This is a genomic window from Bradyrhizobium sp. AUGA SZCCT0105 (genome assembly GCF_018129565.1).
Taxonomy (GTDB): Bacteria; Pseudomonadota; Alphaproteobacteria; order Rhizobiales; family Xanthobacteraceae; genus Bradyrhizobium.
Map to the genome: position 1 here is coordinate 1 of NZ_JAFCMK010000014.1, position 113990 is coordinate 113990.

General features: G+C 64.3%; 103 protein-coding genes and 2 pseudogenes (1 of these 105 running past the window's edge). 55 read left to right on the plus strand and 50 right to left on the minus strand.

Going from position 1 to position 113990, the window contains the following annotated elements; translation table 11 throughout:
- Positions 1–114 precede the first annotated feature (114 nt).
- The 5 genes from JQ573_RS36345 to JQ573_RS36365 all read right to left on the minus strand — a co-directional run bounded on the left by JQ573_RS36345 (position 115) and on the right by JQ573_RS36365 (position 4928).
- Entirely contained in the window at positions 115–843 is a 729-nt protein-coding gene (locus tag JQ573_RS36345) for an ABC transporter ATP-binding protein (protein WP_212317114.1), read from the minus strand.
- Positions 836–1603, minus strand: coding sequence for an ABC transporter ATP-binding protein (locus tag JQ573_RS36350; protein ID WP_212317288.1), 768 nt, complete (start codon positions 1601–1603; stop codon positions 836–838). Before JQ573_RS36350 ends, JQ573_RS36345 begins: the two co-directional genes overlap by 8 nt.
- A gap of 4 nt (positions 1604–1607) precedes the next feature.
- Entirely contained in the window at positions 1608–2555 is a 948-nt protein-coding gene (locus tag JQ573_RS36355; protein WP_212317112.1) for a branched-chain amino acid ABC transporter permease, read from the minus strand.
- Positions 2552–3469 carry a branched-chain amino acid ABC transporter permease gene (locus JQ573_RS36360; RefSeq protein ID WP_092122984.1) on the minus strand — a complete coding sequence of 306 codons (918 nt, stop codon included), beginning with the start codon at positions 3467–3469 and terminating at the stop codon, positions 2552–2554. The genes JQ573_RS36355 and JQ573_RS36360 overlap by 4 nt, the downstream gene beginning before the upstream one ends.
- 286 nt (positions 3470–3755) lie before the next feature.
- Positions 3756–4928: an ABC transporter substrate-binding protein gene (locus JQ573_RS36365; RefSeq protein WP_212317110.1), complete on the minus strand. Its 1173-nt coding sequence runs from the start codon at positions 4926–4928 to the stop codon at positions 3756–3758.
- A gap of 334 nt (positions 4929–5262) precedes the next feature.
- Between JQ573_RS36365 and JQ573_RS36370 the strand changes: the two genes are divergently transcribed.
- Complete coding sequence (locus JQ573_RS36370; protein ID WP_249132689.1) at positions 5263–5856, plus strand: hypothetical protein; 594 nt, start codon at positions 5263–5265, stop codon at positions 5854–5856.
- Positions 5857–6049: 193 nt separating this feature from the next.
- Here JQ573_RS36370 and JQ573_RS36375 read toward each other — a convergent pair whose 3' ends face one another.
- Together JQ573_RS36375 and JQ573_RS36380 are read right to left on the minus strand one after the other, a co-directional pair.
- Positions 6050–6946, minus strand: coding sequence for an RNA polymerase sigma factor (locus tag JQ573_RS36375; protein ID WP_212317108.1), 897 nt, complete (start codon positions 6944–6946; stop codon positions 6050–6052).
- Positions 6947–6990: 44 nt separating this feature from the next.
- Entirely contained in the window at positions 6991–7299 is a 309-nt protein-coding gene (locus JQ573_RS36380) for a hypothetical protein (RefSeq protein ID WP_212317106.1), read from the minus strand.
- A 190-nt stretch (positions 7300–7489) separates the two neighbouring features.
- Between JQ573_RS36380 and JQ573_RS36385 the strand changes: the two genes are divergently transcribed.
- From JQ573_RS36385 to JQ573_RS36400, 4 genes are all read left to right on the plus strand, one after another.
- Positions 7490–8896, plus strand: a complete 1407-nt coding sequence (locus JQ573_RS36385) for an MFS transporter (RefSeq protein WP_212317104.1) — start codon at positions 7490–7492, stop codon at positions 8894–8896.
- 115 nt (positions 8897–9011) lie between these two features.
- Positions 9012–10286, plus strand: a complete 1275-nt coding sequence (locus tag JQ573_RS36390; protein ID WP_212317102.1) for an NAD(P)/FAD-dependent oxidoreductase — start codon at positions 9012–9014, stop codon at positions 10284–10286.
- Positions 10287–10556: 270 nt separating this feature from the next.
- The gene (locus JQ573_RS36395; protein ID WP_249132695.1) at positions 10557–12170 is read left to right on the plus strand and encodes a tannase/feruloyl esterase family alpha/beta hydrolase; all 1614 of its coding nucleotides are present in this window, start codon (positions 10557–10559) and stop codon (positions 12168–12170) included.
- 279 nt (positions 12171–12449) lie between these two features.
- Positions 12450–12857, plus strand: coding sequence for a DUF4440 domain-containing protein (locus JQ573_RS36400; protein ID WP_212317285.1), 408 nt, complete (start codon positions 12450–12452; stop codon positions 12855–12857).
- A 157-nt stretch (positions 12858–13014) separates the two neighbouring features.
- Here JQ573_RS36400 and JQ573_RS36405 read toward each other — a convergent pair whose 3' ends face one another.
- Positions 13015–13965 carry a helix-turn-helix domain-containing protein gene (locus JQ573_RS36405; protein ID WP_212317098.1) on the minus strand — a complete coding sequence of 317 codons (951 nt, stop codon included), beginning with the start codon at positions 13963–13965 and terminating at the stop codon, positions 13015–13017.
- Positions 13966–14115: 150 nt separating this feature from the next.
- Between JQ573_RS36405 and JQ573_RS36410 the strand changes: the two genes are divergently transcribed.
- Complete coding sequence (locus JQ573_RS36410) at positions 14116–14775, plus strand: cysteine hydrolase family protein (protein WP_212317097.1); 660 nt, start codon at positions 14116–14118, stop codon at positions 14773–14775.
- Positions 14776–15106: 331 nt separating this feature from the next.
- On the opposite strand, the gene JQ573_RS36415 is transcribed toward JQ573_RS36410, so the two are convergent.
- Positions 15107–16333: an ABC transporter substrate-binding protein gene (locus tag JQ573_RS36415; protein WP_249132690.1), complete on the minus strand. Its 1227-nt coding sequence runs from the start codon at positions 16331–16333 to the stop codon at positions 15107–15109.
- A gap of 55 nt (positions 16334–16388) precedes the next feature.
- Positions 16389–17591, minus strand: a complete 1203-nt coding sequence (locus tag JQ573_RS36420; RefSeq protein WP_212317096.1) for a cytochrome P450 — start codon at positions 17589–17591, stop codon at positions 16389–16391.
- 82 nt (positions 17592–17673) lie between these two features.
- Here JQ573_RS36420 and JQ573_RS36425 point away from each other — a divergent pair, with 82 nt between their 5' ends.
- The gene (locus JQ573_RS36425) at positions 17674–18198 is read left to right on the plus strand and encodes a MarR family winged helix-turn-helix transcriptional regulator (RefSeq protein ID WP_249132691.1); all 525 of its coding nucleotides are present in this window, start codon (positions 17674–17676) and stop codon (positions 18196–18198) included.
- Positions 18199–18629: 431 nt separating this feature from the next.
- On the opposite strand, the gene JQ573_RS36430 is transcribed toward JQ573_RS36425, so the two are convergent.
- Entirely contained in the window at positions 18630–20492 is a 1863-nt protein-coding gene (locus tag JQ573_RS36430) for a feruloyl-CoA synthase (RefSeq protein ID WP_212317095.1), read from the minus strand.
- A gap of 155 nt (positions 20493–20647) precedes the next feature.
- Here JQ573_RS36430 and JQ573_RS36435 point away from each other — a divergent pair, with 155 nt between their 5' ends.
- Positions 20648–21178, plus strand: a complete 531-nt coding sequence (locus JQ573_RS36435; RefSeq protein WP_212317094.1) for a MarR family winged helix-turn-helix transcriptional regulator — start codon at positions 20648–20650, stop codon at positions 21176–21178.
- Between the two features lie 205 nt (positions 21179–21383).
- Positions 21384–23204 carry an allophanate hydrolase gene (atzF, locus tag JQ573_RS36440; RefSeq protein ID WP_212317093.1) on the plus strand — a complete coding sequence of 607 codons (1821 nt, stop codon included), beginning with the start codon at positions 21384–21386 and terminating at the stop codon, positions 23202–23204.
- Between the two features lie 167 nt (positions 23205–23371).
- On the opposite strand, the gene JQ573_RS36445 is transcribed toward atzF, so the two are convergent.
- From JQ573_RS36445 to ugpB, 10 genes are all read right to left on the minus strand, one after another.
- Entirely contained in the window at positions 23372–24109 is a 738-nt protein-coding gene (locus JQ573_RS36445; RefSeq protein ID WP_212317091.1) for a GntR family transcriptional regulator, read from the minus strand.
- Positions 24110–24138: 29 nt separating this feature from the next.
- A complete protein-coding gene (gene hpxZ / locus JQ573_RS36450) occupies positions 24139–24531 on the minus strand; it encodes an oxalurate catabolism protein HpxZ (RefSeq protein ID WP_212317089.1) in 393 nt (130 codons plus the stop codon).
- 1 nt (position 24532) lies between these two features.
- Positions 24533–25930, minus strand: a complete 1398-nt coding sequence (locus JQ573_RS36455; protein ID WP_249132692.1) for an AtzE family amidohydrolase — start codon at positions 25928–25930, stop codon at positions 24533–24535.
- A 7-nt stretch (positions 25931–25937) separates the two neighbouring features.
- Positions 25938–26117 (minus strand): DUF4089 domain-containing protein, encoded by a 180-nt coding sequence (locus JQ573_RS36460; protein ID WP_212317087.1) that lies wholly within the window; start codon positions 26115–26117, stop codon positions 25938–25940.
- 20 nt (positions 26118–26137) lie between these two features.
- On the minus strand, positions 26138–27922 hold the full coding sequence (locus tag JQ573_RS36465; RefSeq protein WP_212317085.1) for an ABC transporter ATP-binding protein: 1785 nt from the start codon (positions 27920–27922) through the stop codon (positions 26138–26140).
- A gap of 97 nt (positions 27923–28019) precedes the next feature.
- Positions 28020–28919, minus strand: a complete 900-nt coding sequence (locus JQ573_RS36470; protein WP_212317083.1) for an ABC transporter permease — start codon at positions 28917–28919, stop codon at positions 28020–28022.
- A 136-nt stretch (positions 28920–29055) separates the two neighbouring features.
- Positions 29056–30069 (minus strand): ABC transporter permease, encoded by a 1014-nt coding sequence (locus JQ573_RS36475; RefSeq protein WP_212317081.1) that lies wholly within the window; start codon positions 30067–30069, stop codon positions 29056–29058.
- A 7-nt stretch (positions 30070–30076) separates the two neighbouring features.
- Positions 30077–31699, minus strand: a complete 1623-nt coding sequence (locus tag JQ573_RS36480) for an ABC transporter substrate-binding protein (RefSeq protein WP_212317080.1) — start codon at positions 31697–31699, stop codon at positions 30077–30079.
- A 231-nt stretch (positions 31700–31930) separates the two neighbouring features.
- Positions 31931–32878, minus strand: a complete 948-nt coding sequence (locus tag JQ573_RS36485) for a phosphotransferase (protein WP_212317079.1) — start codon at positions 32876–32878, stop codon at positions 31931–31933.
- Between the two features lie 230 nt (positions 32879–33108).
- Positions 33109–34416, minus strand: coding sequence for a sn-glycerol-3-phosphate ABC transporter substrate-binding protein UgpB (gene ugpB, locus JQ573_RS36490; RefSeq protein ID WP_283815142.1), 1308 nt, complete (start codon positions 34414–34416; stop codon positions 33109–33111).
- 206 nt (positions 34417–34622) lie between these two features.
- Between ugpB and JQ573_RS36495 the strand changes: the two genes are divergently transcribed.
- The 6 genes from JQ573_RS36495 to JQ573_RS36520 all read left to right on the plus strand — a co-directional run bounded on the left by JQ573_RS36495 (position 34623) and on the right by JQ573_RS36520 (position 44301).
- Positions 34623–35612 (plus strand): TRAP transporter substrate-binding protein, encoded by a 990-nt coding sequence (locus JQ573_RS36495; RefSeq protein ID WP_212317077.1) that lies wholly within the window; start codon positions 34623–34625, stop codon positions 35610–35612.
- 34 nt (positions 35613–35646) lie between these two features.
- Entirely contained in the window at positions 35647–37701 is a 2055-nt protein-coding gene (locus JQ573_RS36500) for a HAMP domain-containing sensor histidine kinase (protein WP_212317281.1), read from the plus strand.
- The gene (locus tag JQ573_RS36505; RefSeq protein ID WP_212317076.1) at positions 37671–39419 is read left to right on the plus strand and encodes a DUF3369 domain-containing protein; all 1749 of its coding nucleotides are present in this window, start codon (positions 37671–37673) and stop codon (positions 39417–39419) included. Before JQ573_RS36500 ends, JQ573_RS36505 begins: the two co-directional genes overlap by 31 nt.
- Entirely contained in the window at positions 39416–40153 is a 738-nt protein-coding gene (locus JQ573_RS36510; protein ID WP_212317075.1) for a response regulator, read from the plus strand. Before JQ573_RS36505 ends, JQ573_RS36510 begins: the two co-directional genes overlap by 4 nt.
- Before the next feature lie 205 nt (positions 40154–40358).
- A complete protein-coding gene (polA, locus tag JQ573_RS36515; RefSeq protein ID WP_212317073.1) occupies positions 40359–43409 on the plus strand; it encodes a DNA polymerase I in 3051 nt (1016 codons plus the stop codon).
- 256 nt (positions 43410–43665) lie between these two features.
- The gene (locus JQ573_RS36520) at positions 43666–44301 is read left to right on the plus strand and encodes a LysE family translocator (RefSeq protein ID WP_212317071.1); all 636 of its coding nucleotides are present in this window, start codon (positions 43666–43668) and stop codon (positions 44299–44301) included.
- A 159-nt stretch (positions 44302–44460) separates the two neighbouring features.
- Here the strand turns inward: JQ573_RS36520 and JQ573_RS36525 are convergent, their stop codons facing one another.
- Complete coding sequence (locus tag JQ573_RS36525; RefSeq protein WP_212317069.1) at positions 44461–45087, minus strand: glutathione S-transferase family protein; 627 nt, start codon at positions 45085–45087, stop codon at positions 44461–44463.
- A 202-nt stretch (positions 45088–45289) separates the two neighbouring features.
- Between JQ573_RS36525 and pyrE the strand changes: the two genes are divergently transcribed.
- Together pyrE and JQ573_RS36535 are read left to right on the plus strand one after the other, a co-directional pair.
- The gene (gene pyrE / locus JQ573_RS36530) at positions 45290–45853 is read left to right on the plus strand and encodes an orotate phosphoribosyltransferase (RefSeq protein WP_092122894.1); all 564 of its coding nucleotides are present in this window, start codon (positions 45290–45292) and stop codon (positions 45851–45853) included.
- 197 nt (positions 45854–46050) lie between these two features.
- Positions 46051–46848, plus strand: a complete 798-nt coding sequence (locus tag JQ573_RS36535) for a DUF2865 domain-containing protein (protein ID WP_212317067.1) — start codon at positions 46051–46053, stop codon at positions 46846–46848.
- An 18-nt stretch (positions 46849–46866) separates the two neighbouring features.
- On the opposite strand, the gene JQ573_RS36540 is transcribed toward JQ573_RS36535, so the two are convergent.
- Entirely contained in the window at positions 46867–47298 is a 432-nt protein-coding gene (locus tag JQ573_RS36540; protein ID WP_212317066.1) for a hypothetical protein, read from the minus strand.
- A gap of 196 nt (positions 47299–47494) precedes the next feature.
- Between JQ573_RS36540 and JQ573_RS36545 the strand changes: the two genes are divergently transcribed.
- A complete protein-coding gene (locus JQ573_RS36545) occupies positions 47495–47788 on the plus strand; it encodes a GIY-YIG nuclease family protein (protein WP_212317064.1) in 294 nt (97 codons plus the stop codon).
- Positions 47789–48066: 278 nt separating this feature from the next.
- Here the strand turns inward: JQ573_RS36545 and JQ573_RS36550 are convergent, their stop codons facing one another.
- A complete protein-coding gene (locus tag JQ573_RS36550) occupies positions 48067–48300 on the minus strand; it encodes a hypothetical protein (protein WP_212317062.1) in 234 nt (77 codons plus the stop codon).
- A 208-nt stretch (positions 48301–48508) separates the two neighbouring features.
- Between JQ573_RS36550 and JQ573_RS36555 the strand changes: the two genes are divergently transcribed.
- From JQ573_RS36555 to rocF, 3 genes are all read left to right on the plus strand, one after another.
- Positions 48509–51055 (plus strand): glycogen/starch/alpha-glucan phosphorylase, encoded by a 2547-nt coding sequence (locus tag JQ573_RS36555; protein WP_409334719.1) that lies wholly within the window; start codon positions 48509–48511, stop codon positions 51053–51055.
- Positions 51056–51242: 187 nt separating this feature from the next.
- Positions 51243–52061 carry an acyl-CoA thioesterase II gene (locus tag JQ573_RS36560; RefSeq protein ID WP_092122876.1) on the plus strand — a complete coding sequence of 273 codons (819 nt, stop codon included), beginning with the start codon at positions 51243–51245 and terminating at the stop codon, positions 52059–52061.
- A 108-nt stretch (positions 52062–52169) separates the two neighbouring features.
- Positions 52170–53147 carry an arginase gene (gene rocF, locus JQ573_RS36565; RefSeq protein WP_212317058.1) on the plus strand — a complete coding sequence of 326 codons (978 nt, stop codon included), beginning with the start codon at positions 52170–52172 and terminating at the stop codon, positions 53145–53147.
- A 227-nt stretch (positions 53148–53374) separates the two neighbouring features.
- On the opposite strand, the gene JQ573_RS36570 is transcribed toward rocF, so the two are convergent.
- The 3 genes from JQ573_RS36570 to JQ573_RS36580 all read right to left on the minus strand — a co-directional run bounded on the left by JQ573_RS36570 (position 53375) and on the right by JQ573_RS36580 (position 56604).
- Positions 53375–54991 (minus strand): phosphoenolpyruvate carboxykinase, encoded by a 1617-nt coding sequence (locus tag JQ573_RS36570; RefSeq protein WP_212317056.1) that lies wholly within the window; start codon positions 54989–54991, stop codon positions 53375–53377.
- Positions 54992–55152: 161 nt separating this feature from the next.
- Positions 55153–55590 (minus strand): hypothetical protein, encoded by a 438-nt coding sequence (locus JQ573_RS36575; protein WP_212317054.1) that lies wholly within the window; start codon positions 55588–55590, stop codon positions 55153–55155.
- Between the two features lie 279 nt (positions 55591–55869).
- The gene (locus tag JQ573_RS36580; protein WP_212317052.1) at positions 55870–56604 is read right to left on the minus strand and encodes a HugZ family protein; all 735 of its coding nucleotides are present in this window, start codon (positions 56602–56604) and stop codon (positions 55870–55872) included.
- A 238-nt stretch (positions 56605–56842) separates the two neighbouring features.
- On the opposite strand from JQ573_RS36580, the gene JQ573_RS36585 reads away from it, so the two are divergent.
- The 5 genes from JQ573_RS36585 to JQ573_RS36605 all read left to right on the plus strand — a co-directional run bounded on the left by JQ573_RS36585 (position 56843) and on the right by JQ573_RS36605 (position 60839).
- A complete protein-coding gene (locus JQ573_RS36585; RefSeq protein ID WP_016843287.1) occupies positions 56843–57544 on the plus strand; it encodes a response regulator transcription factor in 702 nt (233 codons plus the stop codon).
- A 110-nt stretch (positions 57545–57654) separates the two neighbouring features.
- Positions 57655–59463 (plus strand): sensor histidine kinase, encoded by a 1809-nt coding sequence (locus JQ573_RS36590; RefSeq protein ID WP_212317050.1) that lies wholly within the window; start codon positions 57655–57657, stop codon positions 59461–59463.
- Entirely contained in the window at positions 59460–59900 is a 441-nt protein-coding gene (locus tag JQ573_RS36595) for an HPr kinase/phosphorylase (RefSeq protein ID WP_176534018.1), read from the plus strand. Before JQ573_RS36590 ends, JQ573_RS36595 begins: the two co-directional genes overlap by 4 nt.
- A gap of 214 nt (positions 59901–60114) precedes the next feature.
- Positions 60115–60516 (plus strand): PTS sugar transporter subunit IIA, encoded by a 402-nt coding sequence (locus JQ573_RS36600; protein WP_021076632.1) that lies wholly within the window; start codon positions 60115–60117, stop codon positions 60514–60516.
- Complete coding sequence (locus tag JQ573_RS36605; protein WP_212317049.1) at positions 60513–60839, plus strand: HPr family phosphocarrier protein; 327 nt, start codon at positions 60513–60515, stop codon at positions 60837–60839. Before JQ573_RS36600 ends, JQ573_RS36605 begins: the two co-directional genes overlap by 4 nt.
- A 217-nt stretch (positions 60840–61056) precedes the next feature.
- Here the strand turns inward: JQ573_RS36605 and JQ573_RS36610 are convergent, their stop codons facing one another.
- From JQ573_RS36610 to JQ573_RS36620, 3 genes are all read right to left on the minus strand, one after another.
- Complete coding sequence (locus JQ573_RS36610; protein WP_212317047.1) at positions 61057–62670, minus strand: glycosyltransferase family 39 protein; 1614 nt, start codon at positions 62668–62670, stop codon at positions 61057–61059.
- A 174-nt stretch (positions 62671–62844) separates the two neighbouring features.
- A complete protein-coding gene (locus tag JQ573_RS36615; protein ID WP_212317044.1) occupies positions 62845–63612 on the minus strand; it encodes a M15 family metallopeptidase in 768 nt (255 codons plus the stop codon).
- Positions 63613–64971 (minus strand): YARHG domain-containing protein, encoded by a 1359-nt coding sequence (locus JQ573_RS36620; RefSeq protein ID WP_212317042.1) that lies wholly within the window; start codon positions 64969–64971, stop codon positions 63613–63615.
- A gap of 161 nt (positions 64972–65132) precedes the next feature.
- Between JQ573_RS36620 and lepA the strand changes: the two genes are divergently transcribed.
- From lepA to JQ573_RS36640, 4 genes are all read left to right on the plus strand, one after another.
- Positions 65133–66944, plus strand: coding sequence for a translation elongation factor 4 (gene lepA / locus JQ573_RS36625; protein ID WP_176534022.1), 1812 nt, complete (start codon positions 65133–65135; stop codon positions 66942–66944).
- 207 nt (positions 66945–67151) lie between these two features.
- Positions 67152–67484: a hypothetical protein gene (locus JQ573_RS36630; protein WP_212317040.1), complete on the plus strand. Its 333-nt coding sequence runs from the start codon at positions 67152–67154 to the stop codon at positions 67482–67484.
- 151 nt (positions 67485–67635) lie between these two features.
- Positions 67636–68862 (plus strand): MFS transporter, encoded by a 1227-nt coding sequence (locus JQ573_RS36635; protein ID WP_212317038.1) that lies wholly within the window; start codon positions 67636–67638, stop codon positions 68860–68862.
- A gap of 141 nt (positions 68863–69003) precedes the next feature.
- The gene (locus JQ573_RS36640) at positions 69004–70176 is read left to right on the plus strand and encodes an acyl-CoA dehydrogenase family protein (protein WP_212317036.1); all 1173 of its coding nucleotides are present in this window, start codon (positions 69004–69006) and stop codon (positions 70174–70176) included.
- A gap of 336 nt (positions 70177–70512) precedes the next feature.
- On the opposite strand, the gene JQ573_RS36645 is transcribed toward JQ573_RS36640, so the two are convergent.
- Positions 70513–70875 (minus strand): cytochrome c, encoded by a 363-nt coding sequence (locus tag JQ573_RS36645; RefSeq protein ID WP_212317034.1) that lies wholly within the window; start codon positions 70873–70875, stop codon positions 70513–70515.
- Between the two features lie 585 nt (positions 70876–71460).
- Between JQ573_RS36645 and JQ573_RS36650 the strand changes: the two genes are divergently transcribed.
- A complete protein-coding gene (locus JQ573_RS36650; RefSeq protein ID WP_212317032.1) occupies positions 71461–71688 on the plus strand; it encodes a hypothetical protein in 228 nt (75 codons plus the stop codon).
- 8 nt (positions 71689–71696) lie between these two features.
- Here JQ573_RS36650 and JQ573_RS36655 read toward each other — a convergent pair whose 3' ends face one another.
- The 4 genes from JQ573_RS36655 to JQ573_RS40825 all read right to left on the minus strand — a co-directional run bounded on the left by JQ573_RS36655 (position 71697) and on the right by JQ573_RS40825 (position 75728).
- Entirely contained in the window at positions 71697–71861 is a 165-nt protein-coding gene (locus JQ573_RS36655; RefSeq protein WP_212317030.1) for a hypothetical protein, read from the minus strand.
- 199 nt (positions 71862–72060) lie between these two features.
- Positions 72061–72822: an IS5 family transposase gene (locus JQ573_RS36660; RefSeq protein ID WP_212317028.1), complete on the minus strand. Its 762-nt coding sequence runs from the start codon at positions 72820–72822 to the stop codon at positions 72061–72063.
- Between the two features lie 259 nt (positions 72823–73081).
- Positions 73082–74281 (minus strand): OpgC domain-containing protein, encoded by a 1200-nt coding sequence (locus tag JQ573_RS36665; protein WP_212317026.1) that lies wholly within the window; start codon positions 74279–74281, stop codon positions 73082–73084.
- 43 nt (positions 74282–74324) lie between these two features.
- On the minus strand, positions 74325–75728 hold the full coding sequence (locus JQ573_RS40825) for an invasion associated locus B family protein (RefSeq protein ID WP_212317024.1): 1404 nt from the start codon (positions 75726–75728) through the stop codon (positions 74325–74327).
- Positions 75729–76610: 882 nt separating this feature from the next.
- Here JQ573_RS40825 and JQ573_RS36675 point away from each other — a divergent pair.
- The 4 genes and pseudogenes from JQ573_RS36675 (at position 76611) to JQ573_RS36690 (ending at position 78137) form a co-directional block, all read left to right on the plus strand.
- A complete protein-coding gene (locus JQ573_RS36675; protein ID WP_212317022.1) occupies positions 76611–76913 on the plus strand; it encodes a hypothetical protein in 303 nt (100 codons plus the stop codon).
- Between the two features lie 256 nt (positions 76914–77169).
- Complete coding sequence (locus JQ573_RS36680; RefSeq protein WP_212317280.1) at positions 77170–77484, plus strand: cytochrome c; 315 nt, start codon at positions 77170–77172, stop codon at positions 77482–77484.
- A 98-nt stretch (positions 77485–77582) separates the two neighbouring features.
- Positions 77583–77711 (plus strand): annotated as a pseudogene (locus JQ573_RS36685) (acyl-CoA dehydrogenase); the annotation flags it as partial.
- A 216-nt stretch (positions 77712–77927) separates the two neighbouring features.
- Positions 77928–78137: a hypothetical protein gene (locus JQ573_RS36690; protein WP_212317019.1), complete on the plus strand. Its 210-nt coding sequence runs from the start codon at positions 77928–77930 to the stop codon at positions 78135–78137.
- A gap of 832 nt (positions 78138–78969) precedes the next feature.
- Here JQ573_RS36690 and JQ573_RS36695 read toward each other — a convergent pair.
- Positions 78970–79473, minus strand: a complete 504-nt coding sequence (locus tag JQ573_RS36695; RefSeq protein ID WP_312011733.1) for an isoprenylcysteine carboxylmethyltransferase family protein — start codon at positions 79471–79473, stop codon at positions 78970–78972.
- 394 nt (positions 79474–79867) lie between these two features.
- On the opposite strand from JQ573_RS36695, the gene JQ573_RS36700 reads away from it, so the two are divergent.
- On the plus strand, positions 79868–80122 hold the full coding sequence (locus JQ573_RS36700; RefSeq protein ID WP_212317015.1) for a hypothetical protein: 255 nt from the start codon (positions 79868–79870) through the stop codon (positions 80120–80122).
- Positions 80123–80301: 179 nt separating this feature from the next.
- Here JQ573_RS36700 and JQ573_RS36705 read toward each other — a convergent pair whose 3' ends face one another.
- Complete coding sequence (locus tag JQ573_RS36705) at positions 80302–80826, minus strand: DUF2867 domain-containing protein (RefSeq protein ID WP_212317013.1); 525 nt, start codon at positions 80824–80826, stop codon at positions 80302–80304.
- A 478-nt stretch (positions 80827–81304) separates the two neighbouring features.
- On the opposite strand from JQ573_RS36705, the gene JQ573_RS36710 reads away from it, so the two are divergent.
- Both JQ573_RS36710 and JQ573_RS36715 read left to right on the plus strand, forming a co-directional pair.
- The gene (locus tag JQ573_RS36710; RefSeq protein WP_212317012.1) at positions 81305–83272 is read left to right on the plus strand and encodes a methyl-accepting chemotaxis protein; all 1968 of its coding nucleotides are present in this window, start codon (positions 81305–81307) and stop codon (positions 83270–83272) included.
- Positions 83273–83342: 70 nt separating this feature from the next.
- Entirely contained in the window at positions 83343–83789 is a 447-nt protein-coding gene (locus JQ573_RS36715) for a DUF1801 domain-containing protein (RefSeq protein WP_212317011.1), read from the plus strand.
- A 220-nt stretch (positions 83790–84009) separates the two neighbouring features.
- On the opposite strand, the gene JQ573_RS36720 is transcribed toward JQ573_RS36715, so the two are convergent.
- Both JQ573_RS36720 and JQ573_RS36725 read right to left on the minus strand, forming a co-directional pair.
- The gene (locus tag JQ573_RS36720) at positions 84010–86202 is read right to left on the minus strand and encodes a bifunctional diguanylate cyclase/phosphodiesterase (RefSeq protein WP_212317010.1); all 2193 of its coding nucleotides are present in this window, start codon (positions 86200–86202) and stop codon (positions 84010–84012) included.
- Positions 86203–86643: 441 nt separating this feature from the next.
- Positions 86644–87081: a L,D-transpeptidase gene (locus JQ573_RS36725; RefSeq protein ID WP_249132693.1), complete on the minus strand. Its 438-nt coding sequence runs from the start codon at positions 87079–87081 to the stop codon at positions 86644–86646.
- Between the two features lie 192 nt (positions 87082–87273).
- Here JQ573_RS36725 and mepA point away from each other — a divergent pair, with 192 nt between their 5' ends.
- The 6 genes from mepA (at position 87274) to JQ573_RS36755 (ending at position 92695) form a co-directional block, all read left to right on the plus strand.
- Positions 87274–88221 carry a penicillin-insensitive murein endopeptidase gene (gene mepA / locus JQ573_RS36730; protein ID WP_212317009.1) on the plus strand — a complete coding sequence of 316 codons (948 nt, stop codon included), beginning with the start codon at positions 87274–87276 and terminating at the stop codon, positions 88219–88221.
- A 149-nt stretch (positions 88222–88370) separates the two neighbouring features.
- Complete coding sequence (locus JQ573_RS36735) at positions 88371–88880, plus strand: hypothetical protein (protein ID WP_212317008.1); 510 nt, start codon at positions 88371–88373, stop codon at positions 88878–88880.
- A 206-nt stretch (positions 88881–89086) separates the two neighbouring features.
- Complete coding sequence (gene modA, locus JQ573_RS36740; RefSeq protein ID WP_212317277.1) at positions 89087–89872, plus strand: molybdate ABC transporter substrate-binding protein; 786 nt, start codon at positions 89087–89089, stop codon at positions 89870–89872.
- A gap of 163 nt (positions 89873–90035) precedes the next feature.
- A complete protein-coding gene (gene modB, locus JQ573_RS36745) occupies positions 90036–90731 on the plus strand; it encodes a molybdate ABC transporter permease subunit (RefSeq protein WP_212317007.1) in 696 nt (231 codons plus the stop codon).
- 2 nt (positions 90732–90733) lie between these two features.
- Positions 90734–91405: a molybdenum ABC transporter ATP-binding protein gene (modC, locus tag JQ573_RS36750; protein WP_212317005.1), complete on the plus strand. Its 672-nt coding sequence runs from the start codon at positions 90734–90736 to the stop codon at positions 91403–91405.
- A gap of 93 nt (positions 91406–91498) precedes the next feature.
- Positions 91499–92695, plus strand: coding sequence for a hypothetical protein (locus JQ573_RS36755; protein WP_212317003.1), 1197 nt, complete (start codon positions 91499–91501; stop codon positions 92693–92695).
- 55 nt (positions 92696–92750) lie between these two features.
- Here the strand turns inward: JQ573_RS36755 and JQ573_RS36760 are convergent, their stop codons facing one another.
- Entirely contained in the window at positions 92751–94544 is a 1794-nt protein-coding gene (locus JQ573_RS36760) for a potassium/proton antiporter (RefSeq protein WP_212317001.1), read from the minus strand.
- Positions 94545–94783: 239 nt separating this feature from the next.
- Between JQ573_RS36760 and JQ573_RS36765 the strand changes: the two genes are divergently transcribed.
- Together JQ573_RS36765 and map are read left to right on the plus strand one after the other, a co-directional pair.
- Positions 94784–96100, plus strand: a complete 1317-nt coding sequence (locus tag JQ573_RS36765) for a mechanosensitive ion channel family protein (RefSeq protein ID WP_212316999.1) — start codon at positions 94784–94786, stop codon at positions 96098–96100.
- 169 nt (positions 96101–96269) lie between these two features.
- Positions 96270–97094: a type I methionyl aminopeptidase gene (gene map, locus JQ573_RS36770; protein WP_092122802.1), complete on the plus strand. Its 825-nt coding sequence runs from the start codon at positions 96270–96272 to the stop codon at positions 97092–97094.
- Between the two features lie 18 nt (positions 97095–97112).
- Here the strand turns inward: map and JQ573_RS36775 are convergent, their stop codons facing one another.
- Positions 97113–97832 (minus strand): DNA-3-methyladenine glycosylase I, encoded by a 720-nt coding sequence (locus JQ573_RS36775; protein ID WP_212316997.1) that lies wholly within the window; start codon positions 97830–97832, stop codon positions 97113–97115.
- Between the two features lie 124 nt (positions 97833–97956).
- On the opposite strand from JQ573_RS36775, the gene JQ573_RS36780 reads away from it, so the two are divergent.
- The 3 genes from JQ573_RS36780 to JQ573_RS36790 all read left to right on the plus strand — a co-directional run bounded on the left by JQ573_RS36780 (position 97957) and on the right by JQ573_RS36790 (position 100372).
- Entirely contained in the window at positions 97957–98568 is a 612-nt protein-coding gene (locus JQ573_RS36780; protein WP_212316995.1) for a RadC family protein, read from the plus strand.
- Positions 98569–98699: 131 nt separating this feature from the next.
- Positions 98700–99953, plus strand: coding sequence for a site-specific integrase (locus JQ573_RS36785; RefSeq protein ID WP_116968893.1), 1254 nt, complete (start codon positions 98700–98702; stop codon positions 99951–99953).
- Positions 99954–100084: 131 nt separating this feature from the next.
- On the plus strand, positions 100085–100372 hold the full coding sequence (locus JQ573_RS36790) for a thermonuclease family protein (protein WP_232824134.1): 288 nt from the start codon (positions 100085–100087) through the stop codon (positions 100370–100372).
- A gap of 150 nt (positions 100373–100522) precedes the next feature.
- Here JQ573_RS36790 and JQ573_RS36795 read toward each other — a convergent pair whose 3' ends face one another.
- The 4 genes from JQ573_RS36795 to JQ573_RS36810 all read right to left on the minus strand — a co-directional run bounded on the left by JQ573_RS36795 (position 100523) and on the right by JQ573_RS36810 (position 104876).
- Positions 100523–102460 carry a DUF3732 domain-containing protein gene (locus tag JQ573_RS36795; protein WP_162006109.1) on the minus strand — a complete coding sequence of 646 codons (1938 nt, stop codon included), beginning with the start codon at positions 102458–102460 and terminating at the stop codon, positions 100523–100525.
- Entirely contained in the window at positions 102457–102957 is a 501-nt protein-coding gene (locus JQ573_RS36800) for a three component ABC system middle component (protein WP_137901409.1), read from the minus strand. The genes JQ573_RS36795 and JQ573_RS36800 overlap by 4 nt, the downstream gene beginning before the upstream one ends.
- Before the next feature lie 3 nt (positions 102958–102960).
- Positions 102961–104157, minus strand: coding sequence for an ABC-three component system protein (locus JQ573_RS36805; protein ID WP_137901410.1), 1197 nt, complete (start codon positions 104155–104157; stop codon positions 102961–102963).
- A 113-nt stretch (positions 104158–104270) separates the two neighbouring features.
- Positions 104271–104876, minus strand: a complete 606-nt coding sequence (locus JQ573_RS36810; RefSeq protein WP_198669277.1) for a hypothetical protein — start codon at positions 104874–104876, stop codon at positions 104271–104273.
- A 125-nt stretch (positions 104877–105001) separates the two neighbouring features.
- On the opposite strand from JQ573_RS36810, the gene JQ573_RS36815 reads away from it, so the two are divergent.
- Genes JQ573_RS36815 through JQ573_RS36825 form a run of 3 tightly spaced genes read left to right on the plus strand, consistent with a single transcriptional unit; the run spans position 105002 to position 110084 of the window.
- Positions 105002–106180: a Fic family protein gene (locus JQ573_RS36815; protein ID WP_116968897.1), complete on the plus strand. Its 1179-nt coding sequence runs from the start codon at positions 105002–105004 to the stop codon at positions 106178–106180.
- A 14-nt stretch (positions 106181–106194) separates the two neighbouring features.
- Positions 106195–108177 (plus strand): ATP-dependent endonuclease, encoded by a 1983-nt coding sequence (locus JQ573_RS36820; protein ID WP_116968898.1) that lies wholly within the window; start codon positions 106195–106197, stop codon positions 108175–108177.
- Positions 108178–108179: 2 nt separating this feature from the next.
- Positions 108180–110084: a UvrD-helicase domain-containing protein gene (locus JQ573_RS36825; RefSeq protein ID WP_116968899.1), complete on the plus strand. Its 1905-nt coding sequence runs from the start codon at positions 108180–108182 to the stop codon at positions 110082–110084.
- 119 nt (positions 110085–110203) lie between these two features.
- Here JQ573_RS36825 and JQ573_RS36830 read toward each other — a convergent pair whose 3' ends face one another.
- The 5 genes and pseudogenes from JQ573_RS36830 to JQ573_RS36850 form a co-directional block, all read right to left on the minus strand.
- A complete protein-coding gene (locus JQ573_RS36830) occupies positions 110204–110758 on the minus strand; it encodes a putative glycolipid-binding domain-containing protein (RefSeq protein ID WP_198669278.1) in 555 nt (184 codons plus the stop codon).
- Positions 110759–110944: 186 nt separating this feature from the next.
- Positions 110945–111142: pseudogene (locus tag JQ573_RS36835) on the minus strand (PAS domain S-box protein); the annotation flags it as partial.
- A gap of 294 nt (positions 111143–111436) precedes the next feature.
- Positions 111437–111646 (minus strand): hypothetical protein, encoded by a 210-nt coding sequence (locus JQ573_RS36840; RefSeq protein WP_058771712.1) that lies wholly within the window; start codon positions 111644–111646, stop codon positions 111437–111439.
- A 28-nt stretch (positions 111647–111674) separates the two neighbouring features.
- Positions 111675–112043: a response regulator gene (locus tag JQ573_RS36845; RefSeq protein ID WP_244625931.1), complete on the minus strand. Its 369-nt coding sequence runs from the start codon at positions 112041–112043 to the stop codon at positions 111675–111677.
- A 32-nt stretch (positions 112044–112075) separates the two neighbouring features.
- Positions 112076–112492 (minus strand): response regulator, encoded by a 417-nt coding sequence (locus JQ573_RS36850; RefSeq protein ID WP_058639974.1) that lies wholly within the window; start codon positions 112490–112492, stop codon positions 112076–112078.
- Between the two features lie 149 nt (positions 112493–112641).
- On the opposite strand from JQ573_RS36850, the gene JQ573_RS36855 reads away from it, so the two are divergent.
- From JQ573_RS36855 to JQ573_RS36865, 3 genes are all read left to right on the plus strand, one after another.
- Positions 112642–113070: a hypothetical protein gene (locus JQ573_RS36855; protein ID WP_137901411.1), complete on the plus strand. Its 429-nt coding sequence runs from the start codon at positions 112642–112644 to the stop codon at positions 113068–113070.
- A gap of 182 nt (positions 113071–113252) precedes the next feature.
- The gene (locus JQ573_RS36860; protein ID WP_244625930.1) at positions 113253–113657 is read left to right on the plus strand and encodes a YkvA family protein; all 405 of its coding nucleotides are present in this window, start codon (positions 113253–113255) and stop codon (positions 113655–113657) included.
- 126 nt (positions 113658–113783) lie between these two features.
- Positions 113784–113990, plus strand: partial view of a DUF932 domain-containing protein gene (locus JQ573_RS36865; protein ID WP_137901412.1) — the start only. It continues 990 nt past the right edge of the window; the window shows 207 of its 1197 coding nt (coding positions 1–207); the start codon lies at positions 113784–113786; its stop codon lies beyond the right edge, outside the window.

The window sequence follows — 113990 nt, forward strand, 5'->3', positions numbered from 1 at the left end:
CGAGCACTTGCGAGCCTCGAAGGATGCACGGCCCGGCCGGTGGCCGTCGACCCTTCGAGACGCGCTACGCGCTCCTCAGGGTGACGGGGTTGAAATTAGTGCGCAGATTGCGCCTCAAATCCCCAGGTACTTGTGCTGCAGATCCGGCTCCGCGATCAACTGCTCGCTCGTCCCGCTCCACACCGTCTTGCCGCGCTCGATGATGTAGTGGCGGTCGGCGATGCGGGTGAGGTTTCCGACGTTCTTGTCGATGACCAGCACCGACTGCCCGCGTCCCTTCAGCATCGACAGGCAGCTCCAGATCTCATCGCGGATCAACGGCGCAAGGCCTTCGGTGGCCTCGTCGAGGATCAGGAGCCTCGGGTTGGTCATCAGCGCGCGGCCGATCGCGAGCATCTGCTGCTCGCCGCCGGACAGCGTGATGCCCATATTGCTGGTGCGTTCGGCGAGCCGCGGGAACAGCGCATGGATCTTGTCGATCGTCCAGGGATCGGAGGCGCCCAGCCGATTGCCTGATGCGGCGACGAGATTTTCGCGCACCGTCAGGTTCGGAAAGATCTGGCGGCCCTCCGGCACGAGCCCGATGCCGAGCTTTGCGATCTTGTACGACGGCAGGCCGCGCACCGCCTCGCCGGCGAAGCGGATGGCGCCTGATCGCGCGGGCGTCAGGCCCATGATCGAGCGGATGGTCGTGGTCTTGCCCATGCCGTTGCGGCCCATCAGCGCGACCATCTCGCCCGCTTTGATCTGCAACGACAGGCCGTACAGCACCTGGCTCAACCCGTAGCAGGTCTCGATCGCGTCGACTTCGAGCAGGGTTTCAGCGGTTTTAATATCAGCCATGGCGCGTCACCGCATGCTGATCGCCGAGATAGGCGCGCTTGACCTCTTCGTCCTTGCGGATCGCGTCCGGCACGCCGCAGGCGATGACGCGGCCATAGACCAAGACCGTGATGCGGTCGGCGAGCGCGAACACCGCCTCCATGTCGTGCTCGACCAGCACGATGGTGACTTCCTTGCGCAGCTCCTTCAGCAACGCGACCATCCGCGCGGATTCGGTGACGCCGAGCCCTGCCATCGGCTCGTCGAGCAGCAAAAGCTGCGGCTTGGTGGCGAGCGCGACCGCGAGCTCGAGCTCGCGCTGCTCGCCATGGCTCAATTGCGAGACCACGATATCGGCGCGCTGGCCGAGGCCGACGCGCTCCAGCGCCGCGCGCGCGGTGGCGCGCAAATGCCGCTCCTTGCGCGCATTGCCCCAGAAGCGGAACGAGTGGCCGTCATGCGCTTGCGCCGCGAGCGCGACATTGTCGATCGCGGAGAAATCCTTCAGCAGCGAGGTGATCTGGAACGAGCGCGCCAGCCCAAGCCGGCTGCGCTTGTAGGACGGCAGGTGCGTAACATCGCGGCCTGCGAAGTAGATGGTGCCGGAATTCGGCATCACCTGCCCGGTGAGCTGGCTGATCAGCGTGGTCTTGCCGGCGCCGTTGGGGCCGATGATGGCGTGCAGCTCGCCCGGAATGACCTCCATCGAGAGGTTGTCGGTCGCGGTGATGCCGCCATAGCGGCGCACCAGATTGTCGACGCGCAGCAAGGGATCAGGCAGGGAATCAGCCACGGTTCATCCTCCCGAGCAGGCCCATGATGCCACCGCGCGCGAACAGCACGATCAACAGCAGCACCGGGCCGAGGATCAGTCCCGAATATTCGGTGAACTGGGACAGCAGCTCCTCGAGCAGCAGATAGACGATCGCGCCGACGACAGGGCCGAACAGCGAGCCCATGCCGCCGAGGATCACCATCACCATGAGGTCGCCGGAGCGGGTCCAGTACATCACGGCAGGGCTGACGAAGTCGGTGTTGTTGGCAAGCAGCGCGCCGGCCAGGCCGCAGATCGTGCCGGCGATGACGAAACAGACCAGGCGGTAGCGGTTGGCATGGAAGCCGATCGCCTGCATGCGCTGCTCATTGGAGCGGACGCCCTGCACCACGAGGCCGAAGCGCGAATTGACGATGCGCCAGATCAGATAGAGGCCGCCGAACAGGCAGGCGAGACAGAGATAATAGAACTGGTTGCGGTCCGACAGATTGATCAGGCCGGCGAAATCGCTGCGCTTGTAGACGGTCAGCCCGTCGTCGCCGCCGTAGCGCGACAGCGCGGAGGCGACGTAATAGGCCATCTGCGCAAAGGCCAGCGTGATCATGATGAAGTAGACGCCGCGGGTGCGCAGCGAGAGCGCGCCGATCAGAAGCGCAAACAGCGCCGAGACCGCGAGCGCCACCGGCCACTGGATGAAGCCGGAGCCGATGCCCTCGGCGGCGAGGATGCCGACGGCATAGCCGCCGATGCCGAGATAGGCGGCATGGCCAAAGCTCATCATGCCGCCATAGCCCATGATCAGATTGAGGCTCGCCGCCGCCAGCGCATAGATCGCGATGCGGGTGAACAGCGTGAGGATGAAGATATTGCCGGTGACAGCCGAATAGACCGGCAGCAGGACCAGCGCGGCGCACAGCAGCGCCGCGACGGCATTGGAGGCGTTGAGCTTGGGCATCATCGTTTGGCCGCCGGGAACAGCCCCTCGGGCCGCAGCACAAGGATGATCGCCATCAAGAGATAGATCAGCATCGAGGACAGCGCCGGCGCCGCGGTCGAGGCCGCCGCACCGCTCAACACCTTGCGCAGCAGGTCGGGCAGGAAGGCGCGGCCCATCGTGTCGATGATGCCGACGAAGACCGCGGCCATGAAGGCGCCGCGGATCGAGCCGATGCCACCGATCACGATGATGACGAAGGCGAGGATCAGGATGTTCTCGCCCATGCCGATCTGCACGGTGAGGATCGGCGCCTGCATCAGCCCGGCGAGACCGGCAAGCGCGGCGCCAAGGCCGAACACCAGCGTGAACAGCAGCTTGATGTTGATGCCAAGCGCCCCGATCATCTCGCGGTTGGAGGCGCCGGCGCGGATCAGCATGCCGACGCGGGTGCGCATCACGACGAGATAGAGCATCGCGGCGACCGCCAGCGCGACCACGATGATCATCAGCCGGTAGGCCGGGTAAAACACGCCGGGAATGATCTGCACCGGCACGGTGAGCCAGGCCGGCAGCGGCAGCGCGAGGCCGGCCGGGCCCCAGATCAGCCGGACGGCGTCGTTGAAGAACAGGATCAGGCCGAACGTTGCCAGCACCTGGTCGAGATGGTCGCGGCCGTAGAGATGCCGGAGCGCGACATATTCCAGCACGATGCCGAGCAGCAGCGTGGCGCCAAGCGCCAGCAGCGCGCCGAGTACAAAACTGCCGGTCCAGGCCACGAAGGTCGCCGCGAAATAGGCGCCCATCATATAGAGCGAGCCGTGCGCCAGATTGACGAAATCCATGATGCCGAACACCAGCGTCAGTCCGGCCGCCAGCAGGAACAGCAGCAGGCCGAATTGCAGGCCGTTCAGCAGTTGTTCGACGACGAGATACATGGATCCTTCAATGGGCTGAAACAAAACAGGGGCAGTGCGCGCGCAGTCGCGTTGCACGCTGCGCGTTCTCCCTCGCCCCGCTCTTGCGGGGAGAGGGTTGGGGTGAGGGGCTGCCTCCGCAGACCGGACTCGTGGAGAGTCCCCCTCACCGGATTGCTTCGCGCATAGCCGAAGCTGCGCTTCGGCGTCCTTCGTCAAGAACGGCCACCGGAGGCGGCCCATGCTCTCCCCGCAAGAGCGGGGCGAGGTGAAGAAAGCAAGCCGCGCGCCAAAAGGCGCCCGCCCCTCACTTCATCGCGCACTTGTCGTGGAATTTGTCCTGGTCGTCCTTGACGATGGTCGCGACCGTCTTCAGCGAGAGCTGGCCGTCGGCGTCCTTGACCACGTCCTGCAGGTAGAAGTTCTGGATCGGGATGTGGTTGTTGCCATACTTGAACGGGCCGCGCAGCGACTTGAAGTTGGCCTTCTCCATCTCCGCCTTCATGGCGTCCTTCTTGGTGAGGTCGCCCTTCACCGCGACGACGGCGCTGTTGATCAGCTGGGCGGCGTCATAGGCCTGGGCGCCGTAATAGGTCGGGCGCAGGCCGGGATACTTCTTGCGATAGTCCTCGACGAACTTCTTGTTCTCGGCGTTCGGCAGGTCGTTGACCCATTCCTGCGCGCCGGGAATGCCAATCGCGTTGTCCTTCTGCAGCGGCAGCGACAATTCGTCGACGGTGAAGGCGGTATAGAGCGGGATCTGCGCCTTGATGCCGGCCTGGGCGTACTGGTTCAGGAACTGGACGCCGGCGGCGCCCGGATAGAACACGAAAATCGACTCGGCCTTGGAGTTGCGCGCCTTGGTCAGCTCGGCGGAGAAGTCGAGCTGGCTCGGCCACACCGTGTATTCCTCGCCGACCACCTCGCCCTTGAAGGTGCTCTTCACGCCCGCGAGCATGTCCTTGCCGGCGGCATAGTTCGGGCCGATCAGGAACACCGACTTGACGCCCTTCTGGTTCATGTAGAGGCCCATCGCGGCGGGCGTCTGGTCGTTCTGCCAGGAGGTCGAGAACACGTAAGGCGAGCACAATTCGCCGGCGAGCTGCGACGGACCGGCATTGGCCGAGATCAGGAAGGTTTTCGAATCGACCGCGGTCTTCAGCGACGCCAGCAGCACGTTCGACCAGATGTAGCCGACGATGAAATCGACCTTGTCGGACTGCACCAGCTTCTCGGTCTTCTGCTTGCCGACGTCGGGCTTCTGCTGGTCGTCCTCGTAGATCACCTCGACCGGCTTGCCATCGATCTTGCGGCCAAGGTGGTCGAGCGCGAGCTCGAACGAATTGCGCATGTCGTTGCCGATCACGGCGGTCGGACCGCTGAAGGTCGAGACAAAGCCGATCCTGACGCTGTCAGCCGCCGTCGCGGGCTGCGCGAGCGCCAAAGCCATGGCGCCTGCCAGCCAGAATGCCTTTTTCATATTCACTCCCCTCCTCAACCAAAGATCCCGCCAGGCTTGATCACGAGGGCCCGGGGGTCACGCTTTGCGCGCGCCGTTCTGTGACGTGTTTTGTGCGCGATATCGCAAGTGTGCAGCAAGCACGAACCGACGGCTCCCGATTAGAACCTTCGGTGCATACCCCAGCACCTTGCATCATAATTCGTCCAAATCGACCATTGCAAGAAATATAATGCCGGTTGCGTAGGCAACGATTGTCGCAGGGCCCGATGTAGGCCGAGGAGAACAGCAGCAGGCTTTAACGATCCGGTAAAGCACCCGGAAACCACGGGCCGGCGAAGGCGCTGCGGGCTTCATGGTCTTGAAAGCATCACCGGGCGACGCTGGGTCCAAAGGGATGCGTCGCATGTTGAACTATATCTTCGGCTTCAACGCCCGGATGGGCCGGTTGGCCTTTTTCTTCTGCACCTTGGTGGCGGGCCTTGGCTTTGTGATGCTGGTCTACGGGATCACGGGCAATGTGCCGCGCGGCAGGACGGACGTGCTGCTGGCGCAGGCATCGAACAGCTCCGCATTGATCATTGCCTTCTATGGCCTGCTCGTTGTCTGCTTCCTGCTGCAGTCGATGCGGGTGCGTGACATCGGATGGGATCCGGTCTGTGTGATGACGGCATGGATCGCCCTCATCGTGCTCGACAAGGCCATTGCCGGACGATTTCCCGAATACGCGCTGACCTACCAGCACACCGGAACGGTGGTCGGTGCGCTCGCCAATGCCGCGATGAACTTCGTCCTGACGTTCTGGCCGGGCAGCCGCTCCGAAGAAGCGCCGCCGTTGCCGCGCGAGACCGGCGGCGACGGGCTGTTTGAAAGAAACAGCGCACCCGCCGCAGCCGGCAGCCGGGTTGCGCGCATCGCCAACGGCGAGTTCGGCGGAAAGACGCGCTAGCGACCGCGCACGCTACCGTCGTCCCTGCGAAAGCAGGGACCCATAACCACCGTCCTGTGTTGTCGGAGCGAGCTGTGGCCCCAGCATCGCAAACCAATGACCATTCGTGGTTATGGGGCCCGGATCGCGCTTCGCTTGTCCGGGACGACGCGGAGTTTGTGGCGCCGTCACGGCGCCACGCGTTGAAGGCCGATCACCCTTGATCCACCGCCCACTCGGCGCCGTCGATCGCATAGGGCGCGTGGCGGAAATCCCGGATGGTCGCGACCTTGTCGGCCGACCAGTCGAGCAGCATGAACGATCGCGGCGGCCCACCCTGTGCGCTCGGATTGAACACCAGGATCGCGGGACGTCCCTCGACCTGTCCGGTCACCAGGTGCCAGTCGTCGATCTTCGAATAATTGCCGAAGTAGCGTGACACCTCGGCCTTGCCGTTCAGCCGTGTCTTGTTGACAAGCTCGAGCCTGATGTCATCGGCGATCATGGCGCGGATGGCATCGAAGTCGCGGTCGTTGAAGCGGCCGACATAGGCGTTCAGCCTGGTGCGATCGGCCGGCGACAGGCCGGGCCGCGGCGCATCGTCGGGCTCGCGGGAGAACGCGCGCAGTTGCGTGCGTCCGCGGTGCAGCGTGGCCTTCACCGCGGGCAGGCTGAAATCCATGATGCCGCAGACTTCCTGCAACGAGCAGCCGAGAACATCCATCAGGATCACGCTGGAACGCTGCGCAACCGGCAGCCGCATGAAGGTGCGCAGGCTGCTTGCTGCGATCTCACGGCGGCCGACGTCGTCAAGGTCTCCGGCCATCATGTCCACCTCCTCCGGCGCGTGGAGCGCTTCCTGGCGGTTGCGCCGCCTGAGGAAATCGAGCGCGGTGTTGTGCGCGATCCGGAACAGCCAAGCTTCCGGGTGCTGGATCGGGGCTGCAGGCGCGAAGGCTTCCATCGCCTTGATCAGCGCGTCCTGCAGCACATCCTCGCCGTCGATGACCGATCCGACCATGCGGGCGCAGTAGCGATGCAGCCTTGGCCGCATCGCCGCCAGCAGCGCCTCGACCTCGGTCGCGGCCGGCGCTTGGGGTGGTGACGTCATGATGGCTCCGCCAGATCGCTTCAAGGCAAGTCGGTTCACCCGGTTCACGGCGCATCCAGCATACGATAGTTTCCGACAATCACAGCACAGCGAACCAGCGGCGGCTCGGCGCAACGATCGCGGATGCCGTCCTGGAAGGCCTGGAAGGCCGCCAGCTTCGGGATCGGGCTCGAGCCGTCATCGGCCGCGGTCTCGACCATATGGATGAAGGTGTCGTCCTCCAGCCGCAGGGTCATATAGCGCACGCCATCCGGGTTTGCCGCCTTCAGCTCGGCGAACACCGCCGCAACCAGCGCGGCATTCTTGTCCGCCATTTCCGGCTTGGTCTTGTACCTGATCAGGGTCCGTCTCATCGCAGCCTCCTTGGCCTGGTTCTGCGGCCCGAACAGGCCGCGTCATACCCAAGGACGTTTGCCGGCGGTCAAAGGATGCGGTCCGGCAAAAATAATTCGAAAATAATTCTTTGCCGCATCCTTTGCCCATCCCGGATCGTCTTGTCGACGAGCGCGCCGCAACCCAGCGGCACGCCAACGGAGAACGACCATGCAAACCCCACGAGAGCGCAACGAGCAGCGCTGGGTGCTCGGCCTCACCGCGCTGGCATCCTTCATGATGGCGCTGGACGCCATGATCATGACCACGGCCTTCGCCACCATCCGCGCCGATTTCGGCAGCGCCGTGGAGACGCTGCAATGGACCGTGAACGCCTTCAATCTGACCTTCGCGGTGCTGCTCCTGACCGGCGCGGCGCTCGGCGACCGTTTTGGTCGGCGCAGGATGTTTGCAGCCGGGATCGGCCTGTTCGTCGTGGCCTCCGCGGCCTGCGCGCTGGCCGGCGACGCCGCGGCATTGATCGCCGCGCGCGCTTTGCAGGGCGCAGGCGCGGCGCTGGTGATGCCGCTGGCGATGGCGATCCTCAGCGGCGCGTTCGGCCGCGAGGAGCGTGCCCGCGCGCTCGGCATTTTCAGCGGCATCACCGGATGCGCGCTGATCATCGGCCCCGCGATCGGCGGCTTCATCACCGAACATCTCGGCTGGCGCTGGATCTTCTGGATCAACCTGCCGATCGGCCTCGTCGCGATTGCCCTCGTGCTGGCGCGCCTGCGCGAGAGCTTCGGGCCAACCGCGCCGCTCGACATCACCGGACTGTCGCTGGTCGCGCTCGCGGCGCTGGCACTGGTCTGGGGCCTGTTGCGCGGCAACAGCGCCGGATGGGCGAGCGCGGAAGTGACGGGTGCGCTGATCGCCGGCGCCGCGCTGGCAGCGATGTTCGTGCTGTGGGAGCTGCGTGCGGCCAGCCCGATGGTGCCGATGCGGCTGTTCGCGGCCAGACCGTTCGCGGCCGGCATCGCCGCAAGCGTGCTGTTCTATGCCGCGATGTATGGCGTGCTGTTCCTGCTGCCGCAATTCCTGCAGATCGCGCTCGGCTTCGACGCCTTCGGTGCCGGGCTACGGCTGTTGCCGTGGACGGCGACGCTGTTCGTCACGGCGCCGATCGCCGGCGCCGTGGTCAACCGGTTCGGCGAACGCACGCTTGTCGTCACCGGACTCCTGATGCAGGCGATCGGGCTCGGCTGGATCGGCGAGATCGTCACCCCGTCGATGCCCTACTCCGCGCTGGTCGCACCACTGATGCTCGCCGGCGTCGGCGTCTCGATGGCGATGCCGGCCGCGCAGAACGCGGTGCTGAGCGCGGTCGCCGTCAGCGAGATGGGCAAGGCGTCGGGCGTGTTCAACATGGGCCGTTTCCTCGGCGGGATGTTCGGCATCGCGGCACTGGTCGCGACCTTCTCCGCCAATGGCACGGCCGATTCGTCCGGACATTTCACGAGCGGATTTGCTGCGGCGATGAGCCTTGCGGCAACGCTATCGTTCGCCGGCGCGGTCGCGGGACTGTTCCTGCCGATGCGGCGGCCGGTCGTCGCCACGACTGCGTCGCAGGACGCGTGAGGCGCACAGCGATTGGGTTTCGCTATCGGGTGATCAGGCAATTCGTATTGGAATGAGGCTGCGAATGACTACATAATCAAATGACGAAGCCGTTCGAAACCGAGGGCGACATCAGATGACGCAAGCGCCGGCCAAACCTCATCGCGTGGTGATCGTCGGCGCCGGCTTCGGCGGGCTGGAAGCCGCCTTCGGCCTGTCAGGCGCGCCGGTCGAGATCACGCTGATCGATCGTCGCAACCACCATCTGTTCCAGCCGCTGCTCTATCAGGTCGCGACCGCGTCGCTTGCGACAAGCGAGATCGCGTGGCCGATCCGCTATCTCTTGCGCGACCGGCCCGAGGTGACGACGCTGTTCGCCAATGTCTGCGGCGTCGACGCTGCGAACAAGCAAGTGCAGCTCGACGACGGCGGCAGCATTCCCTATGACACGCTGATCCTCGCCACCGGTGCGCGCCACGCCTATTTCGGCCATGACGAATGGGAGCCGTTCGCGCCAGGCCTGAAGACGCTGGAGGACGCCACCACGCTGCGGCGGCGTATCCTCGTCGCCTTCGAGCGCGCCGAGCGCGAGACTGATCCCGACAAGCGTGCGGCGTTGCTGACCTTCGTCATCATCGGCGCCGGGCCGACCGGCGTCGAGATGGCCGGCACCATCGCCGACCTCGCCAAGGACACACTGCCGCAGGACTTTCGTCACATCGACACGCGGAAGGCGCGCGTGGTGTTGATCGAGGCCGGCCCGCGCGTGCTGGCAGGATTTCCCGACGATCTCTCGGCCTATGCGCAAGCGTCGCTGGAAAAACTCGGCGTCGAGGTGATGCTGGGCGAGCCGGTCACCGAATGCTCGGCCGACGGCGTCGTGTTCGGCGGCAAGAGGCTGGAGGCGCGCACCATCGTGTGGGCCGCCGGCGTGCGCGCCTCGCGCGCCGCCGAATGGCTGAACGCGCCGGCCGACCGCGCCCATCGGCTGCAGGTCGAGCCGGATCTGACCGTGCCCGGCCATCCCGACATCTTCGCGGTCGGCGACACCGTCACGATCAAGGGTCCCGACGGCAATCCGGTGCCCGGCATCGCGCCGGCCGCGAAGCAGGAGGGGCGCTACGTCGCCGCACTGATCAAGGCCCGGCTCGACAGCAAGACGCTGCCGCCGTTCCGCTACAAGCATGCCGGCAGCCTCGCGCAGATCGGCAAGAAGAAGGCGGTGATCGACTTCGGCTGGCTCAAGCTGCGCGGCTCACTGGCATGGTGGATTTGGGGCCTCGCCCACATCTACTTCCTGATCGGCGTGCGCCATCGGATTGCGGTGGCGATGAACTGGCTCTGGATCCACACCCGCGACCAGCGTGCCGCACGACTGATCACCCAAGGCAGCAGCAAGGTGGCGCAGTAGGCCTCGCGGGTCACGCGCACTCACTCTATCTCCGTCATCCTGAGAGCGCGGCACGCGCGTCTCGATGGATCGGCGGCCCGGCTGGTGGCCGATTCATCCTTCGAGGCTCGCTACGCTCGCACCTCAGCGATGACGGAACTGCGTTCAACCATTGTGCGGCAAGGCCGTGCGTGAAATACTTGCCCTGGCAACAATAACAATCCGGGCGGAGAGGAAACAATGCAGATCGATGCGCGCGCATGGGCGTTCGCGGCTTCACTTGTCACGTTGATGTCGTGCGCTTCGGCCGCGTTCGCGACGGAGATGACTGGTGACCCCGCGACAACCTGCAGCGGCCTTGCCGGTCCCGTCGACGGCGCCGTCAAGATCGATGCAGCGACGCTGCAAACGCCGACGCCGCTCGCGATCGCCGAGAAGGCGCCGACGCCCGCAGCGCGTATCATCCCGGCCAATCCCGCCTTCTGCAAGGCGCTCGGGCAGATCACACCGACCGATCCTGCCGCGCCGCCGATCAAGTTCGAGGTCAACTTGCCCGTCGAGTGGAACGGCCGTTCGCTGCAATATGGCGGCGGCGGCTTCAACGGCGTGCTGATATCAGGCCTCGGCCTGCCGCCGGCCTATCCATTCGACAAGGCCTCGCCGCTGGCGCTCGGCTTCGTCACCGTCGGCACCGATTCCGGCCACGAGCAGAAGCCCGGCGAGCCGCCGCAGCTGTTCGCGCTCAACGACGAGGCGTTCGAGAATTTTTCGCACAAGGCCTACAAGAAGGTGCGCGACGCCGCGCGGGCGCTGACGGTCCGCGCCTACGGCAAGCCGCCGACGAAGATGTATTTCATGGGATCGTCCGAAGGCGGTCGTGAGGCGCTGACCATGGCGCAGCGTTACCCCGACGATTTCGACGGCATCTTCGCGCGCGTTCCCGTGATCAACTGGGTCGGGTTGCAGCATGCCGGCACCCGCTCCGGCCTCGTGACGATGGGCGACGGCTGGATCAGGCCGGCGCAGGTCAAGCTCGTGGCCGACGCCGTGCTGAAGGCCTGCGACACGCAGGACGGCTCCGACGACGCGCTGGTGCAGGATCCCGTCGGCTGCAAGTCCGCGTTCAAGCCGGCCATGCTGGCATGCGCCGCGGGGCAGAGCGGCGACGACTGCCTGACCGACAAGCAGATTGCGGCGATCGAGACGCTGCATGCGTCGTATAAATTCTCGTTCCCGCTCGCCAACGGCCTCGACGACTATCCGGGCTGGGGCGTGTCGGGCGAGAATACGCCGGCGTTCGGCCCGACCGGCGGCTGGAAGGCCTGGTGGCTCGGCGCCACGGCGCCGGCGCAGCCGCCGGCTCCGACCAACGGCATCGCCTGGATCTACGGCGCCGGCGGCATTCAGTACGTTTTCGCCCGCGACCCGAAACTCGACGTCACGACCTACAAGCCCGAGGACCACAAGGCGCGCGTGCTGGAGGTCTCCGCGCTGATGGATTCCACCGATCCGGACCTCACGCGCTTCCACGCCCACGGCGGCAAGCTCGTGATCCTCGAACACATGTCCGACTACGCGCAAAGCCCCTATGCCGGGATCCGCTACTTCGAGAACGTCGAAAAGACGCTCGGCAAGGACAAGGTCGCGGAGTTCGCCCGGCTCTACACCGCCCCCGGCGTCGACCATGTCGGCTCCGGCGCACCCGCCAATGTCGACATGCTGGCCGTGCTGGTCGACTGGGTCGAGAACGGCAAGGCGCCCGGCGATCTCGACGTGCGCGAGCAGAAAGCCGAGGCGCCGTCCTTCGACACAGTCCGCGCGCTGCCATTGTGCCGCTGGCCGACATGGCCGCATTACAAGGCAGGGCCGCTCACCGCGGCGGCGAGTTTTGCTTGCGCGCCGTGAGGTAGGCTTCGTCACAACTTCGGATTGTCGCTCTGCTTGTGCCGAGCGAGCGCAGCGGCGCATGCGGCGATGGCGGAGCCCCGCGGCTCCGCCAGCGGGACTACCCCCTCTTAGCCAGCAGCACTGCCGTATCGCGGCGCGCGGGCAGCTCTCATCGATAGTTGATGTGCTACACCATCGCAGTCCCGGCTGGCCGAGACAGATCTTCAACAATGACTTTAAGGAGGGAATGCAATGCGAATGTCTTCCGCCTTATATCTGTTCATTGCGTTGCTCGCGATGCCTGCGACCGCGACCGCTGGCGATGAAAGTCTGAAGCAACAGTTCGAGAAGGTCGCGGCAACCTATGCCGACAGCTTCAACAAGCAGAATGGTGCCGGAATCGCTGCGCTCTATGCGCCCGGCGGGATGGTGGTCAATGCGACCGGGTCACACACCGACATCGTCCAGACCTATGAGGGCATGTTCAAGGCCGGCTTCAACCACAATGAAATAACGGTGGACGAGGCCCTGCCGTTGGGAACCGATACGGCTATCGCGACGGGCGAATATCACATCACCGGCAAGAACCAGAATGGCGAGCCGCTTGATGTGGCTGGCCGCTGGACCGGGGCGTATGTCAACCAGGGCGGAAATTGGAAGATCCGGATGGTGTCGGCCTTCCCGAAGGCGCCTCCGGCGAAATAGTGTCTTCAGTGATGCACGCAGCAAAGGGTGCTGCTGATCTCGGATCGCCTCTCGCCTTGTGCGCGAGGCGGGCCGCATGAAGCGAGGCGGAATGCGAACCGGTCGACGAGTGGCGATCGCTCCGTGCCGCCCCGCAGCTGCACTGGTGGATACAGCGTCAGCCCATCACCTGATGCGGCGAGCGGCCGAACGCGGCCTTGAAGGCGCGGCTGAAATGCGAGACGTCGCTGAAGCCGAAGCTGAGCGCCGCATCGGTGACATGGCTGAAGCGCCGTTCGGCCAGCGCCTGATAGGCGCCGGCGAGGCGCTGCTGCCACAGCCAGCGGATCGGCGTCGTGCCTTCGCGCGCGAACAGGCGATTGAGCGTGCGCGGCGCCATGTTCTGCGCGGTGGCGATCGTATCAAGATCGAGCTCGGGATCGTCGAGATTAGCCACGATATAAGCCTTGACCCGCGCCAGCCGTTCGTCGCCGCGCTGCGGCACGTCGTCCGTCAGCTCGGTCTGCAGCGTGGTCGCGAAGATATCGAGCACTGAGGTGCCAAGCCTTATCGCAGCAGGCCCGGCCTCGTCATCGAGGCGCGTCAGCCGGCGGATCAACGATCCCGCCAGCGCGCCCACTTTCGAAGCGTTGCCGACCCGCCGTGCCGTCAACCGCTGCGCATCCGGCAGACGCGCGAGCAGCAGCGGCCGCGGGATCGACACCATGATCGAACGCGCACTCGGGGCGAATTCCAGCGTGAACGGCTGCGCCTGGTCATGCAGCATGAGATCGCCCCGGCGCATGCGCACCTCGCGTCCGCCTTGCGCGAAGCTGACCTCGCCGCGCAAGGTGAGCCACAGCATGAAATAATCGCGCGGGTCCCTTCGGACATCGCTCGCGCTGCGCATCACCCGGATGCGGTCGGCAGCCGGTGTCGACGACCAGATGTCGTTGATCGCGAGCGGCCCGAAATGGCGGATCGAGATCGCTGCCTGAAATGCCTCGTCCGCGACGCGGCGGCATTCGGTCAGCGAGAATTCGCGGCAGGTGACGTGATGCCAGCGGTCAAAGCTGTCACCCGGCGCGACAAGCGTTTGCGCGACAACTATGTGATCTGGGATCTGCATCGGACCTTGCTCCCGCCCAACCCGGCAGCGGGATATTCTGCGTCCGGCCCCCGCTTCTGGCAAGCAGAGTCCAGCGACTGGCCAGCGCAGCCAAGAACGGCTGCCGTCACGGATGTAGAAAAGGTCTCCCTTCAGGAGAGGAGACACCACATGGGCTACCAATGCGAAATCATCGATCCCGCCAGCACCGTCATGATCGTGGTCGACATGCAGAACGATTTCGTGGCCGAGGGCGCCAAGCTGCGGTCGGCGCAGGCCGCCGCCATGGTGCCGCTTCTGGCGCAGACGCTGAAGACCTGCCGCGACAAGGGCATCCGCGTCATCTACACCGCCCATGTGCATCGCCGCGACGGCAGCGACATGGGGCTCTATGACGATCTCTATTCGCCGATCGCCGATCGCTCGTCGCTGGTCGACGGCACCGAAGGCGTCCAGATCTTCAACGACCTTGCGCCCGCACCGGGCGAGCACGTCATCAAGAAGCACCGCTACAGCGCGTTCTTCGCCACCGACCTCGACCTCATCCTGCGCGAATGGGGCATCACGACGGTCATCATTTCGGGGACGACGACCGAGAACTGCTGCCACGCCACCGCGCGCGACGCCATGTTCCACAACTACAAGGTCGTGTTCCTGTCGGATGCGACGGGCACGTTCGACTATCCGGATGTCGGTCAGGGCGCCCTGTCCGCCGAAGAAGTGCACCGCGCCACGCTGACGATCCTCGCATTCTCGACCGCGCATGTGATGACGGCGGCCGAGATGCTGGGGCGAGTGAAGGCCGGTGATGGAGCTGCGAAGGCTGCATAGTTAGTCGCGAACAGCACGCCGCACGTTTGGTCAGCCTCTCCCCTCGTGGGAGAGGCCGGAACGCATGATGCGAAGCGAAATGCGATCCGGGTGATGGGTTGCGGTCTCTCCATCCAGTACGCCGCATCGAGAGTCCTCTTGCCTGTCACCCTCCCCTGGAGGGGGAGGGTCGGATCGCAACGAGCGAAGCGACGTGCGAACCGGGGTGGGGTGATCTCTCAACACGGGCACTGTTCGACTGGAGGGACTTCACCCCACCTCGGTTTGCATTTCATGCAAACCGATCCTCCCCCTCCAGGGGAGGATGTGGTCGCGTCCGCGGCAGCGATCCTCACTTCACCAGCGCGCAGCCGCCGTCGGCCAGCGGCCGGAACGCCTCATCGGCCGGGATGGTCGCGATCAGCTTGTAATAGTCGTAGGGGTACTTCGACTCCTCCGGCTTCTTCACCTCGAACAGGTACATCGGGTGGATGACGCGGCCGTCCTGGCGGATCGTGGTCTCGCCGAACAGCCTGTCCTTGCCCTTGAAGGTCTTCATCTGCGGCACCACGACCTTGGCGTCGTCGCCGCCGGTCGCGGCAACCGCGTTGAGATAGGCGAGCGTCGAGGCATAGACGCCGGCCTGGTTGCCGCTCGGCATCTTGCCGTTCATGCCGGGCCGTGCGGCGAAGCGTTTTGCGAACGCGCGGGTGTCGTCGTTCATGTCCCAGTAAAAGGCCTCGAGCAGTTGCAGGCCCTGCGCGACCTTCAGGCCCATGCCGTGGACGTCGTTCACGAACAGCAGGAACGCCACCATGGTCTGGCCGCCCTCCTGAATGCCGAACTCGGCCGCCTGCTTCACCGCGTTGATGGTGTCGCCGCCGGCATTGGCGAGCCCGATCACCTTTGCTTTCGAGTTCTGCGCCTGCAGCAGGAAGGACGCGAAGTCCGACGTGCCGAGCGGATGCTTGCTCGATCCCAGCACCTTGCCGCCGTGCTTCTCGATGTAGTTCGTCGCCTCAGCTTCGATGCCCTTGCCGAGTGCGTAGTCGACGGTCACAAAGTACCAGTCCTTGCCGCCGCGCTGCATCATCGCGGCCGCGGTGGTGTTGCCGGTCGCCCAGGCGTCGTTGACCCATTGAATGGTGTTCGGCGAGCAGGCCTTGCCGGTGAGGTCGGAGCTTGCGGTCGACGACGCCAGGAACGTCATCCTGGAGTCGCGCAGCACGGTGTTGATGGCGAGCCCGACCGCCGAGTTCGGCACGTCGACGATGGCGTCGACGCCTTCGACATCGAGCCATTTGCGCGCGATCGCGGATCCAACGTCAGCCTTGTTCTGGTGATCGGCATAGACGATCTCGACCTTGATGCCCTTGCCGCCGCCGTTGAAATCTTCCGCGGCCATCCGCGCGGCTTCCACCGAGCCCATGCCGTTGGTGTCCTGGAAGATGCCGGAAATGTCGTTGAGCACGCCGACGCGCACGACATTGTCGGAAATCTCCGCACGTGCGCTGCCGGCGGCGCAGGCCAATGCCAGCGCAAGTCCGATCCCAAATCGCCCAACCCCAAAGCCCCTCATCGTATCCCCTCCTATGTTTCCTTAGACCAACCTATTGGCGGTCTTGAGCGTCTCATCAGGCCGGCGTGATCTCGACCGGCAGGCTGCTGAGCCCGCGCAGCGTGTTGTTGAACAGGCGCTTCGGCTCGCCTGTGATTTCGATCCTGGCGACACGGCGCGCCAGCGCCGCCATCATCACTTCGCCTTCGAGGCGGGCGACGAGTTGGCCGACGCACATATGGATGCCCGAGCCGTAGCCGACATGGCCCGAGGTACGACGCGTGATGTCGTAGCTGTCGGGCGCCTCCCAGCGGCGCGGGTCACGGTTGGCCGCAGCCAGGAACATCAGCACCTTCTCGCCTTCGGGAATGGTGGCCCCGCTGAGCTCGACGTCGCGGGTCGTGGTGCGGAAGAAAGTCTGGACCGGACTTTCGAACCGCACGGCTTCCTCGAAGGCGTTGCGCGCCAGCGTCGGATCGCCGCGGAGCTTCTGGAACTGGTCGGGGAAGCGGGCAAGGCAGTAGACGGCGGCGCCGATGCCGTTGACGGTCGTGTCGAGACCGGCCGATAGCAGCGAGCGCACCAGCAGCGGTGCCTCGGTCGCGGTAATGGCACCGCTATCGACATGGGCGTGGATGCAGGCGCCGATGCCACCCGGGGTGAGATTGTCGCGCTGACACTGTTCGGAAATATAGGCCTGGTGCGGCGCGGAGCGCTCGATCGCCTGCTTGCGCAGTTCGTTCGGCGGCCCAAAGGCATTGAACACCAGGCTTGCGTAAGGCAGCAGATTCTCGCGGCCCTCCGGCCGCAGGCCCAGCGCATCCGGGAAGATCGACAGCGGATAGGCTTCCGCGAGGTCCTCGATCGCATCGAAACGGCGCTTCTCCAGCAGCGCATCGATGCAGGCCTCCGCCGCGGCGGCAAATCGCCCGCGAAGCTGCTTCATCACGGTCGCCGACAGCACGCTGCTCAGCACCGCGCGGGTGCGGGTATGCGCCGGCGGGTCAGCCTCCAGGATCAGGCTCGGCGGCCGCCAGGGCTTCTCCCTGGAGAAGTCGCTGAGGCCCACGCCGCGGCTGGAGCAGAAGGTCGCGGGATCGTTCAGGACCGCACGGACCTCGGCATAGCGCGCCACGCCATAGACATTCCACTTGTCGAGATAGACCACGGGTGCGGCCTCGCGCAGCCGTTCATGGGTCGGGAACGGGTCGGCGAAGAACTCGAGCGCGAACGGATCGACGTCGAGATGCGGGATGGACGCAGCTTCTGTTGCAGTCATCAGGACCTCCCGAGGTTTGATCTTGTCAATACGGGCCGCATGTCTATTGCTCCCGAACAGTTTCGCAGCGATGATTTGGGAAATGAGCAGCCAGCCCCTCCCCCGAAAGCCCCGCCGGCCCAAACCGGCCGATCCCGCAGATGCCACCGATGGCCCGCTGCTGGACCTCAATCGCTATGTGCCGGCGTTCATCACCTTCATCGGCAACAAGCTGTCGAACAGCGCCACCGCATTTTACCAGAAGAATTTCGGCGTCAACGTCACCGAGTGGCGAATCATCTCGCAACTGGCGATCGAGCCGGGGATTCCTGCCTCCCGCATCTGCCAGGTGATCGGCTTCGACAAGGGCCCGGTCAGCCGCAACCTCGCGGCGCTGCAGAAGCGCGGCCTGCTGACGATCCGCACCGCGCCCGACGACGGCCGCACCCATTCGATCACGCTGACCGCGCGCGGCCGCGCCATCCACGACAGGGTCATCGTCGCGGCGCTGGAGCGCGAGCGGCGGCTGCTGTCGTGCCTGAAGAAGGACGAGCGCGAGGTGCTGATCGACCTGCTGCGCCGGCTGCACGAGAATCTCGGCGCCGTGACCGGGCCAAGCACGACCTGACCGCGCGGCGGCACCGCCGGCGGCGCCCTGCGCCACCGCGGTATTTGCCCGGTTGTCCACGCGTGCTGTTTGCGCGCTGCTGCGCAACATTGTCCTCCCAAAAGCGTGGCCGTTGACCGGCCCTGTTCCTATGGGTGCGGAAACTCGCACAGCTTAGTTGCCATAGCAACTAAAAACACGAACCCGCGCGGAGCAAGGCTCCAAGGAACCGGTGCAGACGGCTCAAGTGAACGGCCCGCCAAACGTGCCACAAACCCGGTGTCGTCCCGGCCTCCGAGCCGGTACCCATAACCACCAATGCCAATTATTGCACACCAGCGGAACGACGACTTTTGTACACAACGTCGGCCGCGGAGTATGGGTCCCTGCTTTCGCAGGGACGACGGCGGTCTACGCGGCGCGCTACTGGCGTATCAGAGGCACAAATCGCCTCACAAGCCCGCGCAGGCGATCGGCTCAGCCGACGCGTCGTCCTCGAGGACCGCTACCGCTGCGGCACGGCGCGTCAGCACAGCGCGCTGGTTGATGTAGCCCTTGTCGGTGATCTCCCCGCCGTCGACCGAGGCGGGCTCGGCGAGCAACAGCGCGCGGGTGGCGTGACCGGAGGAATGGCCGCCTTGCGCCTTCAGCCGTGCCAGCCCCTGCCCGATCGCGGAACGGACCGCCGGATGGCCGATCGCCTCCTGCGCACCGGCGCTCTCGGGCAGCCCCGCCAGCGAACGGCAGGCGGCGAGGTTTGGGAACACCAGGAAGCGCACCTCGTCGCGGCCATGGCCCGTGACGACGATATCCTGCGCGAGCGGCGCCAGCGCCGCGATGCCGGCGACCCGCAAGGTGCCGACGCTGACCCAGGTGCCGGAATTGAGCTTGAAGTCTTCCGCCACGCGGCCGTCGAAGAACAGGCCGAGATCGGGCCGGTCGGGATCGGCGAAGGTCACGGCATCGCCGATCTTGTAAAAACCCTCGTCATCGAAGGCCTCTCGGGTGAGTTCGGGCGCCTTCCAGTAGCCCGGCGTGACATTGGGCCCGCGCACGCGGACCTCGAGCTTGTCGCCCGAGGGCACGAGTTTGAGCTCGGTGCCGGGAATCGGCACGCCGACATTGCCGGAGCGTTTGGCGAGGAAGTGGCAATCGGTCGCCAGCGGCGAGGTCTCGGTCGAGCCCCAGGCCGACACCATCGGCAGCCGGCGGCCGACCGTCTGCAGCGACAATTCCTCCAGCGCGTCCCACAGATTCTGCGGCAGCGCCGCGCCGGCATAGAAGGCGAATTTGGTGCCTTCGAAGAACTTGCGGCGCAACTCGTCATCGGTGCGCAGTGCCGCGATCAGCATGTCGAAGCCGCGCGGCACGTTGAAATAGACCGTCGGCACTACGCTGCGCAGATTCGCAAGCGAGGTCGCGAACAGGCCGGGCGCCGGCTTGCCGCCGTCGATATAGAGCGTGCCACCGTTGCACAGCACCAGATTGAAATTGTGGTTGGCGCCGAAGGTGTGGCTCCAGGGCAGCCAATCTAGGATCACCAACGCCTCGCGGGACTGCTCGAGGAATGTCCAAGTCTGTGCCTTGGCCTGCTGGCTCGATGTCAGCATGCGCTGGGTGTTGATCACGGCCTTCGGTGTGCCCGTTGATCCCGAGGTGAACAGGAATTTTGCGATCGTGTCCGGCGTCACCGCAGCGAAGGCGGTGGCGACATCAGGCGACTCAGGCGTCGCCGCGACAGTGCGAAACGCCAGCACCCCGGCATCTTCGGGATTGCCGCTGACAATGGTCGCGCGATGCAGCGGCGCGACGGCGGCAAGCGCGGCTGCAAACGGTTTTGTGCCCGTGACATAGATCGCGCCGGGATCGAGCAGCGTGATCATGCTCTTCAGCTTGTCGAAATCCCGCGAGATCAAGGAATAGGCCGGCGAGATCGCGGCCGAGGGCACGCCGACATGCTGGGCCGCGAGCGCGAACAGCGCGTGATCGATGCCGTTGTCGGCGAGGATGACGAGCGGTCGCTCGGTGCTCAGCCCTTGCGCCCGGATCCACGATGCGGCCCGGCGAACGATTCCGAGCGCATCGCGATAGCTGACGGTGCTCCAGGGCGCCTCGGCGCTGGCGCGCTCGCCAAGGAAGATGCGATCCGGCGCCTGCTGCGCCCAATTCTCCAGCCAGTCACCGACGCAGCGGACGCTTGGTTTCAGGGGCGTGGTGGAGCGGACCAGGATGCTGCCGTCGTCGCGGCTGACGGCAACGATCGCGGGCGTCGCGAACAGGCGGTGCGGATCGTCTCCGCTGGCGGCCATCGTCATGGTTTCCTCCTCGCCCGTATCTTATCAGGATCGCGCTGCAACAAGGTGCGGCGGCGCAGTCCCGGCCGGGCTCTTTGGTCATAATGTTGCGGACGTCAATTGTTGTCGTCAACAACAATCTTTCCCTCACGCCTCGAGCGCGCTAGCCTTGAGGCATGGCGAGCAAGCAAAAGACATCGCGCAAGGCGGCAGGAACGAGAGCGGCAATCCGCCGCCCCCAGGCGCGCGCGGCGAATGGCCGGACGCATGGCGGTGACGCCAATGACGACATCGGTCTCGACGCGCTGGTCGGCCACGCCGGCTATGCGGTGCGGCGCTTCCAGCTCTGGATCTTTCAGGACTTCATCAAGACGCTGGCGACGGTCGATATCCGCCCGACCCAATATTCGGTCATGACCGTGATCGGGGCCAATCCGGGGCTGAGCCAGATGGCGGTCGCAAAGCGGCTCGGGATCGAACGCGCGCGGCTGGTGCATCTGCTCGACAGCCTGGAAGAACGCGCCTTCGTCAGCCGCATCCCCTCCGCCACCGACCGCCGCTCCCACGCGCTGCATTTGACCGCGCGCGGCAAGACCGCGCTGGCTCAGTTCAAGCGGCTCGCCGCCGAGCACGAGCGGCATGTCGCCGACAAGATCGGCAAGGAAAACCGCGAGCAACTGCTGCGGATCCTCGCCTGCTTCACCTGATTGATCGACCGGATTTCGGCCTGGTCACGCTTGCCTTAAAATTGAGCAGACTCGCTCTCAGGCGAACTTGCTTCAGCTCCCGGCGGCCATTTCAAGCAACTGATATTGTGCAATAATCCGTCGCTCCGCGGGCGCAGGTAAATTGTACACAATGGCACATTGCTTGCTTCGATCAGGCTGCAATTCCCTCGCGGCGGGCAATCCGATGCCTTGCCGCGCCAGAGACGAGGCCAACCACGTGACTGAAACTGTCGCCGCGATCGTCGCCGCACACCGCGCCGGGACCATGACGCCGGCGCAAACGGTAGCGCGCAGCTACCAGCGCATCCGCGAGCACAACGACCCCGCCATCTTCATCAGCCTGCGGGACGAGCAGGACGCGCTCGCCGAGATCGCGCGGCTTGCTGACCCGAGGCTGCCGCTCTACGGCGTGCCGGTCGCAGTGAAGGACAATATCGATGTCGCGGGCCTGCCGACCACGGCCGCCTGCCCGGCGTTCTCCTACGTGCCCGCGCAGGACTCGACGGCAGTCGCCAGACTTCGCGCGGCCGGCGCCATCATTATCGGCAAGACCAATCTCGACCAGTTCGCCACCGGCCTAGTCGGCGTGCGCTCACCCTACGGCATTCCCAAAAATCCGGTGCGCGGCGATCTCGTGCCGGGTGGATCGAGCTCGGGCTCCGCGGTCGCGGTATCAGCGGGACTCGTGCCGCTGTCGCTCGGCACCGACACCGCGGGCAGCGGTCGCGTGCCGGCGATGCTCAACAACATCGTCGGGCTCAAGCCGAGCCTCGGGTTGATTTCGAACGCGGGGCTGGTGCCGGCCTGCCGCACGCTCGACTGCATTTCGGTGTTCTCGCTCACCGTCGACGACGCGCTGGCCGCACTCGCGGTGATGGCGGGGCCGGATGACGCCGATCCGTTCTCGCGCGACCGGCCGCTGGCACCGCTCGCGCCGATTCCGGCGAAGCTCAAGCTCGGCATTCCCAAGAACGGCCAGCTGATCTTCTTCGGCGACCGGGAAGCGGAGAGAGCCTATGACGAAGCATTAAACCGCTGGCAGGCACTCGGCGCCGAACTCGTCGAATTCGATCTCGAGCCGTTCTACGAGACCGCGCGGCTGCTCTATGAGGGCCCCTGGGTTGCCGAGCGCTATCTCGTGATCCGCGACCTGCTGGCGTCCTCGCCGGACGCGATCCATCCGGTGACACGCGAGATCACGATCGGTGGCGCGCGGCCCACCGCGGCGGATACCTTCTCTGCGCTCTATCGCCTGCAGGCGCTGCGCCGCGTTGCCGCGCGCACCTTCGCGCAATGCGATGCGATCGTGCTGCCGACGGCGCCGACGGTCTATTCCACCGCTGACGTGCTGGCCAACCCGATCGAGCTCAACTCGCGGCTCGGCACCTACACCAATTTCGTCAACCTGCTCGATCTGTGCGGCCTGGCGCTGCCGGCGGCGATGCGGCCCGACGGCGCGCCGTTCGGCATCACGCTGCTCGCCCCCGCCGGCCGCGACGCGGAGCTTGCCGGCATCGGCCGCGTATTCCACGCCGGCACCGGACTCGCGCTCGGCGCCAAGGCGGTACCGCAGCCGCCGCTGGCCGCCGTGCCGGCGCAGGCCGGTGCCGACGAGATCACGATCGCGGTCGTCGGCGCGCATCTCTCCGGCATGGCGCTGAACCACGAGCTGACGACGCTCGGTGCGCGCCTGCTGGAAGAGACGATCACCGCAGCGGACTACAAACTCTACGCACTCGACACCACGCCACCGAAACCTGGCATGCTGCGCATCGAGGCGGGTGCGGGTCATGCCATCAAGCTCGAGCTGTGGGCGATGTCGCCAGCCGCGTTCGGCACATTCGTCGCCGCGATCCCACCGCCGATGGCGATCGGCACGCTCCGGCTCGCCGACGGACGGCAGGCCAAAGGCTTCATCGTCGAGCCGGCCGCGATCGCCGGCGCGAAGGATATCTCGGCCTATGGCGGCTGGCGGGCGTTCATGGCGGAGCGGGCGAAGGGGTAGCAGCAGCGGTAGTGTGCTCCCTCGCCCCGCTCTTGCGGGGAGAGGGTTGGGGTGAGGGGCATCTCTCCACGAGCTGTGCGCGCGGTTGGACCTGTACCCCCTCACCCTGATCGCATCTGACGATGCGATCAGACCTCTCCCCGCAAGCGGGGCGAGGTGAGAAGAAGCTACACCGACACCGCGTAGGTCTCGTATTCCCCGCGCACCTGCTCGATATGGGCGCGCATTGCGGCGGCGGCGCCGAGCTTGTCGCCGCGCAGGATAGCTTCGACGACGCGGTCGTGCTCGGCGTGCGATTTTGCCAGGCGCCCGAGGTTGCGGAACTGGGCGCGGCGGAACGGCTGCACACGCACTCGCGTCGCCAAGGTGATCTCGGCGATATAGGCGTTCTGCGATCCGGCGTAGATCGCGTTATGAAAGCGCTCATTGACCTCGTGGAAGCGCTCGGGATTGCCGGTATAGCTCAGCACCCGCAGCTCCTCATGGACCGCCTCCAGCGCGTGGCGCTCCGCCGCTGTCATCCGCTCGGCGGCAAGGCCGGCGCACATCGCCTCCAGCTCAGCCATCGCCTCGAACATGCCGGTGAGCCGCTCGAGCGAGGGCCGCGCCACCACGGCACCGCGATGCGCGCGCGCGTCGATCAGGCCGCTGGCGGCCAGCTGCCGCAGCGCCTCGCGCACCGGCGTGCGCGAGACCTTGAAGCGGCGCGCCAGATCGGTTTCATCGAGCCCGGCGCCCGGCGGCAGCGTGCCGCGCACGATCTCGTCAGCGAGCTGGAGCCGGAGTTCTTCGGCGCGGGTCGTCTTGTCGACCAGCGACGACGCGCGATCGACACGCCGCACCAGCGGCTCCGGCTCGGTGCCCTGCGGCTGCGGCGCGCGGGTCGGAAGATCGTCCAGGCTCATGGCTGAAACGCCCTTTCAATCACCCTGGTTCAAGCTCCCCTTGGTTCATCAATGACGCTGACATGGGCGGCGACGATTCTCCAGCCCTCGGCGAAGCGAATCCATGTCTGCATCTGCCGCCCCACCCGGCCCGGTGCGCCGTCCCGATAGAACAACGTCGAGGCGATCGCGGTGTCGCGGCCATAGGTCGTGATCACGGTGCGATCGATCTTGCGCATCAGCCCGGCCGCCGGCCGCCCGGCACGAAACGCCGCGATCTCGGCATAGCCATAAAGGTTCTCGCCGATGCCATAGCGCAGCGTCCGGCTGTCGTTGCGGAACAGCTCGTCGAGCACGGCGACATCGTTAGAGACCAGCGCCTTCTCGTACCGCTCGAACTGCGCGGTCACCTCGGCGAGCACGTCAGGAAGATCGATCTCCATTTTAGATTCCTCTTGGCGCGGGAGCCGTGACGACACCCATCTGTTCCAGCGCATAGGCGACCCGCAGCGCGATGTCCTCGCGCCAGGGCGCGGCAATGATCTGCACGCCGATCGGCATCGGTTCAAGCGGCACCGGCACGGCGGCCACCGGCAGGCCGATGAAGGAGATCGGCTGGGTGTGGATACCGATATTGGGGCGGACCGGAAGCTCGATCCCGTTGAGCGTAAAAGTGGCCTGACCGATCTTCGGCGCCGTGCACGGCGTTGCCGGCGCCAGGATCACATCGACCGACTGGAACAGCTCCAGCACCCTGGCGCGGTACCAGCGGCGGAATTTCTGCGCCTTGTCGACATAGACCGCCGGGATCATCGCGCCCGCGAACAAGCGGTCGCGCACCGGCGGATCAAAGTCGTTAGGCCGCTTGCGCAGCCGATCGAGATGCAGCGCGGCGCCCTCGGTCGTGGTCATGATGAAGGCGGCAGCGCGGGCGCGCGCCGCTTCCGGCAGCTCCACCGTCCGCGTGGCGCCGAGCGCCTTTGCCACGCGCGCGACCGCTTCGACGGCCTCCGGCAGCAGATTCTGCTGGAAATAGCCGCCGGCAATCGCAACCCGCAGCCGGCTGACATCATTGGCAAGCAGCGGCACGGTCGGCTCGACCGACTGCACACTGCAGGCGGGATCGTCGGCATCAGGCCCCTGCATGGCGTCATAGGCAAGCGCGAGATCCTTCACGCTGCGCGCAAACGGACCGAGATGATCGAGGCTCGCGACGAACGGAAACGATCGCGCGCGCGACAGCCGGCCATAGGTCGGCTTCAGGCCGAACGTACCGCAGAATGACGACGGCACCCGGATCGAGCCGTTGGTATCAGAGCCGAGCGCGATCGGCACCAATGCGCCGCCGACGGCGCTGCCGGAGCCGCCCGACGAGCCGCCGGCCATCCGCGTCGGATCATGCGGATTGCGCGACGGACCGTCATGCGCGTTCTCGCCGGTGAAGTCGTAGGCGTATTCGCCCATGTTGAGTGCGCCGACCAGCACGGCGCCGGCCGCTTCCATCCGCTCGATCAACGTGGCATCGCGCGGCGACGGCGGCAGGTCGCGATTGATCTTCGAGCCGGCGCGGGTCGAGAGGCCCTGCACGTCGAACAGGTTCTTCACCGCGAACGGCACGCCGGCAAGCGGGCCGGCCGGTTGGCCCGCATCGATCGCGGCATCGACCGCCTTGGCGCGGGCCCGCGCGCGATCGGCGGTAACGTCGGTGAAGGCGTTGAGGACCTTGTCGTGCACAGCGATGCGCGCGAGCGCCGCCTCGGTCACGGCGAGCGCCGTGATCTTGCGGCTCGATACGGCCTGCGCGATTTCGGCGGCCGACATGAAGGCGGGAGTTTCGGACATCGCGATCTCAGGTCGAATAGACGGCGGCCGACGCGACGTCGTCAGGCAGCGGGAAGTCATCGACCAGCCGCGCCAGCCGCAGCGCGACCTCGAGATTTGCGCGCACCGACGGACGCCAGGCGTCTTCCAGCGGTAACGCCATCGTCCGGGTGACGGCGCTCATGTAATCGTCGAGATGATCGTCCATTTCGCTCCCGATAGGTTTTTTCAGGACACCGGCAACGGCGGATGCGGGATCGCCGTGAGCAGCTCCCTTGTATAGGCATCCTGCGGATTGCCCAAGACGTCATCGGATGCGCCCTGCTCGACGATGCGACCGCTGCGCATCACGATGACGCGATCACACAGCAGGCGCACCACGTTGAGATCGTGCGACACGAACAAATAGCTCATGCCCATCGACTGCTTGAGGTCCTGCAGCAGATTGAGCACCACCGCCTGCACCGAGACGTCAAGTGCCGCGGTTGGCTCGTCGAGGATGACGAGCTTCGGATGCAGCGCGATCGCGCGCGCGATACCGACGCGGGCCTTCTGGCCGCCGGACAGCTGGTGCGGGAAGCGATCCAGCAAATTGACCGGCAGGCCGACCAGCCGCGCCAGCTCCTCGCAGCGGTCGCGAAGCGCGTCGCGCCCCCTGATGTCGCCGAGCTGCATGATCGGGTCCGCGATCGCGCGCGCCGCCGTGAAGCGCGGATTGAGGCTGTCGGTCGGATCCTGGAACACCATCTGGATCTGGCTGCGCCGCGGCAGCCGCGCGAAGGATTGCGGCATGATGCCGCCGATGTCCTCGCCATCGAACATGATGCGGCCGGAGGTCTGGTCCAAGAGCCGCATCACCATCATCGACGTCGTCGACTTGCCGCAGCCGGATTCGCCGACCAGCCCGACGCTCTCGCCATGGTCGATCGAGAAGCTGATGCCGTCGACGGCGCGGAAGATCTCCTCCTCGACCGGCGGCTTGCGGCCGAACAGTTTTGTGAGCATCGAGCCCGCGCCCTGGCGGGGGTATTCCTTGACGAGTTTCTCGACCAGCAGGAGGGGTTCTCTTCTCTCGTCACCCCCGGGCTTGACCCGGGGGTCCACCGAGGAAGACATCTCTTGCGAAGATTGATGGATGGCCGGGTCAAGCCCGGCCATGACGGAGACTGGCTGCGGAAGCTTCGCCTCCTCTTCCGGCAGCAGATCCCGCAATGACACCCCGATCCGCGGCGTCGCGCGCATCAGCTTCTTCGTATAGTCGTGCTGAGGCGCGGCGAAGATGTCGGCGGACTTTGCCGTCTCGACCACGCGGCCCTTCTCCATCACCACGACGCGGTCGCAATAGGCGGCGGCGAGGCCGAGATCATGCGTGATCAGGATCGTCGACATCGCCCGGCGCCGGGTCAGCTCGACGATCAGGTCCATCACCGCCTTCTGGGTGGTGACGTCGAGACCGGTGGTCGGCTCGTCCGCGATCAGAAGCTGCGGATTGCAGGCCAGTGCCAGCGCGATGACGACGCGCTGGCACATGCCGCCGGACAGTTCGAACGGATAGGCGTGATAGCGCTCGCGCGGACGCGCGATCTTGACCTGCTCCAGCGCCTCGATCGCCTTCTCGCCGCGATCGGTGACCTGCGCCTGCTGGACATGCTGGCGCAGCACGTCCTCGATCTGGTGCCCGACCTTGCGGATCGGATTGAGCGCCGCGCGCGGGTTCTGGAAGATCATCGAGACTTCGCGGCCGCGCAGATCGCGCATCTGGCTCTCGGTCGCCGCCTTGACGTCGATGCCGGAGAACAGCACCGAACCTTCGGCGATCCGGCCGGCGCGATCCAGGATGCGCATCACGGCATATGACGTCACCGACTTGCCGGAGCCGGACTCGCCGACGATGCCGACGGTCTCGCCCTTGCCGACAGAGATGTTGACGTGCTGCACCGCCTTGACGATGCCGCGACGCGTCGTGAACTCGACGGTGAGGTCGCTGACGTCGAGCAGGGGCTGGGCGGTCATGCGCGGCTCCCCTCATGCGAGGCGTCATCCAAAAATCTGCAAAACAACCCCATGCAAAGTAGCGCAGCGGTAGCGTGGCACCGTACAGAGACAGCCATCACGTCCTCCGCTGCGGGTCGACGATGTCGCGCAGGCCGTCGCCGAGCAGGTTGAAGCAGAACACCGCGATCATCAGCGCGAGGCCCGGGAATAGCGCGATCCACCATTCGCCCGACACCATGAAGCCGGCGCCCTCGGCAACCATGATGCCCCACTCCGCGGTCGGCGGCCGGACGCCGAGGCCGATGAAAGAGAGGCCCGCGGCGTTGAGGATCGCATAGCCCATGGTCAACGACATCTGCACGATCATGATCGGCATGATGTTGGGCAGGATGTGCCCGAGCAGGATACGGTGCTCGCCATTGCCGGAGAGCCGCGCGGCCTGCACGAAGCCGGCATTGCGGCGGACGTTCGCTTCGGCGCGCGCGACGCGCGCATAGAGCGGAAAGTTCACGATTGCGGTCGCGATGATGATGTTCTGCACGGTGTTGCCAAGCGCCGCGACGATGCCCATCGCCAGCACGAACAGCGGGAACGCCATGATGGTGTCGGCGACACGGCCGACGATGCGATCGGTCCAGCCGCCGAAATAGCCGGCGGCGATGCCGGCCAGCCCGCCCATCAGGAACACCAGCACGACGGAGGCGACCGCGATGAAGGTGTCGAGCCTGGTTGCAACGATAACCCGGCTGAAGATGTCGCGGCCGAGCTGATCGGTGCCGAACCAGTGCGCGGCGGACGGCGGCTTCAATGCAGCCGCGGTGTCGGAAGCGAGCGGGTCGTAAGGCACCACGTAGGGCCCGAACAGCGCGGCAAACATGATCACGACCAGAAGCGCAAAGGCGAAGCCGGTGACCTTGTTCTCGCCCAGCACATAGCGGGTCTGCTCGAGGACTGCGGCAAGCCCGGAGGTGCGGGTGGGACCGGCGGGTTCGACGGTCGGCGCGACAGTGCTCATATGCCCCTCCCTAAAGCGCGATGAGATTGGGTTGAATCGTCATCGCGCTTTAGCTCCTTGTTTGAGCATGATCTCCGCGCAAACGCCTTGCGTTTGTCGCGAGGGAAAACCGCTTCGCACTTTTCCGGATCATGCTTTAGCCCTCCAGCCTGACGCGCGGATCGATCACGCCATAGAGGATGTCGATCAGAAGATTGAGAGCTACGTACATGACCGCCATGGTCAGCACGAAGCCCTGCACGGGCGCGAAGTCGGATGCGATCAGCGCCTCGACCGCGTAGGAGCCGATGCCGGGCCAGGCGAACACTTTCTCCACCAGCACATTGGCACCGAGCAGGAAGGAGAACACCATGCTGAGCGTGGTGATGACCGGCAGCATCGCGTTGCGGAAGGCGTAGGTCACGATCACCTTGCCGGGCGACAGGCCGCTTGCGCGCGCGGTGCGGACGAAATCGGACGCCAGCACCGCCAGCATCGAGGCGCGCGTCATGCGCGCGATCGGCGCCAGCGAGAAGATCGCGAGCGTCGCCGCCGGCAGGATCAATTGGCTGAACGCCGAGCGGAACGCCTCGAAGTCCCGCGCGATCAAGGCATCGATGAGGTAGAAGCCGGTGACGGTCGGCGGTGCGCTATAGAACACGTCGAGCCGGCCCAGCGGCGCCGGCGACCAGCCGAGCCGGAAATAGAACAGGTAAACCAGCACGAGGCCGGTGAAGAACACCGGCAGCGACACGCCGGCCGTCGTGGTGACGCGGCAGAGATGATCGATCCAGGAGCCCGGCCGCGTCGCCGCCAGCACGCCGAGCGGGATCGCGATCACGATCGAGACGACAAGGCCGAGCAGCGTGAGTTCGGCCGATGCCGGCAGGCGGTTGCGCAGCTCGGCGGCCACCGGCTGGCCGGTGGTGAGCGAGGTGCCGAGATCGCCATGGGCAAGATCGTTGGTGTAGCGGACGAACTGCTCGATCAGCGGCTTGTCGAAGCCGAGTTTCTTCCGGATCTGGTCGACCGCTTCTTTCGTCGCCGCGGGCCCTGCAAAATACGCCGCGGGATCGCCCGGCAGCGCGCGCGTCAGCAGGAACGTCACGATTACGACCCCGATCAACGACGGGATCGCAAACAGCAGCCGCTTGCCGATGAGGGTCAGCATCAGCGTCTCACCCCTTCGCCATCGCGCGGTAGTCGAGGCGGCGGTGGAACCAGTATTGGTAGCCCGAGATGTTCTTCTGCATCGCGACGTTGACGAACGGCTGATACAGCGGGATGCGCGGGATGTCGGCGAAGGCGAGATCGACAAAACCCTTGACGTCGGCGTCGTAGGCCGCGGTGTCACCGTTGGCAGCCGCGATGCGCGCGCCGTCGATGAGCTTGTCCATCTCGGGCGACTTGTAGCTCATGGTGTTGAAGATCGAATTGTTGCCGTGATAGCACCAGTAGAAGAAGTACTCGGGGTAATCGAGCCAGCCCGAGAACACGTTGGTGAACAGCGGCATTTCCTTCTTGGTGAGCTCGGTGCGCCAGTTGGCGCCGGGCACCTTGTTGATGGTGGTCTTGATGCCGAGCTGCGCGAGGCTCTCCTGCACCAGCACGCAGAGCGGCTCGTTGACGCCCGCGAAGTTAAGGTCGAACGAGATCGTGGTCTCGAAGCCGTTGGCGTAGCCGGCTTCAGTGAGCAGCGCCTTGGCCTTTTCCATGTCGGTGACATATTTGGTCGGCTGCGGCCAGGCGACCTCGGTCGGCTTGTCCTTTGCCGCGCCGAACATCGGGTTGGCGAGGCCGAACAGCACCGCATCCATGATCTTCTGATACGGCATCGCGTAGGCCATCGCCTGCCGAACCTTGGGATTGTCGAACGGCGGCTTGGTGACGTTCATGCCGATATACTGGATGCCGTTGGAGAACGGCAGCGAGACCACGTTGAGCTTGCCGTTCGTCTTCATCTCCTGGAAGTCCTTGAACGGCAGTTCGTAGGAGATATCGGCATCGCCGCGTTCGAGCAGCGCCCGGCGGTTGCCGGCCTGCGGCACCATGCGCCAGATCACGCGCTTGATCTTGGGCATCGGGCCACAGACCCAGTCGTCGTTGCGCTCCATGACCACTTCGGTGCCCGCGGTCCATTTGGTCACCTTGTAGGCGCCCGAGCCCGCGGTCTGCTGCTTGGTGAATTCAAGGCCCCACGGATCTTTCTCGCTGGCATTCTTCTTCACCAGCTCGGAGTTGACGACGCAGGGCACGATGACAGCGAGATCGGGGATCGTGAGCTTGTCTTTCTTGAGGAAGTCGACGCGCACCGTGTGGTCGTCGACGACGACGAACTGCTCGGGCTTGGTCAGCGAGCCCGCGCTCATCTGGAAGGTCGGGAAGCCGCCGACGCTGACGGCACGGTCGAGCGACCATTTGACGTCCTTCGCCGTCACCGGCGTGCCGTCGTGGAATTTGGCGTTCTTGCGCAGCTTGAAGGTGACCGACATGTCGCCGATGTTGAGGTCCTCGGCGAGCTCGGGCTTGAACTTGTCGCGGTCGTAATAGGGCACGCCGCCCGGACCGCTCTTCATCTCGTGGCTGATCAGCCGGTCGTAGCAATTCCACGACACCTCATAGCCGGGCACGTTGGTGCCGACGCCGTGGATATCGAGATTGTTGGGACCGCCTTCGGAGACGATCAGCAGCGTCTCGGAGCGCGCGTCGGCCTTGGCCGGCGACCAGATCGCGGGCGCGGTCGGCGCCAGCGCCCCCGCGGCCAGCCCGGACACCGATTTGAGGAAATCGCGACGCTTCATGTGATGCTCCAACGCCCTTGAGAACGGCCTTGGAACTCAGATCGCAAGGATTGTGCCAACCCTTAACGAAACCTTATGATGCGCTAACACGCTGGAGATATAGAAGAAATCGCCGAAGGTATCTTGTTCTGACGTCGATCAGGACGGCAAGCCTTGCATACAAAGAAGAGCTATCTGCTCAATAGATAGGCGCACAATAGATATTGCTCGCTTTCTGACCGGCGACCGACGTCAGTCGGGCCAAACCAACTCCTGCAACTGCACGAGATCGTCGACCCGGTCCGGCCAGCCCGCGATGCAGATGTGCCGGAGCGGATCGCTGGCCGAGTGCAGCATCATGAGCGCCAGCAGCCGCCGCTTCAGCGTGAAAGTCACCTCGCTGCGCGGGATGCCGTAGCCATCGAACAGGCTGCGCACGCGGCGCGGATGACCGGCGGCCATGAAGGCGCTGGGACCGAGCAGATCGTACTCGCCCCATCCGGTCCGGACGTCGCCGAAGTCGAACAGGCCCGCGACATGCCAGCCGTCGGCCCGGCGCCCCAACAGGAAATTCTCCGGAATGTACTCGCCGGTCAGGATCACCGGCGGCGCCTGCATCGGGATCAACTCAGTGGCGTCACGCAGGAGATCATCGAGCGAGGTGAGGAATTTCGCCGGCAGGCCGAGCCGCTCATGCCGCGCCCGGCACTGCGCCATCTGTCCGCGCATGAAGGCCTCCCAGCGCGGCTCGATCGCAAGCAGGCTGCCGGGCGGCACGCGCTGCACCTTGGCAATCACGGCGCCGATCTCGCCGAGCACGCGCTCGCGCTCGGCTTCCGGCAGCGATGGCCACACCTCCGAGCCGACGGTGCCGGCGAGGTGCGTGATGACGAGATAGGGCCAGCCGTCGCGCTCGCCCTCCGCTACAAGATCCGGGATCGGAATGCCGAGCCGTCCGCGCAGCTCGGCGAGCGCGCCGCGCTCGGACACGAATTGCGGGCGCAGAAACGGCGGAAACAGTTTCAGGATCAGCTCACCGTCGAGCCCGACGACGAGGTTGGTGCCGGTCGAGAACACATGCGGCGTGCCAAAGGACAGCCCGTGGCTGTCGGCGATATCGTGCGCGACCGGCAGCCAGCGCGACGCGTCGCTGCGCCAGACGCGGTAGGTGTCGTAGTCGGTAATGGGTGGAAGATGCATTCGCGCGCGGCCTCTCAACGCTGTCGTCCTGGCGAAAGCCAGGACCCATAACCACCGAATTTGATTGTAAGCGGGATCGCGGCCCTAGCCTCGCGCAACGATGAGCGGCCGGGGTAATGGGTCCTGGCTTTCGCCAGGACGACCCTGAGTGTGTGGCGCCGCTTGTGAGCGATACATTCACATCCTCTCAGGATGACGGAGAAGGAGTTGAGCAGACCAAACGGGCACCCTCATCGGTCCGGATTGGCGCGCTCGAACTGGCGCAGCAGGCGGTTGCCGCGCTCGACGGCGTTGTCCATCGCGGCCTGCGCCGAGCGCTTGCCGGCGAACACCTGCTCGAGCTCCTCCTCGATCACGTCGCGGATCAGGACGAACGAGCCGAGCCGGATGCCCTTGGAATTGTCGGTCGGCGGCTTCAGCGTGACTTCCTCGATCGAGATCGAGGCGCCGGGATTGCGCGCGTAGAATCCCTGCGTGCGACTGAGATCGAACGCGGCGCGGGTGATCGGCAGGTAGCCGGTGTTCTGGTGCCAGGCGGCCTGCACCTCGGGCCGCGACAGATAGGCGAAGAATTTCGCCACCCCGGCATATTCGGCGCGCGGCCGGTCGCGCAGCACCCACAGCGTCGCGCCGCCGATGATCGAGTTCTGCGGCGCGCCCTGCACGTCAGGCTCATACGGCATCATGCCGTAGCCGACCTCGAATTTCGAATTGGCCTGGATGTCGGCGCGCGTGCCTGACGAGCCGATGAAGATCCCGCATTCGCCCTTTTGAAAACGCGGCTCGGCCGCCTGCCCGCGGCCGCTGTAATCGAAGGTCTTGTCGGCCTGCCATTGCGCCAGCTGCGCGATGTGGCGCAGCACGATCGGGTTGTTGAAGACCAGCTGTGCGTCGAGCCCGGCAAAGCCGTTGGACCTGGTCGCGATCGGCAGATTGTGGAAGGCGGAGAAGTTCTCGACATTGATCCAGGACGGCCATGACGTGGTCACGCCGCACATCGCACCCGCGGCACGCAATCGCTTGGCGGCGACGCCGAGCTCGGGCCAGGTCTTCGGAGGCACGCTCGGATCGAGCCCGGCGGAGCGGAACATATCCTTGTTGTAGTACAGGATCGGCGTCGAGGCGTTGAACGGGAACGACAGCATGTTGCCGTCGACATCGGCATAGTAGCCGGCCACCGCGGGCAGATAGGCCGACGGCGCGAACGCCTCCGATTGATCGCGCATCAGCTCGAACACCGGATAGATCGCGCCCCGCGCCGCCATCATGGTTGCGGTGGCAATCTCGTTGACCTGAACGATCGCCGGCTGGCTGCGCGAACGGAACGCGAAGATCGCCGCGGTGACAGTCTCGGTGTAGTTGCCCTTGTAGGCGGGCACGATGCGGTAGTCGGATTGCGAGGCGTTGAAGTCAGCGGCGAGCTTCTCGAGCTGCTTGCCGAGCTCGCCCGACATCGCGTGCCACCACATGATCTCGGTCGCCGCTCGTGCCGGTGCCACAAGCAGAAGGGCCGCGACGACGAGGTGCGGGAGCTTCAAGGCGAGCTTAAAAGCGAACTTCACGACCAGCCGTTCCCGGATGCCAACACGCGGTCATACGGTGCTACAACCGCAAATTCAATCGACACCGCAGGTTGCAGCGCGGTTTTAACGTTTGGCAGATGGGCGAACCACCGCCATTCTGCTAAAAGCGTTGAACCTTTTCCTCCCGCCCCGGACTCAAATCACAAGGGGAATTGTAGCCAGTGTATCGCCGCGCCGGCCTTTCGCGGACAATAACGCTTGCCGTCGCGCTGCTATGGACAGCGGTCTCGGTGAGTGCTTTTGCGCGCGAATTCCGCACCGCCGATACCCAGAATGAAGACTATCCGACGGTCCAGGCGCTGAATTACATGGACCGCCTGATTGCCGAGCGCACCGGCGGCCGGCACCGCATCGTGGTCTTCCATTCCCGCCAGCTCGGCGAGGAAAAGGAGACGCTGGAGCAGACCCGGGCCGGCGCCATCGATCTGAACCGGACCAATGTCGCGCTGATCGGAACCATGGTGCCTTCCGTGAACGTGCTGGCGATGCCGTTCCTGTTTCGATCCCTTGAGCACCTGCAGCATGTGCTGGATGGACCGATCGGCAACGAGATCCTGAACAGTCTCGAGGCCCACGGCTTCGTCGGGCTGACCTTCTACGATTCCGGCGCCCGCTCGATCTATAACAGCGTCCACCCGGTACGTTCGCTCGACGACCTCAAGGGGCTGCGGCTGCGCGTGCAGCAATCCGAACAGATGTCGGACATGATCCGCGCGCTGGGCGCCCAGCCGGTCCAGATGGCCTACGGCCAGGTGCTGACCGGGCTCGCCAACCGGCTGATCGATGGCGCAGAGAACAACTGGCCGTCCTTCGTCACCACCGGCCACTACAAATACGCCGGCTACTACACCTTGACCCAGCACACCGTGAGCCCGGAAGTGCTGGTGATGTCGCGCAAGGCCTGGGCCAGCCTGACGCCGGATGAGCAGACCATCTTCCGCGAAGCCGCGCTGCGCTCGAGCCTGTACATGCGCGAGAAGTGGCGGGAGCTCGAGGAGCGCTCGCGCAAGCAGGCGGAGCAGGCCGGCGTCAAGGTCGTGACCGATTTCGACCGCAAGCCGTTCGAGGCGGCGATGGCCGGCATCTATGCCAAGGCGGAGCGCGATCCGGCGATAGCTGCGCTGATCGAACGCATCCGCAACATGGAGTGACCGGATCTTGGACGCACCCAAACAGGACGGGACGATGCGACGGCGGGCGGCCTTTGGGCCGCAGGGCCGTTTCCGCATCGTCCAGTTGCTGCGTGCGGTGCCGATCCGCTGGCGCATTCTTTCGATCGCGCTGCTCAATTCCGCCGTCGTGATCGTGCTCGCGGTGCTGATCTGGAACGGCTCGAAGGTGCTCGGCTCGGCCTGGGACGATGTCCGCCAGGTCCGGGAATCCGACAAGATCCTGGCCAAGCTCGAAAGCGAAACCAGCCGTCTGCAGAACCTGATCCATCGCTACATCAACCAGCCGAGCCCGGACCTGTTCGCGGAAATCCTGCTGCTGCGCGAGGCCGTGCTCGGCACGCTGACCAACCGGGCCTCGACCGACCCGATGCTGTCGGGCTCGGTCGAGCAGCTGGAGCGCGTCACCAGCCGTTTCCTCGACGGCTTCGGTGAGTTGCGCACCGTGCAGACCACGATCTCCAAGACCTATGACGAAGAGGTGCTGACACCGACCAGGGACATGGCCGGGCTCTATTCGATCATCGAGGGCGCCACCGGCCATCGCGACGCACTGATCTGGCCCGCGCTCGGCAAGTCACGCGAAGCCTTCACCTCGCTCTTGGTCGCCGCCAACGCCTACTACCTCTCGCTTGCCTCCTCGTCGGCCGAGGAAGCCCGCCGCAACATCGATACGATCGAGAAGACGATCCCCGTCATGACCGATCTGGCCGAGAACGATCTGCAGCGCATGGCGCTGGCGCGGCTCAAGGTCAAGACCGCCGAGCTGCGCGACGGGCTCGGCAAGCTCAGCGAACAGCTCACCAACCGCACCGATCTGTTGCGCAACTCGATCGACGCCAGCCAGGCCGACGCGATCGGCGCGATCGACGATCTCTCGGTGAAGATGCGCCAGCGCGAGCAGAAGGCGCAGGAGACGTTCGACAAGACGCTGACGTCGATCTCGCGCCGGGTGCTGTCGATCGCCGTGATCTTCCTCGGCGTCATCATGTCGGCCGGCGTCATGATCGCATTGTCGATCCGGCTGCCGCTGGCGCAGATCATGGCCGCGATGCGCACCATCACCTCGGGCGACCTCGACCGGCCGGTGCAGGGTACCTCGGCCAAGGACGAGGTCGGCGCGATGGCGCGTGCGGTCGAGGTATTCCGCGAGAACGCGATCGCCAAGCGCAAGACCGAGGACGAGCTGCGCACCGCCAAGGAGAAGGCCGAGAGCGCGCTGCTCGAGCTCAACGCCGCCCAGCAGAACCTGATCGATGCCGAGCGCCTCGCCGCACTCGGCGGGCTTGTTGCGGGCGTCGCCCATGAGGTCAACAATCCGATCGGCATCAGCCTGACCGTCGCCTCGAGCTTTGCCCGCCGCAGCGAGATGTTCGAGAACGACCTGAAGACCGAGCCGCTGCGCCGCTCCAAGCTCGACGAATTCGTGCGCGCCTCGCGTGACGCATCGCAGCAACTGGTCTCGAACCTGCAGCGTGCCGGCGAGCTGATCCAGTCGTTCAAGCAGGTCGCCGTCGATCGTTCGCATGCCGAACGCCGCCAGTTCGCCTTGAGCGAAGCGACCGACCAGATCGTGGCGAGCCTGCGGCCGGTGCTGAAGAAGGCGGCGATCGCGCTGTCCGTCGACGTGCCCGATGGGCTCCTGATCGACGGCTATCCCGGCGCCTATGGCCAGATCTTAACCAATCTTTTCCTCAATGCCGTCAATCATGCCTTCGCCAACGGCCGCTCCGGCAACATCACGATCTCGGCGCGCGGTCGCGGCACTGATGATGTCGAGATCATCTTCGCGGACGACGGGGCCGGCATGACGCCGGATGTGCAGCGACAGGCGTTCGACCCGTTCTTTACGACGCGACGCAACGAAGGTGGTACGGGCCTCGGCCTTCATATCGTCTATAACCTCGTCACCCAGCAGCTCGGCGGACGCATGATGCTGGAGTCAAGGGTAGGACAAGGCACCACTTTTCGCATTATCATGCCCAGGATCGCCAAGGGCGAGCCCACGATCACTGACGCAGCAGCCGACGGAACCAGTCAATGGCCGAACAGGACGATGTCCTCCAACTGATCGACGACACCGAGAGCCCCCCGGAGGACTCGCCGGTACGGAAATGGAAGATCGCCGTGATCGACGACGATCACGCCGTCCACGAAGGCACCCGCTTTGCGCTCAGCGACTACAACCTGAACGGCGCGACGCTGGAGATCCTGTCGGCCTACTCTGCGGCCGAAGGCCGCACGGTGATGCGGGACAATCCTGACATCGCAGCCGTGCTGCTCGACGTCATCATGGAGACCGACGTCGCCGGGCTCGAGCTCGTCGAATACATCCGCAACGAGATCAAGAACGAGACCGTCCGCATCATCCTGCGCACCGGCCAGCCCGGCCAGGCGCCGGAGCGGCGCGTCATCGTGCAATACGACATCAACGACTACAAGGCGAAGACCGAGCTCACCGCCGACAAGCTGTTCACCTCGCTGACCGCCGCGCTGCGCAGCTACCAGCAGCTCGAGCGCATGGTGCAGACAAGGCGCGGGCTCGAGATCATCATCGACGCGGCCTCGACGCTGTACGACTTCAAGTCGATGCAGCGGCTGGCCGAGGGCGTGCTAACGCAGCTCGCCTCGCTGCTCAATGTCGATTGCGCCGGCATTCTGGTGCTGCGCGACGACGGCAACGCGGCCGCCGCCGATTTCTCGGTGCTGGCCTGCTCGGGCTGCTACAGCCGCTTCATCGGCACGACGTCCTCGAAGGCGCTCGATCCCGACCTGCGGCACATGGTGGAGGAAGCGTTCCAGCGCCGCAAGAACGAGTTCGCCGACCACCGCAGCGTGCTCTATTCGCGCACCGGCAGCGGCCGCGAGGTCGTGGTGCTGCTGCAGGCCGAGCGCCAGCTCTCCGACACCGACCGCGCGCTGGTCGAGATCTTCTCGAGCCGGCTGTCGATCGCGTTCGACAACGTGATCCTCTACCAGCAGCTTCAAGAGGCCAACACCCAGCTCGAGGACCGCGTCGCGCAGCGCACCCGCGCGCTGATGCAGGCCAACCGGCGGCTGTCGGCGCAATGGCTGCGGCTGCAGCGCGCCAACGGCTTCAAGAACGAGATCCTCGGCACCGTCGCCCACGATCTGAAGAATCCGCTCGGCGTGATCCTCGGCCGCACCGAGATGCTGACCGAATTGATCGGCGCCAGCTCGCCGAAGGAAAACGTCACCGCCCAGGTCGAGCATATCAGGGACGCCACCAAGCGGCTGACCTCGATGGTCGACCATTTGATCTCGGATGCGATGGCCGACGCCTTCGACATCACCATCCGCCGCGAGCCGGTCGACGTCGCGGCACTCGTCAACGAGGTCACCGAGGCCAATTTGCCCTCGGCCGTCAACAAGCAGCAGCGCATCTCGGTCTCGGGGCCGCAGCACTTCGTCACGATGTGCGATGGCGACCGGATCCGCGAGGCGATCGACAACCTCGTCAGCAACGCCATCAAGTACTCGCCGATCGGCGGCAAGATCACGGTCACGGTCAGCCATGAAGGCGACGACACGGTGATCCGGATCGCCGACCAGGGCCCCGGCCTCAGCCCCGAGGATCTCGGCCGGCTGTTCGGCCGGTTCCAGCGGCTGTCGGCCAAGCCGACCGCGGGCGAAAGCTCGACCGGCCTCGGCCTTTCCATCGTCAAGCGCATTATCGACATGCATGGCGGCCATGTGACCGCACAGAGCCCGGGCCCCGGACAGGGGTCGACCTTTACGGTTACACTGCCGGCGACAGAGACATCATGAACCAGAACCCGCATATCTTCATCGTCGACGATGAGGCGCCGGCCCGCGAGATGGTCGGCGATTACCTCAAGATGCACGGCTTCGGCGTGACGCTGTGCGATGGCGGCAAGAGCCTGCGCAAGGAGATCGAGAGCAGCACGCCCGATCTCGTGGTGCTGGACCTCAACATGCCCGAGGAGGATGGTCTGTCGATCATTCGCGACCTCAAGAGCAAGATCAACGTCCCCGTCATCATGCTGACAGCTACTGCCAGCCCGATCGACCGCGTGGTCGGGCTCGAGCTCGGCGCCGACGATTACGTGGCAAAGCCCTGCGAATTGCGCGAGCTGATGGCGCGCATCCGCTCGGTGCTGCGGCGGAGCGGGCCCGCCAAGACTGCCGCGCCGGAATCGGCGACCGCCAAGGCCGAAAAGGAGCAGCTGGTGCGGTTCGGCACCAAATGGCTCGATCTCGAGGCCCAGGCGCTGCGCGACGACGAGGGCAATGAGCACCCGCTGACGGCGTCCGAATTCGGCCTGCTGAAGGTGTTCGCGGCCAATCCGAAGCGCGTGCTGTCGCGCGAACGGCTGCTGGAACTGGCCAATGCCCGCGATGCGGAAGCCTTCGACCGCGCCGTCGACCTGCGCATCATGCGCATCCGCCGCAAGATCGAATTCGACCCGACCAAGCCGTCGGTGATCCGGACCATCCGCGGCGGCGGCTATCTGTTCTCGCCGACCGGGGATAAGGCTTAGTTTTCTCGACGTCGTCCTGGCGAAAGCCAGGACCCATAACCACGAATGCCCCAGTTGGGCGAAGCTGGGCCCCAGCGAATCCCAGCAACACATATTTGGGGTAATGGGTCCTGGCTTTCGCCAGGACGACAAATCGTTGTGTGGCACGGGCGGATTCAGCGACACTAAGGCTGTCAATCCGCGCAAAAATCCCTAAGTTTCGGCCATGCCGAAAACAGCCTCCCAAGACCCCGCCAAGCCCGCCCCGAAGACCGCAGCCAAGCCCGTCGCCGCCAAGCCTGCGGCGAAGGGCGACCACGTCTTCCTGGTCGACGGTTCGGGCTACATCTTCCGCGCCTATCACGCGCTGCCGCCGCTGAACCGCAAGTCCGACGGGCTGCAGGTCAATGCCGTGCTCGGCTTCTGCAACATGCTGTGGAAGCTCTTGCGCGACATGCCGGAGGACAACCGGCCGACCCATCTGGCGATCGTGTTCGACAAGTCGGAGATCACGTTTCGCAACAAGCTCTATCCCGACTACAAGGCGCACCGGCCGCCGGCGCCTGACGATCTGATCCCGCAATTCGCGCTGATCCGCGAGGCGGTGCGCGCCTTCGAGCTGCCCTGCCTCGAGCAGGCCGGCTTCGAGGCCGACGATCTGATCGCGACGTATGCGCGGCTCGCCACCGAGCGCGGCGCGACCACGACGATCGTGTCATCGGACAAGGATCTGATGCAGCTCGTCAACGACAAGGTCGTGATGTACGACACGATGAAGGATCGCCGCATCGGCCGCGACGAGGTGATCGAGAAATTCGGCGTGCCGCCCGAAAAGGTGGTCGAGGTGCAGGCGCTGGCCGGCGATTCCACCGACAACGTGCCCGGCGTACCCGGCATCGGCATCAAGACCGCCGCGCAGCTGATCATCGAGTATGGCGATCTCGATCAGCTGCTGTTCCGCGCCGGCGATATCAAGCAGCCGAAGCGGCGCGAGGCGCTGCTCGAGAACGCCGAGAAGGCGCGCATCTCGCGCCAGCTCGTGCTGCTCGACGACAAGGTCGAGCTCGAGGTGCCGCTCGACGACCTCGCGGTGCACGAGCCCGACTCGCGCCGGCTGGTCGCCTTCCTCAAGGCGATGGAGTTCTCCACCCTCACCCGCCGCGTCGCCGACTATGCGCAGATCGATCCCGCCGACGTCGATGCCGACCCCGGCAACAAGAGCGGTGCCAGCGTGTTCTCGCCGCTGCCGCCGTCGGACGTGACGCCCGCGCCGGGAGACGCACCGACAGCCGCCGCGCCGGCAGGTTCGCCAACGAGGGAGCGCGCCAAGCCGACCGGCGCACGCGACGACAAGAACTCCAGCCTGAAGGGCACGCCGGCAACCCTGGCCGAGGCCCGCGGCGAAGCGATCCGCAAGACCGGCTTCGATCGCAAGGCCTACCAGGCGATCGGCAATCTCGATCAGCTCAACGCCTTTGTCGCGCGTGCGCACGACACCGGCTACATCGCGATCGAGGCGATGTCGGAATCGATCGACCCGATGCAGGCCGAGCTGTCGGGACTGGCACTCGCCGTGGCCCCGAACGATGCCTGCTACATCCCGCTCAGCCACCGGCAGGCCGGTGGCGGCGCCGGGCTGTTCGATGCGGGCCTCGCGCCCGGGCAGATCAAGACCGCCGATGCACTGAAGGCGCTGAAGCCGCTGCTGGAGTCCGCCGGCATCCAGAAGGTCGGCTTCAACGTCAAGTTCACCTCGGTGACCTTGGCGCAGCACGGCGTCACGCTGCGCAACATCGATGACGCGCAGCTGATGTCCTACGCGCTCGATGCGGGCCGCGGCTCGCATGCGCTGGAGGCGCTCGCCGAGCGCTGGTTCGGCCATGCCGTCGTCAACTACGGCGGCCTCGTCGGCAGCGGCAAGGGCAAACTGACCTTCGATCAGGTCACGATCGACAAGGCCACCGAATATGCGGCCGAGAGCGCCGACCTGATCCTGCGGCTATGGCGGGTGCTGAAGCCCCGCCTCGTCGCCGAACGGATGACGACGGTCTACGAGACGCTGGAGCGGCCGCTGGTCTCGGTGCTGGCGCGGATGGAGCGGCGCGGCATCTCGATCGACCGCCAGGTGCTGTCGCGGCTATCGGGCGATTTCGCCCAGACCGCGGCGCGCGTCGAGGCCGAGATCCAGGAGATCGCCGGCGAGCCGGTCAATGTCGGCAGCCCGAAGCAGATCGGCGACATCATCTTCGGCAAGATGGGATTGCCCGGCGGCACCAAGACCAAGACCGGCGCCTGGTCGACCACCGCGCAGGTGCTCGACGATCTCGCCGAGCAGGGCCACGACTTCCCGAAGAAGATCCTGGAGTGGCGCCAGGTCTCGAAGCTGAAATCGACCTACACCGACGCCCTGCCGACCTACGTCAACCCGCAGACCCATCGCGTGCACACGACCTACGCGCTGGCCGCGACCACGACGGGACGGCTGTCGTCGAACGAACCGAACCTGCAGAACATCCCTGTTCGTACCGAGGACGGCCGCAAGATCCGCCGCGCCTTCATCGCGACACAAGGCCACAAGCTGGTGTCGGCCGACTATTCGCAGATCGAACTGCGGCTGCTGGCCGAGATCGCCGACGTGCCGGTGCTGCGCCAAGCGTTCCGCGACGGGCTCGACATTCACGCCATGACCGCCTCCGAAATGTTCGGCGTGCCGATCAAGGACATGCCGAGCGAAGTGCGGCGTCGCGCCAAGGCCATCAACTTCGGCATCATCTACGGCATCTCGGCGTTCGGCCTCGCCAACCAGCTCGGCATCGCGCGCGAGGAAGCCTCCGCCTACATCAAGAAGTACTTTGAGCGCTTCCCCGGCATCCGCGCCTACATGGACGAGACCAAGGACTCTTGCCGCCGCAACGGCTATGTCACGACGCTGTTCGGCCGTAAGATGTACTACCCGGATATCAAGGCGTCCAACGCCTCGGTGCGCGCCTTCAACGAACGCGCCTCGATCAACGCTCGCTTGCAGGGCACCGCAGCCGACATCATCCGCCGCGCCATGATCCGGGTCGAGGACGCACTCGCCGAGAAGAAGCTCTCGGCGCAGATGCTGCTGCAGGTGCATGACGAGCTGATCTTCGAGGTGCCCGACAACGAGGTCGCGGCGACGCTGCCGGTGGTGCAGAAGGTGATGCAGGACGCGCCGTTCCCGGCCGTGATCCTGTCGCTGCCGCTGCAGGTCGACGCCCGCGCCGCGAACAACTGGGACGAAGCGCATTAGAATCCACCTCGCCCCGCTTGCGGGGAGAGGTCGGATCGCATGGAGCGACGCGGAATGCGATCCGGGTGAGGGGGTACAGGTCTAACCACGGCCCTCATACGTGGATAGGCCCCTCACCCCAACCCTCTCCCCGCAAGAGCGGGGCGAGGGAGCCCTTGCACCGTCACTCTGTCCGCATTGCTCCGAGAGCAATTCCAACATGGCCGCGCGGCGGATGACACGCTAGAAGCGTGTGTATCCCCTCGCGAGACCCGTCATGCCCCACACATCCGCGTTGCTCGGCTTTGCGCTCGTCTGCTTCGGCATGGTGCTGACACCAGGGCCGAACATGATGTATCTGATCTCGCGCTCGATCACGCAGGGTCCGGCGGCCGGCATTGTCTCGCTCGGCGGCGTCGCGCTCGGCTTCGTGTTCTACATGCTGTGCGCGGCGTTCGGCATCACCGCGCTGCTGTTTGCGATTCCCTACGCCTATGACGCGCTGCGTTTCGCCGGCGCCGCCTATCTGCTCTGGCTGGCGTGGCAGGCGCTGAAGCCGGGCGGCCGCTCGCCGTTCCAGGTCAAGGCGCTGAAGGTCGACGGCCCGCGCAAACTGTTCGCGATGGGCTTCATCACCAACCTGCTCAACCCGAAGATCGCGATGCTTTATCTGGCGCTGCTGCCGCAGTTCATCGATCCCGCCGGCGGCAGCGTGCTGACGCAGTCGCTCGCGCTCGGCTCGATCCAGATCGTGATCAGCGTCAGCGTCAATGCGATGATCGCGCTCGCCGCCGGCTCGATCGCGGTGTTCCTCGGCACCCGCCCGACCTGGCTCCTGGTGCAGCGCTGGCTGATGGGCACGGTGCTCGCGGGGCTCGCGATGAAGATGGCGCTCGAGGCGCGGCGGGCGTGATCTTCTTACCTCGCCCCGCCTGCGGGGAGAGGTCGGATCGCATCGTCAGATGCGATCCGGGTGAGGGGGACTCACCGCGAATTCAATTCTCACCGTCCTTGCGGCACCACCCCTCACCCCAACCCTCTCCCCGCAAGAGCGGGGCGAGGGAGAAGAGGCTCAATCCAGCTTCGCCTCCATGCCCCGCTTCGTCGCCGGGCGGGCCATCAGCGTCTCGTACCAGCGCTTGACGTTGGGGAAATCGGCCAGATCGACCTTGTGGCGCGGATGGCGCCAGGCCCAGCCGAGGATGGCGAAATCGGCCACCGACAGATCGCCGGCGACGAAATCGCGGCCATCGAGCCGGCGGTCCAGCACGCCGTAGAGCCGCCGCGTCTCGGCCATGTAGCGCTTCAGGCCATAGGCGCGGTCCTGCTCGTTCTCCAGCGCGATGAAATGGTGCACCTGGCCCGGCATCGGGCCGAAACCGCCCATCTGCCACATCAGCCACTCATAGACCGGGATCCGCTCGATGAGCGTTTGCGGCAGGAACTTGCCGGTCTTCTCGCCGAGGTAGAGCAGGATCGCGCCGGACTCGAAGATGCTGACCGGCTTGCCGCCGGGACCATCCGGGTCGACGATCGCCGGGATCTTGTTGTTCGGGCTGATTGCGAGGAAGGCGGGCGCCATCTGCTCGCCCTTGCCGATATTCACCGCCATCACCTTGTAGGGCAGCCCCATTTCCTCCAGCGCCACCGAGATCTTGCGGCCGTTAGGCGTGTTCCAGGTGTGCAGCTCGATGGTCATTTCCGCTTCCCTCGCAAGTGTTTGGCGCCTGCTTTAGGGGGATTGGAACGACCGTACAACCCGCGCTTTCCGCACGCGGCTGCGCTGAAATGGCGGCGCGGGCACTGTTGACGGCGGGATTTCCCCGCTGGAATGTGCGCCAGACCGCCGATAGATTGCCGGCCGCCTGAAAGCCCCAAAGAACCCCCAAGGGAAAAAGCCTTTGTCCAAATCAGCCTCCCGCGCCCGCCTCGCCGAGATCATCCGCAAGCGCTCGTTCGGCCGCGGCGAGATCACCTTGGCGTCGGGCCGCAAGAGCGATTTCTATTTCAACCTGAAGCCGACGATGCTCGATCCCGAGGGCGCGGCGCTGCTCGCCGAGCTCACCTATGAGGCGCTGAAGGACGACCGGCTCGATTTCGTCGGCGGGCTCGAGATGGGCGCGGTGCCGCTCGCCGGCGCCATCGCGCAGCTGTCATGGCTGAAGGGTCATCCGATCGCCGCCTTCTTCGTGCGCAAGAAGCCGAAGGAGCACGGCGCGCGGCTCGCCGTCGAAGGGCTCGCCAAGGGTGAGAGCCTGGCGGGCAAGCGCATCGTGATCGTCGAGGACGTCACGACGACAGGCGGCTCTGCGCTGAAGGCTGTGGAAGCCGTGCGTGAGGCCGGCGGCGAGATCGCGCTGGTCTTCACCATGGTCGACCGCGAGGAAGGCGCGACCGAGACGTTTGCCGAGGCCGGCTTGCCGTTCCGCGCGCTGTACAAGGCCGGCGAGTTCCTGAAGGACTGACGTTCTTTCGCGGCCGGCTCCCGTCGTCGCGGCTCGCTGGATCGGCCGCGCAGCGTGCGTTTCCTGTGACGCCGTCACTCCCGATCAATCGCTCGTTTACCATCCCGCCTTAAGGTGAATCCGCCGGGGCACCTTGTCGCCGCGGCGAGGCGCGTCGGGTGGAGTTGGCGTTGCGTACAGAGTTGAGTGATCGGCGCATGCGGCGCCGCGTGATGCTTGCCGCCGCTGCCTTTGCGGGTTCCGTCCTGGTCGTGCCCGCTCCCGTCTCGGCCGAAGGGCTGTTCGACTTCTTCTTCGGCGGTTCCCAGAAGCAGCAGAGCCGGCAGGCCCCGCCGCAAGCCAATTTCTTCGCCGATCCGTTCGGCCTCAACCAGCAGCCGGAACGGCAGACGTCCGCACCGGTCTCGGGGACGCGCGTGGCCGGTTCCGGACCGGCATATTGCGTGCGCAGCTGCGACGGCAAGTATTTCCCGCTGACGATGCGCGGCAACGCCACGCCGGCGCAGCTCTGCCAGGCGTTCTGCCCGGCGAGCGCGACCAAGGTCTATTACGGCGGCCATATCGACAGCTCCGCCTCGGCCACGGGTGAGCGCTACGCCGACAGCGAGAACGCGTTCGCCTATCGCAAGGCGCTGCGCGCCGACTGCACCTGCAACGGCCGCGACCCGGCCGGGCTCGCGCCGGTCGACCTCGCGCTCGATGCCTCGCTAAAGGCCGGTGATGTGATCGCAACCACCGACGGCCTCGTCGCTTACACCGGCGTCCGCGTCGGCAACGAGCAGTCCTTCGACTTCACGCCGATCGCCTCCTATCCCGGGTTGACCGCGGCGGTCCGCGCCCGGCTCGGCGAAATGAAGGTCGCTCCCGTCAGCGCCGAGATCGCCAGCGACGCGCCGCTACCGGAAACCAGCCGCGATGTCGCGCCCTCGACACCATCGTCCGTGGTGCCGAAGGGCCATGCCGCAAAACCTGCCAAGCGGGCCGAGGCGAACTGACGGCTTCGAGCTCGCCACTCAGCGCGCCACGATCACGCCGATCACGTTCGGCGCGGCCATGTATTTCTCCTCGATTGCGGCCCGCGCGGCGGCGCGGTTCTCCGGATTGAGGAGGCCGCGCTTCTCGGCGAGGATCATCCAGCAATAGCCCCACCAGTCGGTCAGCATGCCGTGATCGTCGACGAGGTCGTAACCCTGCTCGCCGGCGAAGATGCGCGCATGCGCTTCATCGAGCGAGTCGAGCCAGGCGTGATCCTCGTTCGAGAACAGCTCGTCGCTGAAATCATCCGTGGTGTAGCCCCAGATCGACATGCAGACCGCATTGAACTCGCGGTCGAGCTGGTCGTCGTCGATCGGCTGGCGCCGCGAGGCCTGGTGCAGCCGCGACAGCGACCGCGCGAAATCGGCAATCCGGGTCAGAGCGAATTGATCAAAGGCGATGGTGGACATGTAGTCCTCGCGGAGACTGAGAGACCATAGATATTGTGTCGGCGCAGGCGCCGAATCACAATGATATATCAAAGACTTGCTAAATTGTTCTTAATTCGTTCTAGTTGGTTTATGGTCGTCCCTCAGGGCGTCGTCCTGGCGAAGGCCAGGACCCATTACCCCGGATGGTCGCCGTCTTGCGAGCTTGGGCCAAACCATGAGCGCTGCAGGCAGCTACTACGTCTACGTCCTCGCAAGCCGCCATCACGGAACGCTTTACATCGGCGTCACCAACGATGTCAGCGCGCGGCTTGAATTGCATCGTTCGGGCCGAGGCTCCAAGTTCGTCTACAAATACCAGATCTTCCGGCTCGTTCACCTCGAGGAATTCGCCACACCGCAGGAAGCGATCGCCCGCGAAAAGCAGCTGAAGTTCTGGAAGCGCGATTGGAAGATCAAGCTGATTGAAGCGGACAATCCGGATTGGAACGACCTGTCGGGCCTCATCTGACTATTGGGGTAATGGGTCCTGGCTTTCGCCAGGACGACGACGGTGGCAGCAGCGAGCATTATAGCCCCGTCACCTGCGTATGCCGCCCAACAAAGCAATTGGGCCGCTGACTAAGTCAGCGGCCCGTTGAAAATTGCTTCGGAATGAAATGCGTCGGAGCTGGAAAAATGTGCCCGCCCCACGAGCGACAGGTGTGTTTGTAAAGAACTTGTTAAGGCTTGGAAATCCGTATCACTCCGGTGTTCGCGATCGCGCGTGCAGGCCCGCTGCACGGCCACCTAATTCGCGGCGGACAGCAATTTGTCACCGCAGGCATTCGCGCAGAACTTGCCGCCGCATTGCCGCTTGATGGCGGCACAGCGCGCGGCCGGCGAGGCGTTCTGCGCCACGCTGAAGCTGCAGCTCAGGCCGTCGGCGCTGCGGCCCGGCTTGCCCGCTGCATAGGCTGCGCTGGTCGCCGTGATGCACACCATGAGCAACGCCGCGGCCGCGATCTCGATCAGGAGTCTCATCACGCATCCTCCGCCAGATGGCCGCAAATCCCGGCTTTCACGGCCGATCGTAGCACCGGCAACGACGGTTCCGAAGGCCCCTGAATCGGCCCGGTCCTTGCATAAAATATCGGCAGCGCCATGCACGGCAACGCTTCGGGCGGTTTCGGTTGCCATGCAACGCGCGTATCATCGACTTGGGGCATGATCCGGACAATATGATCGCATCATGATCCGGAAGTCTGAACGGCAGGGATTGAGCGCTTTGCACGAACAAACACACTACCCGGCATTGAACCAGCCGATCGACGAGCTGGCGCTCACCGAGATCAAGGGCGCGATCCTCGCCAAGCTCCGGCTGGCGATCGGCAAGGACGCCACCGTTGCGACCAGGCGCGACTGGTACAAGGCGGCGGCGCTGGCGCTGCGCGACCGCATCGTGCACCACTGGCTGACGGCCGAGAAGCAGACCTACGACGCCGGCTCCAAGCGCGTCTATTATCTCTCGCTCGAATTCCTGATCGGCCGCCTGTTCACCGACGCGCTGAACAATATGGGATTGCTGCCGCTGTTCGAGGCCGCGCTCGGCGACCTCGGCGTCGATCTCTCGGACCTGCGCAAATGCGAACCGGACGCGGCGCTCGGCAATGGCGGCCTCGGACGGCTCGCGGCCTGCTTCATGGAGAGCATGGCGACGCTGGCGATCCCCGCGACCGGCTACGGCATCCGCTACGATTTCGGCCTGTTCCGCCAGATCATGAACCAGGGCTGGCAGCAGGAATATCCCGACGAGTGGCTCGCCTTCGGCAACCCCTGGGAATTCCAGCGGCCGGAGGTGGTCTACAACGTCCACTTCGGCGGCCATGTCGAGCATGTCGACGACCGCGGCCGCGATCGCGCCACCTGGCATCCGGCGGAAACCGTCGAGGCGATGGCCTACGACACGCCGATCGTCGGCTGGCGCGGCCAGCACGTCAATGCGCTTCGCCTCTGGTCGGCGCACGCCCCCGACCCGCTCCAGCTCGACGTCTTCAACACCGGCGACTACGTCTCGGCGAGCGCCGAGCAGGCGCGCGCGGAAGCGATCTGCAAATTCCTCTATCCGAACGACGAGAGCGCGGCGGGCCGCGAGCTCCGGCTGCGCCAGGAATATTTCTTCGTCTCGGCCTCGCTGCAGGATCTCGTGAAGCGGCATCTCGCCTCCGACGGCGGCCTGCGCAACCTCGCGCAGAAGGCGGCCGTGCAGCTCAACGACACCCATCCGAGCCTTGCGGTCACCGAGCTGATGCGCATCCTGGTCGACCTGCACAATTTCCGCTGGGACGAGGCCTGGAAGATCACCGTCGCGACGCTGTCCTACACCAATCACACCCTGCTGCCGGAAGCGCTCGAGACCTGGCCGGTCGAATTGTTCGAGCGGCTCTTGCCGCGGCATCTCGAGATCATCTACCGCATCAACGTGGCCCATCTCGCGCTCGCCGAGGAGCGCTTCCCCGGCGACATCGAATACCGCGCCTCGGTCTCGCTGATCGACGAGCGCAGCGGCCGCCGCGTGCGGATGGGCCAGCTCGCCTTCGTCGGGTCGCATCGCATCAACGGCGTCTCCGCGATGCATTCCGACCTGATGAAGGAGACCGTGTTCCACGACCTTCATCATCTCTATCCGTCGCGCATCACCAACAAGACCAACGGCATCACCTTCCGCCGCTGGCTGATGCTGGCCAACCCGCGGCTGACCGCGCTGCTGCGCGAGACCTGCGGCGAGGCCGTGCTCGACGACTTCTCGCTGCTCGAGCGGCTCGAGCCCCACTCGAGCGACCTGGAATTCCAGAAGCGCTTCCGCGACGTCAAGCATCACAACAAGCTGGCGCTGGCGCGGCTGATCGGCGAGCGCAACCACATCAAGGTCGACCCGTCGGCGCTGTTCGACGTGCAGATCAAGCGCATCCACGAATACAAGCGGCAGCTGCTCAACATCCTGGAAACGATCGCGCTGTATCACGCGATGAAGGATGATCCGGCGGCGAACTGGGTGCCGCGCGTAAAAATCTTCGCGGGCAAGGCGGCGGCGAGCTACCGCTACGCCAAGCTGATCATCAAGCTGATCAGCGACGTCGCCGAAATCGTCAACAACGACGCCTCGCTCGGCGGCAGGCTCAAGGTCGCCTTCCTCGCCGACTACAATGTCAGCCTCGCCGAGGTGATCATCCCCGCCGCCGATCTCTCCGAGCAGATCTCGACCGCCGGCATGGAGGCCTCGGGCACCGGCAACATGAAGCTCGCGCTGAACGGCGCGCTGACCATCGGCACGCTCGACGGCGCCAATATCGAAATCCGCGACAATGTCGGCGAGGAGAACATCGCGATCTTCGGCCTCGAGGCCGGCGACGTCATGGTCCGCCGCAAGCAGGGGCTCGATGCCAGCGACGTGATCGGCAAATCGCCGCGGCTCGAGCGCGCAATCCGCGCCATCGAGAGCGGCGAGTTCTCGCCGGGCGATGCCGCGCGCTTCGCCTCGATCGGGCACGCGCTGCGCTACCTCGATCACTACATGGTCTCGGCCGATTTCGATTCCTACTACGACGCGCAGCGCGGCATCGACGCGCGCTGGCAGGTGCCCCCGGCCTGGACCCGCGCCTCGATCCTCAACGTGGCGCGCATGGCATGGTTCTCCTCCGACCGCACCATCCGCGAATATGCCGAGGACATCTGGCACGTGCCGGTGCATCCGAGCGCCTCGCCGCAGCTCGACAACCAGCGCGAGGCGAAGGGGTAATCCCGGGATGCGGAAATCGATTACGTCCGACATCATTGAATCCGGCACGATAGCCCGCGATATAGTCAGTGAACTTCACGCAGTCATTGCGAGCGAAGCGAAGCAATCCATCGCGCGGCTATGCGGATCGATGGATTGCTTCGTCGCTTCGCTCCTCGCAATGACGAGCAAGTATTCAAGGTAATTCATGCTCACCAAGGCTCCGCACCTTTTCGATGAAGCCACCGCTGTGACTGCCGGCGACAGCCGCTGGCAGGGACGAACCAGCCCGGATTACTGGGCGTTCGTCGGCCCGTTCGGCGGCTGCACCGCCGCGACGATCCTGCGCGCCCTGATGCAGCATCCGCAGCGCGCGGGCGATCCGCTGGCGCTGACGGTCAATTACTGCGCGCCGGTCGCCGAGGGCGTGTTCGATCTCGATGTCCGCCTGGTCCGGGCCAACCGCTCGAGCCAGCACTGGTCGATCGAGATGACGCAAGGCGGCGGCGAGGTCACGACCTTGGCGACCGCGGTGTTCGCCGAGCGCCGCCCGTCCTGGTCGCACCAGCCCGCCGAGTTTCCCGGCGCGGTGCCGTTCGAAGAGCTGCGGCCCTATCCGAAGCTCGCGATGACCTGGGCCAACCAGTATGATTTCCGCTTCGCCGAGGGCGAACCGAAGCTCGGCGGCGGTGCCGCCAAGCAGCCGTCGAGCCCCTATTCAAAACTCTGGATCGCCGACCGCGTGCCGCGCAAGCTCGATGCGCTGTCGCTGATGTCGATGTCGGACGCGTTCTTCGGCCGCGTGTTCCACGCGCGGCACGAGCTGGTGCCGTTCGGCACGGTGTCACTGACGACCTATTTCCACGTCGATGCCGCCGACATGGACGCCGAGGATACCACCCGCGTGCTCGCCACCGCCGACGCCAAGATCTTCCACAAGAGCTACGGCGACCAGCACGGCGAATTGTGGTCGCCGTCCGGCCGCCTGCTCGCCACCACGACGCAGATCGCCTATTTCAAGGCGTAAGCACCACCCGACTATCCACATGGCCGGATTGGACCGGGTTGCCTATTTCAAGGGTTGAGGGAACAGTGGCGCGTCGCTTCTGTTCCACGCCTTTGGGAGCCTTGCCGCATGTCCGAAGCCGACAATTCCAAGCCCTCGCGCATCGCCTTGCTCGGCGTTCCCATCGAGATCGGCGCGTCGCAGCCCGGTCCGCTGATGGGCCCGGACGCGCTGCGCACCGCGGGCATCGCGCGCCTGCTCGAGCAGCTCGACTTCCGGGTTGACGACCACGGCAACCTTGCGATCCCTGGTGTGGTCGCCGACGGCCCGGTGCCGGCAAACACCAAATTCTACGACGAGGTGAAGACCTGGACCCGCGCCCTCTCCGAGCGCGCCTACTGGCTGGCGCATTCCGGCGCGATCCCGATCTTCATGGGCGGCGATCACTCACTGTCGATGGGGTCGATCAACGGCGTCGCACGCTACTGGCAGGAAAAAGGCCGGCCGCTGTTTGCGCTGTGGGTCGACGCGCATGCCGACTACAACACGCCGGCCACTACCATCACCGGCAACATGCACGGCATGTCGGCGGCCTTCCTGTGCGGCGAGCCCGGCCTCGACGACCTGCTCGGCGGACTGCCGCGCGCCTCGATCCCGCCGGATCAGCTCGATCTGATCGGCACCCGCTCGGTCGATCCGCTGGAGCGCAAGCTGCTGCGGCAGCGCAACGTCTCGATATCAGACATGCGCCAGATCGACGAGTTCGGCGTCGCCGTGCTGACCCGCCGCGTCGTCGAGCGCGTCAGGGCGAAGAACGGCGTGCTGCATGTCTCGTTCGACGTCGACTTCCTCGATCCGGAAGTCGCGCCCGGGGTCGGCACCACCGTGCCGGGCGGCGCGACTTATCGGGAAGCCCATCTCATCATGGAGCTGCTGCACGATTCCGGACTGGTGCGCTCGCTCGATATCGTCGAGCTCAATCCGTTCCTCGACGAACGTGGCCGCACCGCGCGCGTCGCGGTCGAATTGATCGGCAGCCTGTTCGGCCTGCAGATCACCGATCGGCAGACGCCGAGCAACGCCGTGCTGCCGGAGCTGGGGGAATAGCGAATAGCGAAGCGTACTCCCCCGCCCCGTCATCCTGAGGTGCGAGCGGAGCGAGCCTCGAAGGATGCACGGCCCGGCTGGCGGCCGTCGACCCTTCGAGACGGCCGCTTCGCGGCCTCCTCAGGGTGACGGATTGAGGGAGTGTCGCGCGGATAGAGGAAGCGAGACCGCAACAAAAAAGGCGGCCACGAGGGCCGCCTTATCAAATCGCGTATCGCTTGCGCGAACTACTCCGCCGCGAGCTTCACTTCCGGGGCGGCGGCGCGGACTTCGGCGTCGACCTGTGCTTCGAACTTGGCGAAGTTCTTCTGGAACATGCCGACCAGCGCACGCGCGGTCTTGTCGAACTCGACCTTGTCGGCCCAAGTCTTGATCGGATCGAGGATGTGCGGCTCGACGCCCGGCAGCGAGGTCGGCACCGCGAAGCCGAAATACTTGTCGGTGCGGAAATCGGCGTTGCGGAGCGAGCCGTTCAGCGCGGCGGTCAGCAGCGCGCGGGTCACCTTGATCGGCATGCGGCGGCCGGTGCCGTACTTGCCGCCGGTCCAGCCGGTGTTGACCAGCCAGCAATCGACATTGTGCTTGGCGATCAATTCGCGCAGCAGATTGCCGTAGACCGACGGATCGCGCGGCAGGAACGGCGAACCGAAGCAGGTCGAGAATTCCGGCTGCGGCTCGTTGCCGAGACCACGCTCGGTGCCGGCAACCTTCGCGGTGTAGCCGGACAGGAAGTGATACATCGCCTGCGCCGGCGTCAGCTTGGCGATCGGCGGCATCACGCCGAAGGCGTCGGCGGCGAGCATCACCACGTTCTTCGGGTGCGGCGCGCAGCCAGTGCGCGAAGCGTTCGGAATGAAATCGAGCGGATAGGCCGAGCGGGTGTTCTCGGTCTTCGAGCCGTCGTCGAAATCCGGCACGCGATCGTTGGCGCCGAGCACGACGTTCTCCAGCACGGCACCAAAGCGCTTGCTGGCGGCATAGATTTCCGGCTCGGCTTCGCCGGACAGCTTGATGCACTTGGCGTAGCAGCCGCCTTCGAAATTGAAGACGCCGTCCTCGCTCCAGCCATGCTCGTCATCGCCGATCAGCGTGCGCTTGGGATCGGCCGAGAGCGTGGTCTTGCCGGTGCCGGACAGGCCGAAGAAGATCGCGGTGTCGCCGTCGGGGCCGACATTGGCCGAGCAGTGCATCGGCATCACACCCTTCTCGGGGAGGTAATAGTTCAGCGTGGTGAACACGCTCTTCTTCATCTCGCCGGCATATTGCGAGCCGCCGATCAGGACGATCTTGCGGGCGAAATCGATCGCGACGACGTTCTCAGACTTGCAGCCGTGACGTTTCGGATCGGCGCGGAAGCTCGGCAGATCGATAATCGTGAGTTCGGGCACGAAGCTCGCGAGCTCCGACGCCTCGGGGCGAATGAGCAGCGTGCGGATGAACAGCGAGTGCCATGCGAGCTCGGTGAAGACGCGCGTCGTGATGCGATGCTTCGGATCGGCGCCGCCATAGAGATCCTGCGCAAACAGCGTCATGCCTTCGGCATGCTTGAGGAAGTCGGCATGGAGCGTGGCGAACTGCTCCGAGGTGATCGACTGGTTGCCGGCCCACCACATGTTCTTGTCGGTGAGATCATCGCGGACCGTGAACTTGTCCTTCGGGCTGCGGCCGGTGAACACGCCGGTATCCGCGCAAAGCGCGCCATCGGCCGAGAGCACCGCTTCGCCTGATCGCAACGAGTGCTCGTAAAGCTGCGGCGCGCCATAGTTCCAATGCACGCCCTTGAGATTTTTTAAGCCGAATTTGTCGGCGCCGAAGGCACCGTTATGCACGCCCGTCTCTTGCACGAAGAACCTCCTCGAACCCGCGTATCCTTGTTCGCGCGAACATCGCTAGTCGCGCTCCGCCGCGGTGACCGTCATCAGAACAATATAGCCTCTCGGCCCCGGTCCGGCGACCTAATAGTGGGGATCGCCGGGCTTGCCAAGCCAGTCGAATGGCTTTTGGTTTATTCCAAGGCGGGCACATCATTGGGCGCAAATACCGCAGCGCGAAACGCTTTCGCTTTGCTTTCGCTTTCTCGTTGTTTTCGCGGCGATCGGGCGACGTTTCGTCGCCATTCCCGCTGCGAGCAAGGCGTTGCGATGCACAAAGAGTGCCAGCGATTGGCGTATATCCGCGCCGAGCAACGCAGCAGGCGCCGAGAATGCCGGGTATGCGTTTCGCGCTGAGGATGTGTCGTTGCGATGGACCGCTGCCAGTTGCGCTGCGCTGCAGTGCTAGGCATGTCGTCCACGATCGTGTTGCACGCGGATAGCACCACTGGGCCGGCGTTGAGCTGCATTCGATCGAGCTCAATACGCCATCGTCGAAGCTGGATGATGACAATGCCCGGCAGCAGCGAATGTTCCGCAACGCGCGCTGCGTTCGGCGGCAACAGGATCACTGATCGAAGCGAGCGATGGTAACGCAATCACCGCGTTGCACGTGCGCGTCAGCGGTTGAAGCTCGCGATCCGAGCAATTCTCCGGAGCAGCAGCGCCGGGAATTCTCGCAACCCGCATCACGCCCATCGGCGATGATATCAGCGCCGGCACGAAATGATCGCGCTGTCAGAGACGCAGCACCCGGCCTCGGCAAGCGCGCGCGGAGCCGCACCGTGCGACACCATGCCTCGTTGGGTGCAGCGCCGCCGTTCGGCGCCGGCAGGGCGTGCTCCCTCCCTCTATCCCTTGGCGCGCGCCTCGCCGGCGAGCCGCACCAGCATCTTGCGCAGCTCGGTGCCGTTGCGGACGCGCTCCGGGAAATCGAGCCGCAGCGTGTCGCGACCGGCCTGCATGTCCATGCCGTCGGGGTCGCAGCCGGTGCACAGCCAGTCGGCACTTGGCGCGCCGAGCAGCCGCGTGGCGTAGAGGTTCGTGGCCTCGCGGTGATCCTCGTTCATATGCGCCACCGCGCCCGGCTCGGCCTCCAGCAGCGCTTCGGCACCACCGAGGTCGGTCAGAAACTGCGCAGGCTTGAGGTCGACGATCCGGCCGAACCCGGCGACCAGATGGGCGTCGCTCGGCCGGATCACGAAAAACGAGAAATCCTTAAATTCTACAAAGGCTTCCGCCGATGGATGAGCGCCAAGGTAGCGCCGGCGGACGAGCTCCCGCTCGGCTTCCGCGACCTCCTCGGCTCGGCCGGCCAGCATGATCCGGGCGCCCTCCAGCGGATCGCCCTCGGCGCGCTCGTCCAGCATCAGCGACACCCGGTCGTCGGCCAGGATATTCCTGGTGTACAGCGCCAGCCGGGAAATCAGCAGGATCGGCGAGCCGTCGGGGTGGCTGGCCAGATTGACCAGCGAGCAATAGGGATCGCCGGAGCCGGCCATCAGCGTGGCGAGCGCGCCCTGGCGGCTGCGGCGGAGCAGGGAGCGGGCAAGGTGGGCGGGGTCGAAGTCGGCGGTCGGTTGCATGGGCCTATCAGGTCATTTTGGAGGCGAATCGGGCCGGTTCCCGTTGAAAAAAGGACCTTTTCTCACGGTCTCAGGGTGCTATATGGGGGTCCAACGCGTGGGTCGCAGAGCGTTTTGCGGAACTCGGTCACACTTCAGCCCAGCTTGCATTGCTCGTTGACCGCGTTCGAAGCCCATATTCTACGGCGAGTCGCCAGAGTGCCCGCCGTCTAAACCACTCTCATTGTGAAAGCAGCTCATGCCCACAATCGCCTTGGTCGACGACGACCGCAACATTCTCACGTCGGTCTCGATCGCGCTCGAAGCCGAAGGCTATCGCATCATGACCTACACGGACGGTGCGTCGGCGCTGGATGGGTTTCGCACGTCGCCGCCCGATCTTGCGATCCTCGATATCAAGATGCCGCGCATGGACGGCATGGAAACGCTGCGCCGGCTGCGCCAGAAGTCCGACCTGCCGGTGATCTTCCTCACCTCGAAGGATGAAGAGATCGACGAATTGTTCGGCCTGAAGATGGGCGCCGACGATTTTATCCGCAAGCCGTTCTCCCAGCGCCTGCTGGTGGAACGCGTCAAGGCCGTGCTCCGCCGCGGCCAGCCGAAGGATCCGACCGCCGCACCGAAGGAGCCGGATGCCCGCGCGCTCGACCGCGGCCTGCTGCGGATGGATCCGGAGCGCCACACCTGCACCTGGAAGAACGAGCCGGTGACGCTCACCGTGACCGAATTCCTGATCCTGCAGGCGCTCGCCACCCGCCCCGGCGTCGTGAAGAGCCGCAACGCGCTGATGGACGCGGCCTATGACGACCAGGTCTATGTCGACGACCGCACCATCGACAGCCACATCAAGCGGCTGCGCAAGAAGTTCAAGGTGGTCGACGACGATTTCGAGATGATCGAGACGCTGTACGGCGTCGGCTATCGCTTCAAGGAAGCCTGATCTGCGCTTCCCGGGCGGCTTGTTAACTGACAGGCCCCGCACGGCTGGGGTAAGCTCGGGCGAGGACCTGCTTCGCGGGACGACATCCATACCAACCGGCAGCTTTGCCAGTGCTTGATCGAACGCAGCTCGAGCAGGGACTGAACACCGAGGACGCGTCACAGCTCCTCGATCAAGAGGCCGTGGCCGACGATTTGGCGCGCGACAAAGGCTGGCGCCGTCCGCTCGGCTGGGTGCGCCGCGCCGGTCAGTTCTTCTTCGCGCTGTCGTTCTCGAGCCTGACGCGCCGCATCGTCTCGCTCAACCTGGCCGGCCTCGTCGCGTTGGTCGCCAGCATCCTCTATCTCTCGCAATTCCGCGCCGGCCTGATCGAGGCGCGCACGCAGAGCCTTCTGGTCTATGCCGAGATCATTTCGGAGGCGATCGCGGCGTCTGCGACCGTCGAAGGCAATACCGTCACCATCGATCCCGACCGGCTGCTCGACCTCAAGCCCGGCGAGAGCTTCGGTCAGCCGGATGAATCGGCGGATTTCCCGATCAATCCCGAGCGCGTCGCGCCGACCCTGCGCCGCCTGATCGCGCCGACCAAGACGCGGGCCCGCATCTTCGACCGCGATGGCGGCCTGATCCTCGACAGCCGCAATTTGTTCGCGCGCGGCGACGTGCTGCGCATGGAGCTGCCGCCGCCGTCTGAGAAGCCGTCGCTGTATGAGAAGACCAAGGCCACGATCAAGACCTGGCTCAACCGCGGCGACCTGCCGATCTACCGCGAGCTCGGCCCCGAAGGCGGCAAGGGCTATTCCGAAGTCGCGCAGTCGCTCGAGGGCATGAAGGGCAGTGCGGTGCGCGTCACCGATCGCGGCGCGATCATCGTGTCGGTTGCCGTTCCGGTGCAGCATTTCCGCGCTGTGCGCGGCGCATTGATGCTGACCACACAGGGCGACGACATCGACCAGCTGGTGATGTCGGAGCGACTCGCCATCCTCAAGATCGGCGGGGTCGCATCCACCGTCATGATCATGCTGTCGCTGCTGCTGGCGAGCACGATCGCGGGCCCGGTGCGACGGCTCGCCGAAAGCGCCGAGCGCGTCCGCAACCGCATCCAGACCCGCGTCGAGATTCCCGACTTCACCGGACGCCGCGACGAGATCGGGCATCTCTCGGGCGCGCTGCGCGACATGACCAACGCGCTCTACAGCCGCATCGAGGCGATCGAGATGTTCGCCGCCGATGTCGCCCATGAGCTGAAGAACCCGCTGACCTCGCTGCGCTCGGCGGTCGAGACGCTGCCTTTGGCGCGCAACGAGAACAGCCGCGCGCGGCTGCTCGCCGTGATCGAGCATGACGTCAAGCGGCTCGATCGCCTGATCTCCGACATCTCCGACGCGAGCCGGCTCGACGCCGAATTGCAGCGCCAGGATATGGCACCGGTCGATCTGCGCCGGTTGCTGACCACGTTGACCAGCGTCGCCAACGAGACCCGGCTCGGCCACGACGTCACCGTCGAAGCCCGCTTCGAGGGCCGCGGACCGACCGACACGCTCTCGGTGCCCGGCCATGATTCCCGGCTCGGCCAGGTGATCTCGAACCTGCTGTCGAACGCGCAATCGTTCTCCAAGCCGGGCGACAAGGTGCGCATCATCTGCCGCCGCACCCGCGGCGAGGTCGAGATCGTGGTCGACGATGACGGGCCCGGCATCGGCGAGGACGCGCTGGAGCGGATCTTCGAGCGCTTCTACACCGACCGCCCGCACCAGGGCTTTGGCCAGAACTCCGGCCTCGGGCTTTCGATCTCCAAGCAGATCATCGAGGCGCATGGCGGACGCATCTGGGCCGAGAACCGCGCGGGACCTGCGGACGAAGACGGCAAGCCCACCGTCGCCGGCGCGCGTTTCGTGGTCAGGCTGCCGACACTATGAGCGACAATTCAAGCGTGCACGCATCCGCCGTTCTTGTCGGCGAGCGTGCGGTGCTGATCCGCGGCCCGTCGGGCGCCGGCAAGTCGCGCCTGGCCTTCGATCTGATTCTCGCCGGGCGCACCGGAGCGCTTCCGCCGGCCATTTTGGTGGGGGATGACCGTGTCCATCTCGACACAGCCGGCGAACAATTGTGGGTTCGCCCAGCACAGCAATTGGCCGGTCTGATCGAGATCCGAGGCCTCGGAATCCGCCATTGTCCGTTCGCAGGCGAGGCCGTGGTCGGCTTGATCGTCGACCTTGCCGCCGACGATGCCGAGCGGCTGCCGCCGCCCGAGGCGCTCAAGATCCGCCTAAATGGTGTTTCAATACCGCGAATTCCCGTGCCGGCTGGCTTCCAACCCCTGCCGCTGGTTGTCGCTGCGCTGACGACAACCTGAAAGTTCATGTTCCCGTAATCTTGCGGCCAATTGTGGGAAGGGAATTGGTAACCATATCACGTCCACTATCGCGTCGGATTTTGCCGGCGCAGCCTCCCCTCTCTACCGCCAGGAACCGGGAGACTAGCCAAGATGCCCTCTTGCGCAGGGCCTCTGGATGGTCAAAGTGGCGCGTTCGTGCGGTGCACCAAAGGGCGCCCGCGAGGAGTTTCCGATGATTGGTCTAGTGCTGGTGACCCATGGGCGCCTTGCTGACGAGTTCAGAGCCGCGCTCGAACACGTCATGGGTCCGCAGAAACAAATTGAAGCAATTACGATCGGGGCCGAGGACGATTCCGACCTCTGTCGAAGCGACATCATCGAGGCGGTGAATCGCGTCGATAGCGGCGACGGCGTTGCGATCCTTACCGACATGTTTGGCGGCACGCCGTCGAACCTTGCGATCTCCTGCATGAGCCGTCCGAAGGTGGAAGTGCTCGCGGGCATCAATCTTCCCATGCTGGTCAAGCTTGCCAAGGTTCGCGAGGAGCGTTCGCTGCCTGACGCGATCGCGATGGCGCAGGAAGCCGGCCGCAAATACGTCACCATCGCCAGCCGCGTTCTCGCAGGCAAATGAGCGGCGAGGCCCCGGGCGAAAACCATGTCGGCCCGGGCGTGCCAGCGGGCGCCATCTCGCGCGAACTCCTGATCGTCAACAAGCGCGGCCTGCACGCGCGGGCATCAGCCAAGTTCGTCCAGCTGGTCGAGCGCTTCAACGCCGAGATCTGGGTGACGCGCGGCAGCGAAACTGTCGGCGGCACCTCGATCATGGGCTTGATGATGCTGGCCGCAGGGCCCGGCACCACGGTCGTGGTCTCCGCGAAAGGCGACGAGGCGCAGCAGGCGCTCGAGGCCATCGCCGAGCTCGTCGCCAGCAAGTTCAACGAAGAAGGCACGTAAGCGCCGCCTCGCGCGCTACGCCAGGCGAAAGCCTCTCCCCGTCATCCCCGCGCAAAGGCTTCGCCTTTGTCGCTGGAGGTGCGAGCGGAGCGAGCCTCGAAGGATGCACGGCCCCGCCGGTGGCCGTCGATCCTTCGAGGGCCGCTGAAGAAGCGGCCACCTCAGGATGACGGAAGCGGCACTGATGACGGAAACGGCGCGGCACTAATGCCCAGCGTTACTTCGCCGGCGGCACCAGATAGACCTTCCACACCGTCGACGGGCCGGGATGACCGTTGAAGAAGCGCATGGTGTTCATCACCAGCGGCTCGGCATCCCTGGCATGCTCGGCCATCCATGCCTCGCATGGCTGCAGGAACACCGGATCGGTGGTGTCGCAGACGCCGATGAAGCCGAGACGCTTGGCTTCGTCGAGCGACGTCAGCCCCGACGACCACGCTTCGCCCGGCACCAGCGAAGCCGGATGATCCGGACTGTAGAACGTCATCGGCTCGCCGATGTCGGAGCGTGCGACAACCACCGCCCAGCGTGAATGGAATCTGTCCTGCCAGGTCTGGGTCAGCTCGCGCGCCAATTCAGAGCGCGCGGCGTAGGTCGAGCCGCCGACACGGTTGGAGGCGATCTCCTGCGTGGCGATGCTGGGCGCGGCGATCAGCGTGACGATCGTGGCCACGAACCACACCGCCGTGATCGAGAACAGCGCCATGCGCGGGAAACGCAGCGAGGGAATCGCAACCAGCGCAAGCGGTACCAGGAAGAACAGCGGGATGCCCCAATCGGTCTTGATGTAGACGGTGAATGCCAGTGCGCCGAGCGGCGGCCCGATCGCGACGATCAGTTGGATGATCCAGATATTGAGCGCCTGCGGAAGATTGACGGCCGGATTGGGTCCGCGCGACCAGATCCGCGCCAGCACGTCCGACGGCCGCCACGGCACCGACCCCAGCAGCAGCGCCACAAGGCCCAGCACGGTCGGAATCGCGAGCAGACCGAGATTGTGCACGATGTAACCGATCACGAGCTGGACGTTGAGCTCGCGGCTCGACAGCGCGTAGACGTCGCCGGCATAGGTGAACGGCACGAAGTTCACCTCCTCCAGCCACACCAGATGCGGGATCATCGTCACGATCATCGTGCCGATCGCAACCCATGGCGCCGGCGAGCGCAGGAATTGCATCCGCTGCGGATGGATCAGCGCGGCAAGCCCGACGGCGCCGATCATCGTCACCACCCAGTATTTGGTCATCAGCGCCAGCATGCCGGCAAAGCCGAGCCAGAGCCCCGATTTGAAGCTGCGCTTCTCGAACGCGTTCAGATAGGCCAGCACCAACAGCGGCAACGGCACCAGCTGCGCGAGGTCGGCGTTGTATTTGAAGCCCTTGAAATTGAAGATCGGGTAGAGCGCGAGCATCACCACCATGAAGAACGCACGGCGGCGATCGACGACGCGCAGCGCGATCAGCCAGCACGCCACCAGCGCGAAGCTGACGGTTGCCATCGCGAGCGCGTAGGTCGACCAGTTGGTGACCGGGAATATCCTGAACCAGACCCCCGCGATCCAACCCGACAGCGGCGGATGCTTGCCGTAGCCGAGCAGGAAGCGCTGGCCCCAGGCATAGGCCTCCGCGACATCCATATGGACGTCCTGCGCAGCCTTCAGCTTGACCAGGATCAGCGTCCACAGCACCGCGTGAACCAATGCGAAGCCGATCACCAGCCACAGGCTGGTCTTGGGATCGGTGGCGCGCGAGGCAATCCAGGCGGCGATCCGCCGGATCGTCAGTCTGCGGGTCGTGCGCCTTGCGGCAGGGAGGGTGGTGGCGGTCGACATGGCCTGTGCCTGAGGCGTGACCCGGAAACGTGGAAAGCGGTTTCCCGGAAGGATCATGCCGAATGGAAGCGGAAGGAGCGATGAGTGAGTGCTCACCAGCATTTCATCGCGCTTTAGCGCGTTTTTGTGGCCAGTGTAATCAGCTTGGCGTGAGAATGCCTCAAGCCGGCCTGCTCACTTTTCGAGAAGCTCCGGCCGATACTCGAAATGCATGGTATCGTAGTGATACCACTTGCCGCCCCAGATGAAGCCGTGGCGCTCGAAAATGTCGACGATCTCGCGCGGCATCCGGTTCTTGTAGGGGATGGTTTTGCCCTTGCCCGCCCACAGCCAGTAGTCCGAGACCTTCAGGTTGAGGTCGATCGCGGCCGCGTAGCCATGCATGCTCATCCGCCCGGTATCGGCGACGCCGCGACAAGATAGCACACCCGCGATCGGAAAGGCCGCGGCGCGCAGCGCCGGATCGAGCGCGTCGATCTCGGCGGAGACCTGCTTCAGACGCTCGGCGACGCCGTTGACCCGCGTAACCTGAACCGGCTTGCCCCAGGATCGCGGTAGCCAGGTGATCGTCACCAGGTTCCGCCTGACCTCCGCCGTGTTGCAGTCACCATACATCTTCTTGAAGAAGGCCTCGTTGCGGAAGCGGCCGGGATCGACATCCGGGGCCGGCGGCGCCGATGGTCCGGACGGATAGGGCTGCCGCATCTGGTCGAGGATCGACGCATTGCGCAGCATCTGATCGAACGGCTTGTCGGAGACGCCGTCGTCGACCGGCATCACCGTGCCGTCGCGCCAGGTGATCGTGGTGTCGTCATGGCCGGACAGCGCATCGGGATAGGCGCGCACCAGGCGGTCGAGCAGTTCGCTTTTGCTCTGAGCGTGCGCAAACGGCGGCAGCAGCGCCAGCAAGGCAACGATGCAGGCCGTGCCGCGCGCGGCCATTCAGCGCTTCCCGGCCTGATCGATCAGCGCGACATTGGCCTCCTCGATCGCGTTCAGCTTGGGATTCCAGCTGTTCGGCGCATACCAGGGGAAGCGGGCGAAATACGCCTTGAGATCGGCGGAATCGAAATAGCGTCCCCTGCGGGCGAAGATCTCGTTGCGTGCGATCCGCAACTCGTCCCGCGACAGCCGCCGCAGATCGGCCGATGTCAGCAGACGACGGTCGGAATCCGGGAAGATGAAACCGCTCGGCGCAGCGCCGCCACCGGATTCGAAGCGATCGATCAGCGCGACATTCGCGCTCTCGATCGCATTGAGCGGCGGATCCCATGAGCGGGGCACGTACCATGCGAACTTGCTGAACCGCGCGGTCAGGTCGGGCGCGTTGAAGTAGCGTCCGCGCCGCGCGAAGATTTCGTTGCGCGCGATCCGCAGATCGTCCTTGCTGAGCACCCTGAGATCACTCTCCGACAGCAAGCGGCTGTCGGAATCCGCAATGATGAAGTCCGATTGCGTGCGCACCACCGGCGGCGCCGACGGCGGCACGTTTTGCGGCTCGGGTATCACCGTCGCCGGCGGATCAGCGGTCGCAACCTGCGCCGCTGTGTTGCCGGCGAAATAGAACGAGCCGTCGATCGGCGAGGTCGAGACCCAGGGCTGCTGCGCGCTGCCGGTCGCGCGCTTGACGATGAGGCCGACCTGATTGAACGCCTGCAGCACGTCGAGCCCGGGCTTCTGCATGGTGTCGACGAGCGCGCGCGTGTAGGGGCTGTGGCCGTCATCGCCGTCGAGCGCGACGTTGCCCGGTTGGGTCGCGTAGGACAACAGCGTGCCCTCCGGCGCGCGGATCTGGGCGAGGCCGCCGTCGGCGGCGCGCAAGCCGCGCCCGCCGAACGGATTGTTCCGGCAGGCATCCAGGATGACGATGTTGAGACGCGTGCCCGCGCCTTCCATCTGCCGCAGCACCAGGCCGACATCGACCATCTGGAAATCGACATCGGCCTCGCGCACAGGATTCGCCGAGACCGGCACCAGATAATTCGTTCCACGCACCTGGATGCCGTGGCCGGCGTAATAGAACAGCGCGACGTCGGCGCCCATCAGCTGGCTGCCGAAGCGCTGGATCGCGGCATCGAAACCAGCCTTGTCCAGATCGACCTGGGCCTGCCCGCCGACCAGCGCAAAGCCCAGCCGCTGCAGCGTGCCGGCCACGAGCTCCGCATCGTCCTTCGGATTCTGCAGCCGCGACACATTCTGATAGGTCGAATTGCCGACCACCAGCGCGACACGCTTGTCGGCGGCCGCCGGCGCTGCGAACAACATTGCGAGCAATCCGGCGGCGAGAAGGGTCCAGCGCATCGTCAGATCCACGGTTTTGGGCCGAAACACCTAGCAGAAACGTGCCCGAAAATCGATCACGGCAGATCTGACTGAAACACAGCCGTGATTCGCCGTCACATCCCTGCAAAATACCGCAATATGGTTGCCCGTGCGGGGGTGCGGATGCTATCCCGCGCCCCATGACAACTGCCCCGATTTCGAACATCCGCAACTTCTCCATCGTCGCCCATATCGACCATGGCAAATCGACCCTTGCCGACCGCCTGATCCAGATGACGGGCGGCCTGTCGGATCGCGAAATGGCGGGCAAGGAGCAGGTGCTCGATTCGATGGATATCGAGCGCGAGCGCGGCATCACCATCAAGGCGCAGACCGTCCGGCTGAACTACCGCGCCAAGGACGGCAAGGATTACATCTTCAATTTGATGGACACGCCCGGCCATGTCGACTTCGCCTACGAGGTCTCGCGGTCGCTGGCGGCCTGCGAGGGTTCCCTGCTCGTGGTCGACGCCAGCCAGGGCGTCGAGGCGCAGACGCTCGCCAACGTCTACCATGCGCTCGACGCCGGTCACGAGATCGTGCCGGTCCTGAATAAGGTCGACCTGCCCGCGGCCGAGCCCGAGAAGGTCAAGCAGCAGATCGAGGACGTGATCGGCATCGACGCCTCCGACGCCGTGATGATCTCGGCCAAGACCGGCCTCGGCGTACCCGATGTGCTGGAGGCCGTCGTCACCCGCCTGCCGCCGCCGAAGGGCGACCGCGACGCGACCTTGAAGGCGCTGCTGGTCGACAGCTGGTACGACGTCTATCTCGGCGTGGTCGTCCTGATCCGCGTCGTCGACGGCGTGATGAAGAAGGGCAGCCGCATCCGCATGATGGGCACCGGCGCGGCCTATGACATCGAGCGCGTCGGCTTCTTCACGCCGAAGATGCAGCAGGTCGAGGAACTCGGCCCCGGCGAGATCGGCTTCATCACCGCGGCGATCAAGGAAGTGGCCGATACGAGAGTGGGCGACACCATCACCGACGACAGGAAGCCGGTCACGGAAATGCTGCCGGGCTTCAAGCCGGCGATCCCGGTGGTGTTCTGCGGCCTGTTCCCGGTCGACGCCGACGATTTCGAGACGCTGCGCGCGGCGATGGGCAAGCTCAGGCTGAACGACGCCAGCTTCTCCTTCGAGATGGAAACCTCCGCCGCGCTCGGCTTCGGCTTCCGCTGCGGCTTCCTCGGGCTGTTGCATCTGGAGATCATCCAGGAGCGGCTGTCGCGCGAGTTCGACCTCAATCTGATCGCGACCGCGCCGAGCGTCATCTACAAGATGAAGCTGACCGACGGCACCGAGCTCGAGATCCACAACCCGGTCGACATGCCCGACGTGGTCAAGATCGCCGAGATCGAGGAGCCGTGGATCGAGGCCACCATCCTGACCCCCGACGAATATCTCGGCAGCGTGCTGAAGCTGTGCCAGGACCGCCGCGGCGCGCAGAAGGAGCTGACCTATGTCGGCTCCCGCGCGATGGTGAAATACGACCTGCCGCTCAACGAGGTGGTGTTCGATTTCTACGATCGGCTGAAGTCGGTCTCCAAGGGCTACGCCTCGTTCGACTATCATCTGACCGACTACAAGCCGGCCGACCTGGTCAAGATGCAGATCCTGGTCAACGCCGAGCCGGTCGACGCGCTGTCGATGCTGGTGCATCGGACCCGCGCCGAGGGCCGCGGCCGCGCCATGGTCGAGAAGATGAAGGAGCTGATCCCGCCGCACATGTTCCAGATCCCGATCCAGGCGGCGATCGGCGGCAAGGTGATCGCGCGCGAAACGGTGCGCGCGCTGCGCAAGGACGTCACCGCGAAGTGCTATGGCGGCGACATCACGCGCAAACGCAAGCTTCTGGAGAAGCAGAAGGAAGGCAAGAAGAAGATGCGGCAGTTCGGCAAGGTCGACATCCCGCAGGAAGCCTTCATCGCCGCGCTCAAGGTGGATAGCTGAGGCGCCGTCTCGAACTGCCGCCGGCTTGACGACAAGCGCGCCAGTCCCGCCCTAACCGAAAATATCGAAAACAACCCCATGCAAAGTAGCCGGAGGTGGATAGCTGACGCGCTGCCGCCCGCGCGCCTGTTGCTCATTCTTGTCCCGGCAACAAAACGCACCATGATTTGAATCGCCACGACGCGGCCGCCCGACTAAGCTTCGATCATGTTGCGCATCCTGTCTCTCTCGATCGTCATCCTCGCACTGCTGCAGCCGGACCTGAGCGCGGCCGCTTCCTCGAAGAAGCGGCAGACCGCCCGCTGGCATGGCTATGGCTTCCTGCCCGGCTACCGGCAGCCGCCCAACGAGACCATTCCGGTGCTCGGTCCGCGCGGCGCCGCCCGCGGCTATCCAGACTTTTCGCCGGAATATTACTATGGCGGGGATTGGCACTATTTCGGCCGGCCCGGCTTCCATGGCGGCGGGCGCTACAATGGCGGCAGCTACGGCCCGTGCTGGAGCTGGACGCCGATCGGACGGGCCTGGAATTGCGGCTAGCGGTGCGTCGCTGCGACATCCTGCGCATGCAACGCACGATCCGCTGATCCCGGAATGAGAGGCATGTTGCCCGTCATATTGCCCCTGGACCCCGGATAGGCCACCATCCTCCCTGCGCGCACCACAACGAACAACAGCGCCGGGGAAACGCATGAGCAAGGCCGCTCGCTTTGATTATGGCTGGGTCGTCGTCGGCGCGGGCGCGCTGATGACCTGCGTCGGCTTCGGCACCATGCTGTCGCTCGCGGTGTTCCTGCAGCCGATCTCGGATGCGATGGGCTGGTCGCGTGCCGGCGTCTCGGCGGCTGCGACGCTGGATTTCCTCTGCATGGGTTTTGCGGCGTTCGCCTGGGGCGCGCTGTCCGACCGCTTCGGCACCCGCATCGTGGTGCTGGCGGGCAGCCTGCTGCTCGGGCTTGGCCTCGTGACGGCAAGCCAGGCACAGACCCTGTGGCAATTCCAGCTCTGCTTCGGTGTGCTGATCGGGATCGCCGCCGGCAGCTTCTATGCGCCGATGATGGCGCTTGCCAGCGCCTGGATCGACAAGCATCGCAGCCTCGCCGTCGCGCTGGTGTCGGCAGGCATGGGCGTCTCACCGGTGACGGTCGCGCCATCAGCCAGCTGGCTGATCACGGCCTATGACTGGCGCTTTGCGATGCTCGTGATCGGCATCGCCGCTTGGGCGCTGCTGATTCCGGCATCGTTCCTGGTGCGCCCGGCACCGCAGGGAACGACCGTCGCGATCCCGACGGCTGGCAATACGCCGCAAGCGGAATGGACCGTGGCGCAGGCGCTGCGCACGCCGCAATTCATCACGCTCGCACTGGCCCATTTCGCCTGCTGCGCGGCGCATTCGGGCCCGATCTTTCACATGGTGTCCTACGCCATGGTGTGCGGCATCGCGCCGCTCACCGCGGTCACGGTCTACAGCCTCGCCGGCTTCTCCGGGCTCGGCGGACGGCTGCTGCTCGGGGTGCTGGCCGACCGGCTCGGCGCCAAGCCGGTTTTGGTCGGCGGCCTGCTGGTGCAGGCGCTGTCGATCGCGACCTATCTCGCAGTGGCGCAGCTCGGCGAGTTCTACGCGCTGTCTGTCGTGTTCGGCCTCGCCTATGGCGGTGTGATGCCGCTCTATGCCGTGCTGGTGCGCGAGTTCTTCGGCGCGCGCATCATGGGCACGGTGTTCGGCGCGGTGTCGGCTTTCGCGAGTCTGGGCATGGCGCTCGGGCCGTGGGCCGGCGGTTACGTGTTCGACACGTTCCATGGCTACACGTGGCTGCACGCCGGTTCCTTCGCGATCGGCCTTGCCGCGGTCGCCGTGGCGCTGAGCTTCTCCACCAAGCGCCAGCCGTCGCTCGATCTCGGCCGCGCCGCCGCCTGAGCGGATGCATGCGTCGGTCGCGCGCGGCCGCGATGGATAGCTGATCTGCGCCGGCGCCGCCCCGCCTTGCCCTCCTTTGCCGAATGGGCCACCATCACTCGACCCGCCCAACAAGAATGTCAGAAGGGGCCGAGCAAACGCATGAACAAGCCGCAGGGATTCGACCTTGTCGAGCGGGCGCGCGCGCTGGCGCCGCTGATCATCAGCGAAGCCGACGAGATCGAACGGACGCGGCGGCTGACGCCTTCCGTCACCGCGGCCCTGGTCGAGAACGGGCTCTATCGCGCGCTGCTGCCGAAGCGTTTCGGCGGCGCCGAGGCGACGCTGGACGCCTTCATGCAGATGCAGGAGGAGATCGCCAAGGCCGATGCATCGACCGCCTGGTGCCTCGGCCAGTGCGGCGTCTGCGCCATGACCGCGGCCTATCTCGAGCCCGACGCCGCCAACGCGATCTTCAACACCCCGCCCGGCATTCTGGCCTGGGGCGCGATCGCCCATGAGGTGCGTGCCGAGCCCGGCGGCTACCGCGCCAGTGCGCGCTGGGATTTCGCCTCGGGCTCGCGACAGGCAAGCTGGCTCGGCGCCCATGTCCGCATCGTCGAGGCCGACGGCTCACCGCGCAAGAAGGCCGACGGCTCGCCGGAGATCCGCACCATTCTGTTCCCGATGTCGCAAGCTATGATGTACGACGTCTGGGACGTGATCGGCCTGAAGGGCACCGGCACCGATTCCTATTCGGTCGACAACCTCTTCATCCCGGAGAATTTCGCCGCGCTGCGCGACGATCCCGCCGCGTGCCGCGAGGGCGGCCCGCTCTACAAGCTCTCCACCAACATGGTGTTCAGCATGGGCTTTGCCGCCACCTCGCTCGGCGTCGCGCGCGCCATGCTGGATGCGGCGACCGAGCTTGCGCGCGGCAAGACCCCGCAGGGCCTCAAGGCGATGCGCGACAACAACGCCGTGCAGGGCCAGATCGGCCGCACCGAAGCGAGCCTGCGCGCCGCGCGCGCCTATCTGTATGCGACGGCGCACGAGGTCTGGAGCGATCTCGCCCGCGGCGATCCGATCAGCGAGGCGCATCGCATCGCGATCCGCATCGCATCGACCTGGACCATCCACCAGTCGGCCTCGGTGGTCGACATCGCCTATCACATGTCGGGGGCCACGGCGGTGTTTGCGAAGAATCCGTTCGAGCGACGGTTTCGCGACATGCATGCGATCGCGCAGCAGATCCAGGCGCGCGATACGCAGTATGAGGACGCCGGCAAGGCGATCCTGGCGGGCAATCTCTCCGCGCCCCCGACGGCGCGATGAAACGTGATGAAGTCAGATTGAACCAGGCCGCGCACTCATCAATCCGCCATGCCGACTCTACCCCTAAAACCGGGCATCGCCGGGTGACCACGGCATGTCGGTTTTGGGCCCAATAGCTGAAGTAGCCGCGACGAGTTTAAGAGTCGGTTTCGCCCTCAGAAGGCGGAAGCACGGATCATGCAATTCTTGCCCGGGCCGCGGCCTGGAGAAACGAAGAGCCGAAACTTTGCGGATGGCATATCTGCTTCGGCGCTATGCGTCCTTCGGGACCCAGGGGCACGGCGCGCTATGCGGCTGGCGGAACAGTTGTGAGCACATCCCTGCCGCGAGTTGAGGTTATTTCGACTTGGAAGGTTCCTGAATTGATTTCATGTAGCTGACGACCTCCTCCGCATCCTCCCTGCTGAAGCGGAAGGTCGGCATGGAAGGATGGATGCTGCTATAGCCGTCCTGCAGTCGTTGCAAGAAGTCGCTGTCGTAGAGTTTGGTTTCACTGAAGGTGCGAAAGGGCGGCGCCAGCCTGTTCGGGCTGTTCCCGGTCCTGCCAATGGAATGACATCCGGCGCATAGCCTTTGCAACATCTCTTTGCCATGCCGCTGCTCCTCAGCCCGCGCCTGGGCCATGGTGCTCGAAAAGAGACATATGGTCAGTACCAGCAAGGATCGCGTCATCGCAGTCGTTCCGCTGTTCTGTCGCATGGCGCAACCATCCTTGCTACTTGTCCCAATCGGCCAGTGGGTCAGATGAACCTGAACGGGACGGCCGGTTGATGTCTTGATCCAGCCTTCGAGGGCGCGACGCCAGGGGAAGACGAGAGCATGCGTGGCCCCCGTCAGCCTCGATGACGGCCAATTCCAAGTGTCCCGATCAAACGGCGCGGGCTCAATCGCCATCCACATCATGAGAGAAGGCTAGAGAGCAACCCGCTACCAGCTATTGATCGGTATCAATGTCCAGTGGTGATCCCGGGAGATAGCCTTTCTAGCTTGCCTTCTTCCTCGACCAACAGCTTGTGAACGTCTCGATCTTCCGAGCCCCGTGCGCTCGGTCGCATTAGAGACTGAGAACTCAAGGTTGCATGGAGCACCGGGCGGCAGTGTGCCAATGACCTTTGATCGATCTGGTCGCTGTTCGCGTCGTGCCATCGCCAGCAGCGATCCTACCGATCGAGCCCGCGCGGCCATTTCCCCGATGTTCACAAGGCGGTCACCAGAGCGCCAATTGCATTCCGGCGAGCCACACGTTGCTCTGAACGAATGCTTTTCAAGCGCTTTGGAGACTACATGGTCGAAGTGTATTTCAGCATCAGGCGTGATCTGCTCGTTGTGAGGGAAGGATTTCCGGTACCCGGCGTTGGCGGCCAAGGGAAATGGCGCAAGAGCAAGAAGAGGGTCATCAAGGTTAGCGAGGAGATCAGGCAGGCGGTTCAGAGCCAAGGCTACTACATGCGGAAGCTGGGCGATCTCAAGAAGACCTGCAACGGCAAGGGCAAGATCACGGAAGGCAGTTGAGGCGGCCCTTACTCTTTGGCCTTCGGTGGTCGATTTTTTGCACGCCACTCGGCCAACTTCGCCTCTTCCTCGGCTAGCAGTCTGTGCAGCATCGCGATTTTCGTTGCGTCCGTTTCGGTCGCCAGAAGGTCATTGTAATGGGCGATGTTCGCCGTGAAGATAAAATCGGCCACCGCTCATTCCCCTCACTGTTGGACAAGGCAACATCTTGTCACAGCGTGTGCGCCCATCAAACCCCAACCTACGGAGAACTACGTAGGGAACGACTTTGCACCCACATAAGTATCTCTATGGGGCATAGCAGTTGATAGTCCTACTGAGAACGTCCCCGGGGATGCCGCTCAACCAATTCAGGTCACTGCGTAATTCGAACTAGGACGCGGACTCATTAAGGCGCAGCCATAGCCTGATTGACGCGAGTTGAACAAATGCGAGATAGTTGGCGGCGAGCCTATCGTAGCGGGTCGCCACCCGACGACATTGTTTGATCCTGTTGAAGAACCGCTCGACCTGGTTGCGAGCAGGATAGAGATAGGGGCTGAAGCAGATCGGATCGCTGCGATTGCTTTTCGGCGGGATGTTGGCCCACGCGCCCTTCTTCATGGCAAGCTCCCTGATCCAGTCCGCATCATAGCCACGGTCGGCAAGCAGCATTGACCCGGATTTCAGACGAGACAGCAGTTTTCCGGCGAGTCGAACGTCATGGGCCTCACCCGGGCTCAGCGCCAGCCGTACCGGCAGACCATTGCCATCGACCACCGCATGGATTTTGCTCGTCAAGCCGCCGCGGGACCTTCCCATCGATTGGCGCTGGTTTCTTGTGATGCAGGCTCCATGCTGATGCACGCGGACAATGGAGGTGTCGATCATCTGGACAGCGGCATCATGGGCAGTGGCAAGCGCTTCTATGATGCGGCCCCAAACACCGGCCCGCCGCCACCTAACGAAGCGGTTGTAGCAAGTGGTGTATGGGCCAAACGCCGTCGGCAGATCACGCCAGGGTGCTCCTGATCGGAGGACCCAGAAGATGCCATTCAGGACCCGTCTGTCGTTCACCCGAGGAACGCCACGCGGCTTGTTCGGCAGCATCGGCTTGATGGCGGTCCATTCGTGGTCGGCGAGTTCGTAGCGCATGATTCGAGTCCCCAGTTCGGGAGTTTGAATCACGGCAGTCCGGCCAAACGCAACGCTCCTGGCCCGCTCTTGGTACGGCGCCTACGGACAGGAGCGGACATCAACCAGTCCTCAATCTCTGACAAATGCGTCGAAAATGGCCCTTAGCCGAAGGTCGATTGAGCGCGTGTCATGTCGGCTGTCACGGGCACACCGGACGCCAATCCAACTTGGTGTGCACGGCTGCTCTTGACCCCAAAGCGGCCGTCGGCACCCGGGACTACTCTCTCTCGACCATCGGAACGTCTTTTCCGATCCGGATCACACGTGTTTCGGCCCCAAACAAGGTCGGAAGGTTGCGGTACAATGTAGCGATCCAAGCAACGCCCACCAGGAGAATGATGCCCAAGACGCTGACGAGCATCTGGGCAACGATCCCACCTGCAATCTGCTTCAGAATCCAATAAGCAGCGAATGACAGCAGAACACCAAAGCAGAACACCGAGAGCGAGCGTTGACCACACAAGATTAGCGGGCGCAGCCATTTTGAGGTGAGCCCGGGTAAATCTGGCGGGAGAACACGCAGCAATACGACCATCAGTGCGAGGAAATGCGTGAGCCGCAGGGGATCAAGATTGGTTTTGTCGATGGGATAAATCGCGCGAACTAGCGCCTGCGGCACGAACCGCTCCAAGGTTGGCACATGCCATGTCATCACGATGAGGAATGCAAAAGCGAGCCATGCCGCCGCAACGATCGTGATCGGGCGGGACAATGCTGCTGGCCTTACCGTGGGGCCGCCACCAAAGCCACACCAAATGCCGAAGACGAACAAGAACTGCCAGACGAAGGGATTGAAATACCATTTTCCGTCTGGAAACGAAGGCAAATTCCAATCGAAATGTCGAGCTGCGAAATAGAGAAGCGCAGAGAAGAGCAGCGTCCAATTCGGCCGACGCAGCAGGCCCCACAGTACTGCTGGCGCCGCAATCACCAGCACGATGTAAAGGGGCAGGACATCGAGATTGACCGGCTTATACTTGAGCAAAAGCGCCTGCCCGATCATTATATCCGTACGGTCCAGAAACTGAGCGATGTTAAGCTCATCCTTGTACATCGGATTGTCGAACCGAGCTGCAATGCGAGCAATCTGGGCAGTGAAGAACAGAAATAGGAAAATATGAGCGACGTAGAGTTGCGATGCGCGCGTCCAAAGGCGCTTGGCGCCAGCTAGAAACTGGCCGGCCTTGATCGCTGGTCCATAGGAAAATCCGATCGAATAGCCGGAAATGAATACGAATATTTCGGCTGCGTCGCTGAAGCCGTAGTTGCGAAGGGTGAACCAGTTCAGAAAGTTCTCCGGGATATGGTCTAGGAAGACCATCCACTGGCCGGCACCTCGCAACAGATCGAGCCGCAGGTCACGTTTGCCGGGGCCGACCAGGACAGCGGTGCGAGCGTCTCCGAACGTCTCGCGCATGATCTGGACCTTTCGCAGCAGCACATTGTCTCAGCAACGTCGTTCATTCCTCATCTGACGTGAAATCGAACGTTTTGGCGGGTTGCGCTTTGTGAACGCTGGCGAACTGCTCGAGCGGCAGACTTATCGCAACTGAAGAGGCGTCGAGGTCGGTGAGTTCAAGTTTGAGCTGTCGGCCGGCTTCCATCTGAGCAGTCAAGGTTGATTCGATTCCGCGTGCCGCGATGCAGATGTTGGTGAGACACCAGTTGAAGGGAACCTGGGTAGAACTGCCCTGATCTACTGTCACTTTGACTCCCTGCTGCAGATTTGCCCCCTGCGGAACGAAGAGCTGCAAGCGAGCCGGCCCGTCAGCTCGTTGGATCAGGTCCACACGCACCACCACCTGATCGAGGTCGTCCGTGCCGGTTGATGTCGTTCGGCATATCGTGACCCCATCGGATGAGTCGAAACAAAGTTTTTCCCAGTTTGAGTAATGAATGTTTTCAGGTAGGCGCAGTCGCGGCGGCTTTGCCTGAGGCTCCTGCTGGAGTGAAGAGCTGCTGACTTGTCCCGACGGCGTGGCGGTTGCTGAATGCTTCTCTAGAAATTGGACGACCAAAGGCGACCAGATCGGCACTGCGTCTGCGGAATCTATCATGAAGTGTCCGTCACTTCCAAAGGGGGGCAGCATACGATATTCGACATTGCCGCCGGCTTCGGCAAAAGCCTGATGCATTCGCTTCGTCAATTCTGGCCCGAAATAGGTGTCGTTTTCCGCGTAGATCCAGAGCATTGGTATGCGTGCGGTGCGTCCAAACTCGCCGGTTGCGGCAACGAGCTTATCGGGAGCACAATTGTTGTTGGGTTTGCCATCAACGCGGCCTCCGCGCCCGGCTGCAAAGGTAATTATGGCCTGAACTGATGACGGGTTCAGGCTCGCAAGAGCGATCGAGCCCCATCCGCCGCCCGACTGGCCAACGACGACGACCTTACCGGGCTGAATCATCTTCTTCTTGCTCATGTAGTCGATCACCCACTCGTTCAGGGTGGCGATAGCGAGCCCGGGACCACGAAAATTCGGGTTGTCGCAGCTGCCAACGTGGCCGAAGACAGCTCCATAGAGACCCTGATCTTTGTCATCGAGACTGCTGGCCCCGTACCTGATAGGCGAGATGACCACATAACCGCGACGCGCGAACCAACGTGCCGCGTCCCGATATTCGATCATGGGAAACATCGTCCGCTGATTGGCGTCGAGAGAAATTCCGTGGTTCATGACCACCAGGGGGAACGGGCCATCTCCGACCGGCCGTACCAGGAAAGCAAGCACAGGTAGTGGAAATGGCAGCGCCCAGATTTCCTCCTGGATTTTTGGTCCCGCAGTTCGATCATCTGCTGCGGCAGGGGAACGGACCGCCGAGAGGACAATCAGCAAAAGAAGGATGACCGGCAAACGCTTCAGCATCTTCTTTCTCCGACGATGTGGTCTGGCCCCCCGACGCTAGGTATGGGGGGTGGGAATCTGTTGATTTGGATCAAGTATCAAACCGCAAGTTCCCCAGCTCATGCGGCTTAGTGGCCCAGCGATAACAGCGTCTGAAATTAGGGAACCTGGATGAGCGTCCACGGTCCTTTCATGCTGCTCTTGGCTTCTTCGGGGGCCGCCGCCGCTATCGTCGTGGGTCCGCTGCTGGCCCGTCGCGACATATTGCGCTGCCGCCCGAAGTCGGTCGCTATAGGGGCAAAGCAGACATCGCTTAGTCGCATCACGCCGCCGCGTTTATGGGTACACGGCCTAGGCCACTGCGGTCGGAAACAGGCCAGCACCCTCATTCCAATGAAGTACAGATGGTGAAATTGGAATGGATGAGGAACGCAATCAGCGCACCGCGAGCGGCCCCAGCAACCTTTGGGGGCCGTGAGGCTGGCTGCTGGGGCCTTCTGCCGGCCCGGTTGGTGCGTGTTCGGGCGGCCCGGTGGCGCTCTACCCTGAAACGAGCAGAACGGCGGTTGCTATTACGATAGGTCCCAATCCCAAAACGACAGCGAACACCTTGAAGAAAAGGTCGTCACTCATGACACAACCCCAGCGGGTTAAGGCGGGGGCAGAACGCTACGCCCGGGAACCGGCTGCGCTAGTGCAATTTGTGCCATGCCGTAGAACTACGGGGGCTAAGCTCCATCGTGAAGAGGACGATCACCGAGCTCTACACGATCCGGGAAACCCCTTACGCAGACCACCCGAATTTCAAATACGACTCCTTCGGGCTAAATGATGTTCAATGAGGTCCAAGGATGCTCGGGCCATAATGAGCAAAGAGTGTCGGTTAGCGATGTTCGACGAACAATGACCAAGCTTGAATTGATGAAGGTCAAAGACGCTGCCAAGGAACTGCCAGACCATTTTGTTATGGACTGGCAGACGATAGCGAGCGCACCGTTCGACCGCGATCTCGAAGTCGCGGTTCTCGACGCTGGAGAAACCCACGCGGTTGTCTTTCCGTGCCGCCGTGTGCTTCGGGGTTGGGTAAGCGCAGAGACGGCCGCCCCCGTGGCCATTCATCCGACCCATTGGCGCGAATGGAAGGCCTCCAACTCAGCGCTTTTTGTTGCGCTCGGTTCGGGCATTGCGCAGGGCGGCGACCTTTAACTCCTCCTCCGCCAGTAGACGTTCGATGGCGGCGCGCCTCTCCGCGTCCGTTTCGGTCTCAAGAAGCTTCTTGAAGTGCGCAATGTTGGCGTTCGCGATCTCTTCAGGCATCAGGATGGGCGTCCAATCACTCGACCAGATCCCACAAGGAATACGGCCGTGCTGCAATGCGGCAACAAAGTATCGCAATCATCTGTCCCCTTCAAGCCGTGGCCGATCAGCGGTACAAGCGATCCGTCGAGTTGGAATCCTGCTCATGCAAATCTGTCATGCAGCGATTTTCGCTGTCGCGTTTGAACTTGTCGCCGGATCGGCGGCCCTTGCTGCGGATGCAAACCACGGGGCGGAGCTGGCAAAACGATGGTGCGCCGCCTGTCACGTGGTGAGCGACGATCAGAAGCAGGCAGTCGCCGACGTGCCGCCGTTTGCTGCAGTTGCGCGTAACCCAGATTTTAGCCCCGAGAAGCTGGCGTTTTTCCTGCTCGACCCGCATCCCAAGATGCCGAACTTTCCGCTGAGCCGAGCCGAAGCAGCGGATATCGCCGCTTACATCGCGTCGCTGCGCAAATAGCGCGAAGCTGGCTGAGTGGCGCAGCAAGAACCCAAGACCTGAGTTCGGCGAAGTAATGGCCACCTCAGTTGGCGGCTTCTTTCATTCAGCCGAACGACATGTTCGAGCGGCGGTTCCGCGACGTGCATGCGATCGCGCAGCAGATCCAGGCGCGCGATACGCAGTATGAGGACGCCGGCAAGGCGATCCTGGCGGGAAATCTCGGCGCTCCGCCGACAGCGCGCTGAAGCGCGATGAAGTCAGATTGAACCAGGGCGTGCACTCATAAGTCCGCCATGTCGGCTCTTACCCTAAAACCGGACATCGCCGAGTGACCACCGCATTTCAGTTTTGGGCCAAGAGCGGATGCTCTCGCAGATTAGATCGAAATTTCGGAAACAGCTTTGTTGGTGCTTAATCTGGCTGTAGTAGATCGCCCCGCATGAAAAAATCGAGAAACCTTCATGGATGCGAAATCCGCCGCACAAATTAAGAGGCACACAGATATAGTGGTTAGGGAGCTATCCTTGGCACTGATCCTTGCTGAAGGCGCATGTGCAGCGGATGAGTTTATGAGACTAAAGACATCATTCGGCGACATTATCGCTCGTGTCGACAACATGCTTTACGAGACCATCTACAAAGATCATCCCAATCTGGACGACACAAAATAGTTTTGCTGCGCAGTTCCGGGCGCACACCTTCCGAGGTGGATGCCTCGGCAATGTCCGCTAAGGGTCCAAAAGCCGTCGATCTCGAGCGAACCTAGGGACTTCCGGTTCACTTCGGAGAGCCGACGTTCTCGATGGTCATCCAGACCGTCAGCTATGTGCGGACTAACGACCGCTTCCACAATTAAAAGAGGCCCCGCCTAGCATTATCGGAGTTGCATTGAGTCCGGCCCCCGCACCTCGGACCATTCTGTAACGCCCAACGTGTCCGATAGTACGGTAAGGACAACGGATTTATCAGTTTTTGCGTCGCTGGGCAGAATGGCATTGAGACCCGTCACACCACTCCTCCATGTGAGGCTCTGCTTTACTCCCACTGCCTCTATTCCGTTATATCGTCGAAACATGAAAACCTGCCAAGCGCCGCCGGCCAAACGATAGCAGCCTTTAACGAAGGCCATGTCTTCGGTCATGACAAGATCAAATGTTATTTCTGCCTTCATCGAACCTCTCGCCGCAAACTTAGCAATCAAAGTTACGAGTGAAGTGCCCGCGCCTCGCACAATGCATGTCGCCTGCGGGTCAATCGCGCCGTCTTGATCGTCCGCCGAGAACTTCCGGTCTAGCCCGGAGAACGGACCTACTGAGGCCTCCTCCTCATGTCTCAAACGGGCCAGCCGCTGACTTGTGGCAAACAAGCTCTGGTCGACGGCAACCTCGTTGTCTTGCCTTTCGATAGCCGTGCATGGCGTCGCCGCAGCTGCTGCACCTGATCAGGGAGGAGAGGCGCGCTTGGACCTTAGCGAAGGCAGTGCCCATCGTCATGATGCTCGCGTTACGGGACTCGCCATGGGGTCAGCCGTGGAACCCAGCGCGGGACATTGGCCCGAAAGTCCTCGTACTGCGCGCCAAATGTCTGCTTGAGCGTTGGTTCTTCGTACAACAAGACGAAGACGTGGAAAAACAGCCAGAGCAGCGCGGCATACCAGAGGAGGCGCCAATCGCCGAATAAAAGTGCTTGACCAAAAATGACGGCAGCGACCCCGACGTAAATCGGATTTCGTACGTGGCGATAGAGACCCGTGATCACCAGCTTCTGTGTCGGCGCGATCGGGGCTGGCGCTCCCAGCCCCTGCAGTGCAAACCGCGCGAACGAATCTACAACTCCGGGCACTCCGGCGATGATCAACATAGGTCCGACGGCGCGGGTCAGTTCAAAGCCAAAAAAAGCCGGCCGGAACTCCCAATGTGTGATCCACCATGGGACGAACCCCGCCAGCACCAAGGGCGCGGCGACGAAGAATAGAGCAGAGCCCAAGATGGCAATCGCCTTCGACACGCGTAGCCCTGATACCAATGTTGCAATCCACGCTACTCCAACCAAGCGCGAACCGGAAGACGGGCCAAAAAGCTCCTTCCATCTAAGGCCCCATGTCGGAAGCGCCATGTCGGCTTGGGATCAATCGTCGTTTTTGCAGTCGGCCAGCTACGTCCGGTCTTCCCTCGGCTTCGGCGATGTCGCTGCACTGCGCCAGCTGACGCGGTGGGCCATATGCCGTCCTAGAGGTCGCGCGTCGGTTCGAGGATCATTCGTAAATCACGGGGGATTGCTCGCGGACCATCAACGTCCAGGGGCCTTGATCGTACATCTCGGACTCGGGCTCATCGCTCTTGCCGTAGTGCAGTCGCGAGCCTGCTTCTAGCCGAGCGCAAATCCGCACTAGGAGTGGCTCTTGAGGCTCGACGCCATGGACGGCAAGGGCCGCTGGCAGTTGCCGCCACCGTTTCCCTGTGAAGACGCCGGTGTGGCGATCGGGTTCGCAGCAGCAATACATCCGACCGGCCCGAAACGTAATGTGCAGCTCGAACTCCTCTCCCTGGCCTCGGACGTTCTCGACGCTCAGCGCATAATATTGGTCAGGACGTTCTTCGGCGCCTCGGTTTCGTCGGAGCAAGTCAATCCAGGCAGCATAGATGCGTGCTCGTAGGGTCGTGTGTTCATCCATGAGAGTGGCGCTGACAGCGCGTTCATTCGGATCAAGATCCTGGCAGTCGAGTGAGGCAGGCTCAGCCCGATCGGCCTGTGAACCAAGAAACAGGAAGTCTCGCTTTGTACGGGCCAGGACCTGCACTCATAAATGGCGTGCCCCCATCAATCCGCCATGCTCTACTGTAGTTGGGTTTGTGCACAGCGTGCCAGGTTGGCCCTGACCACGAGGTGATGAAAAGGCCTGATCGCGTTGAGATAGGTGAAGCCCAGGGCATTGTGGGTATGCACGACGGTTGTCGCGATGAGCAACGTGCCTGTTGGAGAATGGCGTCGGAGCAGAGATAGCCGGAAGTCGAGGTGGCGGTCATCCGTACCGAGCACAATTTCGTCCTTGCCCTCCCAGTGCACCGGGAAGAAGTCCACCCGTTCATGGCTGTCCGGGAACGTCCTGACCGTATCGGAGGTCTTGATGCCAAAGGGCGTAACCATGGCGTCGCGCAGCGCGATCAACGCCTTTTGCCACGCGGGTGGATTGACGAGTGTCCGCGTCGCCAGCTCGCGCATGCTCGACTGTTCCGATGCACTCAAGTCGATGCTGTAGCTATCGAGTAAACTGGCGTTCTCGTACCAGCTCGCCACGACACTTTCCGACGGCGGCGTCGTCCGGCGTACCTGCGGTTTGCGGTCTAAACCCATGCTCATGACGATGTCACCTATTCAAGGGGCCAATAGGAAGAGCCATTCTCAGTTTTAGACGCGAGTAATTTACCTACGCTGAGCTCGCAACTCGTCGCTGGTTTGCAGGTCTTCAATCTACGGTGATCGGCGCGGGGTCTCAAGGCCGATTGCGGCTAGCTGCATTGAGAAGGAAGTCCGGTTGAGTCATTCTCGACCGATTTCAACGTGGCTTCGCGATGTCCGCTTATTCTCCGGAAGCGGACATCGGACCGCTGGCGGTTATGAGCACGCGCCCTAACGACCGCGAGGACGCTGCGCTCCCTCTCCCGCTTGCGGGGAGGGCTGGGGTGGGGGTATCGCCGCGAATCCCATCGTGCATGGTACGAAAGTAGGCACCGGCGACAACGGTCGAGGTACGAATACCGGCGGCAACAACACCCGGTTGTTAAGCTTTTTCTGAGACTTTCCGGCCAGCGCTAATGCCTGGAGTTCCACTGGCCCCATGTTCAAGCTTCGATCGATTGCCGCCCGCCTGATCCTGGCGATTTCACTGACCGTTGCCGTCGCCTGCGCCATCCTCGGCAGCTTCTGCATCAGCCAGCAGCGCACGCTGACGCGGCTCGCGCTCGATCAGCAGCTCAAGCTGCAGTATGACAGTGTGATTGCGGCGATCGAATACGAAGGCCGCGCAGCATTGGCCGTCAGTTCCGCCATTGCGGCGCTGCCGCCGGTCGGCGACGCGATCGTCAGGAACGATCGCGAGGCCCTTGCGGCGCTGCTCGGCGATGCCAACAAGGCGCTGATCGCGCAGGGCATCCCGCTGATTACGTTCCAGACACCCCCGGCGCTATCGTTCTACCGCGTGCACGCGCCCAAGGTCTTCGGCGACGACGTATCCGGGCGCCGCACGACCGTGGTCGAGGCAATCAGGAGCGGCCGGTCAATCGTCGGCGTCGAGCCCGGCCGCGAGGCACTCGGCATCTTCGGCATGACCCCGATCATCCGCGACGGCAAAAGCATCGCCAATGTCGACATCGGCGCCGCCTTCGGCAAGGAATTCGTCGACCGCGCCAAGAAGCGCTTCGGCATCGACCTCGCCGTGCATTCCTTCGACGGCCAGACCTTCAAGCGGCTGTCCTCGACCTTCGGCGACACCGTGGTCGCGACCCACGACGAGCTCAAGGGCGTGATGAACGGCGCAGCCCTGCTGCGCGACGCGAAGCTCGATGGCCACGCGGTAGAGCTCTATCTCGGGCAGATCAAGAACTATGCCGGCGAGCCGGTCGCCGTGCTCGAGATCATCAAGGACACCAGCGACTATGAAGCGGCCGCGGCGAGCGCGCAGCGCAATCTGATCCTCGGCACCGTCGCGATCCTGGCCGCGGCCGTGTTGCTCGCATTCCTGCTCGGCCGCGGCCTGTCACGGCCGCTCATCGCGATCACCGCGGTCATGAACCGGCTGTCCAGCGGCGACACCAGCGTCACGATATCAGGCAGCGAGCGGCGCGACGAGCTCGGCACGATGGCGAAGGCGGTCGACGTGTTCCGCCGCGGCATGCTCGAAACCTCTTCGCTGCGCGATGCACAGGAGGCCGACAAGCTGAAGGCTGCGGCCGACAAGCAGGCGCTGCAGCGGCAGATGGCCGACCGCTTCGAAGCCGACGTCAAGGGCATGGTCGCCGCCGTCGCGCAGTCGTCGAGCGCCATGCAGCGCGTCGCCAGCGAGATCACCACCAGCGTCAACGGCACCTCCGAACGGACTGCGGCGGCAGCCGCCGCGTCCGAGGAGGCGTCGGCCAGCGTCAATGCGGTCGCAGCCGCCACCGAAGAGCTGGCCTCCTCGATCACCGAGATCGGCCGCCAGGTCACCCATTCCAGCCGCGTCGCCGACAATGCCGTGGCCAAGGCGATGGAGACCACCGAGATGGTGACGAGCCTTGCCGCATCCGCGGAGAAGATCGGCGACGTGCTGCGCCTGATCAGCGCGATCGCGAGCCAGACCAACCTGCTGGCGCTCAACGCCACCATCGAGGCCGCCCGCGCCGGCGAGGCCGGCCGCGGCTTTGCCGTGGTTGCCGCCGAAGTGAAGGGGCTGGCGAGCCAGACCGCGAAGGCGACCGAAGAGATCGCCGGCCAGGTCGGCGCGATCCAGTCCGCCACCGGCAATTGCGTCAGCGCGATCGGCGACATCAGCGGCACCATCCGCGAGATCTCGGGCATCGCCACCGCGATCGCGGCCGCCGTCGAGCAGCAGGACTCGGCGACGCGGGAGATCGCCCGCAGCGTCCAGCAGGCGTCCTCCGGCACGGTCGAGGTCTCCGCCAACATCGCAGGCGCCAGCGAAGCCGCCGGCCAGTCCCGCGCCCTCACCGGCAATGTGCTGGATACCTCGAGCCAGCTCGGCGATCACGCCTCCGCGCTGTCGCACAGCGTCGACACGTTCCTCGCCGGCCTGCGCAACGCGGCCTGACCGGCGGGCTATGTGTCGTTGAAGGCGCTATGGTAGATTGACGCGATACGTCGTCCTCGCGGAGCCCTCCATGCGCAAGCCGGCAACATCGACCAGCAAGGCGGCACGGCGCCCCCAAGCGAAAGCGGCGGATACGCTGTTCGACGCCTACCCCGCCCCCGTCAAAGCCAAGCTGCTGGCGCTGCGGCGCCTGATCTTCGAGACCGCGAAGGCAACCAGGGGCGTTGGCGCGCTGGAAGAGACGCTGAAGTGGGGGCAGCCGAGCTACCTTACGCCGGAGACCGGCAGCGGCAGCACGGTCCGGATCGATCAGGTGAAGCCCGCCGCCGACCAGGTCGCGGTCTACTTCCACTGCCAGACCAATCTGGTCGAGACCTTCCGCGAGCTCTATCCCGAGCTCAGCTACAGTGGCAACCGCGCGATCCTGCTCGATGTCGCGGCCAAGCTTCCGGAGCCCGCGCTGCGCCACTGCGTGGCGCTGGCGCTGACTTATCACCTGAAGAAGAAAGCGACGTAGGGCGTGATAGCGACGGCGGCACCTCCCTCTCCCCGTTCTTACGGGGAGAGGGTTGGCGAGGTGCCGTCTCCGCGCAAACGGTGACAGCTGTGTTTGCGGAGGTTCCCCTCACCCGGAACGCATCTAACGATGCGTTCCGACCTCTCCCCGCACGCGGGGCGAGGTAAGCGGAGCGCAACGCTCGGTCGGGTCGAGGTAACATTTCTCGCTCAAGGCTTCGCTACGCCGCCGTCGCGACGCGCTGCGCCTTCAGCAGGCTGATGACCTCGGCATTCGGCCGCGCGCGGCTGAACAGGAAGCCCTGGCCCTCGTGGCAGCCCTCGGCGCGCAGGCAGCTCAGCTCCGCCTCGGTCTCGACGCCCTCGGCAGTGATGGTGACGCCGAGTCCCACGCCGAGGCTGACGATCGAACGCACGATCGCCTGCGCGTCCGGGTTCGCGCCGAGGTCGCGCACGAACGACTGGTCGATCTTGATCTTGTCGAACGGAAAGCTGCGCAGATAGCTGAGGCTCGAATAGCCGGTGCCGAAATCGTCCATCGACATCCGCACCCCGAGCGCGCGCAGTGCATGCAGCGTTGCCAGCACCTGGCTGCTCTTCTCGAGCAGCAGCGTCTCGGTGATTTCGAGCTCGAGCCGCCGCGCCGGCAGGCCGGATTGCCGCAAGGCGTCGGTGATCAGCGCCAGCAGATTGCCGGTGCGGAATTGCAGCGGCGACAGATTGACCGCGACGCGGACGTCGTCGGGCCATTGCGCCGCGTCCCTGCAGGCGCGATGCAGCATCAGCGCGCCCAGCGGATTGATCAGGCCGGTCTCCTCGGCCACCGGAATGAACTCGCCGGGCGAGATCATGCCGCGCTCCGGATGCGGCCAACGCACCAGCGCCTCGAAGCCGGTGATGCGTCCGCTGGTGAGATCGACCAGCGGCTGGTAATAGGGCCGCAGACCTTCGTTCTGAATCGCATCGCGCAGATCGATCTCGATCTTGCGGCGGCTCTGAGCGCGTGCATCCATCTCGGCTTCAAAGAAGGAGAAGGTGCCGCGGAATTCGCTCTTGGCACGCGACAGCGCCATGTCGGCGCTCTTCAGCAGCTTTTCGGAATCCTCGCCGTCGCCGGGCGACATCGCGATCCCGATGCTGGCGCCGACCACCACCGAATGGCCATCGAGCAGATAGGGCTCGCCGATCGCATCCAGGATCCGCCGCGCCAGCAGCACCGCGTCCTCGGGCCGCATCACGCCGCCCTGCACGATGGTGAATTCATCGGAGTTGAGCCGGGCCAGCGCGTCTTCCTCGCGCAGCGTCGAGCGCAGGCGCTTGGCGACCCCGCGCAACAGCTTGTCGCCGATGCCGTGGCCGAGCGTGTCGTTGACCGCCTTGAAATTGTCGAGCCCGAGCATCAGGACCGCGACCTTGTCGGTCGAGCGGCGGGTGTGCTGCAGCATATCTTCCATCTGCTGGCGCAGCAGATTGCGGTTCGGCAGGCCGGTCAGGCTATCGTGCTGGGCCATGAAGGCCAGCCGCGCCTCGGCGCGCTTGCGTTCGGTGATGTCCATCAGCGCGAGCAGCATCGCCGGTTGATCGCCATGCATCAATTGGCGCGAATAGATCGCCAGGTCGATCAGCGTGCCGTCCGCGCGCACGTGCTTCCAGGTCCGCGCCGCCTGCTCGTCGCTGCTGCGGCCGGCGGCCCAGGGCAGCTCGGCATCGAACGCCTGCAGGCTCTTGATCGTCATCTTCTCGAATTCGGCGCGGACATAGCCGTAATGCGCGATCGCGGCGTCGTTGACTGCGAGGATCTTTTCACCATCGAGCGCGCACAGGATCATCGGCACCGGATTGCCGTCGAACAGCAGGCGGAACGACGCCTCGCGCTGTTTCAGTTCGGTGATGTCGACGCGCAGACCGACGATGCCGCCATCTGCGGTCAACCGCTCCTCGATCAGGACCACGCGGCCATCGGCCAGGACCTGCTCATGCCGCTCGCCCGGCTGGTACATCTTCTCGAGCCGCTCGGCGATCCACTCCTCTTCGCGACCGGCCGCCTCGGGATAGTCGCCGCGCGCGACGCCGACGCGGATGGTGTCTTCCAGGCGCGCACCTTGCTCGAACAGGTCGGAACTGCGCTTGTAGATTTCCGAGTATTTCTTGTTCCAGAGGGTGTAGCGGCCTTCGGGGTCCAGGAACACGATGCCTTGCGGCAGGATGTCGATCGCCTCACGCAGCCGCGCATTGGACTTGCGGGCCTCGGCGATCGCCGCATCGGCCTGCGCGCGCTGGCGCACCAGTTCGCCGATCTCGACGGCGGTCCGGCGCGAACTGCCGGACATCTTCGGCATCGGCCTGGGCCGGCGGCCCTGAGGACCGGACAGTTTGGCCTGCTTCGGTTTCTTGGTCTTTTTCGGCCGCATCATCGGTATCGCACGCCCCACGCGCATTCCAGTTCGACGGCATTTCTGCGATAAGTGTCTGAAAAATTGGTATCTCTCGGCGAATAGCTGCGCTGCCTGAGAAAGCCGTACCTGCCCGCTTTGCAGGCGAGCTCACGCCGGATGCGAGTAGCTCGCGGGTGTGCACGCGGCGAACAGCGCAGATTTGCGGCGTGGACCCGCCGGAGCATGGTGAAGGAAGCGTAAACCGGCGCGCAACTGCACAATGAACGCGCCGGATGCGGCTCAAGCGCATCAATGTTTGTCAGCGTGTGACAGGGTTATCGCAGGGTTAAGGCACCGCCCGTTTGCGCGCGAGCGGCGAGCCAGAGCTTGGGTTCTGATTGAATCAGAACCGAAGCTCTAGATTCTTGTTTTGACGCGTTTTCCTCACGCGAACCGATGTCCACTTCGCTCGCAAACGCTTTAGTTGGTGATCTCGATCCGCGTGCCGCCGCGGCCACTGCGCTCGACCAGCCCGTAGAGCTGTGCGGCGTGCGAGGGATGCAGGCGCACGCAGCCATGCGAGGCCGGTCCGCCGAGACGCGTGAGTTCGTAGGTGCCGTGGATGGCGAAGCCGCCGTGGAAGAAGATCGCGTACGGCATCGGCGAGTTGTAGTATTTGCGCGAGTACCAGCGGCGCGCCATCATCTGCGGGCGGAACACGCCGTTCGGCGTGCCGTAACCGCGGCGCCCGGTCGACACCGGCCAGTTATAGCGCGTCGCGCCGTCGACGCTGACCGCCATACGCTGCGCTGATTTGTCGATGTGAACGACGATGTCGGCTCGCGCCGGAGAGAGTGCCAATGTCGACGCGGCAATCGCGGCGGCAAACACCGGCCGTACGCAACATACGCTTGTCATCAAAACGCCTGCCTGAAATGATTGCGCGCATGATGTCGCCTGCCACGCGCGCTTGTAAAGTGGCGTGGATCACATGCGCCGGCAAGCCGCGGGTCATCTTGATCCGCCTTGTGGGCGATCAAGCAAATGGGATGAAAGCGCGGTTGGCCTGCTTCGAATCCATGTTAGCCTTGCGCCGACAGAGTGATCCGAATGACACCCCGCCTGCGTCTGATCCCGCTCCTGATCTCGACCCTCCTCGCCTGCAGCATCTCCGCGCGTGCGCAGGACAAGGGCTCGCTCAATCCGCAGCCATTGCCGCCGCTCGCTAACCCCAGCGATCCAGCGATCGGGGCGAATCAGCTATTCGCGCGCAAGGTGCTGCCGGCGGCGCTGCCGACCCAATCGATCGGCGGCTACACCAAGGGCTGTCTTGCCGGCGCCGCGCAGATGCCGCTCAACGGCGACACCTGGCAAGTGATGCGCCTGTCGCGCAACCGCTATTGGGGTCACCCCAACATGATCGCGCTCCTGAAGCGGCTGGCGGCCAACGCACACAGGGACGCCGGCTGGCCCGGCATCCTGGTCGGCGACATCGGCCAGCCGCGCGGCGGCCCCGCGCTCTCCGGCCATGCCAGTCACCAGATCGGGCTCGACGCCGACATCTGGCTGACGCCGATGCCCGATCGCAAATTGTCGCGCGAGGACCGCGAGGAGATGTCGGCGGTGATGATGGTGCGCGACGACCGGCTCGATATCGATCCGCGCGTGTTCACGCCGGCTCATGTGCTGGTCCTCCGCGACGCGGCGCGCGAGCCTGCGGTGCAGCGCATCTTCGTAAACCCGGCGATCAAGAAGGCGCTATGCCGCGAGGCCAAGGGCGACCGCGGCTGGTTGTCAAAGATCCGGCCGTGGTGGGGCCACGACTACCACTTCCACATCCGCATGCGGTGTCCGTCCGGCAGCCCGGCATGCGAGGGGCAGAAACCGCAGACGGAGGGCGAGGGCTGCAAGCCGTCCGATCTCGCCTTCTGGTTCAAGGACTCGGTGCTGCATCCGAAGCCTCCGCCGAAGCCGCCGAAGCCGCGCCCGCCGATGACGCTGGCGCAGATGCCGGCGGCCTGCAAGACGGTGCTGAACGCAGCCGACGCCAAGCAGTAATATTCAAAGCAATAACATCTTTGTCAGGCGGCTTTTCCGGCCGGCTCGAACTGCGTTATGATTGCGCGTCGTCGCGCCGTAAGCGCGTTCGAGCGATGGATCGGGGCCGCTGATCTCTCTTCATCCGTCACAATTGCATTGGACCAGTCATGCGCAAATCGCTCCTCGCCGCATCGCTCCTGCTTGCCTCAGTTCCCGCCTTCGCGGCGGAAGAGCCGAGCGGCTGCGACAAATTCAAATGGTCGATCGACCGCGCACGCGCCGCGCTCACCGCGCCCGATCGCGCCAAGCTTGCCTCGGGCAGCGAACAGGCCGCACTGCTGCCGACCGCCATCACGCTGGCGCTGGTCGCGCCCGGCGAGGCCAAACTGCCGAGCCCGCCCGAGCGCGCACCGAAGGACGGCACCTTCGCCGGCTTCACCAGCTTCAAAGCCGCCCCGAAGGCCGGGCTCTATACCGTCAGCCTGTCGGCCGGGGCCTGGGTCGACCTGGTGCAGGACGGGCATTTCCTGAAGCCGAAGGCCTTCAGCGGCGCGACCGACTGCGACGGGATCCGCAAGACCATGAAATATGACCTCGCCGCCAGCCCCTTCGTGCTGCAGGTCAGCGGCTCAAAAGAGAACTCGCTGTCGATCGCGATCCAGCCGTCGGACGAATAGCACGACCGGTTAGACAAACGGTCGCCTTTACCGTAAGTCCCAGCCTGCTATGTTTGCAGTGCGATATCCCCGAGGACCGTAAGTCCTTCGGGGACCAGCGGAACAGCGCTTCCGTCCGTCGCGCCCAGAACCCACCCAACGCCTGGTTTGCGCGCGCTTGTTCGCGCGTGAGCTCGCACGGAGCGCTTGCCATGTCACGACTTTCGATTTCAAGGCTTGCCGGACTTTTCACTGCCTTCGTCATCCTGCTCGGTGCGATCCATTCGCCCGCGCGCGCCGAAGACAAGACGCTCACCGTCTTTGCCGCCGCTTCGATGAAGAATGCGCTCGACGAGATCGATGCGGCCTATACCGCCAAGACCGGCGTCAAGATCAGCGCCAGCTATGCCGCGAGTTCGGCATTGGCAAAGCAGATCGAGCAGGGCGCCCCGGCCGACGTGTTCGTCTCCGCCGACACCGACTGGATGGACTATGCGATCAAGCAGAAGAACATCAATGAGCCGACGCGGGTGAACCTGCTCGGCAACTCGATCGTGCTGATCGCGCCGAAGGATTCCATGATCGGCAATCTCAGCATCGGGCCTGGCTTCGATCTCGCCAAGCTCGCCGGCGACGGCAAGATCGCAACCGGCGACGTCAAGGCGGTGCCGGTCGGCAAATACGCCAAGGCCGCGCTCGAGAAGCTCGGCGCCTGGCAGGCCGCGGAGTCGAAATTCGCGATGGCGGAAAGCGTTCGCGCGGCACTGACGCTGGTGGCGCGCGGCGAGGCCGTGCTCGGCATCGTCTATTCGACCGACGCCAAGGTCGAGCCGGGCGTCAAGATCATCGGCACCTTCCCGGCCGACACCCATCCCGCGATCATCTACCCGGTTGCGGCGACCACGACCGCCAAGCCCGAGACCGCTGACTATCTCGCCTTCCTGCGCTCGTCCGCGGCGAAGACGATCCTCGAGAAGTACGGCTTCAAGTTCCTGATCAGCCCGACGACCTGAGCCCAGCGCCGCCGATTTGACGTTCCTCCAGCGATTGCCGCACGCACCGTGAGGAACGTCAAATCGACCAGCGACACTGGCCTATTGACTCTGACTGGTGTCTGTTCCCGAAGTTCGTAACTGAGGAGCCGCGCTTGCATACGAACTTCGGGAATAGACGCTAGTGTTTGAGATCTCGCCGACCGAATGGATGGCGATCCTGCTGTCGCTGCGGGTCGCCGTCATCGCAACGCTGGTGGCGACCCCGTTCGGTATCGCGCTCGCCTGGCTGCTGGCGCGGCGCGATTTCTGGGGCAAGTCGCTGCTGGATGCCGCCGTGCATCTGCCGCTGGTGCTGCCGCCCGTCGTCACCGGCTATCTGCTGCTGCTGACCTTCGGCAAGCGCGGCCTGGTCGGCGGTTGGCTGGCCGATCATCTCGGCATCGTCTTCGCGTTCCGCTGGACCGGCGCTGCGCTCGCCTGCGGCGTGATGTCGTTTCCGCTTCTGGTGCGCCCGATCCGGCTTTCGATCGAAGCGGTCGACCGCCGCCTCGAGCAGGCCGCCGAGACGCTCGGCGCCGCGCCCTGGCGGGTGTTCGCAACGGTGACGCTGCCGCTCGCGCTGCCGGGCGTGCTGGCCGGCATGGTGCTCGGCTTTGCCAAGGCGATCGGCGAGTTCGGCGCGACCATCACCTTCGTCTCCAACATTCCCGGCGAGACCCAGACCATTTCATCGGCGATCTATTCGCTGATCCAGACGCCTGACGGCGACACCGCCGCGGCGCGGCTCGTGATCATCTCGATCGTGCTCGCGGTCGGCGCATTGGTCGCGGCTGAAGTATTTGCGCGCCGCGCCACGGCGCGCCTGCACGGGCAATAGCGATGCTGCGCGTCGACATCACCAAGCAGCTCGGCGAGTTCTCGCTGGCGGCATCGTTCAGCAGCGAGGGCCGTGTCACCGGCCTGTTCGGCGCGTCCGGCTCCGGCAAGACGTCGCTGATCAACACCATCGCCGGGCTGGTTCGTCCTGATCGCGGCACCATCGTGATCGACGGCGAGACGGTCGACGATACCGTAGCCGGCATCCATGTCCCGACCTACCGGCGGCGCATTGGCTACGTCTTCCAGGACGCCCGGCTGTTTCCGCATCTCGATATCAGGCAGAACCTCGATTACGGCCGCCGGATGAACGGGCTCACGGAGGATCCTGCGCAACATAAACGCGTCGTCGATCTGCTCGACATCGGCGCCCTGCTCGACCGGCGCCCCGGAAAGCTCTCCGGCGGCGAGCGGCAGCGCGTCGCGCTCGGCCGGGCCCTCTTGTCCAAGCCGCGGCTATTGCTGCTGGATGAGCCGCTGGGGGCGCTCGACGAGAGCCGCAAGCTCGAGATCCTGCCCTATCTGGTGCGGCTGCGTGACGAGGCCGGCGTCCCGATGGTCTATGTCAGCCACGACGCGGCCGAGCTTCGCCAACTCGCCACCCAGATCGTGATGCTGCGCCGCGGCCAGGTCACCGCGTTCGGCGGTGTTAAGGTGTTGACGGGCGGCGCGTAGCTGGCCGTTTTTCCGAAAGTCGGCATAAGATAGCCCATCTTGTCTGCTAGGCCCGGATCGGGGCGTCCGATCGGGCATGGGGAAAGGTGCACTTTGCGACTGACTGGCTGGGTATTGCTGCTGATCGGCGGGCTGCTGTGCGCCACGATTTCGTGGGCCGCCCTGGGCTTCCTGCTGATGGGCATCGGCCTGATCTCGCTGCAGGTCGCCGAGCGCCGCCGACGCCTCGGTGACGATACCGTGCCGGCCGGGGCTGGGGGATTTACCCCCCCGCGCCTCAGTGCCGGGCTACAGCCGCCGACCCTCGACCCGGTCAACGGCCAAGACACTGGCCGAGACACTGACCAGGACGCCGGACCGCAGCGCCAGCCGCGCCGGGTGGCCTGGCCCGACAAGAACGGCGACGCGCCCTATGACCGGCAGGCCTGGCGCCGGCTGGTCGAGAACGATCCCGATCTCGCCCAGCTTGCCAAGGTGCTGGCCGATTACGGCCCGCAATATGTCGATGAGCTCGCGGCCAGCTATCTCGCCGCCCCCGACAAGAGCCGCCTGGGTGCGATCGTCGACGGCATCATCGCGCGCGCCCGCGACGGCCAGCCGGCGCCGCCGCCCGCACCGGTCGAAGGATCGCGGCCACCGCCGCTGCCGCCCCGGCCGCCTCAGGTGGCCGCCCCGGCCGCCAAGCCAGCGACTTCGGCGAGCAATCCCGCCGATGCGCTGGAAGCGTCCCTGCTCGCCACGGTCGAGCAGGCTTCCGCCAGGGTCGCCGCCGAACGCGCGGGTCTCTTCAAGCCGGTCAAGGAGCCTGGCAAGACCACCGACAGCCGGCCGTCGACGGCGGGCCAGCGAGAACCGCTGTTCGGTCGCGCACCCCGGGACGCGAAGCCCGCCGAGCCGCCGCCGATGCCGGCGGAGACGCCCGCCGACCTCGAAGCATCGTTGATCACGGCCATCAGCGAGGCGGCCGCCAGACGGGCGGACATATTCAAGCCGGAGCCGGTGTCGGAGCTGCCGAAGCCGCCACCAGCGAAGGCCGAGATCGGCGCCAATCCGCCGCAGCCCGTTCCGCCTCCGCCCGCCACCACGCCGCCCGCGAAGACGGCACCTACAAAAACAGCGGCCGACAATCTGGACGAGACGCTGCTCGCAGCGCTGGCTGAAATTTCCGGCCAGAAGTTCAAGGACGAGCCCAAGCCGGACGCTGCGTCCAAAGGGCCGCCGGCGGACGACGGCCTGTCCGACATGATCAAGAAGTTCGCCCCGGATTCGAGCTTCCTGCGCAAGCAGTGACGGCGCGGCTCAGATTCTGACACGCGAACCGGCATCCACTTCGCTCGAAAACGCTTTAGACGCCGGCGACCGACGCCCAGATATCGGCGAGCTTGCGCCGGACGGTCTGCATCCGCGTCTGCGGCACGACCTTCTCGTCTTCCTCCGGCAGGCGCAGGCCGACGACGTTGACGCGGCCGCCGCTGATGCTGCGCGCCACCAGCACGATCTCGTCGAGCGCGAGCTCCGCACCTTCCTTCGGCGCGCGGTCGAGATTGATGTCGAAATAATCCGCCAGCGTCAGCTTGGCCTGGTGCTCGTCGACCTTGACGCCGTAGATCTCGGCGAGCTCACCGAGCGTATGCTCGCCCGACACCATGAAGTCGCCGAGCAGATGCGGATCGGGCGCGCTCGACGGCGCCATGTCGACGAAGAAGCGATCGAGCGCCTCGGCGCGCTCCGGCGGCGCCAGCAGATAGATGTAGTCGCCCGGCGCGACCGGATCGGCCTCGACAGGCATCAGGATCCGCTGGTCGCGGATCACCAGCGTCGGCTTCGACCACGATGGGATCAGGCCGCGGCGGAAATACAGGCTCTTCGGCCGCACCGGATAGCCGACCAGCTGCTGCTCGAGCTGGCCGGGCAGGTCCAGTTCGACACGGCGCGGGCCGCGTTCGGCGCGCGGCAGCGCGACGTGCAGCCGCCGCGCCGCCGGCGCCAGCGTCCAGCCCTGCAGCAGCAGCGAGATGATGACGACGACGAAGGCGACGTCGAAATAGAGATAGGCCTTCGACAGGCCGACCAGCATCGGGATCGAGGCGAGGAAGATCGCGACCGCGCCGCGCAAGCCGGTCCAGGCGATGAAGACCTTCTCCCGCCAGTTGAACTTGAACGGCGCAAGACAGATCAAAACCGCCAGCGGCCGCGCAACCAGCATCAGCGCGAATGCCACCAGCACCGCGCCGCCGGCGCTAGAGAGCAGGCGATGCGGCGACACCAGGAGGCCGAGCAGCACGAACATCACGATCTGCGCCAGCCAGGTCGCGGCGTCGAGGAACGTCACCACCGAATTATGCGCGCGGGTCGGCCGGTTGCCGATGATGATACCGGCGAGATAGACCGCGAGGAATCCCGAGGCATGCACGATCTGGGAGCCGCCGAAGATCACCAGCGCCGCGGTCGTGACGAACGGCGCATGCAGGCCCTGCGGCAGCGCGACGCGATTCAGCGCGATCACCACCAGCCGGCCGCCGATCACCCCGATGATGGCGCCGAGCACGGCTTCCTGGATGAACTCCATCGCGATGTGCGAGGCCGAGCTCTGGCCGACCGAGATGAACTCGACCAGCATCAAAGTGAGGAAGATCGCAAACGGGTCGTTGGTGCCGGATTCCGCCTCCAGCGTCGCGCCGACACGTGGGCGCAGGCGCAGACCCTGGGTGTGCACCAGCAGGAACACCGCCGCGGCGTCGGTCGAGGCCACGACGGCGCCCACTAAAAGCGACTCGGTCCAATTGAGGTCGAGCACATAGCGCGCGACCGGCGCCGTGATCAGCGCAGTCAGCAGCACGCCGGCGGTCGCCAGCATCATCGAGGGCGCCAGCACCGTGCGGATGCTGGCAAACCGCGTCTTCAGTCCGCCGTCGAACAGGATCAGCGCCAGCGCCACCGAGCCGACCAGATAGGTGGTGCGGACGTCGTCGAACTGCAGCCGGCCCGGGCCGGAATCGCCCGCCAGCATGCCGACCAGCAAGAACACCAGCAGCAAGGGGGCGCCGAACCGCAGCGCAAGCAGGCTGGACAGGATGCCGGCCATCACCAGCACCGCACCGAGCAGGATCGCTATACTGACGGAGTCGAGGGATGCCATGCGCCTTTGGAGGTCTCAAGGACTTGGGAGGTCTCAAATACTTGCAATTGCATCCTTATCGTCGCCACACTGGGACGCCAACCGAATTCTGAGATAAGCGGCAATGTGCCCGGTCTTTCCTCCCCTAGGTCGCCTCGACACTGTGTTGTATCGATGGTCGCGTGCGCGCCTTTGTGGGAATCTGCGTGGGCATTCGAATCACATTTGCCTGACCCGCGCTGCAAGTTGAGACTTTGCCGATGGACATGAGCTGGAAGGACGTCCTGGAATCGATCCAGATGGCAGCGCGCTCGGTCGGGGCCGAGGTCGCCTCACCCTGGTTCTATCTGCAGTTCGGCATCATCCTCGCCGCCGCGGGCCTCGCCTACGCCGCCGATACCGCCATTCATGCACGGGTCAACTTGTCGTCGCTGGCGAGCCGCTGGCCGCTGCCGCTCCGGCACTTTGCCCGCGTGATGGTATCGAGCGCCTCGACCGCGGTGTTCGCGATCCTGATGGTGATCTCGCGCATCGTGATGTGGCACGCGACCTGGCCGAGCCGCAGCTATCTGATCGCGGTCTCCGCCAAGCTGGCGCTGGCCTGGCTCGTGATCCGCCTCGTGACCTCGGTGATCGACAACGCCTTCATCGTTAAACTGGTCTCGGTCGCGGCCTGGGTGGTCGCCGCCCTCAGCATCATCGGCCAGCTCGACTGGGCGGCCGATACGCTGGATTCGTTCGCCGTCGTCGTGGGCGGTCTGCGGCTGAGCCCGCTGCTGCTGATCAAGGCCGGCGCGGTGCTGATCCTGGCGCTGTGGCTGAGCAATATCGCCAGCAATTTCATCGACGGCCAGATCACCCGCTCGACCGACCTGACCCCGTCGATCCAGGTGTTGCTGGTCAAGATCATTCGCATCGGCCTGATGGTGGTCGCGGTCGCCATCGCCTTGAGCGCCGTCGGGATCAACCTGTCGGCGCTGGCGGTGCTGTCCGGCGCCGTCGGCGTCGGCATCGGTTTCGGCCTGCAGAAGATCGTCGCCAACTTCATCTCGGGCATCATCCTGCTGGTCGACAAGTCGGTGAAGCCGGGCGACCTCGTCACGATCGGCGACAGCCAGGGCCGCATCAGCGCGATGAAGACCCGCTACATCTCGGTCGCCGCCGGCGACGGCCGCGAATTCCTGATCCCGAACGAGGACCTGGTGACGCAGAAGGTCACCAACTGGACCTACACCGACAAGAACACGCTGGTGAAGATCGCGTTCGCCGCCAATTACGACGCCGATCCGAGGCTGGTCTGCAAGCTCGCGATCAATACCGCGACGGCCCACGCCCGCGCACTCAAGGGCAAGCCGCCGAACTGCATCCTGACCGAATTCGCCGAGCTCGGCATGAAGTTCTCGCTGACCTTCTGGATCGCCGATCCCGACGGTATGGACGGTGTGAAGAGCGACGTCATGCTGTCGCTGTGGGACGCCTTCAAGCAAGACGGCATCAAGGTGCCCTACCCGGTGCGGGAACTCCGGATCCGCGGCGGCGCGCTGCCGGTCGAGAGCGTGGTCGAGGTCTCCAGCTAGCGCCTCGTCACGGCTTTTTCGGACAAGCGGCCGCGGCTGTTCCGGATTTGGCCCGGAAAATCAAGCCGTTTAAGCATTGTCCCCATGCCCAACCTTGGCTTGCGCCGGGCGCGCCGATCATTAAATTAGGGCCTGAAATCAGCCCCTTGCCCGCAGAAGCGCCCCGCCCATGAGCTATATCGACGCCACCGACACCTCGCTTCGCAAGACCGGCCAGATCAAGCTGCACGGACCGAGCGGCTTTGCCGGCATGCGCAAGGCCGGCGCCCTGGTGTCGAAATGCCTCGACGCGCTCACCGACATCGTCAAGCCGGGCGTCCCGACCTCGGTCATCGACGACTTCGTCCGCAAGTTCGCCTTCGACCACGGCGCCTATCCGGCGACGCTGATGTATCGCGGCTATCGCTACTCGACCTGCACCTCGATCAATCACGTGGTCTGCCACGGCATGCCGGGCGACCGCCCGCTGAAGGAAGGCGACATCGTCAATGTCGACGTCACCTTCATCGTCGACGGCTGGTACGGCGATTCCAGCCGCATGTATGCGATCGGCGCCATCGCGCGGAAGGCCGAGCGGCTGATCGAGGTGACCTATGAGGCGATGATGCGCGGCATCGCCGCCGTCAAGCCCGGCGCCACCACCGGCGATATCGGCCACGCCATCCAGAGCTTCGTCGAACCGCAAGGCATGAGCGTGGTGCGCGACTTCTGTGGCCACGGCCTCGGCCGCCTGTTCCACGACGAGCCGAACATCATCCATATCGGCCGCCCCGGCGAAGGCGCGCCGCTGAAGCCCGGCATGTTCTTCACCATCGAGCCGATGATCAATCTCGGCAAGCCGCATGTGAAGATCCTGTCCGACGGCTGGACCGCGGTGACCCGCGACCGCTCGCTGTCGGCACAGTTCGAGCACTCGGTCGGCGTCACCGCCGACGGCGTCGAGATCTTCACGCTGTCGGAGCGCCATGGCGAGAAGCCGTGGGTTCAGGTGTAAGCGCATTCCTCGACGAGTTCAGTAGTCGCTCCGCGTCCGCTCGACGATCTCCTCGGGCGTGTGATTCTCGCCGATCGACATTGCGCAGATCCGCGACAGGTGCAGATAGGAAAGCCCGGTTTCTTCCGCCCAGGCGTTGAACTGCGCCTGCACCTTGGCGAGATCGCGCTTCGACTTGACCTCCTCGGCAATATCGAGCCCGGCATCGCGCAGGCAGGCGACGACGTCGCGCGAGGTGACGAAACCGTCCCAGCCGAGGAAGCGCAGCAGCATCTGCCCGGTGTTGCCGCCGAGCCGGCTGCCGCGCTTGGTCAGCAGATCGAGCAGCCCGACCTCGTCCGATGACGGCCAGGCTGCGAGGAATTTGCCGAAGCTGCCGTGCTCGCGCGCGATCTCCTGCACGAAGCGGCCGTTGTCGCGCACCGACATGATCTTGGCGCCGTTGCGCACGATCCTGGTATCGCAGGTCAGCTTCTCCCAATATTCGTCGGGCTTGAAGGCGAGCTTGGCGGGCTGGAAGCCGAGGAAGGCGTCCTCGAAGCCCGGCCATTTGGCGTCGATCACGCTCCAGGCGAAGCCCGCGCAGAACACGCGCCTGGTCATCTCGGCCAGCACGCGGTCGTCGCCGAGCTTTGCCAGCGCCTTGGCGCCCGCCGGCGGCCGCAGCAGTTTCTCGAGCGCCTTCGGCCCGCCCTTGCGCTTCTCCGCGCGCGAGCGGATCACCTTGAATGATGTCACGCCGCCCTCCCCCTTTTTGATCCTGAACGTCGCAGGTAACGGTAATTCGCCCGTCGCATCGTGGCAAACCGGGAAGTTGCTTCAGCCCTTGCAAAACGCGGCAGGCACGGCATGGTTGTGGCCGATGCCCGCCAAACCCGACGCCAGCAACGACGACACCAGTGAGACGCCGCATTATCACGGCCATCGCGAACGGCTGCGCGAGCGCTTCTACGCCGCCGGGCCGGACGCGCTGACCGACTATGAGCTGCTGGAGATGGCGCTGTTCGCCGCCATCCCGCGCCGCGACACCAAGCCGCTCGCCAAGGCGCTGTTGAAGAAGTTCGGCTCGTTCGCCGAGGTCGTGCATGCGCCGGTGGCGCGGCTGCGCGAGGTCGAGGGCGTCAAGGATGCCTCGATCAACCAGCTCAAGCTGCTCGCCGCGGCTGCGGGCCGGATCGCCAAGGGCGAGATCAAGCGCAGCATCGCGCTGTCGTCGTGGAACGACGTCATCGACTATTGCCGCACCGGCATGGCGTTCGCCGACAAGGAGCAGTTCCGCCTGCTGTTCCTCGACAAGCGCAACCAGCTGATTGCCGACGAGGTGCAGCAGACCGGCACCGTCGATCACACCCCGGTCTATCCCCGCGAGGTGATCAAGCGCGCGCTGGAGCTATCCGCGACCGCGCTGATCCTGGTCCACAACCATCCTACTAGACCCACATCGATCACGCTCGATCACGCCCAAGCACATTGAAACACCACGATTTTTGGGCTTGAAAAGCTTCCGGTGACTGGGGCAAACTGAGGGCGGTAATTGGGGGATCGGAGCACATTCCGACCCCAATAACCGACTGACTACCGCCCTCAGTTTTCGGGAGACGTAGCATGGGCAGCCTCACCGATGGCGCGATCCGGCGCAGCATCAAGGACGTCGAACTGACCGGAAAGCAGAAGTCCCTGGCCGACGGCGAGGGACGCGGCGTGGGCCGCCTGGTCCTCGTCGTGCGGCCGATGCCTAAGCGGGTGCTGGCGGAATGGATGGCCCAGCAATGGCGCGACGGTAAGCGGATCAAGGCGAAACTCGGCGACTATCCATCGATGTCGCTCGCCGCAGCCCGAGAGGTTTTCAAGCGCGACTTCGCGGACGCGATCCAGAAGGGTCGGAGCATCAAGATCGTCACCGATGCTCGGCCCGGAACCGTCGCCGACCTTTTCGAAGCCTACGTCGCCTCGCTCAAAGAAGCAGGTAAGCCGTCCTGGAAGGAAACGGAGAAAGGACTGAACAAGGTAGCCGACACTCTTGGGCGCAACCGCCTTGCCCGGGAGATCGAGCCGGACGAGGTGACGGAGGTGCTCCGCCCGATCTTTGAGCGTGGGGCCCCTGCCATGGCGGACCACGTCCGCTGCTACATCCGCGCAGCTTACAGCTGGGGAATGAAATCGGAGCACGACTATCGAAACACGTCGCCGCGCCGATTTCGACTGGTCTACAATCCGGCGGCAGGTATCCCGACTGAGCCTAAGGTCGTCGGGTCCCGGTGGCTGGACGAAGATGAGTTTGTCCAGCTCTGGCGATGGCTCGAATGCCCCGACGTGCCGGTGCACCCGCCCTATCTGCGGGCCGTTCAGATCCTGATGCTCACGGGCCAGCGGGTCGAGGAAATCGCGCGCCTTCACAAGGATCAGTGGGATTCCCGCGAACGAATTCTCGACTGGTCAAAAACCAAGAACAGCAAGCCTCATGCGGTCCCTGTTCCGTCCTTGGCGGCGGAGCTTCTCGATTCCATTAAGCCGAACGAACATGGGTGGTTCTTCCCCTCGGCGAAGGATCCATCGAAGCCCGTCAGCCATGGGACGCTCTATGCCTTTATGTGGCGCCAGCGCGACCGCGGCGTCATCCCGGTCGTGACCAATCGCGACTTGCGGCGAACGTGGAAGACGCTGTCAGGCAAGGCTGGCGTGCCGAAGGAAATCCGCGATCGCATTCAGAACCATGCGCTGCAGGACGTTAGCTCCAAGAGCTACGACCGCTGGAACTACATGCCAGAGAAGCGAGCTGGCATGGCGCGCTGGGACAAGTTCGCCCGCACCATGCTGGCCAAGAAGCCCGTCCGCCGGCCAGCGAAGCAGGCGGCGTGATCTCGCGCGTACTTATGATCGTGGCGTGCGTCTTGGCCGCTGGGGCGGCTGCGACCCCGGCAGCTGCGGATCCGTGCACAGCACCGGTCCCCACTCGCGCCGGTCACTCCTTTTCGGGCCAGGTCCGTTACGTGGGTGACGGCGACGGCCTGTGCGTCGGCGATTCCCCAGATCCGACGACTTGGATCGAGGTCCGCCTGGCGGATTTCGATGCGCCCGAGCTTCACGCCCCAATCGGAGCGCGTGCCAAGGCAGCACTGGAAGATGTCGCTCTCGGCCGCGGGGCCTTCTGCACCGCGGTGCGTGGCCGCAATGGCCGCGTGCAGGTCTATGACCGCGTCATCGCCGTCTGCCAGATCAGCGGACGATCGATCGGAACATTGTTGCGGCAGATCGGCGCGCCTCAGGGCGGCCGCTAGCCCGAGAACCTGTAGCTCCCTAGGCTCACCCGCTGTCGCTCGAGCGTCCAAGCTCCTGTGGACCCGCTTCGCACAGACGATGAGATACTGCCTCGGTGCCGAAGCAACATGCCGGCCATCGCCGACCCCGCGCGGGCTGATCCCGCAAACTCACTGTAACCAGCTCGCGGGAATGAGCTTCTCGCCCTTCCTCCATCGCTCGATCACCGCCGTTGCGAACCACTCCGGCTTTAGGTCTGCGTGATCCATGATGATGATCTGCAGCTCCGGCGCGAGTTCGGCCGCTGCATCGGCCGCCAGCTTGAAGAGCTGCAGCACGGCGGTCTGGTCCTCGTCGGAAAGCCCGTCGATTGAACCTTCCGCATCGCGGTCCGGTGGATAGTGAGCTTGAGATGGCTGGTCGAAAATGATGAACCCCGGCACGGGACGCTTCTTTTGACGAAACCATTTATGGAGAGCCAGGTGTGCCAGGACGTGGTAGCCGACCCAATTCTCGCCGCTTCCCATCCGGAACAAAGGGACCGGACCGTCAAGAGTATCAGCGACGACCGTCAGGGCCCTGATGTCGAGCCTTAGCTGGCTACCTCGGTGCTCCAGTTCCAGATCGTCAGAATACTGGGTCATGTAGCGGCCGATAATGTTCAAGAAGGCATCAAGCTTTTCCTTCATCGCTTCGGCGTCGAGCTCCCGCTCCAGCGCCGCAACCCGAATCCGGCTTGCCGCGATGGCCGATTTCAGCCCTGAGCTGGTGTCGGCGGTGCTGGCGGTCTCGACATACTGAGTGATCTTTCCGGTTGTTCGCGCCTGTAGAATGAAGCTGTCCTGTTGAACGCGGAGGATCTCGTTCTCCCTCATTCGCGCCGCAATCTGCTGCTGGTTTTCCCGCAGACGCTGCTCGATGTCGGCCTCTTCGCGATTGAGCGACGCCAATCTGAGCTGAAGCCGCGGGTTCTCAGCCTCAACCGCCTCGAGTTGATCGCTGAGCTCCTGAAGCGAGCGCTGCATCTGCACCACGGTCGGCGCCGGCACGGGAAGCTGGCTTTCGCACAGCGGGCAATGAGCGGAATCGTGATCGCCATGTTTGATCAGGCCGACGGAGCTCAAGCGAGCTCGCTGCTCTTTTGCTTCACGTTCGTAGCCACTCGTCTCCGACGTAAACGTCCGGGTCGATCGAATCTCGGCGTTGACCCTCTCGAGTTCGGTTCGAAGACCCTGGCGTTCAGCGCGTAGGCCAGCCAGCACGTCCTCGCCGTCACCCACCATAAAATTGTCGCGCACGCCGGTGTCACGCACCACGCGCTGAAGAACCGCAAGGACCGCCTCGTAGGTGAGCGCGACAGTCCGCTCGTCGATAAGTCCCACCTGTTTGGCTTCGTCGACAAGGGCGCGCGCACGCGGGTACGTGCTGCTATCAAGGGCGTCCGCGTCGCGGAGCTGGCGTTCTAGCTGACGTAGTTCGCGTTTGGCCTGATCGAGCTGGGATTGCTTGAATAGGCGGTCTTCATCCACGGCCCCAAGGAAATAGGGCAACGTATCTTTGATGGCCTGACTGACGAAGTCCTCGCCTTGCCGGTGGAACAGGCGCTGTTTGCTGTCGATGTCGTTCTGGTCTTGGAAGGAGAGCAACAGCGCGTGCCGGAAGTTTGCCTCCAGCGGGTCGCGGGTTGGGGTCGGAGGTCGATGTTCGTTCTCGCTGATGCCGATCGCGGCGCCGAGGAACTTCTCTACTGCGCCCACCGTCGTGTTTTTGAACAGGGCGGACTCCGACGGTGTCTCGATGCTCGACCCTCGGTCCATGTAGATATCGCCGTTCGTTCGATCGCCGACATCGGGGTTGCGACGGGCGATGAAGATCTGTCCGTCGCCAATTTGAAACAGCAAAGCATACCAGCCGACATACTTGCGGATCACGCCATCCGCGACGTTGCATTCGCTGCGGCCCGTACAGTAATCGATGATGTCGATTATCGCTGACTTGCCGGTTTTTGAGCCGCCGGTCAGTATATTTAGCTCGCCGGGTCTGAACACGACCTCGCGAACTTCACCCCGGCGACTGTAGAGAATGAGCTTGGCAATTTGCAGACTCACGGTGTCACCCCCCACGCGGCGTAGATTGTTGCGGTTGTGCCCGCGGCGGCAAACCATCGTCCCAAGAAACCTGCCCGGTCGACGCACTCGCGGGCTTCTGCGGTGAACAGCGCGGTCCGCTTCTCGGTCGCGGTTTGACGCTTCGCCCCAACGCTCAGGTCGCCGCTGTCCGCCAGCGCCAAGATCTGGTGCTGAGCACCGAACACAACGGCTTCGCGGGTGATCGCGCTCAGGCGCGTCACCCTGTTCGCGAAGTCGACAAGTTGCTCACGGTTGTCCTGAATCCAAGGCAAAAGCGAGGTCACTGTCGAGCTCGGCAACGCTCGCCGCGTGCCCTGGTGCAGAACGATCGGGAGAATAAGGAAGGTGAGAGCAAACGGGAACGGCCGCCCCGCCTTCTTCGTATAGTCTTCAGTCGTCTTCGCCAGCAAAGTGGCGCAGAAAGCCGGATTGAACAGATAAGCTTCTTCGGTGACGCGGTTCGACCAGGGCTGCATGGATTAGCCCACCCCGTCATCGGAAGGGTCATCCTGGTCGCTCTGATATTCAGGATGCCACCCGACTGCGTATCGATTCGACAGTATGTGATAGCTGCCGTGGGTCAGGAACCGGTCCCGAACGCTTCTCAATGTAAACTGGGCCTCGTTCTCCACCCATTTGTAAAGCAGCTGCCCGGCGGCGACCTTCTCGGTGGGCGGGCAACCCGGGCCGAGTTCGTCGACCAAGGCGGCGTGGCGCGGCTCCCACGCTTCCACGAGCTGCCGCTCATAGTTCTCGAGTTCGCCACCTACGAGAAGCTCTTCGCGCGCCCAGCGCGATCGCTGCTCGGACGCTCGGTAATAGTCTCGAATCGCGAACTCCACGCGCCGCGGGCCGACCTCGATCCTTCGCAACTGTTTCACGAAAGGACGCTTGTCGAGTTCGGCGACGACCGTCGGTGACGGATAGGTGGACGCATAATCGACCGGCAGGGCGTCTCGCCTGAACTCCTCCCGAAGTTCATCGACCCGCTGGTCAATGGCGAGCACGGGGATGGCCGAAGGGCCTGCTCCGGAGAGGGCCTTGATCACCACGCCGAACCACCATCCTTCAAGGCGCTCTACCAGATGGTCGACCTGATCGCGCGGCGCGGCGTGAACGAGCTCGCGCGCGATCTCATCCCCGACGTCGACGATGTTGGGCGAGCCGTCGAGAACGAGGATCGCCTTCAGCATGCTTTGACGCAAATCTTCCGGCAGCGCCGAGTAGGCTTGATAGGCTGCAGCGTTCTCCTTGTTCTTGGATGAAGCAGCGGTCTTCAGGAGCAGCTGATCAGCGGCCGACTCATCCCGTTCGCGCATGCGCAAGAGCGCCGCCGCTGACCCATCTGGCGCGAACCCTGTCGTCAACAGGACGAACTTGATCCTGAAGGGCGCCTCGACGTCTTCCGTCACGCGCTTGGTCCAGATGAGCAACGTTTTCCACAGATCGACGCTGGCATCCGTCAGGTTGCCCAGCTTGCCCACATGGTGCTTGGTCTGGATAAGCTGTGTCGGCTCACCGTTGACCTCGAACCCCACATCGTCGAACTTCTCGATCGAAATCTCCAGTTGGGGCGACTTGGCGATAGCCTGAAGACCGGCGAGCAAGGCGTAGCGGCATTGAAAAAGGTAGCCAGTCGCCGAAGCGCTGGCTTCGTGCGTGCTGGCTGGCTTCATCCCTGGCTCTGGCCCCTACTCAAATGAAGATTCCTTCGGTTCGGTAATTACAGCGATCACCTTCAATGTAAGTGACCGCTCGTGCAATACAGAATGCCCAGTCCTGTCCCCCATCATTCATCTGGGGGAGTATGTCCGAGTTCCACCGCCTTCCGGCGCTGTCCCGCGCTCAGCGCGCTCCAGAAGCGATGAACCCGGCGTGTCGGCATCTGTCGCAGGTCCTCGATGTGCTGGGCGCGGCGAAGCTCGACCTGAAAGAAGGAGGGGTGGTGGTCGATCCGAAACGTCCGAAGCTTCCAGAACACCACGGCGGCATATTTGGGCGTGAGCTTCTTGTTGCGCCGGTAGTAGTCGAGCGCGCCCGACAGCACCGGGTTGACCTCCTTCGTGGCGAGCTGTTCCAGCGCACGGATGCAGGACTCCAGTTGCATCCGCTGGGTAAGTTTGGCCAGATGGCGCTTTGCCTCCTCGGGCGAAAGGCGCCGGCCATTCTCCATGACGGCGACGTCGAATTGAAGTATGCAATGTGAGCCGACCCAGAGCGCTGCCTCGGTATATGGGTTGGCGATCTCGAAGTGATATCTGAGGTCCTGCTGGCCGCACAGTTCGCATGTCTCGATCGGTGTCTCGTGGTCGACCGTGTTTTCGGTGAAGGACCACTCGGCGAAGGCGGCAGGCAGCGTGTCGGCCACCGAAAGGGGCAGAATGCTGTCGCGCACGCGCTGGCTGTAGCCTCCCACTTCTCATCAGGCCTCGTTATTTAAGCTGACTTACCTTAGCCCATTTCCTATTTAAGCCAAGTGGGCATTGCTTAAATAAGGGTGGGTTGCCATAATCGGCGCACATGGTTGATCCCGAACCCAATCAGCGGCTGGGCCGCTTTGTCGAAACCCCCGTCGCCGGCGAGACGGTGCGTGCCTTCGTGCCGCCGCCGCTCCCCCCGGCGCCGCCGATCGACGTGCTCACGCTGCTGGACCGTTTGAGCCTAGCTGAACGCGCGCTGGGCCGCCTCGACGGCATAACCATGCTTTTGCCGCGCCAGGAGCTCTTCCTCTACATGTATGTGAGGAAGGAGGCCGTCCTCTCGTCCCAGATCGAGGGAACCCAATCCACCCTTACCGACCTCCTGCGCTTCGAGACCGAGGCGCAGGCCGGGCAGCCGATCGACGACATCCGCGAAGTCTCGAACTACGTCGACGCAATGATGTATGGCCTGGAGCGGCTTGAGGACTTGCCGCTGTCGCTCCGCCTGATCCGCGAAATGCACGCACGGCTTCTGCAAAGCGGGCGGGGCGGCACCAAGAGCCCGGGCGAATTCCGGCGCTCGCAGAACTGGATCGGCGGCAGCCGACCAGGCAACGCGCTTTTCGTCCCGCCTCCAACGACGGAGTTGGATGGCTGCCTCGACGCCCTTGAACGCTTCATGCACGAGGACGAGTCTCGACTGCCGGCGCTGATCAAGGCGGGCCTCCTGCACGTCCAGTTCGAGACGATCCATCCCTTCCTGGACGGCAATGGCCGTATCGGGCGTCTGCTGGTGACGCTTTACCTTTGCGTTCACGGCGTGCTGCGAAAGCCGCTGCTCTACCTGAGCCTCTATCTGAAGACCCATCGCGCCGACTATTATAGGCTGCTTCAGGAGGTGCGCGAACACGGGGCTTGGGAGGCTTGGCTGGACTTCTTCCTGACCGGCGTTGCGGATACGGCAAACCAAGCCTTCGACGCCGCGACCCGGATCGTCGAACTGTTCAAGCACGACCGCGAACGCATCACCGGCGAGAGCGAACGCCCTGGCTCCGCGCTGCGCATCCACGATCTCCTTCAGCAGAACCCCTATCTCACCGCAAACCTGCTGGTCGAGCGAACGGGCCTGTCCGCGCCCACCGTCAACGCCGCGCTTGCCGATCTTGAACGCCTCGGCATCGTCGAGGAGGTGACCGGCCGGCGGCGCGGTCGCGTCTTCGGCTATCGCCGCTATCTCGCAATCCTCAGCGAGGGCACCGATCCCCTGCCCGCAGCCTAACCCGAGAGAAAATTGTGCGTCTAGAAAGCGTCACCCTGTCCGGCTTCCGCTGCTTCGGCCCCGACCCGATCACGGTGCCGATTGCCTCGGAGATCACCGCCGTCGTTGGTCCGAACGCGGCCGGCAAGACCGCGCTCCTCCACGCCTTGTCGAAGCTGTTCGGCGTCTCGCGCGCACAACGCACCGTGCAGCGGTCGGATTTTCATGTCGGAGCTGACGAGGACATCGATGACCGTGAGCCGAAGGACCTGTTCATTGACGTGTTGATCGGACTGCCCGAGCTGGCCGACGGCACCGCCACGCCCGAAACCATCGCACCGTCATTTCGGCACATGCAGCTCGAGCGTGCAGACAAAGCACCGGTCTGTCGCTTGCGGCTCGAAGCGCGTTGGGAGGACGACGGAACCGTCGAGGGCGAGGTGTCGCAGGAGCTGTTCTGGGTCGATACGCTCGACGACAATCCCCCGGACGACAAGCGCCACCCCGTCTCTGCGGCCGATCGCGGCCTCATCCAACTCTACTACACCCCGGCCAGTCGCGATGCCGCCGCTCAGATCCGCGCCACGACCGGAGCGCTCGCCGCGCGCCTGCTGCGCGCCATTGAATGGTCATCGGACACCGAGGACGCCGTAAAGGGCGCGAGCGAAGATCTGGCCACCGCGTTTGAGGGCGAGGCAGCAATCGCGGCGATCGCAAAGGCCCTACAGACACGCTGGTCGGACCTCCATGACGATGTCGTCGACACCAAGCCTCGGCTCAGCCTCGTTAGTCGTAGGTTTGAAGAAATCGTCAGCAAAATCGCGGTCATCTTCGACCAAGGCCCCGACGGCCAAGAACGCGGCCTGGACGCGCTGAGCGACGGCCAACAATCGCTCTTCTACTTCGCGCTGGCCGCGGCCGTTTTCGACCTTGAGCGCCAGGTCGTCGCGGGCAAGGTCGAAGGCTTTCTTGACGACCAGCTGCGTATCCCCGCACTCACGCTGTTCGCGCTGGAGGAGCCGGAAAACCACCTGTCGCCGTACTTCCTTGCCCGGATCATTCGTCAGGTCCGGTCGCTCACCGACGGCGGGGGCGCCCAGGCGATCGTCACCAGCCATTCCCCGGCGGTTCTGAGCCGGGTCAACCCGCGCGAGGTTCGCTACTGCCGCAGCGACCCGAAGACGCGCGTCTCGTCCGTCAAGAAGATCAAGATGCCGACGGGCATAGACGAGGCGGCCAAGTTCGTCCGTGGCGCCATGCTCGCCTACCCGGAACTCTACTTCGCACGCTTCGTCCTTCTCGTCGAAGGGGACTCGGAGCGGATCGTCCTCCCGCGTCTCGCCGAAGCGCTCGACCTCCTGATCGATCCTGCCTTCGTCGCGATCGTGCCGCTGGGCGGGCGCCATGTGCAGCATTTCTGGCGGTTGCTGACGCACCTTGGCATTCCACACGCGACTCTGCTCGATCTCGACCTCGGCCGTAGCGGCGGCGGCTTCGGCCGGGTGAAGACCGCGATCGAGAAACTTATCGAATTCGGCGTGCCGAAGGCTAACCTGCTCAAGATCGAAGGCGGCATGTTATCGGACGCCGATTTCGCCAAGATGCACACGTGGCAGGATGCCGATGACCGCAAGCTGCTCAAGGGATGGGTCGACTGCCTGAAGCCTCACGCCGTCTACTTCTCCGCGCCGCTCGACCTCGACCTGGCGATGATCGCGGCTTTTCCCGACGCCTATGAAGCAGTTATACCCAAGGGGGGCGGACCCAAGATGGCCGTCGATAAGGCAGCCGAAGTCGTCCTGGGCACAGCTGGACCAGGGCTCGCCCTCTACACCGGACCTTACAAGGACTACCCGGATCTGCTGCCCGCCTATCGCTACCACTTCATCACGAACAGCAAGCCGGCGACACATCTCGCGGCGCTCACCCACATCAAGACCAAGGCCTTGCGTGAGGACATGCCGCCGTTGCTTTCGGAACTTCTCAACCATATCGCCAAATGCCTGCGGCGAGACTGACCATGGCGGTGCTTGCGCGACGGGTTCGACCCGACGATTGGAAGCCGATCGGTGTCGACGCCCTCGAAGCGAACGCGATCAAGGTGGTCCGCTCCACCGACAACCGCTCGGTCATCGCCGGCCCCGGTGCGGGGAAGACCGAGCTCCTCGCACAGCGCGCCGCCTATCTTCTGCAGACCGGCATCGCGCCGCCGCCGCGGCGCATTCTCGCGATCAGCTTCAAGCGTGACGCCGCGACCAATCTCGCCGCCCGCGTCCGCCAGCGCTGCCATCGCAGCCACGCCGGCCGTCTCGATTCGATGACCTTCGACGCGTTCGCCAAAAGCCTGGTCGACCGGTTCGGCCAAGCGCTGCCCGAGCGATGGCGACCGCGACCCGACTATGAACTCATGTTCCCAAACGATACGGCCTTTCGGGGATTTCTGTTCCAGGATGTCGGTACGCCTCCGAAAGCCATAGGCAGCTACGCTGACCTCCAGGCGATCTCCATCAAGACATTCGAGCGCTCGCTGCTCGTAGGCTCACCGCTTCCCGTTCTGGGCTGGCCTGACCCGACAGTCGGCCAGTGGGCGGCGGATCGATTCTGGCAATCGTCGCTGCACGAGGGAAAGAAGACCTTTCTGTCGTTCCCGATGATCGGACGGCTCGCCGAACTGCTCCTGCGCGTCAATCCGATGGCGCGCGACGCCCTCCGTTTGACCTACTCGCACCTGTTCATGGACGAGTTCCAGGACACCACCCAGATCCAATACGATCTCGTGCGAACGATCTTCCTCGGAACCGATGCAGTGATCACTGCAGTGGGAGACAATAAGCAGCAGATCATGCGTTGGGCGATGGCGATGGACGATCCATTCTCCGCGTTCGACGCCGATTTCGGCGGCAAGCGCACGCCGCTCTACAACAACTATCGGTCGTCGCCCGAGCTCGTGCGCATCCAGCATGTCCTCGCGCAAGCGCTAGACGCTCGTGCGGTAGAGCCCGTTTCGAAGACGGCAACCACGATTGCAGGCGAAAGCTGCGCAATCTGGGACTTCTCGAGTCCCGAGATCGAAGCACAGCGGCTGGCCCGGTTCGTCGCCGGCGAAGTGAAGGCCCATGCGCTCGGCCCTCGCGACTTCGTCCTGCTCGTGCGCCAGAAGGCGGTCGACTATGCGGCCGTACTCGAGCCAGCCTTTCGAGCCGCGGGAATCCCGCTTCGCAACGAGGCCGGAACCGTCGGCGCCGTCATGTTGCAAGAGCTTCTCGCGGAAGAAGCATCAGAGCTGTTGGTCAAGGTTCTACGTCTTGCCATGACGAAACGCGCAGGTCGGCATTGGACCGAATGCCAGGAGGCGCTGGGGGCTTTGCGCGGGATTTCTCCCGAGGACGAAGCCGCCCAGGCAATATTCGCCCGCGAGCTCGACGCCCAAGCGACCCAGCTCAGCGCCGACCATCCCGAACCGCCAGCGTCCAAAGCCGATGCGCGGACCATCGTTGATGACGTCCTTTGCTTCGTCGGCCGTGAACGGCTGATCGCCGTTCATCCCGCCTATGCGCAGGGCGGGTGGTTTGAGAAGGTCGTTGAGGCCACCGCAGTGCATCTGCACGGGTCATCGGCCGACGCCGCAGATTGGACGGAGACCCTCGACACCTACGAAGGCCTGCATGCCATTCCGCTCATGACGATCCACAAGAGCAAGGGGCTCGAATACCATAGCGTCATCTTTGTCGGGCTTGATGACGGCGCCTGGTGGAGTTTTGCTGGCGACCAAATGGAGGCGACCGCCGGCTTCTTCGTCGCGTTCACGCGGGCCAAGCAGAGGGTGGTCTTCACCTACTGCGCCAAACGCGGGGCGCGCACCAAGATCGCCACCCTCTACGGCCTTCTCAGCAAGGCCGGCGTTCAGACCATCCAGATAGCCTGAAATCTCCGTCCAGCCCGAGGCACCGAGATTCAGGTTCAAGAATTGTGAGGCAGCTGCTTTCTGGCTCCAATTGCCCCGCCAAATCTACGCTGGGGCGCGGCGTCGCCGCCGCCGTTACGCTACTGTTCCGCCTTCCAGAGAGTAGGATAATGCCGAATGAAGCCATCCGGCGCGAGTTTGAGGAGGCCTTCGTAGCTGGCGCTCGGTGCCTCGTACCAGAAGGCAGATTCGCCACGTCGCGTGTATCGCTGGTCCAGTTCGGTCAACTCACCTGTCTCGGCATCGAGCCATGCAACAGAGATGTGAGCGGCGCAGCCTTGAGCGATCGGAACGCGACGAAGCTGTTGCAGGTTCGTCGCAGGCGTGAACCCGAGATCGAGATCAACGAGATGATCCAAGCCGTGCACGACCTCCCCGTTCAGCGTCCACTCAGTCCCCTGTCGAACGATGAGGTATTCGATAGGTCGGCGCCCAAGGAAACCCCGAACGTCTCCGCGCACCGTTTTCCAATCGGCGCCACATTCGACGCGATAGGCAATGCACGCCGGGCCTTCCTTACGGCGAAAGACGGCGGTTCCTTCGATACGCCAACCACTACCGCACTGCTCCAAACGGCACGCGTCGTGACCGAGCGTATCCAGCCGTCGCCAAAAGGCAGTTGCCACGATAGTCACGTTCGACCTCCGGATCGGATCATCATTGTGGTAAAGCGTAGATGTAGTGCTCATCTTCGCCAGCCGTGGCCCATCACCTCGACCTGATGCGAGCGGCACGGACAATTTCATGATTGGCGCGAGAGCCCGTCGCTACGCGGCTCAGGGGACGGCAGTCTCGAACTGAATGTCACCGCCCAAGCTTGGGCCAAGCGCCGCCTCGGGCACATCGGCGTGGCGATCCTCTTCGGTGTAAAACCGGGAAAAGTGCTTGCCCAGGATTTCGCCCGGCGAATAGCCCTTGATCCGCTCCGCGCCTGGATTCCAGCTCGACACGCGGCCCTCGCGGTCGAGCAAGTAAATCGCGTAGTCCACAACGCTTTGGACGAGCACCTCGTAAGCAATTTTTGGGGCCGAACTTGCTTTTCATCGCACTGAAAGCTTATCGCCCAGGGAGGGCAACCCGCAACGTTCGGACCAAAAGCAGACCGACCTTCTTCCTACGCCGATACCACTGCAGCCGCGACCCTGAAACCGCCCCGCGTCCCCCACCCGCTGGTCGTCCCAGAACCTCGCATTCGCGCGCGAGGTGCTTCAATTTCCCGGACCGGGCGCTCCTCCTCCCTCGCGAAATATTCTCGCGCGCGACCGCCAGGGGAGACGCACCCGTCAATCGCACCGCCGTACCGCAGAGTCAGTTCAACAACCATGTTCAGAGATATGGCGTTCCAGCGCGAGCCGGGCGCCCTCCGATTCAACCCGCGCCTCGTCGACACGCCGTTGCAGTCGGTCGTATTCCTCCTTTGCAGACGTCGCCAACTTGCCTTGAAAAACCGTCACAGCGCGTGAAAAACTGGCCGTTTTTGCTTCGTAATCAATGACCAGGCGCGCCTTTTCTTTGCAGTCCATCGTTTGCTCTTCGCGCTCTTCGCCGACCTCAGATGTCAGACTCCGGCTTTCCGTTTCGCGCTCTCGCCGCCACTTCGCTTTTGATGCGATTGAGCAGAAGCGAGTGATCGTAGGGCTTCGACAACAGCGGGCCGTCCTCGCAGAGGTCCTGCGCCTTGGCGGCCGCCTTCTGGACGGTGCCGGCGAGAATGATCTTTGCGTCGATACCGTTCGACCGCATCCAACGCGCAAGACCGAAGCCATCGATCTTGCCGGGGCTGCTCACGTCGGCCAGCACGATGCCGATGGCAGCGCTGCCCGTGGTCAGCACCTCAACCGCTTCATCGGTATTCAGGGCTTCAACCACCTTATAGCCGCAGTCGCGCAAATATTCAGCGAGCGGCTTCCGCACGAGCACGTCGTTCTCCACCAACAGGATATGGGGACTAGTCATACCGCTTCACTGTTCGACGTGAAACCGCCCCCCGCGTCGTCCAGAATGGCACGGATTTTCTGAGCCACGTCGCCAAGTACATAGGGCTTCGTCATCAGCGGCGTTCCGTCGATCTCGCCCGGCAGCAGATGCCCAGACGTCAGGATCACCGGGATATGCGGGTAGAGAAGCCGCACCTGCTGGGAAAGGCCTATGCCATCCAGCGACCCTGGCATGCGCACATCCGAGAAGACCAGCCCTACATCGTTATGTGACCGCAGGTATTCCAGAGCTTCGTCGGCTGTACCAGCCTCGATGACATGGAAGCCACAGTCTCTCAGGTAGTCGCATATGACATACCTTACCAAAATCTCGTCTTCAACGACGAGTATCGACGTGCGTTCTTCTTCCGAGTCGGATGCAGGCTCGATCATCTCACCCCCTTTCCGACACAATGCCCAAGCTGGTCCCAGGTTCCTGGAGCGGCACGAGCCGGGCGCCGTAGCGCGCCTCGGCGCACAAAAAGGACGGACTGGCCGACGGAGCGCGTGACCGGTAGGAGTGATCAGGGTGGGGCAGGCAGATGCAGGAAACTCTCGTGCAACACCTCCGCAGCATGGGCGGAAATTTCTGCGCATCGGCAGAACGATTCGACGGGACTGACGGGGGCCGCACCGACGAGCATGTGTTCCAAAATCTCCATTGGGGATTGGAACTGTTGCTGAAGGCCTACCTTCACCATCGCGGGTGGACGGATGCGCGCTGCATCGCAGATGTCCGACACGATCTCGGCAAGGCGCTCGCCGCGTGCGAGCGGGAGGGGCTCGAGGGTATCGACCCCGAGATTCGCGCCTTCCTGCAAGCCCTCAGCCCTTTTTCGCGTGTCCATCGTGTGGCCGAGTTCGTGGAGGCGGGCGCCGCCGGCTGGACTGCGGCGGACGCGATCACGGTGAGCACCCGCCTTCGGAAAGCACTCGCCAGCGGCTTTTGGGTGGAGGGCGGCGAGGGATGAAGCCTTTCCCCGGGCCAGCCCGTGCTCTCACCGAACCCCATCTGCGGGCGGCACCCCGGAGGCCGTGCTGAAACTCCGCGTCGGAGCGAGGCACGGCGACGCGCCCTGCAAGACACGACTTTGGCGCTGTCCAACCCTACTTTGGTTCACTGGACAAAAGGGAGCCGGGTCAGGAGAGAGATTTGTCTGATGAGAGCGAAGGTATACTAACCAGAGTCAAGCGCTGGGCGCGACGGATCAAGCGGGACGTCGAGGCGCTCTGGATTGCGGCGCGTGATCCTCGCGTTCCTTGGTATGCCAAGGCGGTCTGCGCCGCGATCGCAGCGTATGCGCTTTCACCGATCGACCTGATCCCCGACTTCATCCCCGTGCTCGGTTATCTGGACGAGATCGTCCTGTTGCCGCTGGCGATCCTCCTTGCTGTGCGCCTGGTCCCACCTCAACTCATGGCCGAGTTTCGCGCGAAGGCCGACTCGCGAGCGGACCGTCCTGTCAGCTGGGTGGCAGCCGCGTCCATCGTCATCCTCTGGATCGCGGCCGCGATCCTGCTGCTCTGGCTGTTTTGGTCGAGGCCTATGACAGGCTAGAGCGCCGCGTTTTCCGCGCATCCTGCCCCGCAAGGCGCCCATAAGAGGATGAGGGCAGCGGCTATCGCCGTGACGGGTTGAGGGTCGAGAGAGAGGCTCCCGGCCGGCTCGTCATGGAGATGAGTCATGACCGAAGTTGAAGTCCTGGATACCCGCCCCGATGCGCGTGGCGGCTACAAGGTCGATGTCAGTCGAGGTGAGCGAATCGGCCGCGTGTCGTCCGAGTGGTTCAACCGACCGGCCGACGAACGCTACCTATCACTGTCCGAGCTGATGGCGTCGGTGAAAGGGCGGGCCGCGCGCAGTCGCACCCGCACCGTCGAGAGCGCCGCC

Excerpts from the sequence above, each read along its gene's own strand:
- rocF (WP_212317058.1), top strand. The coding sequence starts at position 52,170 with ATGTCCGAAGCCGACAATTCCAAGCCCTCGCGCATCGCCTTGCTCGGC.
- JQ573_RS36395 (WP_249132695.1), top strand. The coding sequence starts at position 10,557 with ATGTCGTGCGCTTCGGCCGCGTTCGCGACGGAGATGACTGGTGACCCC.
- JQ573_RS36455 (WP_249132692.1), bottom strand. The coding sequence starts at position 25,930 with ATGTCCGAAACTCCCGCCTTCATGTCGGCCGCCGAAATCGCGCAGGCC.
- JQ573_RS36520 (WP_212317071.1), top strand. The coding sequence starts at position 43,666 with ATGCCCCACACATCCGCGTTGCTCGGCTTTGCGCTCGTCTGCTTCGGC.
- JQ573_RS36500 (WP_212317281.1), top strand. The coding sequence starts at position 35,647 with ATGCGACGGCGGGCGGCCTTTGGGCCGCAGGGCCGTTTCCGCATCGTC.
- JQ573_RS36535 (WP_212317067.1), top strand. The coding sequence starts at position 46,051 with ATGCGGCGCCGCGTGATGCTTGCCGCCGCTGCCTTTGCGGGTTCCGTC.
- JQ573_RS36445 (WP_212317091.1), bottom strand. The coding sequence starts at position 24,109 with ATGAGCCTGGACGATCTTCCGACCCGCGCGCCGCAGCCGCAGGGCACC.
- JQ573_RS36650 (WP_212317032.1), top strand. The coding sequence starts at position 71,461 with ATGGTCGAAGTGTATTTCAGCATCAGGCGTGATCTGCTCGTTGTGAGG.
- JQ573_RS36665 (WP_212317026.1), bottom strand. The coding sequence starts at position 74,281 with ATGCGCGAGACGTTCGGAGACGCTCGCACCGCTGTCCTGGTCGGCCCC.
- JQ573_RS36805 (WP_137901410.1), bottom strand. The coding sequence starts at position 104,157 with ATGAAGCCAGCCAGCACGCACGAAGCCAGCGCTTCGGCGACTGGCTAC.
- lepA (WP_176534022.1), top strand. The coding sequence starts at position 65,133 with ATGACAACTGCCCCGATTTCGAACATCCGCAACTTCTCCATCGTCGCC.
- JQ573_RS36785 (WP_116968893.1), top strand. The coding sequence starts at position 98,700 with ATGGGCAGCCTCACCGATGGCGCGATCCGGCGCAGCATCAAGGACGTC.
- JQ573_RS36525 (WP_212317069.1), bottom strand. The coding sequence starts at position 45,087 with ATGACCATCGAGCTGCACACCTGGAACACGCCTAACGGCCGCAAGATC.
- JQ573_RS36430 (WP_212317095.1), bottom strand. The coding sequence starts at position 20,492 with ATGACGATGGCCGCCAGCGGAGACGATCCGCACCGCCTGTTCGCGACG.
- JQ573_RS36615 (WP_212317044.1), bottom strand. The coding sequence starts at position 63,612 with ATGGCCGCGCGCGGCACGGCCTGCATCGTTGCCTTGCTGGCGCTGCTG.
- JQ573_RS36635 (WP_212317038.1), top strand. The coding sequence starts at position 67,636 with ATGAGCAAGGCCGCTCGCTTTGATTATGGCTGGGTCGTCGTCGGCGCG.
- JQ573_RS36465 (WP_212317085.1), bottom strand. The coding sequence starts at position 27,922 with ATGACCGCCCAGCCCCTGCTCGACGTCAGCGACCTCACCGTCGAGTTC.
- JQ573_RS36715 (WP_212317011.1), top strand. The coding sequence starts at position 83,343 with ATGCGCAAGCCGGCAACATCGACCAGCAAGGCGGCACGGCGCCCCCAA.
- JQ573_RS36460 (WP_212317087.1), bottom strand. The coding sequence starts at position 26,117 with ATGGACGATCATCTCGACGATTACATGAGCGCCGTCACCCGGACGATG.
- JQ573_RS36410 (WP_212317097.1), top strand. The coding sequence starts at position 14,116 with ATGGGCTACCAATGCGAAATCATCGATCCCGCCAGCACCGTCATGATC.
- polA (WP_212317073.1), top strand. The coding sequence starts at position 40,359 with ATGCCGAAAACAGCCTCCCAAGACCCCGCCAAGCCCGCCCCGAAGACC.
- JQ573_RS36690 (WP_212317019.1), top strand. The coding sequence starts at position 77,928 with ATGGATGCGAAATCCGCCGCACAAATTAAGAGGCACACAGATATAGTG.
- JQ573_RS36720 (WP_212317010.1), bottom strand. The coding sequence starts at position 86,202 with ATGATGCGGCCGAAAAAGACCAAGAAACCGAAGCAGGCCAAACTGTCC.
- JQ573_RS36510 (WP_212317075.1), top strand. The coding sequence starts at position 39,416 with ATGAACCAGAACCCGCATATCTTCATCGTCGACGATGAGGCGCCGGCC.
- JQ573_RS36640 (WP_212317036.1), top strand. The coding sequence starts at position 69,004 with ATGAACAAGCCGCAGGGATTCGACCTTGTCGAGCGGGCGCGCGCGCTG.
- JQ573_RS36705 (WP_212317013.1), bottom strand. The coding sequence starts at position 80,826 with ATGAGCATGGGTTTAGACCGCAAACCGCAGGTACGCCGGACGACGCCG.
- JQ573_RS36680 (WP_212317280.1), top strand. The coding sequence starts at position 77,170 with ATGCAAATCTGTCATGCAGCGATTTTCGCTGTCGCGTTTGAACTTGTC.
- JQ573_RS36855 (WP_137901411.1), top strand. The coding sequence starts at position 112,642 with ATGCAGGAAACTCTCGTGCAACACCTCCGCAGCATGGGCGGAAATTTC.
- JQ573_RS36765 (WP_212316999.1), top strand. The coding sequence starts at position 94,784 with ATGGACATGAGCTGGAAGGACGTCCTGGAATCGATCCAGATGGCAGCG.
- JQ573_RS36480 (WP_212317080.1), bottom strand. The coding sequence starts at position 31,699 with ATGAAGCGTCGCGATTTCCTCAAATCGGTGTCCGGGCTGGCCGCGGGG.
- JQ573_RS36630 (WP_212317040.1), top strand. The coding sequence starts at position 67,152 with ATGTTGCGCATCCTGTCTCTCTCGATCGTCATCCTCGCACTGCTGCAG.
- JQ573_RS36610 (WP_212317047.1), bottom strand. The coding sequence starts at position 62,670 with ATGTCGACCGCCACCACCCTCCCTGCCGCAAGGCGCACGACCCGCAGA.
- JQ573_RS36345 (WP_212317114.1), bottom strand. The coding sequence starts at position 843 with ATGGCTGATATTAAAACCGCTGAAACCCTGCTCGAAGTCGACGCGATC.
- JQ573_RS36505 (WP_212317076.1), top strand. The coding sequence starts at position 37,671 with ATGGCCGAACAGGACGATGTCCTCCAACTGATCGACGACACCGAGAGC.
- JQ573_RS36815 (WP_116968897.1), top strand. The coding sequence starts at position 105,002 with ATGGTTGATCCCGAACCCAATCAGCGGCTGGGCCGCTTTGTCGAAACC.
- map (WP_092122802.1), top strand. The coding sequence starts at position 96,270 with ATGAGCTATATCGACGCCACCGACACCTCGCTTCGCAAGACCGGCCAG.
- JQ573_RS36485 (WP_212317079.1), bottom strand. The coding sequence starts at position 32,878 with ATGCATCTTCCACCCATTACCGACTACGACACCTACCGCGTCTGGCGC.
- JQ573_RS36605 (WP_212317049.1), top strand. The coding sequence starts at position 60,513 with ATGAGCGGCGAGGCCCCGGGCGAAAACCATGTCGGCCCGGGCGTGCCA.
- JQ573_RS36620 (WP_212317042.1), bottom strand. The coding sequence starts at position 64,971 with ATGCGCTGGACCCTTCTCGCCGCCGGATTGCTCGCAATGTTGTTCGCA.
- JQ573_RS36725 (WP_249132693.1), bottom strand. The coding sequence starts at position 87,081 with ATGACAAGCGTATGTTGCGTACGGCCGGTGTTTGCCGCCGCGATTGCC.
- JQ573_RS36550 (WP_212317062.1), bottom strand. The coding sequence starts at position 48,300 with ATGAGACTCCTGATCGAGATCGCGGCCGCGGCGTTGCTCATGGTGTGC.
- JQ573_RS36545 (WP_212317064.1), top strand. The coding sequence starts at position 47,495 with ATGAGCGCTGCAGGCAGCTACTACGTCTACGTCCTCGCAAGCCGCCAT.
- JQ573_RS36580 (WP_212317052.1), bottom strand. The coding sequence starts at position 56,604 with ATGCAACCGACCGCCGACTTCGACCCCGCCCACCTTGCCCGCTCCCTG.
- JQ573_RS36400 (WP_212317285.1), top strand. The coding sequence starts at position 12,450 with ATGCCTGCGACCGCGACCGCTGGCGATGAAAGTCTGAAGCAACAGTTC.
- JQ573_RS36760 (WP_212317001.1), bottom strand. The coding sequence starts at position 94,544 with ATGGCATCCCTCGACTCCGTCAGTATAGCGATCCTGCTCGGTGCGGTG.
- JQ573_RS36420 (WP_212317096.1), bottom strand. The coding sequence starts at position 17,591 with ATGACTGCAACAGAAGCTGCGTCCATCCCGCATCTCGACGTCGATCCG.
- JQ573_RS36735 (WP_212317008.1), top strand. The coding sequence starts at position 88,371 with ATGCGCAAATCGCTCCTCGCCGCATCGCTCCTGCTTGCCTCAGTTCCC.
- JQ573_RS36675 (WP_212317022.1), top strand. The coding sequence starts at position 76,611 with ATGACCAAGCTTGAATTGATGAAGGTCAAAGACGCTGCCAAGGAACTG.
- JQ573_RS36840 (WP_058771712.1), bottom strand. The coding sequence starts at position 111,646 with ATGGACTGCAAAGAAAAGGCGCGCCTGGTCATTGATTACGAAGCAAAA.
- JQ573_RS36425 (WP_249132691.1), top strand. The coding sequence starts at position 17,674 with ATGAGCAGCCAGCCCCTCCCCCGAAAGCCCCGCCGGCCCAAACCGGCC.
- JQ573_RS40825 (WP_212317024.1), bottom strand. The coding sequence starts at position 75,728 with ATGCTGAAGCGTTTGCCGGTCATCCTTCTTTTGCTGATTGTCCTCTCG.
- JQ573_RS36405 (WP_212317098.1), bottom strand. The coding sequence starts at position 13,965 with ATGCAGATCCCAGATCACATAGTTGTCGCGCAAACGCTTGTCGCGCCG.
- JQ573_RS36380 (WP_212317106.1), bottom strand. The coding sequence starts at position 7,299 with ATGAGACGGACCCTGATCAGGTACAAGACCAAGCCGGAAATGGCGGAC.
- hpxZ (WP_212317089.1), bottom strand. The coding sequence starts at position 24,531 with ATGGAGATCGATCTTCCTGACGTGCTCGCCGAGGTGACCGCGCAGTTC.
- JQ573_RS36800 (WP_137901409.1), bottom strand. The coding sequence starts at position 102,957 with ATGCAGCCCTGGTCGAACCGCGTCACCGAAGAAGCTTATCTGTTCAAT.
- JQ573_RS36390 (WP_212317102.1), top strand. The coding sequence starts at position 9,012 with ATGACGCAAGCGCCGGCCAAACCTCATCGCGTGGTGATCGTCGGCGCC.
- JQ573_RS36370 (WP_249132689.1), top strand. The coding sequence starts at position 5,263 with ATGGTCTTGAAAGCATCACCGGGCGACGCTGGGTCCAAAGGGATGCGT.
- JQ573_RS36470 (WP_212317083.1), bottom strand. The coding sequence starts at position 28,919 with ATGAGCACTGTCGCGCCGACCGTCGAACCCGCCGGTCCCACCCGCACC.
- JQ573_RS36560 (WP_092122876.1), top strand. The coding sequence starts at position 51,243 with ATGCTCACCAAGGCTCCGCACCTTTTCGATGAAGCCACCGCTGTGACT.
- JQ573_RS36375 (WP_212317108.1), bottom strand. The coding sequence starts at position 6,946 with ATGACGTCACCACCCCAAGCGCCGGCCGCGACCGAGGTCGAGGCGCTG.
- JQ573_RS36710 (WP_212317012.1), top strand. The coding sequence starts at position 81,305 with ATGTTCAAGCTTCGATCGATTGCCGCCCGCCTGATCCTGGCGATTTCA.
- JQ573_RS36540 (WP_212317066.1), bottom strand. The coding sequence starts at position 47,298 with ATGTCCACCATCGCCTTTGATCAATTCGCTCTGACCCGGATTGCCGAT.
- JQ573_RS36415 (WP_249132690.1), bottom strand. The coding sequence starts at position 16,333 with ATGAGGGGCTTTGGGGTTGGGCGATTTGGGATCGGACTTGCGCTGGCA.
- JQ573_RS36780 (WP_212316995.1), top strand. The coding sequence starts at position 97,957 with ATGCCCGCCAAACCCGACGCCAGCAACGACGACACCAGTGAGACGCCG.
- JQ573_RS36355 (WP_212317112.1), bottom strand. The coding sequence starts at position 2,555 with ATGATGCCCAAGCTCAACGCCTCCAATGCCGTCGCGGCGCTGCTGTGC.
- atzF (WP_212317093.1), top strand. The coding sequence starts at position 21,384 with ATGCCTTGCCGCGCCAGAGACGAGGCCAACCACGTGACTGAAACTGTC.
- JQ573_RS36660 (WP_212317028.1), bottom strand. The coding sequence starts at position 72,822 with ATGCGCTACGAACTCGCCGACCACGAATGGACCGCCATCAAGCCGATG.
- JQ573_RS36645 (WP_212317034.1), bottom strand. The coding sequence starts at position 70,875 with ATGCGACAGAACAGCGGAACGACTGCGATGACGCGATCCTTGCTGGTA.
- JQ573_RS36600 (WP_021076632.1), top strand. The coding sequence starts at position 60,115 with ATGATTGGTCTAGTGCTGGTGACCCATGGGCGCCTTGCTGACGAGTTC.
- JQ573_RS36365 (WP_212317110.1), bottom strand. The coding sequence starts at position 4,928 with ATGAAAAAGGCATTCTGGCTGGCAGGCGCCATGGCTTTGGCGCTCGCG.
- JQ573_RS36825 (WP_116968899.1), top strand. The coding sequence starts at position 108,180 with ATGGCGGTGCTTGCGCGACGGGTTCGACCCGACGATTGGAAGCCGATC.
- JQ573_RS36475 (WP_212317081.1), bottom strand. The coding sequence starts at position 30,069 with ATGCTGACCCTCATCGGCAAGCGGCTGCTGTTTGCGATCCCGTCGTTG.
- JQ573_RS36850 (WP_058639974.1), bottom strand. The coding sequence starts at position 112,492 with ATGATCGAGCCTGCATCCGACTCGGAAGAAGAACGCACGTCGATACTC.
- modC (WP_212317005.1), top strand. The coding sequence starts at position 90,734 with ATGCTGCGCGTCGACATCACCAAGCAGCTCGGCGAGTTCTCGCTGGCG.
- mepA (WP_212317009.1), top strand. The coding sequence starts at position 87,274 with ATGACACCCCGCCTGCGTCTGATCCCGCTCCTGATCTCGACCCTCCTC.
- JQ573_RS36435 (WP_212317094.1), top strand. The coding sequence starts at position 20,648 with ATGGCGAGCAAGCAAAAGACATCGCGCAAGGCGGCAGGAACGAGAGCG.
- JQ573_RS36595 (WP_176534018.1), top strand. The coding sequence starts at position 59,460 with ATGAGCGACAATTCAAGCGTGCACGCATCCGCCGTTCTTGTCGGCGAG.
- JQ573_RS36360 (WP_092122984.1), bottom strand. The coding sequence starts at position 3,469 with ATGTATCTCGTCGTCGAACAACTGCTGAACGGCCTGCAATTCGGCCTG.
- JQ573_RS36385 (WP_212317104.1), top strand. The coding sequence starts at position 7,490 with ATGCAAACCCCACGAGAGCGCAACGAGCAGCGCTGGGTGCTCGGCCTC.
- JQ573_RS36555 (WP_409334719.1), top strand. The coding sequence starts at position 48,509 with ATGATCCGGAAGTCTGAACGGCAGGGATTGAGCGCTTTGCACGAACAA.
- JQ573_RS36585 (WP_016843287.1), top strand. The coding sequence starts at position 56,843 with ATGCCCACAATCGCCTTGGTCGACGACGACCGCAACATTCTCACGTCG.